The sequence below is a fragment of the Frateuria sp. GZRR35 genome (assembly GCF_051900415.1).
Taxonomy (GTDB): domain Bacteria; phylum Pseudomonadota; class Gammaproteobacteria; order Xanthomonadales; family Rhodanobacteraceae; genus Frateuria_A.
This window is the reverse complement of the sequence record NZ_JBHZGL010000007.1, coordinates 1-113,360: the sequence shown is the minus strand read 5'-3', so window position 1 is coordinate 113,360 and position 113,360 is coordinate 1. Positions and strand designations below refer to the sequence as shown.

General features: G+C 66.5%; 95 protein-coding genes. 48 read left to right on the top strand and 47 right to left on the bottom strand.

The genetic code is table 11. The features are described 5' to 3' along the window. Nucleotides 1-118 precede the first annotated feature (118 nt). From ACFWZ3_RS10285 to ACFWZ3_RS10270, 4 genes are all read right to left on the bottom strand, one after another. The gene (locus ACFWZ3_RS10285) at nucleotides 119-1,510 is read right to left on the bottom strand and encodes an MBL fold metallo-hydrolase (protein ID WP_439707644.1); all 1,392 of its coding nucleotides are present in this window, start codon (nucleotides 1,508-1,510) and stop codon (nucleotides 119-121) included. A gap of 208 nt (nucleotides 1,511-1,718) precedes the next feature. Continuing rightward, the gene (locus ACFWZ3_RS10280; RefSeq protein ID WP_439707643.1) at nucleotides 1,719-4,247 is read right to left on the bottom strand and encodes a cation-translocating P-type ATPase; all 2,529 of its coding nucleotides are present in this window, start codon (nucleotides 4,245-4,247) and stop codon (nucleotides 1,719-1,721) included. A gap of 4 nt (nucleotides 4,248-4,251) precedes the next feature. Then, the gene (locus ACFWZ3_RS10275; RefSeq protein ID WP_439707642.1) at nucleotides 4,252-4,689 is read right to left on the bottom strand and encodes a universal stress protein; all 438 of its coding nucleotides are present in this window, start codon (nucleotides 4,687-4,689) and stop codon (nucleotides 4,252-4,254) included. 18 nt (nucleotides 4,690-4,707) lie between these two features. After that, the gene (locus ACFWZ3_RS10270; protein ID WP_439707641.1) at nucleotides 4,708-5,469 is read right to left on the bottom strand and encodes a glucose 1-dehydrogenase; all 762 of its coding nucleotides are present in this window, start codon (nucleotides 5,467-5,469) and stop codon (nucleotides 4,708-4,710) included. 169 nt (nucleotides 5,470-5,638) lie between these two features. On the opposite strand from ACFWZ3_RS10270, the gene ACFWZ3_RS10265 reads away from it, so the two are divergent. From ACFWZ3_RS10265 to ACFWZ3_RS10245, 5 genes are all read left to right on the top strand, one after another. Further along, on the top strand, nucleotides 5,639-6,892 hold the full coding sequence (locus tag ACFWZ3_RS10265) for an NnrS family protein (RefSeq protein WP_439707640.1): 1,254 nt from the start codon (nucleotides 5,639-5,641) through the stop codon (nucleotides 6,890-6,892). Between the two features lie 132 nt (nucleotides 6,893-7,024). Further along, complete coding sequence (nirK, locus tag ACFWZ3_RS10260) at nucleotides 7,025-8,545, top strand: copper-containing nitrite reductase (protein ID WP_439707639.1); 1,521 nt, start codon at nucleotides 7,025-7,027, stop codon at nucleotides 8,543-8,545. Nucleotides 8,546-8,548: 3 nt separating this feature from the next. Next, nucleotides 8,549-9,313, top strand: a complete 765-nt coding sequence (locus ACFWZ3_RS10255) for a formylglycine-generating enzyme family protein (protein ID WP_439707638.1) — start codon at nucleotides 8,549-8,551, stop codon at nucleotides 9,311-9,313. 4 nt (nucleotides 9,314-9,317) lie between these two features. Beyond that, on the top strand, nucleotides 9,318-9,875 hold the full coding sequence (locus tag ACFWZ3_RS10250; RefSeq protein WP_439707637.1) for an SCO family protein: 558 nt from the start codon (nucleotides 9,318-9,320) through the stop codon (nucleotides 9,873-9,875). A 187-nt stretch (nucleotides 9,876-10,062) separates the two neighbouring features. Next, nucleotides 10,063-10,455 carry an endonuclease domain-containing protein gene (locus ACFWZ3_RS10245; RefSeq protein WP_439707636.1) on the top strand — a complete coding sequence of 131 codons (393 nt, stop codon included), beginning with the start codon at nucleotides 10,063-10,065 and terminating at the stop codon, nucleotides 10,453-10,455. 574 nt (nucleotides 10,456-11,029) lie between these two features. On the opposite strand, the gene ACFWZ3_RS10240 is transcribed toward ACFWZ3_RS10245, so the two are convergent. Then, a complete protein-coding gene (locus ACFWZ3_RS10240) occupies nucleotides 11,030-11,248 on the bottom strand; it encodes a hypothetical protein (protein WP_439707635.1) in 219 nt (72 codons plus the stop codon). A gap of 58 nt (nucleotides 11,249-11,306) precedes the next feature. Here ACFWZ3_RS10240 and tpx point away from each other — a divergent pair, with 58 nt between their 5' ends. Then, complete coding sequence (gene tpx / locus ACFWZ3_RS10235) at nucleotides 11,307-11,807, top strand: thiol peroxidase (protein ID WP_439707634.1); 501 nt, start codon at nucleotides 11,307-11,309, stop codon at nucleotides 11,805-11,807. 322 nt (nucleotides 11,808-12,129) lie between these two features. Here tpx and ACFWZ3_RS10230 read toward each other — a convergent pair whose 3' ends face one another. From ACFWZ3_RS10230 to ccoN, 9 genes are read right to left on the bottom strand one after another with little or no spacing between them, the layout of a single operon-like run. Further along, nucleotides 12,130-12,534 carry a group III truncated hemoglobin gene (locus tag ACFWZ3_RS10230; RefSeq protein WP_439707633.1) on the bottom strand — a complete coding sequence of 135 codons (405 nt, stop codon included), beginning with the start codon at nucleotides 12,532-12,534 and terminating at the stop codon, nucleotides 12,130-12,132. A gap of 52 nt (nucleotides 12,535-12,586) precedes the next feature. Beyond that, nucleotides 12,587-13,039, bottom strand: a complete 453-nt coding sequence (azu, locus tag ACFWZ3_RS10225; protein WP_439707632.1) for an azurin — start codon at nucleotides 13,037-13,039, stop codon at nucleotides 12,587-12,589. After that, complete coding sequence (ccoS, locus tag ACFWZ3_RS10220) at nucleotides 13,036-13,248, bottom strand: cbb3-type cytochrome oxidase assembly protein CcoS (RefSeq protein WP_439707631.1); 213 nt, start codon at nucleotides 13,246-13,248, stop codon at nucleotides 13,036-13,038. The genes azu and ccoS overlap by 4 nt, the downstream gene beginning before the upstream one ends. After that, on the bottom strand, nucleotides 13,245-15,476 hold the full coding sequence (locus tag ACFWZ3_RS10215; protein ID WP_439707630.1) for a heavy metal translocating P-type ATPase: 2,232 nt from the start codon (nucleotides 15,474-15,476) through the stop codon (nucleotides 13,245-13,247). Before ACFWZ3_RS10215 ends, ccoS begins: the two co-directional genes overlap by 4 nt. Beyond that, on the bottom strand, nucleotides 15,473-15,769 hold the full coding sequence (locus tag ACFWZ3_RS10210; protein ID WP_439707629.1) for a hypothetical protein: 297 nt from the start codon (nucleotides 15,767-15,769) through the stop codon (nucleotides 15,473-15,475). The genes ACFWZ3_RS10215 and ACFWZ3_RS10210 overlap by 4 nt, the downstream gene beginning before the upstream one ends. After that, complete coding sequence (ccoP, locus tag ACFWZ3_RS10205) at nucleotides 15,744-16,661, bottom strand: cytochrome-c oxidase, cbb3-type subunit III (protein WP_439707628.1); 918 nt, start codon at nucleotides 16,659-16,661, stop codon at nucleotides 15,744-15,746. The genes ACFWZ3_RS10210 and ccoP overlap by 26 nt, the downstream gene beginning before the upstream one ends. Further along, nucleotides 16,658-16,882 (bottom strand): cbb3-type cytochrome oxidase subunit 3, encoded by a 225-nt coding sequence (locus ACFWZ3_RS10200; protein ID WP_439707627.1) that lies wholly within the window; start codon nucleotides 16,880-16,882, stop codon nucleotides 16,658-16,660. The genes ccoP and ACFWZ3_RS10200 overlap by 4 nt, the downstream gene beginning before the upstream one ends. Next, nucleotides 16,879-17,532, bottom strand: a complete 654-nt coding sequence (gene ccoO / locus ACFWZ3_RS10195) for a cytochrome-c oxidase, cbb3-type subunit II (protein ID WP_439707626.1) — start codon at nucleotides 17,530-17,532, stop codon at nucleotides 16,879-16,881. Before ccoO ends, ACFWZ3_RS10200 begins: the two co-directional genes overlap by 4 nt. A 13-nt stretch (nucleotides 17,533-17,545) precedes the next feature. Continuing rightward, on the bottom strand, nucleotides 17,546-19,012 hold the full coding sequence (gene ccoN / locus ACFWZ3_RS10190) for a cytochrome-c oxidase, cbb3-type subunit I (RefSeq protein ID WP_439707625.1): 1,467 nt from the start codon (nucleotides 19,010-19,012) through the stop codon (nucleotides 17,546-17,548). 306 nt (nucleotides 19,013-19,318) lie between these two features. Here ccoN and fdxA point away from each other — a divergent pair, with 306 nt between their 5' ends. Further along, nucleotides 19,319-19,642, top strand: coding sequence for a ferredoxin FdxA (fdxA, locus tag ACFWZ3_RS10185; protein ID WP_439707624.1), 324 nt, complete (start codon nucleotides 19,319-19,321; stop codon nucleotides 19,640-19,642). 529 nt (nucleotides 19,643-20,171) lie between these two features. Here fdxA and ACFWZ3_RS10180 read toward each other — a convergent pair. Both ACFWZ3_RS10180 and gap read right to left on the bottom strand, forming a co-directional pair. Continuing rightward, entirely contained in the window at nucleotides 20,172-22,100 is a 1,929-nt protein-coding gene (locus tag ACFWZ3_RS10180) for an FTR1 family protein (RefSeq protein ID WP_439707623.1), read from the bottom strand. A 194-nt stretch (nucleotides 22,101-22,294) separates the two neighbouring features. Continuing rightward, nucleotides 22,295-23,293 (bottom strand): type I glyceraldehyde-3-phosphate dehydrogenase, encoded by a 999-nt coding sequence (gap, locus tag ACFWZ3_RS10175; protein WP_439707622.1) that lies wholly within the window; start codon nucleotides 23,291-23,293, stop codon nucleotides 22,295-22,297. A gap of 231 nt (nucleotides 23,294-23,524) precedes the next feature. On the opposite strand from gap, the gene ACFWZ3_RS10170 reads away from it, so the two are divergent. The 5 genes from ACFWZ3_RS10170 (at nucleotide 23,525) to ACFWZ3_RS10150 (ending at nucleotide 28,621) form a co-directional block, all read left to right on the top strand. Then, on the top strand, nucleotides 23,525-24,388 hold the full coding sequence (locus tag ACFWZ3_RS10170; RefSeq protein ID WP_439707621.1) for an MBL fold metallo-hydrolase: 864 nt from the start codon (nucleotides 23,525-23,527) through the stop codon (nucleotides 24,386-24,388). A 47-nt stretch (nucleotides 24,389-24,435) separates the two neighbouring features. Next, a complete protein-coding gene (locus ACFWZ3_RS10165; RefSeq protein ID WP_439707620.1) occupies nucleotides 24,436-25,233 on the top strand; it encodes a S1/P1 nuclease in 798 nt (265 codons plus the stop codon). 121 nt (nucleotides 25,234-25,354) lie between these two features. Further along, nucleotides 25,355-26,827, top strand: coding sequence for a pyruvate kinase (gene pyk / locus ACFWZ3_RS10160; protein ID WP_439707619.1), 1,473 nt, complete (start codon nucleotides 25,355-25,357; stop codon nucleotides 26,825-26,827). A 230-nt stretch (nucleotides 26,828-27,057) separates the two neighbouring features. Further along, nucleotides 27,058-27,489 carry an energy transducer TonB gene (locus tag ACFWZ3_RS10155; RefSeq protein WP_439707618.1) on the top strand — a complete coding sequence of 144 codons (432 nt, stop codon included), beginning with the start codon at nucleotides 27,058-27,060 and terminating at the stop codon, nucleotides 27,487-27,489. Between the two features lie 127 nt (nucleotides 27,490-27,616). Then, complete coding sequence (locus tag ACFWZ3_RS10150; protein ID WP_439707617.1) at nucleotides 27,617-28,621, top strand: class I fructose-bisphosphate aldolase; 1,005 nt, start codon at nucleotides 27,617-27,619, stop codon at nucleotides 28,619-28,621. Nucleotides 28,622-28,958: 337 nt separating this feature from the next. On the opposite strand, the gene ACFWZ3_RS10145 is transcribed toward ACFWZ3_RS10150, so the two are convergent. Then, nucleotides 28,959-29,552, bottom strand: coding sequence for a porin family protein (locus ACFWZ3_RS10145; protein ID WP_439707616.1), 594 nt, complete (start codon nucleotides 29,550-29,552; stop codon nucleotides 28,959-28,961). Nucleotides 29,553-29,973: 421 nt separating this feature from the next. On the opposite strand from ACFWZ3_RS10145, the gene tkt reads away from it, so the two are divergent. After that, entirely contained in the window at nucleotides 29,974-31,983 is a 2,010-nt protein-coding gene (tkt, locus tag ACFWZ3_RS10140; protein ID WP_439707615.1) for a transketolase, read from the top strand. Between the two features lie 173 nt (nucleotides 31,984-32,156). Here the strand turns inward: tkt and ACFWZ3_RS10135 are convergent, their stop codons facing one another. Together ACFWZ3_RS10135 and ACFWZ3_RS10130 are read right to left on the bottom strand one after the other, a co-directional pair. After that, a complete protein-coding gene (locus tag ACFWZ3_RS10135) occupies nucleotides 32,157-32,801 on the bottom strand; it encodes an HAD hydrolase-like protein (protein ID WP_439707614.1) in 645 nt (214 codons plus the stop codon). Continuing rightward, entirely contained in the window at nucleotides 32,801-33,979 is a 1,179-nt protein-coding gene (locus ACFWZ3_RS10130) for a phosphoglycerate kinase (protein ID WP_439707613.1), read from the bottom strand. Before ACFWZ3_RS10130 ends, ACFWZ3_RS10135 begins: the two co-directional genes overlap by 1 nt. Before the next feature lie 181 nt (nucleotides 33,980-34,160). Here ACFWZ3_RS10130 and maiA point away from each other — a divergent pair, with 181 nt between their 5' ends. After that, nucleotides 34,161-34,820: a maleylacetoacetate isomerase gene (gene maiA, locus ACFWZ3_RS10125; RefSeq protein WP_439707612.1), complete on the top strand. Its 660-nt coding sequence runs from the start codon at nucleotides 34,161-34,163 to the stop codon at nucleotides 34,818-34,820. A gap of 648 nt (nucleotides 34,821-35,468) precedes the next feature. On the opposite strand, the gene ACFWZ3_RS10120 is transcribed toward maiA, so the two are convergent. Next, entirely contained in the window at nucleotides 35,469-36,347 is an 879-nt protein-coding gene (locus tag ACFWZ3_RS10120) for a universal stress protein (RefSeq protein ID WP_439707611.1), read from the bottom strand. Between the two features lie 197 nt (nucleotides 36,348-36,544). Here ACFWZ3_RS10120 and ACFWZ3_RS10115 point away from each other — a divergent pair, with 197 nt between their 5' ends. From ACFWZ3_RS10115 to mnhG, 6 genes are read left to right on the top strand one after another with little or no spacing between them, the layout of a single operon-like run. Then, nucleotides 36,545-39,433: a monovalent cation/H+ antiporter subunit A gene (locus tag ACFWZ3_RS10115; RefSeq protein WP_439707610.1), complete on the top strand. Its 2,889-nt coding sequence runs from the start codon at nucleotides 36,545-36,547 to the stop codon at nucleotides 39,431-39,433. Next, nucleotides 39,433-39,771 carry a Na+/H+ antiporter subunit C gene (locus ACFWZ3_RS10110; RefSeq protein ID WP_439707609.1) on the top strand — a complete coding sequence of 113 codons (339 nt, stop codon included), beginning with the start codon at nucleotides 39,433-39,435 and terminating at the stop codon, nucleotides 39,769-39,771. Before ACFWZ3_RS10115 ends, ACFWZ3_RS10110 begins: the two co-directional genes overlap by 1 nt. Next, nucleotides 39,768-41,321, top strand: coding sequence for a monovalent cation/H+ antiporter subunit D (locus ACFWZ3_RS10105; protein WP_439707608.1), 1,554 nt, complete (start codon nucleotides 39,768-39,770; stop codon nucleotides 41,319-41,321). The genes ACFWZ3_RS10110 and ACFWZ3_RS10105 overlap by 4 nt, the downstream gene beginning before the upstream one ends. Beyond that, nucleotides 41,318-41,803: a Na+/H+ antiporter subunit E gene (locus ACFWZ3_RS10100; RefSeq protein WP_439707607.1), complete on the top strand. Its 486-nt coding sequence runs from the start codon at nucleotides 41,318-41,320 to the stop codon at nucleotides 41,801-41,803. Before ACFWZ3_RS10105 ends, ACFWZ3_RS10100 begins: the two co-directional genes overlap by 4 nt. After that, nucleotides 41,800-42,081 (top strand): K+/H+ antiporter subunit F, encoded by a 282-nt coding sequence (locus tag ACFWZ3_RS10095; RefSeq protein WP_209622171.1) that lies wholly within the window; start codon nucleotides 41,800-41,802, stop codon nucleotides 42,079-42,081. The genes ACFWZ3_RS10100 and ACFWZ3_RS10095 overlap by 4 nt, the downstream gene beginning before the upstream one ends. Further along, nucleotides 42,078-42,419 (top strand): monovalent cation/H(+) antiporter subunit G, encoded by a 342-nt coding sequence (gene mnhG, locus ACFWZ3_RS10090; RefSeq protein ID WP_439707606.1) that lies wholly within the window; start codon nucleotides 42,078-42,080, stop codon nucleotides 42,417-42,419. The genes ACFWZ3_RS10095 and mnhG overlap by 4 nt, the downstream gene beginning before the upstream one ends. Before the next feature lie 293 nt (nucleotides 42,420-42,712). Here mnhG and ACFWZ3_RS10085 read toward each other — a convergent pair whose 3' ends face one another. After that, nucleotides 42,713-43,828 carry a PilT/PilU family type 4a pilus ATPase gene (locus tag ACFWZ3_RS10085; RefSeq protein WP_342451989.1) on the bottom strand — a complete coding sequence of 372 codons (1,116 nt, stop codon included), beginning with the start codon at nucleotides 43,826-43,828 and terminating at the stop codon, nucleotides 42,713-42,715. A 161-nt stretch (nucleotides 43,829-43,989) separates the two neighbouring features. Here ACFWZ3_RS10085 and ACFWZ3_RS10080 point away from each other — a divergent pair, with 161 nt between their 5' ends. The 5 genes from ACFWZ3_RS10080 to glmS all read left to right on the top strand — a co-directional run bounded on the left by ACFWZ3_RS10080 (nucleotide 43,990) and on the right by glmS (nucleotide 49,202). Then, nucleotides 43,990-44,502 carry a DUF4398 domain-containing protein gene (locus ACFWZ3_RS10080; RefSeq protein WP_439707605.1) on the top strand — a complete coding sequence of 171 codons (513 nt, stop codon included), beginning with the start codon at nucleotides 43,990-43,992 and terminating at the stop codon, nucleotides 44,500-44,502. Beyond that, nucleotides 44,499-45,158, top strand: a complete 660-nt coding sequence (locus ACFWZ3_RS10075; RefSeq protein ID WP_439707604.1) for a hypothetical protein — start codon at nucleotides 44,499-44,501, stop codon at nucleotides 45,156-45,158. The genes ACFWZ3_RS10080 and ACFWZ3_RS10075 overlap by 4 nt, the downstream gene beginning before the upstream one ends. Before the next feature lie 335 nt (nucleotides 45,159-45,493). Next, nucleotides 45,494-45,721 carry a YdcH family protein gene (locus ACFWZ3_RS10070; protein ID WP_209622183.1) on the top strand — a complete coding sequence of 76 codons (228 nt, stop codon included), beginning with the start codon at nucleotides 45,494-45,496 and terminating at the stop codon, nucleotides 45,719-45,721. A 209-nt stretch (nucleotides 45,722-45,930) separates the two neighbouring features. Beyond that, a complete protein-coding gene (locus ACFWZ3_RS10065; protein ID WP_439707603.1) occupies nucleotides 45,931-47,301 on the top strand; it encodes a pyridoxal-phosphate dependent enzyme in 1,371 nt (456 codons plus the stop codon). A gap of 71 nt (nucleotides 47,302-47,372) precedes the next feature. Further along, the gene (gene glmS, locus ACFWZ3_RS10060) at nucleotides 47,373-49,202 is read left to right on the top strand and encodes a glutamine--fructose-6-phosphate transaminase (isomerizing) (protein WP_439707602.1); all 1,830 of its coding nucleotides are present in this window, start codon (nucleotides 47,373-47,375) and stop codon (nucleotides 49,200-49,202) included. Between the two features lie 154 nt (nucleotides 49,203-49,356). On the opposite strand, the gene ACFWZ3_RS10055 is transcribed toward glmS, so the two are convergent. From ACFWZ3_RS10055 to rfbB, 5 genes are read right to left on the bottom strand one after another with little or no spacing between them, the layout of a single operon-like run. Next, nucleotides 49,357-50,769 (bottom strand): mannose-1-phosphate guanylyltransferase/mannose-6-phosphate isomerase, encoded by a 1,413-nt coding sequence (locus ACFWZ3_RS10055; RefSeq protein WP_439707601.1) that lies wholly within the window; start codon nucleotides 50,767-50,769, stop codon nucleotides 49,357-49,359. Further along, on the bottom strand, nucleotides 50,738-51,730 hold the full coding sequence (gene rfbD, locus ACFWZ3_RS10050; protein WP_439707600.1) for a dTDP-4-dehydrorhamnose reductase: 993 nt from the start codon (nucleotides 51,728-51,730) through the stop codon (nucleotides 50,738-50,740). The genes ACFWZ3_RS10055 and rfbD overlap by 32 nt, the downstream gene beginning before the upstream one ends. Further along, complete coding sequence (gene rfbC, locus ACFWZ3_RS10045; protein ID WP_439707599.1) at nucleotides 51,727-52,284, bottom strand: dTDP-4-dehydrorhamnose 3,5-epimerase; 558 nt, start codon at nucleotides 52,282-52,284, stop codon at nucleotides 51,727-51,729. Before rfbC ends, rfbD begins: the two co-directional genes overlap by 4 nt. Further along, nucleotides 52,281-53,168 carry a glucose-1-phosphate thymidylyltransferase RfbA gene (rfbA, locus tag ACFWZ3_RS10040; protein ID WP_439707598.1) on the bottom strand — a complete coding sequence of 296 codons (888 nt, stop codon included), beginning with the start codon at nucleotides 53,166-53,168 and terminating at the stop codon, nucleotides 52,281-52,283. The genes rfbC and rfbA overlap by 4 nt, the downstream gene beginning before the upstream one ends. Before the next feature lie 10 nt (nucleotides 53,169-53,178). Then, nucleotides 53,179-54,228 (bottom strand): dTDP-glucose 4,6-dehydratase, encoded by a 1,050-nt coding sequence (gene rfbB, locus ACFWZ3_RS10035; RefSeq protein WP_439707597.1) that lies wholly within the window; start codon nucleotides 54,226-54,228, stop codon nucleotides 53,179-53,181. Between the two features lie 151 nt (nucleotides 54,229-54,379). On the opposite strand from rfbB, the gene ACFWZ3_RS10030 reads away from it, so the two are divergent. From ACFWZ3_RS10030 to ACFWZ3_RS09995, 8 genes are all read left to right on the top strand, one after another. Next, complete coding sequence (locus ACFWZ3_RS10030; protein WP_439707596.1) at nucleotides 54,380-55,543, top strand: trans-sulfuration enzyme family protein; 1,164 nt, start codon at nucleotides 54,380-54,382, stop codon at nucleotides 55,541-55,543. Nucleotides 55,544-55,586: 43 nt separating this feature from the next. Further along, nucleotides 55,587-56,363, top strand: a complete 777-nt coding sequence (locus ACFWZ3_RS10025) for an ABC transporter permease (RefSeq protein WP_439707595.1) — start codon at nucleotides 55,587-55,589, stop codon at nucleotides 56,361-56,363. 10 nt (nucleotides 56,364-56,373) lie between these two features. Then, nucleotides 56,374-56,979, top strand: a complete 606-nt coding sequence (locus ACFWZ3_RS10020) for an acyltransferase (RefSeq protein ID WP_439707594.1) — start codon at nucleotides 56,374-56,376, stop codon at nucleotides 56,977-56,979. Further along, on the top strand, nucleotides 56,963-58,207 hold the full coding sequence (locus ACFWZ3_RS10015) for a glycosyltransferase (RefSeq protein ID WP_439707593.1): 1,245 nt from the start codon (nucleotides 56,963-56,965) through the stop codon (nucleotides 58,205-58,207). The genes ACFWZ3_RS10020 and ACFWZ3_RS10015 overlap by 17 nt, the downstream gene beginning before the upstream one ends. Next, nucleotides 58,207-59,544 carry an ABC transporter ATP-binding protein gene (locus ACFWZ3_RS10010; protein WP_439707592.1) on the top strand — a complete coding sequence of 446 codons (1,338 nt, stop codon included), beginning with the start codon at nucleotides 58,207-58,209 and terminating at the stop codon, nucleotides 59,542-59,544. The genes ACFWZ3_RS10015 and ACFWZ3_RS10010 overlap by 1 nt, the downstream gene beginning before the upstream one ends. A 4-nt stretch (nucleotides 59,545-59,548) precedes the next feature. Next, on the top strand, nucleotides 59,549-63,253 hold the full coding sequence (locus ACFWZ3_RS10005) for a polysaccharide pyruvyl transferase family protein (RefSeq protein ID WP_439707591.1): 3,705 nt from the start codon (nucleotides 59,549-59,551) through the stop codon (nucleotides 63,251-63,253). Between the two features lie 392 nt (nucleotides 63,254-63,645). After that, complete coding sequence (locus ACFWZ3_RS10000; protein WP_439707590.1) at nucleotides 63,646-64,608, top strand: glycosyltransferase; 963 nt, start codon at nucleotides 63,646-63,648, stop codon at nucleotides 64,606-64,608. A 178-nt stretch (nucleotides 64,609-64,786) separates the two neighbouring features. Next, complete coding sequence (locus ACFWZ3_RS09995; protein ID WP_439707589.1) at nucleotides 64,787-67,009, top strand: LTA synthase family protein; 2,223 nt, start codon at nucleotides 64,787-64,789, stop codon at nucleotides 67,007-67,009. A 28-nt stretch (nucleotides 67,010-67,037) separates the two neighbouring features. On the opposite strand, the gene ACFWZ3_RS09990 is transcribed toward ACFWZ3_RS09995, so the two are convergent. Both ACFWZ3_RS09990 and ACFWZ3_RS09985 read right to left on the bottom strand, forming a co-directional pair. Further along, complete coding sequence (locus ACFWZ3_RS09990; RefSeq protein WP_439707588.1) at nucleotides 67,038-67,982, bottom strand: electron transfer flavoprotein subunit alpha/FixB family protein; 945 nt, start codon at nucleotides 67,980-67,982, stop codon at nucleotides 67,038-67,040. 26 nt (nucleotides 67,983-68,008) lie between these two features. Next, nucleotides 68,009-68,755, bottom strand: coding sequence for an electron transfer flavoprotein subunit beta/FixA family protein (locus ACFWZ3_RS09985; RefSeq protein ID WP_439707587.1), 747 nt, complete (start codon nucleotides 68,753-68,755; stop codon nucleotides 68,009-68,011). Between the two features lie 267 nt (nucleotides 68,756-69,022). On the opposite strand from ACFWZ3_RS09985, the gene ACFWZ3_RS09980 reads away from it, so the two are divergent. Together ACFWZ3_RS09980 and ACFWZ3_RS09975 are read left to right on the top strand one after the other, a co-directional pair. Next, the gene (locus ACFWZ3_RS09980) at nucleotides 69,023-70,006 is read left to right on the top strand and encodes a glycosyltransferase family 2 protein (RefSeq protein ID WP_439707586.1); all 984 of its coding nucleotides are present in this window, start codon (nucleotides 69,023-69,025) and stop codon (nucleotides 70,004-70,006) included. 25 nt (nucleotides 70,007-70,031) lie between these two features. After that, nucleotides 70,032-70,925, top strand: coding sequence for a glycosyltransferase family 2 protein (locus ACFWZ3_RS09975; RefSeq protein WP_439707585.1), 894 nt, complete (start codon nucleotides 70,032-70,034; stop codon nucleotides 70,923-70,925). Nucleotides 70,926-70,932: 7 nt separating this feature from the next. Here ACFWZ3_RS09975 and ACFWZ3_RS09970 read toward each other — a convergent pair whose 3' ends face one another. Beyond that, nucleotides 70,933-72,549: a 4Fe-4S dicluster domain-containing protein gene (locus ACFWZ3_RS09970; RefSeq protein ID WP_439707584.1), complete on the bottom strand. Its 1,617-nt coding sequence runs from the start codon at nucleotides 72,547-72,549 to the stop codon at nucleotides 70,933-70,935. 149 nt (nucleotides 72,550-72,698) lie between these two features. Between ACFWZ3_RS09970 and ACFWZ3_RS09965 the strand changes: the two genes are divergently transcribed. The 6 genes from ACFWZ3_RS09965 to ACFWZ3_RS09940 all read left to right on the top strand — a co-directional run bounded on the left by ACFWZ3_RS09965 (nucleotide 72,699) and on the right by ACFWZ3_RS09940 (nucleotide 78,673). After that, nucleotides 72,699-74,096, top strand: a complete 1,398-nt coding sequence (locus ACFWZ3_RS09965; RefSeq protein ID WP_439707583.1) for an amidase — start codon at nucleotides 72,699-72,701, stop codon at nucleotides 74,094-74,096. Nucleotides 74,097-74,100: 4 nt separating this feature from the next. Next, a complete protein-coding gene (locus ACFWZ3_RS09960) occupies nucleotides 74,101-74,688 on the top strand; it encodes an alpha-ketoglutarate-dependent dioxygenase AlkB family protein (RefSeq protein ID WP_439707582.1) in 588 nt (195 codons plus the stop codon). 127 nt (nucleotides 74,689-74,815) lie between these two features. Next, nucleotides 74,816-75,916: a glycine cleavage system aminomethyltransferase GcvT gene (gene gcvT, locus ACFWZ3_RS09955; RefSeq protein WP_439707581.1), complete on the top strand. Its 1,101-nt coding sequence runs from the start codon at nucleotides 74,816-74,818 to the stop codon at nucleotides 75,914-75,916. An 81-nt stretch (nucleotides 75,917-75,997) separates the two neighbouring features. Then, entirely contained in the window at nucleotides 75,998-76,393 is a 396-nt protein-coding gene (gene gcvH / locus ACFWZ3_RS09950; RefSeq protein ID WP_439707580.1) for a glycine cleavage system protein GcvH, read from the top strand. Between the two features lie 467 nt (nucleotides 76,394-76,860). Beyond that, nucleotides 76,861-77,400 (top strand): met regulon transcriptional regulator MetJ, encoded by a 540-nt coding sequence (gene metJ, locus ACFWZ3_RS09945; protein WP_439707579.1) that lies wholly within the window; start codon nucleotides 76,861-76,863, stop codon nucleotides 77,398-77,400. A 277-nt stretch (nucleotides 77,401-77,677) separates the two neighbouring features. Continuing rightward, nucleotides 77,678-78,673, top strand: coding sequence for an energy transducer TonB (locus tag ACFWZ3_RS09940; RefSeq protein WP_439707578.1), 996 nt, complete (start codon nucleotides 77,678-77,680; stop codon nucleotides 78,671-78,673). Nucleotides 78,674-78,817: 144 nt separating this feature from the next. On the opposite strand, the gene ACFWZ3_RS09935 is transcribed toward ACFWZ3_RS09940, so the two are convergent. After that, a complete protein-coding gene (locus tag ACFWZ3_RS09935) occupies nucleotides 78,818-80,104 on the bottom strand; it encodes a serine hydrolase domain-containing protein (RefSeq protein WP_439707577.1) in 1,287 nt (428 codons plus the stop codon). Between the two features lie 275 nt (nucleotides 80,105-80,379). Between ACFWZ3_RS09935 and ACFWZ3_RS09930 the strand changes: the two genes are divergently transcribed. Beyond that, nucleotides 80,380-81,603 (top strand): NTP/NDP exchange transporter, encoded by a 1,224-nt coding sequence (locus ACFWZ3_RS09930; protein ID WP_439707732.1) that lies wholly within the window; start codon nucleotides 80,380-80,382, stop codon nucleotides 81,601-81,603. Between the two features lie 85 nt (nucleotides 81,604-81,688). On the opposite strand, the gene ACFWZ3_RS09925 is transcribed toward ACFWZ3_RS09930, so the two are convergent. From ACFWZ3_RS09925 to mtgA, 3 genes are all read right to left on the bottom strand, one after another. Beyond that, on the bottom strand, nucleotides 81,689-82,117 hold the full coding sequence (locus tag ACFWZ3_RS09925; RefSeq protein ID WP_209622287.1) for a CBS domain-containing protein: 429 nt from the start codon (nucleotides 82,115-82,117) through the stop codon (nucleotides 81,689-81,691). An 89-nt stretch (nucleotides 82,118-82,206) separates the two neighbouring features. Further along, a complete protein-coding gene (locus tag ACFWZ3_RS09920; RefSeq protein ID WP_439707576.1) occupies nucleotides 82,207-83,130 on the bottom strand; it encodes a glycosyltransferase family 2 protein in 924 nt (307 codons plus the stop codon). A 3-nt stretch (nucleotides 83,131-83,133) separates the two neighbouring features. Further along, the gene (gene mtgA / locus ACFWZ3_RS09915; RefSeq protein ID WP_439707575.1) at nucleotides 83,134-83,874 is read right to left on the bottom strand and encodes a monofunctional biosynthetic peptidoglycan transglycosylase; all 741 of its coding nucleotides are present in this window, start codon (nucleotides 83,872-83,874) and stop codon (nucleotides 83,134-83,136) included. A 107-nt stretch (nucleotides 83,875-83,981) separates the two neighbouring features. Between mtgA and ACFWZ3_RS09910 the strand changes: the two genes are divergently transcribed. Further along, entirely contained in the window at nucleotides 83,982-84,881 is a 900-nt protein-coding gene (locus ACFWZ3_RS09910; protein ID WP_439707574.1) for an Hsp33 family molecular chaperone HslO, read from the top strand. 34 nt (nucleotides 84,882-84,915) lie between these two features. On the opposite strand, the gene ACFWZ3_RS09905 is transcribed toward ACFWZ3_RS09910, so the two are convergent. Next, entirely contained in the window at nucleotides 84,916-87,810 is a 2,895-nt protein-coding gene (locus tag ACFWZ3_RS09905; protein ID WP_439707573.1) for a bifunctional diguanylate cyclase/phosphodiesterase, read from the bottom strand. A 265-nt stretch (nucleotides 87,811-88,075) separates the two neighbouring features. Between ACFWZ3_RS09905 and ACFWZ3_RS09900 the strand changes: the two genes are divergently transcribed. Beyond that, on the top strand, nucleotides 88,076-88,957 hold the full coding sequence (locus ACFWZ3_RS09900; protein ID WP_439707572.1) for a hypothetical protein: 882 nt from the start codon (nucleotides 88,076-88,078) through the stop codon (nucleotides 88,955-88,957). 163 nt (nucleotides 88,958-89,120) lie between these two features. Here the strand turns inward: ACFWZ3_RS09900 and ACFWZ3_RS09895 are convergent, their stop codons facing one another. From ACFWZ3_RS09895 to ACFWZ3_RS09875, 5 genes are all read right to left on the bottom strand, one after another. Next, nucleotides 89,121-90,029 carry a DUF4097 family beta strand repeat-containing protein gene (locus tag ACFWZ3_RS09895; RefSeq protein WP_439707571.1) on the bottom strand — a complete coding sequence of 303 codons (909 nt, stop codon included), beginning with the start codon at nucleotides 90,027-90,029 and terminating at the stop codon, nucleotides 89,121-89,123. 22 nt (nucleotides 90,030-90,051) lie between these two features. After that, nucleotides 90,052-90,474 (bottom strand): hypothetical protein, encoded by a 423-nt coding sequence (locus ACFWZ3_RS09890; RefSeq protein ID WP_439707570.1) that lies wholly within the window; start codon nucleotides 90,472-90,474, stop codon nucleotides 90,052-90,054. Next, nucleotides 90,471-91,022, bottom strand: a complete 552-nt coding sequence (locus ACFWZ3_RS09885) for an RNA polymerase sigma factor (RefSeq protein ID WP_439707569.1) — start codon at nucleotides 91,020-91,022, stop codon at nucleotides 90,471-90,473. Before ACFWZ3_RS09885 ends, ACFWZ3_RS09890 begins: the two co-directional genes overlap by 4 nt. 177 nt (nucleotides 91,023-91,199) lie before the next feature. Then, the gene (locus ACFWZ3_RS09880; RefSeq protein WP_439707568.1) at nucleotides 91,200-92,978 is read right to left on the bottom strand and encodes a phosphoenolpyruvate carboxykinase (GTP); all 1,779 of its coding nucleotides are present in this window, start codon (nucleotides 92,976-92,978) and stop codon (nucleotides 91,200-91,202) included. 126 nt (nucleotides 92,979-93,104) lie between these two features. Beyond that, nucleotides 93,105-93,683 carry a TetR/AcrR family transcriptional regulator gene (locus tag ACFWZ3_RS09875; protein WP_439707567.1) on the bottom strand — a complete coding sequence of 193 codons (579 nt, stop codon included), beginning with the start codon at nucleotides 93,681-93,683 and terminating at the stop codon, nucleotides 93,105-93,107. A 108-nt stretch (nucleotides 93,684-93,791) separates the two neighbouring features. Here ACFWZ3_RS09875 and ACFWZ3_RS09870 point away from each other — a divergent pair, with 108 nt between their 5' ends. The 4 genes from ACFWZ3_RS09870 to ACFWZ3_RS09855 all read left to right on the top strand — a co-directional run bounded on the left by ACFWZ3_RS09870 (nucleotide 93,792) and on the right by ACFWZ3_RS09855 (nucleotide 102,355). Then, nucleotides 93,792-94,679 (top strand): alpha/beta fold hydrolase, encoded by an 888-nt coding sequence (locus ACFWZ3_RS09870; protein ID WP_439707731.1) that lies wholly within the window; start codon nucleotides 93,792-93,794, stop codon nucleotides 94,677-94,679. A 1-nt stretch (nucleotide 94,680) separates the two neighbouring features. Then, nucleotides 94,681-97,152, top strand: a complete 2,472-nt coding sequence (locus tag ACFWZ3_RS09865) for an acyl-CoA dehydrogenase (protein ID WP_439707566.1) — start codon at nucleotides 94,681-94,683, stop codon at nucleotides 97,150-97,152. A gap of 404 nt (nucleotides 97,153-97,556) precedes the next feature. Then, the gene (locus ACFWZ3_RS09860) at nucleotides 97,557-100,727 is read left to right on the top strand and encodes a TonB-dependent receptor (RefSeq protein WP_439707565.1); all 3,171 of its coding nucleotides are present in this window, start codon (nucleotides 97,557-97,559) and stop codon (nucleotides 100,725-100,727) included. Between the two features lie 110 nt (nucleotides 100,728-100,837). Continuing rightward, complete coding sequence (locus ACFWZ3_RS09855) at nucleotides 100,838-102,355, top strand: tryptophan halogenase family protein (RefSeq protein ID WP_439707564.1); 1,518 nt, start codon at nucleotides 100,838-100,840, stop codon at nucleotides 102,353-102,355. A gap of 318 nt (nucleotides 102,356-102,673) precedes the next feature. Here ACFWZ3_RS09855 and ACFWZ3_RS09850 read toward each other — a convergent pair whose 3' ends face one another. The 8 genes from ACFWZ3_RS09850 to ACFWZ3_RS09815 form a co-directional block, all read right to left on the bottom strand. Continuing rightward, on the bottom strand, nucleotides 102,674-103,672 hold the full coding sequence (locus ACFWZ3_RS09850; RefSeq protein ID WP_439707563.1) for a diguanylate cyclase domain-containing protein: 999 nt from the start codon (nucleotides 103,670-103,672) through the stop codon (nucleotides 102,674-102,676). Next, complete coding sequence (locus tag ACFWZ3_RS09845) at nucleotides 103,669-104,241, bottom strand: chemotaxis protein CheB (protein ID WP_439707562.1); 573 nt, start codon at nucleotides 104,239-104,241, stop codon at nucleotides 103,669-103,671. Before ACFWZ3_RS09845 ends, ACFWZ3_RS09850 begins: the two co-directional genes overlap by 4 nt. After that, nucleotides 104,228-105,082 (bottom strand): CheR family methyltransferase, encoded by an 855-nt coding sequence (locus ACFWZ3_RS09840; RefSeq protein ID WP_439707561.1) that lies wholly within the window; start codon nucleotides 105,080-105,082, stop codon nucleotides 104,228-104,230. Before ACFWZ3_RS09840 ends, ACFWZ3_RS09845 begins: the two co-directional genes overlap by 14 nt. Before the next feature lie 10 nt (nucleotides 105,083-105,092). Further along, the gene (locus ACFWZ3_RS09835; protein WP_439707560.1) at nucleotides 105,093-108,737 is read right to left on the bottom strand and encodes a response regulator; all 3,645 of its coding nucleotides are present in this window, start codon (nucleotides 108,735-108,737) and stop codon (nucleotides 105,093-105,095) included. 76 nt (nucleotides 108,738-108,813) lie between these two features. After that, nucleotides 108,814-109,749, bottom strand: coding sequence for a lysostaphin resistance A-like protein (locus ACFWZ3_RS09830; RefSeq protein ID WP_439707559.1), 936 nt, complete (start codon nucleotides 109,747-109,749; stop codon nucleotides 108,814-108,816). Between the two features lie 82 nt (nucleotides 109,750-109,831). Continuing rightward, a complete protein-coding gene (locus ACFWZ3_RS09825; RefSeq protein WP_439707558.1) occupies nucleotides 109,832-111,433 on the bottom strand; it encodes a peptide chain release factor 3 in 1,602 nt (533 codons plus the stop codon). Nucleotides 111,434-111,729: 296 nt separating this feature from the next. Then, a complete protein-coding gene (locus tag ACFWZ3_RS09820; RefSeq protein WP_439707557.1) occupies nucleotides 111,730-112,416 on the bottom strand; it encodes a M24 family metallopeptidase in 687 nt (228 codons plus the stop codon). Further along, entirely contained in the window at nucleotides 112,413-113,132 is a 720-nt protein-coding gene (locus ACFWZ3_RS09815; RefSeq protein WP_439707556.1) for a 2OG-Fe dioxygenase family protein, read from the bottom strand. The genes ACFWZ3_RS09820 and ACFWZ3_RS09815 overlap by 4 nt, the downstream gene beginning before the upstream one ends. Between the last annotated feature and the right edge of the window lie 228 nt (nucleotides 113,133-113,360).

Genomic DNA, 113,360 nt, shown 5'->3' with positions numbered 1-113,360 from the left:
GGGAAGGCTCGGTAGCTGCTATCCGGGGATGGCGGTAGGCGGCATCTGGATCCTTCCCCCGTTCCACGGGGGAAGGTGCCCGAAGGGCGGATTGGGGACGCCTGCGGGAAACCCCGCCTCATTCCAGCCGTATCGGCTCGCCCATCCCCGGCATCTGCCAATCCACGCCCAGCCCCGTCAGCGCTTCGCCCATGCCCTGCATGCCGCGGTCGTACTCGCCGTGCACCAGGAACACCCGCCGCCGCGGCGAGTCCCCCAGCCAGTCCAGCAGGTCGGGACGGCCGGCATGGGCGGAGAAACCGTTGATCGTCCACACCTGCGCGCGTACCGGGATGTCCTGGTTGAACACGCGCACGCTGGCGGCGCCGTCGATGATCCGCCGGGCCAGCGTGCCCTGCGCGGCATAGCCGACGAACACCGCGCTGCTGCGCTCGCGCCAGAGGTTGTGCTTCAGGTGGTGGCGCACGCGCCCGCCGGTGCACATGCCCGAGCCGGCCAGGATGATGGCGCCGCCGTCGATCGCGTTGATCGCCATCGACTCCTGCGTGCTGCGGGTGAAATGCAGGCCGGGCATGGCGAACGGGTCGCCGTGCTGCAGCACGCCCAGGAATTGCGCATCGAAGCATTCAGGGTGGCGCCGGTAGATCTCGGTGGCAGAAATCGCCATCGGCGAATCGAGGAACACCCGCACGTGCGGCGGCACGTGGCCGTCGCGCAGGCCCAGGTGCAGGTAGTAAAGAATCTCCTGCGTGCGCTCCAGCGCGAAGGTGGGAATCACCACGTTGCCCCGCCGCCCGACCGTCTCGCGGATGGCCTGGTAGAGCTCGGCCACCGAGTCGGGCACCGAGCGGTGCGGACGGTCGCCATAGGTGCATTCCATCGCCACGTAGTCGGCCGGCGGCGCGGGCACCGGATCGCGCAGCAGCGGACGGCCGGGGTTGCCCAGGTCGCCCGAGAAAAGCATCGTGCGCTGCCCGGTGCCGTCGCCGAGCGTCAACAGCACCTGCGCCGAACCGAGGATGTGCCCGGCGTCGAGGAAGCGCGCGCGGATGCCGGGCGCGACTTCGATGTCGTGCCCGTAGCCCAGCCCCGGTTCGAAGAAGTCGATCGCATGCAGCGCATCGTCGAGCGTATACAGCGGTTCGGCTGCCTCCTCGCCGCGGCGGTCGCTGCGTGCCGCGCGACGGGCGTCCTCTTCCTGCAGCCCGGCGGCGTCCAGCAGCACCAGCCGCGCCAGCTCGCGGGTGGCCGAGGTGGCCAGGATGCGTCCGCGGAAACCCTGCCGCACCAGCCGCGGGATGCGCCCGCAATGGTCCAGGTGCGCGTGGGTCAGCAGCAGTGCGTCGATCGTGGCCGGCTCGAAGCCGAACGGCTCGGCGTTGGCCTGTTCGGTGGCGCGGTCGCCCTGGAACATGCCGCAATCGACCAGCACCCGGCGGCCATTGCATTCGACCAGGTGGCACGAACCGGTGACCTGTTTGGCGGCACCGTGGCAGCTGTAGACGAGCATCGCATCGCTCCGTGGCGTTGGGGGAACTCTCGCACGGTGCGCGCGGGCGCGCTTGACCGCCGTCAAGGAGGCGCTCGCCACTTGTCTCCCGGCACGAGAAAGTCGGCAGCTGCCCGCTGCGAACCGCGGATTCGAGCTACTTGCAGGAGCGCACCCCGTGCGCGACCGCCGGTGCGGCCAGCCCCGCGGTCGCGCACAGGGTGTGCTCCTACAGGGGATGTCTCACTTGCGAAGTCGTGCGCGACATTCCGCGCAACGCCTCCAGCCAGGCGAGAATCCCGCCGAGCATCGCCAGCAGCGCGCCGAGGGCGGCCGGGCCGGGCAGGGCGATGTCCATCACGGTGCGCAGGAACGGCACGCCGAAGGCGGCCGCCAGCATCAGCGCAAGCGCGCCGGCCATGCGGACGATCCAGCGATTGCCCCGCGCCGGCCGCGCCAACACCGCGCGGGTCGGATGGCGGTTGGCCAGGATCAGCAGGAACAACCCGCCCAGCAACGCCGCGAACACCACGCCGCGTGCGTGGGCAGCGTCCACGCCGTAGTGCAGCATGAGGCCGAAGCCGGGCAGCAGCACGGCCGCCACGCCCAGTCCCTGCACCACCGCGCGGGCCAGCCGGCCGGCAGCGAACGGTGATTCGCCCGCCGCACGCGGGGGACGCGTCATCACGTCGCCGGCTTCCGGCTCGGCCTCGAACACGATCGAGCAGGCCGGGTCGATCAACAGTTCCAGCAGCACGATGTGCACCGGCATCAGCAGCACCGGCCAGTGCAGCAGGGTCGGTACCAGCGCCAGCGCGATGATCGGCATGTGCACGGCGAACACGAAGCCGGTCGCCTTGGCGATGTTGTCGTAGATGCGCCGGCCCTGGCGGATGGCCGCCACGATGCTGGCGAAGCTGTCGTCCAGCAGCACCAGCGCGGCCGCCTCGCGCGCCACGTCAGTGCCGCGTTCGCCCATCGCGATGCCGACGTCGGCGGCTTTGAGCGCCGGCGCATCGTTGACGCCGTCGCCGGTCATCGCCACCACTGCGCCGTCCGCGCGCAGCAACTGCACCAGGCGCAGCTTCTGCTCGGGCTTGAGCCGGGCGCACAGGTCGACGTGGTGCAGGCGCTCGCGCAATGCGGCGTCGTCCAGCGCCGCCAGGTCGGCGCCGGTGAGCACGTCGGTGCGCTCGCCCAGGCCGACCTGGCGAGCGATCGCGCGCGCGGTGGCCGGGTGGTCGCCGGTCATCATCAGGATGCGCACGCCGGCCGCGCGGCACTCGGCGATCGCGGCCGGCACTTCCGGCCGCGGCGGATCGGCGAAGCCGACCAGACCGAGGAATTCGAAGTCGAAATCGTGCTGGCTGGGCGGCCAGGCCTCGCCGGTCCACTGCCCGCGCGCCACGGCCAGCACGCGCAGGCCGCGCGCGGCCATGGCCTCGACCTCGGCGAGGATCGACGCGGCACGCCCGGCGGGGAGGTGGCACAGGTCGATCACCGCCTCGGGGGCGCCCTTGGTGGCCAGCAGGTGGTGCGTGCAGGTGTCGCAGGGAAACACCCGCGTCATCGCGAGGATCTGCGGCGAGAGCGCGTATTCGGTTTCGGCCGACCAGTCCGCGTGCACGTGCTCGGTGTGCACCAGCCAGTGCAGGCCGAAGCGCTGGATGGCCTCCTCCATCGGGTCGAACGGATCGCTGGGCGTGGCCAGCATGGCGAACTCGAACAGCCGGTGGAACGTCTCGGCCAGCCCGGTCGCGCCGGCGTCCACGAAGTGTTGTCCGTCGACCGCCAGTTCGGCCACCTGCATGCGGTTCTGCGTGAGCGTACCGGTCTTGTCCACCGCCAGCACCGAGATGGCGCCCAGCGCCTCCACCGCCGGCACGCGCCGGGTGAGCACCTTGCGCCGCGAGATGCGCCAGGCGCCCAGCGCGAGGAATACCGTGAGGATGACCGGGATTTCCTCCGGCAGGATTGCCATCGCCAGCGCGATACCGCCGAGCATGCTTTCCAGCGGGCCGCGGTCGTCCCACAGCCAGGACAGCAGCGCGTACAGCGCGGCCAGCGCCAGGCCGCCGATGGCGAGATGGCGGATCAGCCGGCGCGAGGCGCGCTGCAGGCCGCTGGGCGCTTCGTGCGTCTGCGCCAGGGCCTCGCCAATGCGGCCGACTGCCGTCGCGCCGCCGGTCGCGTTGACGCTGGCGAGGCCCAGCCCGCGGGTCACCACCGTGCTGGCATGCACGGCAGCCTCGCCCCCGGGTTCGCGCGCCACCGGGACCGATTCGCCGGTCAACAGCGACTCGTCCACTTCGAGGCGGCCTTCCAGCAGCGTCGCGTCGGCGGCGATGCGATCGCCTTCGCGCAGCACCAGCAGGTCGCCCGGGACCACTTCGGCGCCGGCCACGCGCAGCTCCTTGCCGCCGCGGATCACCAGTGCGCGCGGGGCGGAAAGCTCGCGCAACGACTCGAGCGCGCGCTGGGTCTTGCGCTCCTGCAGCAGGGTGATGCCGATCACCACGAACACGGCCGAGAGCAGGAACGCCGCTTCGGCGCGATCGCCCAGCGCCAGGTACAGGCCGCCGGCGCACAGCAGCATCAGGAACATCGGCTCGGACAGCACGCCCAGCACGATCGCGCCGAAGCTCTTGCGCGTGCTGCCAGGCAGCAGGTTGGGACCGTGCGCGGCCAGGCGGCGTGCCGCTTCGGCAGCGTCCAGGCCTTCGCGGGCGGCGGACGGCGCGCGCTCAGTGGTAACCATGTCGCTAGCGGTGGACCAGCACGGGCACGTCCGATTCGAGAATCACCCGCTGCGCCTGGCTGCCCAGCAACAGCCGGTCCAGCCCGCGCCAGCCGTGGCTGCCCATCACGATCAGGTCGCAACCTTCGCGGCGAGCCACCTCGAGGATGGCTCGGTGCGGGCGCGGGTTGGTCTCCAGGCTGCACTGGCAGGCGACACCGGCAGCATCGGCGTGCTCGCGCACGGCCGCCAGGTAGCGCGCGCCCGCTTCCTCGGCGCTGTCGGCGTACTCGGCGTCGCTGGTGGCGATGATTTCGTTGAGGAACGGGACCGCCGGCAGCGGTACCACCACATGCACCGCGTGCACGCGCGCGCCGAGCTGGCGCGCCAGCGCGATGCCGGCATCGGCGGCGCGCAGCGAAAGGTCCGAGCCGTCGACAGGTAGCAGGATGTGCTTGTACATGAGGCGCTCCAGAGGGGGTCAGCGACAGGTGTAGCCGCCGTCGATCACCAGCTCGCTGCCGGTGACGAAGCGGGATTCGTCCGAGGCCAGGTAGACCACGCCCCAGGCGATGTCGTCCGGCTCGCCCAGGTGGCCCAGCGGGTGCAGCGCGGCGGTGTCGCGCCGGTGCTGCTGCGCGTCGCCACCCATCGAGCCGATGTGCTGCTCGACCATGGGTGTCCAGATGAAGCCCGGGTGGATCGAGTTCACGCGGATGCGGTCGGCGGCGTAGAGCAGCGCGTCGGTCTTGCTCATCAGCCGGACCGCACCCTTGGAGGCGTGGTAGGGCGGCACGTCGGGCGCGCCGACCAGGCCGTAGATCGAGGACAGGTTGATGATGCTGCCGCCGCCAGCCGCGCGCATCGGCGCGATCGCGTGCTTGGTGCCGAAGAACACACCCTTGACGTTGACTGCCTGCACGCGGTCCCACTCGGCCTCGGTCAGCTCGTGCGTGGGCTTGTTCGGACCGGCGATGCCGGCGTTGTTGACCAGCACGTTCAGGCCGCCGAACGCGGCCACCGTGGCGGCGACGGCCGCGGCGACCTCCGTCTCGGCCGACACATCCGCGTGCAGGTAGCGAGCATGGTCGCCCAGTTCGCCGGCCAGCCGTTGTCCCGCCTCGTCGTGCACGTCCACGATCGCCACCCTCGCGCCCGCTTCCACCATGCGCCGCGCGCAGGCCGCGCCGATGCCTACGGCGCCGCCGGTGACCAGTGCGGTCTTGCCATCGAGCCTGCCCATGACCGGATCCTCCTCGTGCCGTGTGGGGCGAGCATGGAGCGGGCGCCGGCGGGTGATGCTGACCTGCGTCAACCCCCGGCCGGGCTGATTGACGCAGGACTGATTCAGATCACGGCCCCTACCGCGGGCCGGTCGGAGAATGGCTCGCATTCCCAGCCGCGAGCCACGCATGCGCGAGTCGCCTTCTTCCAGCCAGACCGTCCCACCCGCCACCGTCCCGCCGATCGCCGCGCTGCTCGCCGCCGCACCGCACCGCCCGCTGTTTCTGGCCGGCGCGCTGGCGGTGTTGACCAGCATGGCCTGGTGGGCGCTGGAGCTGGCCTCGATGCGCTTCGGCTGGCATGGCTGGCCACAGCCGCCGGTGCCGCCGGGCTGGGCGCACGCGATGCTGACCCAGTACGGCATGCTGCCGATGTTCATGTTCGGCTTCCTGCTGACCACGTTTCCCAAATGGCTGGCCCGGCCGTCCATACGGCCACGGCGGTACGTGGTGGTGGCCGGCTCCGTGTTTGCCGGCTACCTGCTTTCGCACGTGGGGCTGCTCGACATGCCCTGGGTGCTGCGCGCCGGCATCGCGCTGATGCTGTTCGGCTACCTGGTTGGCGTGGCCACGCTGGCCGGGGTGCTGCGTGCCTCGGACCACCGCAACCAGCACGCCTGGTCGTGCCTGGCGGGGTTGGGCCTGGGCGTGCTGGGACTGGCGGCGTTCCTTGGCTTCCTGTTCGGCGCGCCGGCGCACTGCGCGCGCTTCGCCATCAAGCTGGGCACGTTCGGGCTGCTGGTGCCGGTGTACTTCACGGTGGCGCACCGCATGGTCGCCTTCTTCAGCGGCAACGTGGTGAAGGGCTACGTCGTGCGCCGGCCCGACTGGAGCCTGCCGCTGATGTGGCCGTTGCTGCTGGCGCACCTGGCGCTGGACCTGGCCCACGCGCAGGCCTGGCTGTGGCTGGTGGATGCACCACTGGCGCTGCTGTTCGGCTGGCATGCGATCGCCTGGCAGCCGTGGAAGGCGATGCGTCCGGGCATCCTGGCGGTGTTGCACCTGGCCTTCGCCTGGTTGCCGATCGCATTCGTGCTGTATGCGGTGCAGAGCCTGTGCCTGTTCGCCGGACACGGTCCGATCCTTGGCCTGGCGCCGCTGCACGTACTGACCATCGGCTACTTCGGCTCGATGCTGGTGGCGATGGTCACGCGCGTGACCCAGGGCCACTCCGGCCGCCCGCTGCAGATGGGCGCGGTGCCATGGGCCTGCTTCGTGCTGCTGCAGGGTGTGGTGCTGCTGCGCGTGTGGGCGGAGCTGGCCCGCGACAGCTACCTGTGGCTGGTGGTCGCCGCCGCGGGCTGGCTGGTGGCGTTCCTGCCCTGGGTAATCCGCTCGGCCTGGATCTACCTGACCCCGCGCGTGGACGGCAGGCCCGGCTAGGGCTGACGCCACGGCGACACCGTTCTGTGGCAGGGTGACGCAGCAGGCCGGTTCCGGCAGTGGGTCTGACGCAGGTCAAGCGCGTCAGCGGCCCGGAACCTAGCCTCGTCCCCGGGAACACAGGAGAGATCCATGTCACGAAGGCTGTCCCTCGTGCTCGCGGCTGCAGGCATGCTGGCCCTGGCTGCCTGCTCGGAGAAACCCTCGGCCGAGACCAGCGGGCCGGCCACGGCCCGGACCACGGCGTCCACGCTGCCGGCGCCGACCGACTTCGGCCCGCCGCAGGGCGAGCCGATCCACGCGGTGCTTACCAGCCCGCCGAACGTGCCACCGCCGATCCACCGCGACTACCCGGCCAAGGTGATCGTCGAGCTGGAAGTGATCGAGAAAGAGATGCCGATCTCCGAGGGTGTCACCTACACCTACTGGACCTTCGGCGGCACCGTGCCGGGCAGCTTCATCCGTGTGCGCCAGGGCGACACGGTCGAGTTCCACCTGAAGAACGCGCCCGACAGCAAGATGCCGCACAACATCGATCTGCACGGCGTCACCGGTCCGGGTGGTGGCGCGGCGTCCAGCTTCACCGCGCCGGGCCATGAGTCGCAGTTCACCTTCAAGGCCTTGAACCAGGGCATCTACGTCTACCACTGCGCCACCGCGCCGGTCGGCATGCACGTGGCCAACGGCATGTACGGGCTGATCCTGGTGGAGCCGCCGCAAGGCCTGCCCAAGGTCGACCACGAGTACTACGTGATGCAGGGCGACTTCTACACCACCGGCAAGTACCGCGAGAAAGGCCACCAGCCGTTCGACATGGACAAGGCCATCGACGAAAACCCCACCTACGTCTTGTTCAACGGCCACGAAGGTGCGCTCACCGGCGACAAGGCGCTCACCGCCAAAGTCGGCGAGTCGGTGCGCCTGTTCATCGGCAACGGTGGCCCGAACCTGGTCTCCAGTTTCCACGTGATCGGCGAGATCTTCGACCGCGTGCAGCAGGAAGGTGGCACCCATCCGCAGGAGAACGTGCAGACCACGTTGATCCCCGCCGGCGGCGCGGCGATCGTCGAGTTCCACACCGACGTGCCCGGCAGCTACGTGATGGTCGATCATTCGATCTTCCGCGCGTTCAACAAGGGCGCGATGGCGATCCTCAAAGTCGACGGCCCGGAAAACAAGGCGATCTACTCGGGCAAGGAGGTCGACTCGGTCTACCTCGGCGATCGCGCCGAACCCAACCTCAAGGCCGTCACCGTCGCGGCCAAGGCGCACGCGGCCGGCACCCTGAGCAAGGACGAGCAGATCGCCGCCGGCAAGCAGCTGTTCACCGGCACCTGCTCGGTCTGCCACCAGGCCAACGGTGAAGGCCTGCCGGGGGTGTTCCCGCCGCTGGCCAAATCCGACTACCTGGCCAAGCAGGACAAAAACCACCTGATCTCGATCCCGCTGCATGGCCTGACCGGCAAGATCACGGTCAACGGCAAGGACTACGACTCGGTGATGCCGCCGATGTCCCAGCTCACCGACGACGAAGTGGCCAACCTGCTGACCTACGTGCTCAACAGCTGGGGTAACCCGGGCGGGCAGGTGACCAAGGAAGAGGTGGCCAAGGTCCGCGCCCAGCCGGCCCCGGCGCCGACGATGGAGCACTGAGCGATGCGCCGGCGCGTTGCCCTGATACTGCTCGGCCTGCTGCTGGCAGGGCCGAGCCTGGCAGTGGACTACAAGCCCCTGCCGGGCGGCCGCTTCGAAAGCGTGCTGCCGGCCGACGGCAAGACGGCGCCGGCCGTCCTCGAACCCTTCCGCCTGCGCACCGAGCCGGTGACCAATGCCGAGTTCCTGGCGTTCGTCAAAGCCCACCCGGAGTGGCGGCGCGACCGCGTGCCGGCGGTGTTCGCCGACGGCCGTTACCTGTCCCAGTGGTCCGCGCCAGACCAGCTCGGCCCCGACGCCTTGCCGCGCCAGCCGGTGACGCAGGTGAGCTGGTTCGCCGCGCAGGCCTACTGCGAGAGCGAGCACGCCCGCCTGCCGACCTGGTACGAGTGGGAATACGCTGCCGCGGCGGACGCCACCCGTGCCGACGCACGCAGCGACCCGGCGTGGCGCGAGCGCGTGCTGTCCTGGTACGCGCGCCCGTCCCGCCAGGCACTGCCGCCGGTCGGCGGCAAGCCGGACATCCACGGCGTGCGCGACCTCAACGGCCTGGTGTGGGAGTGGGTGGAGGACTTCAACGCCATGATGACCAGCGCCGACAGCCGCGAGCAGGATGGCGCCGACAAGCTCAAGTTCTGCGGCGCCGGCGCCATCACCATGGAGCAGAAAGAGAACTACGCCACGCTGATGCGCGTGGCGATGCTCTCTTCGCTTAAGGCCACCGATACCACCGCCAACCTGGGCTTCCGCTGCGCCCGGCCGGAGTGAACCCGTGAAACGACTGCTGCTGATCCTGTTCGCCCTGCTTCTGGCCGCGACCGCCCACGCGGCCTCGCCGCTGCCTTCCGATTCGCTCTATCAGCTGTCGGTGCCGCTCACCGACCAGGACGGCCATGCCGCGCCGTTCGCCGCGGGCCGCGGTACGCCGCAGATCGTGAGCATGTTCTATACCTCCTGCACGATGGTCTGCCCGATGATCATCGACACGATGAAGGCGACCCGCCGCGCCGCCGGCGAGCCGGCCCACCTGCACCTGCTGGCGGTGAGCTTCGACCCCGAGCGCGACGACATCGCCGCGCTGCGCCGCTACGCCGCCACGCATAAGCTCGACCTGCGCTGGTGGACGCTGGCGCGCACCGCGCCGCAGGACACCCGCTCGCTCGCCGCGCTGCTCGGCGTGCAATACCGCAAGCTGCCCGATGGCGAGTTCAACCACTCCAGCGCGTTGTTGCTGCTGGATGCGGAGGGACGCATCGTGGCGCGCACCAACATCATTGGGCGTACCGATCCCGAGTTCGTCGCTGCGGTGCGCAAGGCCACCGGCGGTTGACCCTTCGGCAGGAGCCGCCGTCCGCCGCGTGAGCACCTTGGCCGTGGTCGCGGAGGCAAGTGAGCGGCCGCAGAGATCGGCTTACGGAGGGCGCAGGGTTTCTCCCGGCCAGGCCGGGTGCCCGGCTGACAGTCCGGGCAAGTGGAGTACTTCACACTGCGACGATAGGGTCCGCCATGGATGGCTCATGCGTCAGCATGCAAAGCGTTCGACCGCCGCGGCACTGCGCCGGGAAATGACCGAAGCCGAGCAACGGCTCTGGTTCCACCTGCGCAGGCGGCAATTGGGTGGGTTCCGGTTCCGGCGGCAGCATCCGGTGGGGCCGTTCGTGGTGGATTTCATCTGCATCGAGCGACGACTGGTCGTTGAGGTGGACGGTTCGCAGCATCTGGAGTCGGCCACCGACCGGGCGCGTGACGCCTGGCTACGAGGGCGTGAGCTGCAGGTGCTTCGGTTCTGGAACCATGACGTGCTTGAGCGTATGGGGCAGGTGCTTTCGGCGATGCTGCAAGTGCTCGGCGAGGCTTCCCCCATCCGCCCTCCGGGCACCTTCCCCCGCGCGCGGGGGAAGGATCGGTAGCGTGACGCTCGAGGAGGGTCGGCAATGCGTGGCGGTGTCGATGTGCCTGGAACATGAGGTGCTTGAGCGTACGGAGCAGGTGCTTTCGGCGATGCTTCAAGTGCTCGGCGAGGCTTCCCCCATCCGCCCTTCGGGCACCTTCCCCCGCGCGCGGAGGAAGGATCGGTAGCGTGTCTCGCTAAGCGGTGGTTGGATCCTTCCCGCGCGGTAGCGGGTCCCGCGAGGAGCGTCGGCCTGGCGTGGAGTTGGATCCTTCCCCCGTTCCACGGGGGAAGGTGCCCGAAGGGCGGATGGGGGAGGCCTTGCGACGAACCCGCACTGATACAGGTCATGGCCCCGGCCGCCGGGCCGGCGCAAGCTGCGAGCAGCCGACATTCTGCGAGGGCCGCACATGGCCACCTGGTATCCCTGGATCCTGCTGCTCCACCTGAGTTGCGCGATCGTGTTCGTCGGCGCGGCCGCGTTCGAAGTGCTGGTGCTGGAAGGCCTGCACAAGCGCTTCGACGCCGCGACGATGGCCACCATCGAACAGGCGGTGATGGCGCGCGTGCGCCGCTTCATGCCGGTCGTGGTGCTACTGCTTTTCCTGAGCGGCGGCATGCTGTTCGACATCCGCTGCGACGGCATCGCCTGTGTCGGCACGCGCTTCGGTGGATTCCTGCTGCTCAAGGTGACGCTGGCGTTCGCCGTGCTGGGGGTTCGTCAACGCCGTGTGGGCCGGCGCGCGCGGGCGCATGAGCGTGTGCCGCTTCCGCCATACCCACCGCGTGGTGCTGGCCTTGATGATCGGCATCGTGTTCCTGGCCAAGACCATGTTCTACTTGTAGGTCTCACCACTAGGAGAAAGCGTCATGTCGCAAGTGAAGTTCAAGGGCGAGCCGGTCGAGGTCAACGGGAACTTCCCGGCCAAGGGCGCGCAGGCGCCGGCGTTCACGCTGGTCGGCAAGAGCCTGGCGGACGTGGCGCTGTCCAGCTATGCGGGGCAGCGCAAGGTGCTCAACATCTTCCCCAGCATCGACACCGGCGTGTGCGCCACCTCGGTGCGCCGCTTCAACGAGATGGCCGCGAAGCTTTCCAACACGGTGGTGCTGTGCATCTCGGCCGACCTGCCGTTCGCGCAGTCGCGCTTCTGCGGCGCGGAGGGGCTGGAGCGGGTGGTGACGCTTTCGACCATGCGCGGGCGGGAGTTCCTGGTCGACTACGGCGTGGCGCTCACCACCGGGCCGCTGGCCGGGGTGGCGGCGCGTGCGGTGGTGGTGCTGGATGCGGACAACCGCGTGCTGCACGCGCAGCTGGTCGATGAGCTCACGCACGAGCCGGACTACGACGCGGCGCTCGCGGCACTGGGCTGACGGAACCCGGCAGCTTTTCGCAAGACATCCCCATCCGCCCTCACTCGCGCCATCCATGCGCTCGCCCCTTTTAGGGGCCAGCTTTGCCGATCTGCCGGCGCTCCTGCGCCGGCAGATCGGGCACCTTCCCCCGCAGGCGGGCAAGGATCCGGTGCGCGCGTCTTGCGATGGCTGAACTCACCCGGCAATCCCCCAAGTGAGCCTTCCCCCGTTTACGGGGGAAGGTGCCGACAGGCGGATGGGGGAGGGCGGAGCGCGCGGCTCCGCGTTCCTGAAAAAAACGAAAACCACGACAGCGCACAGGCGCGCGCCTGCTGGCAGATCAGCGGCGGACGGAAATCAACGGCACGCCAATACCGCGGGCGTCGGGGTTCAAGCCCAGGCCGTATTTCAGGCTGCGGCCGATGCGCTCGGCGTAGTCGACCATCTGCTGCGCGCTGGCCTCGTCCAGCTCATCGGCGCAGGTGGCGCGCCACAGCGCAAGCCAGTGGTCGAAGTGTTCGGCGCGGATCGGCAGCGGGCGGTGCATCGCCATCGGGTTGCCGCGGTAGCTCGCCGCGCCCAGCGCCACCGAGCACCAGAAGCGGGTGAGCAGGCGCTTGTGCTCGGGCCAGTCGTGCACGACGACGTTGAACACCGGGCCGATCACCGCGTCGGCGGTGACCTTGTCGTAGAAGCGGTCGACCAGGCGGGCGATCGCGGATTCGTCAAGCGTGGTATCGCGCATGTCTCTGCCGGTGGGCCGTGCCGCGGGCGGCCCGCGGCACGGCGGTTTCATTTTACTTGGCGCGGCTGATCGTGCCCTTCATCAGCGCGGCGTGGCCCGGGAACGAGCAGAAGAACTCGTAGTCCTGGCCAGGCTTGAGCGCGTCGACCTTGAAGGTGGTCGAGTCGCTCTCGCCACCGCCGATGATCCTGGTGTGCGCGATGACGCGGCTGTCGCCGGGCTTCAGGTAGTCGTTGTCGATGCCGGCCTTGGCACCGTCGGCGACGACGCCCGGCTCGTCGGAGGTTTTGGACACCACGAAGTTGTGGCCCATCGCGGCCTTGGGCAGCTTGCCCACGTGCGTGAGCGTCACGGTGAACTGCTTGCAGGTGTTGGGCACCACGATCGACTTCTGGTCGAACTGCATGGCGTCGTTGCCCTGGATGGTGGTCGAGCAGTTGGATGCGGCCCAGGTCGGCGCGGCGGCCAGGCCAAGCAGGGCGAAAGCGAACAGACGACGTTTCACGGGGTGTCTCCTTTGCTACCGGGGGAAGCGGAATCCTGCGGCGCCGCGTCGTCGGCCTGGCCGGGGACGGGTTCGTCCTCCATCAGCGGCAGCACGGCGGGGCTGTCCAGGTCGTCGAACTGCTGGTGGTTGGCGGCCCAGAAGAACAGCGCCACGGCGATCAGCACGACCAGGCCGGTGACCGGGATCAGCACCAGCAGGATGTTCATGCGCGCAGCGCCGGGCGGACGGGTGCGCGGCCCACGCGCAGGCCATTGAGCACGACCAGCAGCGAGCTGACCGACATGCCGATCGCCGCCAGCCACGGTGGCACCAGTCCGGCCGCGGCGAACGGCACTGCGAGAAGGTTGTAGGCCAGCGACCAGCGCCGGCCCTGCGCCACCACGTGGGCGAGCTGGCGGGCGACGTGGCGGGCCTGCAGCAGGCCGTCCAGGCGTCCGCGGGGGAGCAGCAGGTCGGCATGCGCCTGCGCCAGGTCGGTGCCGGAGGCGAGCACGGCAGAGACATCCGCGCCGGCAAGCGCCGGGGCGTCGTTGCTGCCATCGCCGACGGCCAACGTGACCTGGCCCTGCACGCGCGCCACCTGCAGCAGCGCGAGCTTGTCGGCAGGCGACTGGCGTCCGGCCCAGCGCTTGACGCCCAGCGCGTTGGCGACGGGCGCCACGCGGGCGCGGGTATCCCCGCTGGCGAGCACGGTGACGATGCCCTCGCCGCGCAGCGCCTGCAGCGTGGCGGCGGCGTCGCTGCACGGCGCTTCGCTGATGTGGAAGGCGGCCAGCGGGCCATCAAGGTCGGCCAGCATCAGCGTGACGGCGGCGCTGGCCGGCGCGGCGCAACCGCTCGGCGCCAACGCGAAGTCGGGGCGGCCCAGGCGCAATGCGCGGCCCTCCACCTCGGCACCGATCCCGGCGGCGGCGGTGACTTTGAGATCCCGCGCCGGTGGTGTGTCTCCTGTCCACGCGGCGGCCAGCGCCATGGCCAGCGGATGGGTGCTCTCGCGCGCCAGCGCGGCAGCCAGGCGCAACGCCTGTGTCGGCGCCAGGCCGTCGCGCAGCGGCTCGATCGCGTCCGGCTCCAGCCAGGGCGTGGTCAGCGTGCCGGTCTTGTCGAACAAGGCGTAGTCGACGCGGGCGAGGGTGTCGAGCGCGGCCGGTTCGGTCACCAGCACGCCGCGCCCGGCGAGCACCGCGAGCGCGCGGGTGACCGCCGCAGGCCGCGTCAGCGCGAAGGCGCAGGGACAGGCGACCACCAGTACGGCCACCGCTGTATCGAACGCGCGCGTGCGGTCGAGCCATAGCCAGGCCAGCGCGGTGAGCAGGGTCAGCACCAGCACGCGCAGCACGAAGCGCGTGGCCTCGCGGTCGGCGGCGTCGTCACCGGGCCGCGCCTGGCGCGCGCGGCCGGCCAGCTGGCCCAGGCGCGCGGCGGTGGTGTCATCGCCGCTGTGCTCCACGCGCAGTTCGGCCGGGCTGCCCAGCACCACGGAACCTGCGACCAGGCGCTCGCCGCGCTGGCGCCGGCGCGGACGCGATTCGCCCGACAGCAAGGCCTCGTCGACCTCGACGGCGTCGCTTTCCAGCACGCCGTCGGCCGGCACGGTGCCGCCTTCGGCAATGCGCACGCAATCGCCGGGCACCAGTTCCAGCGCGGGCACGGTCTCCAGGCTGCCGTCGGCGCGGCGACGCTCGGCCAGCAGCGGGGTGGCGTCCTGCGCGGCCTCGCCCAGCGCACCGCTGGCATGGCGGGCGCGCAGTTCGACGTGGCGCGCGGCCAGCAGCAGGAACACGAACATGCTGACCGAATCGAAGTAGATCTCGCCGTGCCCGCGTACGGTGCTCCACACGCTGGCGCCGAAGGTCAACACCACGGCCAGCGACACGGTGAGGTTCACGCCGAGCCGGCGCGTGCGCACTTCGCGCCAGGCGCCGAGGAGGAACGGTTGCGCCGAATAGGCGACCACCGGCGCGGTGGTGAGCAGGCTCAGCCAGCGGAACAGCCCGCGCGTGGTGAAATCGACGAAATCGACCACGCCGATGTACATGACGAAGGCATAGGTCATCACCTGCATGGCGCACATGCCGGCGACCAGCAGGCGCTTGAGGGCGTCGTTGGCTTCGCCGCTGCGCGCATCGTCGATGTGTTCGCGGCGCAGCGGCCGCGCGCTGCACTGCTCGGCACCAAAGGCGTCGAGCAGTTGCGGCAGGCCCAGGCGGTCAGGGTTCCACACGACGCGCGCACGCTGCGCGCGGGCATCGATCGCCACGCGGGCTACGCCCGGCAGGGCATGCAGGCGCTCGTCCAGGCGCAGCACCTGGCGTGGGTCGGTGAGCCCTTCCACCCGCAGCGCGATTTCCGCTCGGCCGTCGCGTCGCGGCCGGATCACCTGCGCGGCGAGGCGCGGATGCAGCCACGCCGCGTGCGCGCCGGCGGCATTCATGGCCGCTGCCCAGGCGTACCGGTGGCGTCAGGCGACGGCGAGGCCTTGGCGCCCGCCTCCTGGCCGGTCAGCTGCTTTTCGCGTGCCGGTGCATGCATCGGCATGTCCAGCAACGTGTGCGGACGCTCGGTCATGTCCAGCGGCAGGTCCGCGTGGCGCGAGCCGAGCACGATCGTCCAGATGCAACCGGCCAGCGAGGCGGCAAAGATCACCGCCCCGAGCCATAGCACGGGTTGCCGATACCAAGCGTCGGCCGCGGCGGACGCCTCAGCGGGACGCTTGTGCTGCTGCATCGCCCTGGTGCGACAGGTGGTAGACGTAGGCGGCCAGCACGCGGATCTGGTCGTCGGTAAGACGCTTGCTCCACGCCGGCATGTGACCCTGGCGACCGCCGCCGATGGTGCGCACGATATCCTCGAACTTGCCGCCATGCAGCCAGATCTTGTCGGTCAGGTTGGGCGCGCCCAGCGCGGGATTGCCCTTGCCCTGCGGACCGTGGCAGGCGGCGCAGGTGGTGAACAGCGGCTGGCCCGCGGCCGCGCGACCCTCGTCGTGCGACGAGCCGGACAGGCTCAGCACGTAGTTGGCCAGGTTCTTGACGTTGTCCTCGCCCAGGCTCGCCCACGGCGGCATCAGTCCGCTGCGGCCGTCATGAATGGAGGAGAGGATGTCCTTGCCGCTGCCGCCGTAGAGCCAGTCGTCGTCGATCAGGCTGGGCGCACCCAGTTTGACGTTGCCGTAGCCGCCGCGGCCATGGCAGGCGGCGCAGTTGTCCACGAACAGGCGCTCGCCCATCTGCTGCGCGGCCGGGTCCTCGGCCAGCTGCTCGACCGGGTACTTGCGGAAGCGCTCGATCAGGTCGTCCAGCTTGGCGTTGTTGGCCGCCTCGTCGCGCGCCAGCTCGCCGTGCGCGGTCCAGCCGAGCGTGCCCTTGTGGTTGCCGAAGCCGGGATAGAACACCAGGTAGAGCGCGCCGGCCACGAACATCGAGCCGGACAGCAGCAGCCACCACAGCGGCAGGTTGCGCACGCCTTCGCGGATCGTGCCGTGCGCCCACACGTGACCGCTGGTGTCGTCCGGCAGCGTCGGAATCTTCGCCCGCGGCGCCCACAGGAACAGCAGGAACGTGATGCCAAAATTTAGCACCACCAGGAACATCACCCACAACGACCAACCCGCGCTCACGGCTGCCCACCTTTGTTGTTCTTGTCTGCGCCCGTGCGCGGCTCGCCCGGCGCCGGACCCTCTGGTTTGTCTTCCATGGGAAGCTCGCTCATCCGCTTGAAGGTGGAGCGATGGCGCTTGCGCCAGGCCCAGATCCAGATGCCGATGAACACCAGCATCAACAGCACCGTGACAATGCCGGTTAGGTGACCCCAGAACGGATTCATCATCGGATGGTTCATGGCGCGCCTCCATGGCCGACAGGCACCGGTACGGTCGCCGCCGGCTCGTTCTGGATACCCAGGCCCTGCAGGTAGGCGATCAGCGCGTCCATCTCGGTCTTGCCGGCCAGCGCCTTGGGCGCGCTGGCGATGTCCGCGTCGGTGTACGGATCGCCCAGCTTGCGCAAGACGCGCATGCGCGCCTGGATGTCCTCGGCGTTGATCGTGTTGTGCTCGAGCCAGTCGTACTGCGGCATGTTCGACTGCGGCACGACCTGGCGGGGGTTTTCCAGGTGCAGGCGCTGCCAGTCGTCGGTGTACTTGCCGCCCACGCGCGCCAGGTCCGGCCCGGTGCGCTTGGAGCCCCACTGGAACGGCCGGTCATAGACCGATTCCTGCGCGGTGGAGAAGTGGCCGTAGCGCTGGGTCTCGGCGCGCAGCGCGCGGATCATCTGCGAGTGGCACAGGTAACAGCCCTCGCGCACGTAGACGTCCTTGCCGGCCAGGCGCAGCGGGTCGTAGGGCTTGACCCCCAGCGGCGCCTTCACCGCATGGGCTTCCATGAACAGCGGGGTGATCTCGGCCAGGCCGCCGATCGACACCATGATCGCCGTGAGGATGCCCAGCAGCGCGGCATTCTTCTCGATGATTTCGAAATGCTTGTAAGCCATCTGGTCGTGTTCCTCAGCCCACACTCGGCAGCGGTTCGGGTACCTGGTGCGGGTCGGGCTCGGGGATCGGCACCGGGATCGGCTTGATCAGCCGCGCGCGCGCATCGGCGGCGGTGTGCCACAGGTTCCAGGCCATCAGCACCATGCCGACGAGGATCACCACGCCGGCGAACCAGCGCGTCCAGTACGCCGGCTGGATTGCCAGCAGGCTGTCGATGAACGGGTAGGTGAGCGAGCCGTCGGGCAGCGTGGCGCGCCACATCAGGCCTTCGGTGACGCCGGCGACCCACATCGAGCCGACGTACAGCACCACGCCGAAGCAGTGCAGCCAGAAATGCCATTCCATCGCCTTCTGCGAATACATCTTCGGCTGGCCGAGCGCGCGCGGCGCCATGGCGTAGAGCGAGCCGATGGTGATCATCGCCACCCAGCCCAGCGCGCCGTTGTGCACGTGCGCCACAGTCCAGTCGGTGTAGTGCGAGAGCTGGTTGACGGTCTTGACCGCCATCATCGAGCCCTCGAACGTGCTGCCCGCGTAGAAGACCAGCGACAGCACCATGAACTTGGCGGCCGGGTCGACCTTGAGCTTGGGCCAGGAGCCGTTGAAGGTCATCAGGCCGTTGGCAGCCGAACCCCAGCTGGGCATCAACAGCACCAGCGAGAAGGCCATGCCAACCGACTGCACCCAGTCCGGCAGCGCGGTGTACATCAGGTGGTGCGCGCCGGCCCACATGTACACCGAGATCAGTGCCCAGAAATTGACGATCGAGAAGCGGTAGCTCCACAGCGGCTGTTGCGCCTGGCGCGGCACGAAGTAGTACATCATCCCGAGGAAGCCGGCGGTCAGGAAGAACGCCACCGCGTTGTGGCCGTACCACCACTGCACCATCGCATCGACCACGCCCGAGTAGATCGGGTAGGACTTCGACAGCGACACCGGCAGCACCAGGTTGTTGACGATGTGCAGCAGGCCGACCGCGATGATCCACGCGCCGTAGTACCAGTTGGCCACGTAGATGTGGCGGATGCGCCGGCGCGCCAGCGTGCCGAAAAACACTACGCCCAGGCTCACCCACACCACCGCAATGATGATGTCGACCCACCATTCGGGCTCGGCGTATTCCTTGCTCTGGGTCAGACCCAGCGGCATGGTGATCATTGCCGCGAGGCAGGCGACCTGCCAGCCCCAGAAAGTGAACGAGGCGAGCTTCGGATAGGCCAGCCGCGTGTGGCCGGTGCGCTGGACCACGTAGTAGCAGGTGCCGATCAGCGCCGAGCCACCGAAGGCGAAGATCACGCCGAAGGTGTGGTCGGGCCGGATGTGGCTGAACGTCAGCCAGGACGTATCGAAATTGAACAGTGGCCACGCCAGCTGTGCGGCGGCGAGCACGCCGACCGACATGCCGACGATGCCCCACACGGCCGCCGCCAGCAGGAACTGACGCACGACCTTGTCGTTGTAGTACTCGGTGTTGGGCATGGATGTTTCCCGGGGAAATGCCGCCTATTTTCCGGGCGCGGCCGCTCGCTTCGCTTGACCTGAGTCAAAGCGCCGCGGCAAACGGACGCGTCGGCGATGCGGTCGGTTGTCGCACAGGCCATGCGCGTCGCGAACGAGCCTTGGCCGGCGTCTGTCGGAACCTGTGCGCCGCATGTTCCGGTTGGCGCGTCGCCGCGCGGTGAACCTGCGCGTGACCGGATCGCATCCGACCGCGCCTGATTTGAATCAGGGCGCCCGTTGGCGTGAGCGGCCATGCTTGCGGGCAGTGAAAGTCGGGTACCGCCCATGACGCACGTCGTCACTGAGAACTGCATCAACTGCAAGCACACCGACTGCGTGGATGTGTGTCCGGTCGATGCCTTCCACGAGGGGCCGAATTTCCTGGTCATCAATCCTGACGAATGTATCGATTGCACGCTCTGCGTGGAGGAGTGCCCGGTGGGCGCGATCTTTCCCGAACTGGACATCCCTGCCGGCCAGGAGGGCTTCCTGGCGATCAACGCCGAACTGGCGCTCGAGTGGCCGGTGATCACGACCAAGGTTCCCGCGATGGATGACGCCGAGCGCTGGGACGGCGTACCCGGCAAGCTGCCACTGCTCAAGCGTTGATGACGCCGCTGGCTGTTCCTCTTCCCTCGGGGAGCGGGTTGGGGTGAGGGGCCGGGCTCGCGGGGATGCCCGCAGTAGCGCTGCCTTGCTTGTCGTGCCCGCGACTGGGCTCGCCTGCCGCGGGCTTCCGATCGCCTGCCGGCGCTCGGGTCACTTTCTTTGCTGGCCCAAAGAAAGTGACCAAAGAAATGGCCTGCTAAGCCCGGTGAGGGATAAGAGCTAGGTGCCGTCTCGCTTTGCTCGGTCAGTCGCTTGCTCTTAGAGGAGCTGCCGCCGCTTCACCGCGGGCGCTCGGGAGCTGAGGCAAGAGGGCTTGCGCGTTTGGGTGCGCGAGCTCCGCACTTTGCTCCCTCTCCCCTCCGGGGAGAGGGCTGGGGTGAGGGGCCGGGGCTCGCGGGGATGCCGGCAAGAGCGGCTGCCTCCCTTTTCCCTTCGAAGGCTCGGATGAGGGGCGGGACTGGCCGCGAAAGCAGGAAAAGGCGACGCCGCCGCTTGATCAAGAAAGGGGAAGATGAGGCCCGGGCGAGCCTCAACCCTTCTGCGGCACCCGTCGCAGGTTCAGTGCGTAACCGATCGCCAGCACCAACGCGACGACCGCTTGTGCCGCGACCGACTGCCATGTCGGATAGATGCCCAGCAACTCGATCCGCGGCAGTGGCGCCACGTGCACGCCGATCCAGCCCGCTTCCTGCAGTGCGGCGATGCCCTTGCCGGTCAGCACCACTGCCAGCAGGGCGATCAGCGCGGAGCTGGCGGAGAAGAACTTGCCCAGCGGCAGTCGCCGGCTGGTGCGCAACAGCAGCCAGGCGATCGCGGCGAGGGTCAGCGCGCCGGTGCCGATGCCGCCGAGCAGCCAGCCGCGTGGGCCCTCGTTCCACATGGCGACGTAGAAGAGGATCGTTTCGAACACTTCGCGGTAGACCGAGATGAATGCCAGGCCGAACAGGAACCAGGCCGAGCGGTCCAGCGTGGCTGCCATCTTGGCCTTCAGGTACGCCTGCCAGCGGCCACCCACGCTCTTGCGGTGCATCCACAGGCCCACGCACAACAGCACAGCCGCGGCGAACAGCGACGACAGCCCTTCGGTCAGTTCGCGCCCTGCGCCGCTGATTGCCACCGCGTAGCTCGCCACCGCCCAGGTGGCCAGGCCGGCGAGCAGCGCCAGGCTCCAGCCGGCGTGCACGTAGCGCAGCATCGCCGGACGCTCGGCCTTGCGCAGGAAGGCGAGCAGCGCGACTACCACCAACAGTGCTTCCAGCCCCTCGCGCACCAGGATGGTCCAGGCACCAAGGAACGCCGAGGCGGCGTCGGCCGAGCCGCCGGCGAGGGTCGCCTGGGCGCGTTGCAGCAGGGCGTCGGCGGCCCGTTCGCGGGCCTCCACGTCGGCCTGGCCGCTGCTGACCGCGGTGCGGTAGGCGCCCATCGCGGTTTCCAGTTGGGAGCGCAGCGCGCCGTCGCGTGCATTCAGCTGAGGCTCGACCGGTTCGACCCCGTCCAGGTAGGCCGAGAGCGCCAGCCGCTGGGCCTCGCCACGATCGCCCTGGCGCCATGCGGCGAGGCTGGCGGCCAGTTTCTCGCGCGCCAGCGCCAGGCCGGAGTGCGACTGCGGCAGCGCGTGCGGATAGGCACGCAGGTAACCCAGGATCGCGCGGGCCTGCTGCTCACCCAGTGCGGGGGCGAGATCGGCGACGCGGGCGCGCGAAAGCTCCTCCAGGTTGCCCAGGCGCTGACGGGCGAGCGCATTGTCCTTCCATGCGTGCACGCCTTCGCCGGCGCGGTGCGCGTAGGCAAGCGAGCCGACGTAATAGGCCAGCGACCAGCGGTCGTCGACCGACAGTTGATCGGCATAGGCCGTCATCGCGGTGCCGTTCACGCCGTGGGTGATCGCCTCGTACAGCGACAGCACGCTGCGCTGGTCGGCGCGCGTGCGGTCGGTGAAGTCGATCGGCGGCGGGTCGAGGTTCGCCGCGGCCGGGCCGTTGCCCTGGCCGTTGGCGCCGTGGCAGGCGGCGCAGGTCTGTTGATACAGCGCCGCGCCGCGCGCGAGGTCGGGCAGGCGCGAGGGCGCGGTGGGGACCGGGTAGGCGGCGAGCAGGGCGTCGGCCAGCGCGTGGGCCTGGCGCGCGACATCGGCGGTGGCGGCCTTGGCGTCGATCGAGTGCACCAGCCCAGTGGCCTGCGCCTGCAGCGCCGGCGACGCCGGGCTTGCCGGAAATTGCGCCAGGCGCTGGCGCACGGTGGCGGCGAACTCGCGCATCTCGGCATATTCGGAGGCGCTGACGACGTTGCCGTCATGCACCGCGCCGGCGTAATCGGTGGCCAGATAGTCGAGCATTTGCCAGGTCTGACTGACCGTGGCCGGTGCCGGCAGGGCGGTCGTGGTGGCCGCGGCGGGGCTCGTGGGCAGGGCCCGGGCGAAGGTGGGGCACCCGGCCGCCAGCAGGGTGCAGGCCAGCATCCATGCCGACGCCTTGTTGAGAATGCCTATCATTGCCTAAGTATAGGCTGGAACCGCCCGGGCGGCGTGAGGCGTGTCCGCATGCCGCAGCCGCGGGAATCGACCGCCGTTGCGCCCGGAACAAAAAAGGCCGGGACCCGACGGTCCCGGCCCTTCGCTGCGCGCCGGCTCCGCAGGGAGCCGGCAGGCGCCGGTTACTTGGCCACCACGCGCACCATTTCCAGGCACTTGTTCGAGTAGCCCCACTCGTTGTCGTACCAGCTGACCAGCTTGACGAAGGTGGGATCGAGCGCGATGCCGGCGTCGGCGTCGAAGATCGAGGTACGGGCATCGCCGCGGAAGTCGGTGGCGACGACCTTGTCCTCGGTGTAGCCCAGGACGCCCTTGAGCGCGCCTTCGGACTGTGCCTTCATCTCCGCGCAGATCTCGGCGTAGGTCGCCGGCTTTTCCAGCTCGACGGTGAGGTCGACCACGGATACATCCGAGGTCGGCACGCGGAAGGACATGCCGGTGAGCTTCTTGTTGAGCTCGGGGATCACCACACCCACGGCCTTCGCGGCACCGGTGGAGGAGGGGATGATGTTCTCCAGGATGCCGCGGCCGCCGCGCCAGTCCTTGTTGGACGGGCCGTCCACGGTCTTCTGCGTGGCGGTGGCGGCGTGCACGGTGGTCATCAGGCCGCGCTTGATGCCCCACTTGTCGTTAAGCACCTTGGCCACCGGCGCCAGGCAGTTGGTGGTGCACGAGGCGTTGGAGATGATCGTCTCGCCGGCGTACTTCTGGTGGTTCACGCCGTAGACGAACATCGGCGTGTCGTCCTTGGACGGGGCCGACTGGATGACCTTCTTCGCGCCCGCGTCGAGGTGCTTCTGGCAGGTTTCCTTGGTCAGGAACAGGCCGGTGGACTCGATCACCACATCGGCGCCGACCTCGTCCCACTTCAGGTTGGCCGGATCGCGCTCCTGCGTGAGGCGGATGCGCTTGCCATTGACCACCAGCTGCCCGTCCTCGATCGACACCTCGCCCTTGAAGCGGCCATGCACGGAGTCATAGCGCAGCATGTAGGCCAGGTAGTCGGGCTCGAGCAGATCGTTGATGGCGACGATTTCGATGTCCGCGAAATTCTGCACGGCGGCGCGCAGCACGTTGCGGCCGATGCGGCCGAAGCCGTTGATCGCGACCTTGATGGCCATGGGCAAGCATCCTCTTGGGTTCAGTGAAGCGGTGGAGCGGCGACGTTTCGGGTCACCTGAAACGTCCATTTTAGCGCCGAATGCGGTCACGGGACCGTATACCGCCCGGCCCGCTTCGCGCGGCACCTGCCTGTCTGGGCAGCTATCGACATGGCCGCTGTGTCGCGGCTGCTTGTGCAAGCCATGCACGCCATACTTCCCAACGAGCACCGATTCCAACGGAGCGCCGCCATGCAGGCACAGATCACCCCCTTCTTCCACGCGGCCACCTCCACCTGGAGCTACCTGCTGTGCGACCCGGCCACGGGCCACGCGGCGATCATCGACGCGGCACTGGACTTCGATGCGGCCAGTGGGGAGGTCGGCCATGCCAGCGCAGCGGCCATCCTCGACGCGGCCGCACGCGCCGGCGCGCAGGTGCGCTGGATCCTCGAAACCCACGCCCACGCTGACCACCTTTCCGCCGCCGCGTGGCTGAAAGAGCGCACTGGAGCGCACACGGCGATCGGTGCCGGCATTACGCAGGTGCAGGAAACTTTCCGCCAGCGCCTGGGCCTGGCCGCCGACGAACCGCATCTGGACGGCAGCGCCTTCGACCGGCTGCTGCACGATGGCGACGAACTGCCACTGGGCGAGCTGGCGATCCGCGTGATCGCCACGCCCGGCCATACCGCCGACAGCGTGAGCTATCTGATCGGCGATGCGGTATTCGTCGGCGACACGCTGTTCTCGCCGGCCGCCGGTTCGGCGCGCTGCGATTTCCCCGGTGGCGATGCGCACGCGTTGTTCCGATCGGTGTGGCGGATCTACGGCCTGCCCGCGACGCGCATGTTCCTGGCGCACGACTACCCACCGGCGGGCGAGGCGGTGCGGGCGGAAGTGCCGATGGCCGAGCAGCGCCAGTCCAACAAGCACATCCGCGAGGGCGTGGACGAGGCCAGCTTCGTCGCCATGCGCCAGCAACGCGACGCCGGATTGCCTCCGCCGCGGCTGCTATGGCCAGCGCTGCAGGTGAACATCCGCGGTGGTCGACTGCCATTGCCCGAAGCCAACGGCCAGCGCTACTTCAAGCTGCCGTTGCAATCGCGCGACTAAGACGCTGTGGCACACTCGCCCGCCCGCCAAGTCTGCACTCGCCGTCGATGATCGCCCTGCGCCGTACCGCCGTTTTCCTGCTCGCCTGTGTTCTGCTGGTTCCCAATGCCCACGCCTGGGGGCCGGACGGCCATCGCATCGTGGCCGAACTCGCCCAGCGCCACCTGAGCCCCGCCGCCGAGGCGCAGGTCGAGCGGCTGCTGGCTCCCGAGCACACCCGCCGGCTGGCCGACGTGGCCACCTGGGCCGACGACGTCCAGGACGATTCCGCGCAGCAGGCGCTGTGGAAGGCCACGCGCGGGATGCACTACATCAACTTTGCCAATCGCGATTGCGATTACCAGCCTCCGCGCGACTGCCGGCAGGGGCGCTGCGTCGTCGCAGGCCTCGAGCACTACGTGGCCGTGCTGGGCGACCGCAACCAGAGCGATGCGGCCCGCCGCGAGGCGCTGAAGTTCGTCGTGCACTTCGTCGGCGACGTGCACCAGCCACTGCACGCCGGCTACCGCCCCGACAAGGGCGGCAACACCTACCAGGTGCAGTTCCAGGGCAAGGGCAGCAACCTCCACCGCGTGTGGGACTCGGGGATGCTGCGCACGCGCGGGCTGGACTGGCAGCACTACGCCCAACGGCTCGATGCGCGCCCGATGGTCGCATTGCCGCCCGACCGCGCCACGCCGTTCGTGGCCTGGGCGGAGGAATCCTGTCGTCTGACACGCGACCTCTATCCGGACGGCCATACGGTTGGCGCCTCCTACCTGGAGGCCGAGCTGCCGCTGGCCGAGAAGCGCCTGCGCCAGGCGGGGCGGCGGCTGGCCCAGTTGCTCAATCGCACGCTGGGGTGAGTGCCTCGCCTTTTTCCGGATAGGGCGGGGCGCAAGGCCAGGGCCGGGATGGGTGTCCCGTCACACTGCATACGATTGCACCCGGGCCGCCCTCTCGCCGGCATCTGCTAGCCTCGCCGGCATGAACGCCGAAAACCACCTGCGCCGCACCAAGATCGTCGCCACCTTAGGTCCCGCCACCGACGCGCCGGGCATGCTCGCGCGGCTGATCGCCGAGGGCGTGGACGTGGTCCGCCTCAACCTCTCGCATGGCCAGCCGCAGGACCACCGCGCGCGCGCCATGGCGGTACGCGAGGCGGCGCAGGCGGCCGGACGCGAAGTGGGCATCCTGGCCGACTTGCAGGGTCCCAAGATTCGCATCGAGAAATTCGCGCACGGCCCGATCGAGCTGCACCCGGGCGATCCGTTCGTGCTCGACTGCGCGCCCGACGCCCCGGCTGGCGACAGCACCCGCGTCGGCGTCAGCTACCACCAGCTTCCGCAGGACGTGGCCGCCGGCGACGTGCTGCTGCTGGACGACGGCCTGGTCGCGCTGCGCGTGGTCGCGGTCGAAGGCGCGCAGGTGCGCTGCGAGGTGCTGATCGGCGGCAAGCTGTCCGACCGCAAGGGCCTCAACCGGCAGGGGGGCGGCCTCTCCGTGTCCGCGCTGTCGGACAAGGACCGCGCGGATATCCAGCTGGCCGCCGAAATCGGCGCCGATTTCCTTGCTGTCTCGTTCGTGCGTTCGGCCGCCGACATGGAACAGGCCCGCCGTCTGCTGCGTGAGGCCGACGGCCAGGGCGCGCTGGTCGCCAAGATCGAGCGCGCCGACGCCATTCCCGTGCTGGGCGAGATCATCGATGCCTCCGATGCCGTGATGGTGGCGCGCGGCGATCTGGGCGTGGAAATCGGCGATGCCGAATTGCCCGGCCTGCAGAAGAAGATCATCCGCGAAGCGGTCGCCCGCAACCGCGCGGTGATCACCGCCACGCAGATGCTGCAGTCGATGGTCACCGCGCCGATCCCGACCCGCGCCGAGGTGCTCGACGTCGCCAATGCGGTGATCGACGGTACCGATGCGGTGATGCTTTCGCAGGAGACCGCCGCCGGTGCGCATCCGGACGTGGCGGTGGCCGCCATGCGCCGTATCTGCCTGGGCGCCGAGCGCCAGTTCGAGCCGAAGGAAGACCTCTCCACCGCGGTGCACCGGCTCGATCGCGCCGACCAGGCGATCGCGCTGGCCGCGATGGTGCTGGCGGGCCAGCTCGGCGTGCGCGCATTGATCGCGCTGACCGAGTCCGGCGCTACTGCGCAATGGCTTTCGCGCTATCGCAGTGCGGTGCCGATCTATGCGCTCTCGCCGTCCGCCGACGCGCGCCGGCGCATGCTGCTGCTGCGCGACGTGCAGCCGGTCGCCTTCACCGAGGTCAGCCAGAGCTCGGCGGCCAACGCACGCGAGGCGGTGCGCCAGCTGTTCGCCCAGGGCAAGCTCGCCGAGGGCGACCGCGTGGTGCTGACCCAGGGCGACCGCGTCGGCGCCGGTGGCGGCACCAACACGCTCAAGCTGTTGCTGGTTGGCGCCGAGGGCATCGTCGAGAGCCTGCGGGACCTTTAAGCACGGTTCTTCGCCTCCTGTCCCCTCCGAAAAGAGGATCGAGGTGAGGGGCCGGGCTCGCGGGGCAGCTCATCAGCCTTGCCAACAGCCTTCCAAAAGCCCCGCGCGCCGCCAGTTTCCCGCAACAGCCGCCCCTCGCCCCAGGCCTCTCCCCCGGAAGGGAGAGGGCGCCAACGCCGCGGCCATGCCCTGCGGCGCTACACTGGCCAGCCCCACGCCAGGAGGTTGCCATGAACCCGACCGTCCGCCGTCTCCTCTTCGCGACGCTGCTGGCCGCCGGCCTGCCGGCCGCGGCGCAGTCGCAGCACCGGGTCGATCCGCAGCACCTGTACGACTACTGGATCCTCTTGAACCAGAACGTTGCCGTCGACGTGCCCAACAGCGCACGCAACGTCAACCAGCCCGGCTGCGCCGCGGTGAGCTACATGATCGGTTCCGACGGTGTGCCGCGTAACCTCAAGGTCGAGAAAGTGGTGCCCAAGGGCGACTTCGGCCAGATCGCCATGAGCGCGGTCTCCAACTTCCGCTACGGCCCGTCGCTGTCCAACCAGAACCATGATCCGGTGGATACCTACTACGTGGTGCCGTTCAACGCGCCTTCCGACGCCGCCGGCCAGAAGCAGGTCATGGCTCCGTGCCAGTTGCCCGGCTACACAAACTAGTCTTGCCGCGCCGTCACCACGGCGTTGACACCAAGTCGTTATAATCGGCGGTTCTTTGAACTGCCGTCCCGTCCGGGGCGGCCAAATCCATTGCGGTGACCCCGCCCCGTCTGCACGGAGTCGTTTCATGAGCATCGAAGATCTCGAAAGCATCGCCCAGGCGATGGTCGCGCCCGGGAAGGGCATCATCGCCATCGACGAGTCGACCAACACGATCAAGAAGCGCTTTGAGGCGGTCGGCATCGAGAACACCGAAGAGAACCGCCGCGCCTACCGTGAGCTGCTGCTCACCGCGCCGGGCCTTTCCGAGCACATCTCCGGCGCGATCCTGTTCGACGAGACGATCCGCCAGAAGACCAAGGATGGCGTGCCCTTCACCGAGGTGATGAAGAAGAACGGCATCATCCCGGGCATCAAGGTCGACAAGGGTCCGGTGCCGCTGGCCGGCTTCCCGGGCGACGTGGTCACCGAGGGCCTGGATGGCCTGCGTGACCGCCTGGCCGAGTACGTCAAGCTGGGCGCGCAGTTCGCCAAGTGGCGCGCGGTGATCAACATCTCCGACGACAACCCCAGCTCGACCGCGATCGAAGCGAACGTTCACGCGCTCGCCCGCTATGCGGCGCTGTGCCAGGAAGCCGGCCTGGTGCCGATGGTCGAGCCGGAAGTGATCATGGACGGCGACCACTCGATCGAGGTCAGCTACGAAGTGCACGAGGCGGTGCTGCGCAGCCTGTTCAACGCGCTGTACGAGCAGAACGTGATGCTCGAGGGCACCATCCTGAAGGTCAGCATGGTCATCCCCGGCAAGGGTTGCGAGGAGCAGGCCGAAGTCGAGGAAGTGGCCGAGGCGACCGTGCGCGTGCTCAAGAGCACGGTGCCGGCCTCGCTGCCGGGCATCGTGTTCCTCTCCGGTGGCCAGACCGACGAGCAGTCGACCGCGCACCTGAACGCCATGAACCACATCGGCCCGCATCCGTGGCCGCTGTCGTTCTCCTATGGTCGCGCCATGCAGCAGGCGGCGCTCAAGCTGTGGTCCAAGGACATGAAGGCCAATTACGCCGAGGCGCAGAAGACGGTCGCCGCGCGTGCCAAGGAGAATGGCCTGGCGGCGCTGGGGCAGTGGAACGGCTGAGTTTCCAGGCCGGGTTTGTGAAAGAGGGCGCCGCAAGGCGCCCTTTTTTTGCTCTGCTCCCTCGCCCCTCCGGGGAGAGGGCTGGGGTGAGGGGCCGGGGCTCGTGGGGCTGTCTGCGGGAGCGCTGCCTTGCTTGTCGTTCTTGCGCAGCCTCCCCGCGACTGGGCTCGCCTGCCGCGGGCTTCCGATCACCTGCCGGCGCTCGGGGGCTGAGCAGGAGGCAGCGGCCGGTCTGTGTGCTTGCGAAACTTGCTCCCGCTCCGAAGGGGCTGGCCAAAAAGAAGGGCGCCCGAGGGCGCCCTTCTTTTCAATGACGGCGCGTCCGTGCGCCCGCGGATCAGAACCGGTACTCGGCGCTGACCGATACCATGTTGGTATCGAGATCGACGTTGTTCTTCGATGCATCGTAGTGATCGTAGTTCAGGCCGATGCTGGCGTTGTTGCTGAAGTCATAGCCCACGCCCGCGCCGGCGTACCAGCTGGTGTCGTCCAGGCTCTTGCGGACGGGGTTCACGTCATTGGACAGGCCGTGGCCCTTCCAGCTGTACAGGCCCGTGCGTGCGCTGACGTACCAGTTCGGCGCCAGGTTGAAATGGCCGTTCACGCCGGCGGTCCAGCCGTGCAGCTGCGAGCGGCCCTGCTCGATCACGTCATTGCTGTTGAAGATGTTCTTGACGTGGATGTTGCCCAGGTCGTTGTAGCCCACCTCGGCGCCCAGCGCCACGGACGGGGTGATCGCCCAGCGGTAGCCGCCGCCGATCGCGTAACCGGTGTCGTGGTCGTCGTACGGGCCGTTGTTGATCGTGGTGCGGCCCACGTTGCCGTTGACGAACCAGCCGTCGTTGTGGGTCGGCGCACTCTGCGCGAACGCGGCGGGAACGGCCAGCAGGCCAGCGGAAGCAAAGGCAAGGGCAAGCAGCGTCTTTTTCATGGGAGATTCTCCTGTTGTTGTGGCGATCGCGGGGATCGATCGCTTGCGTGCGCCAGATAAAGGGGATGGCGACACACGGTTCCTTGGATGCGGCCGGTGCGCGAAAGATTCAATGCGCATGAGAAACCCGGTAATTTGCGGTTAAGTTCCACGGTCCAAGTCGTATGGACGCCTGGACGTCCTTCTCCCGCTTCTAGAAGTAGAGGAAGGTGTTCGAAAAGCAGTCCCGGCCTCCAGGCGTGGCGCACGAACTTTGCGCAGGACCATTGGAACGGGCGCTACCTGAAGATCCGCGTTATCGCGTGCGTTCCGGTTAAGGCGAAATTAATCGCCGCGGCAAGGGCCTGTGCGCGGCAACGCGACAGCCATACCCCCGATCGGCGACAATTGGCGCTTTGCCGCTTGCCCGGAGATCCGACCGATGACCACCCGCCGCGAACTCGCCAACGCCGTGCGCGCCCTCGCCATGGACGCCGTCGAGGCGGCCAAGTCCGGCCACCCGGGCATGCCCATGGGGATGGCCGACATCGCCGAAGTGCTGTGGAACGATTTCCTCAAGCACAATCCGGCCGATCCGAAGTGGCCCAACCGCGACCGCTTCGTGCTCTCCAACGGCCACGGCTCCATGCTGCAGTACGCGCTCCTGCATCTGGCTGGCTACGACCTGCCGATGGCCGAGCTCAAGCGCTTCCGCCAGCTGCATTCGAAGACCGCCGGCCATCCCGAATACGGCCACACGCCCGGCGTGGAAACCACCACGGGCCCGCTCGGCCAAGGCCTGGCCAACGCCGTGGGCTTCGCGCTCGCGGAGAAGGTGCTGGCCGCGCACTTCAACCGTCCCGACCACACCGTGGTCGACCATCACACCTACGTGTTCCTGGGCGACGGCTGCCTGATGGAAGGCATCTCGCACGAGGCCTGCTCGCTGGCCGGCACCTGGGGCCTTGGCAAGCTGGTCGCGATCTACGATGACAACGGCATCTCCATCGATGGCGAGGTGCATGGCTGGTTCACCGACGACACCGCCAAGCGCTTCGAGGCCTACGGCTGGAACGTGATCCGCGGCGTCGACGGCCATGATGCCGAGGCGATCAAGCGCGCAATCACGCAGGCGACCGCGCAGAGCGGCAAGCCCACGCTGATCTGCGCCAGGACCATCATCGGCTTCGGCGCGCCGCACAAGCAGGGCAAGGAAGAAAGCCACGGCGCTCCGCTGGGCAAGGACGAGATCGCCGCCGCGCGGGAGCAGCTCGGCTGGAGCTACCCGCCATTCGAAATTCCCTCCGAGATCTACGCCGGCTGGGACGCCAAGGCGGCCGGTGCCAAGCGTGAGCAGGAGTGGAACGCCACGCTCGACGCCTACGCCAAGGCGCATCCGGAGCTGGCTGCCGAGTTCAAGCGCCGCCTCGCGGGCGAGCTGCCGGCCGACTGGGCCGACAAGGCGCAGGCCTACATCGCGAAGATGCAGGCCGAGGGCCCGGAAGTGGCCTCGCGCAAGGCCTCGCAGATGGCGCTGGACGCCTTCGGTCCGTTGCTGCCGGAACTGATCGGCGGCTCCGCGGACCTGGCCGGCTCCAACCTCACCAAGTGGAAGGGAAGCAAGGACGCCGGCAACGGCAACAGCAGCGAAGGCCAGGGCAACTACGTCTACTACGGCGTGCGCGAGTTCGGCATGACTGCGATCGCCAACGGCCTGGCGCTGCACGGCGGCTTCATTCCCTACGACGCCACCTTCCTGGTGTTCTCCGACTACGCGCGCAACGCCGTGCGCATGAGCGCGCTGATCCCGGCGCACGCCATCCACGTCTACACCCACGACTCGATCGGCCTGGGCGAGGACGGTCCGACCCACCAGCCGGTCGAACACCTGGCCAGCCTGCGCTACATCCCGAACAATCAGGTGTGGCGCCCGTGCGATGCCGTCGAGTCGGCCGTGTCCTGGAAGGCCGCGATCGAGCGCAAGGGCAACCCGGCCTGCCTGGTGTTCTCGCGCCAGAACCTCAAGCACCAGCAGCGCAGCGAGCAACAGGTCGCCGACATCGCGCGCGGCGCGTACGTGCTTTCCGATCCGGCCGACACCAAGTTCAAGGCGATCATCATCGCCACCGGCTCGGAGGTGGAGCTGGCCATGGAAGCGGCGCGCACGCTGGGCCAGCAGGGCGTGCCGGTGCGCGTGGTGTCGATGCCCTGCACCGAGGTGTTCGACGAGCAGCCGGCGGAATATCGCGAGGGCATCCTGCCGTCGTGGTGCCGCGCACGCGTGGCGGTGGAAGCGGGCACGGCCGACTACTGGCGCAAGTACGTGGGCCTGGACGGCGAAGTCATCGGCATGACCGGCTTCGGCGCCTCGGCGCCCGCGCCACAGCTGTTCGAGCACTTCGGGTTCACCGTCACCAACGTGGTGGACGCAGTCAAGCGCACCATCGGCTGATTGCCACCGCGTGGCGGCTCATGTAGGAGCGCACCTGTGCGCGACCACGATGCATGGCGGTCGCGCACAGGTGTGCTCCTACAAGGGACCTCGAAAACTCGGCAAGCTTCAGGCTCCTGCGACTATCCCGCGAAAGGGGATTGTTCGAGGCTCCCCCACCAGGGCGGTGGCCGTCAGGCGCTGAGGCCGAGCAGCGTACCCAGTTCGCCCGGCGTGGCGGCAACGGCCGCGGCACCGGCCTGTTCCAGCTCCGCGCGGCTGCCGAAGCCCCACAGCACGCCGATGCCGCGCACGCGGTTGGCCACCGCGCCTTCGATGTCGAAATGGCGGTCGCCGATCATCACCGTCTCTGCCGCGTTCGCGCCGAAGTCGGCCATGGCGGCGGCGATCATGTCGGCCTTCTCGCTTTGCGCGCTGGACGGATCGGGTCCATACAGACGCAGGAAGGCGTGGCCGAACGGCAGTTGCGCCAGGATCGGCTCGGCATGCCGGTGCGGCTTGCCGGTGACGATGGCCAGCTGGTGACCTGCATCAAGCAGCCGGCCGATCAACAGTTCGATGCCCGGATAGACGCTGTGCTCGCGCCAGCCGTGCGTGTCGAAGCGCTCGTGGTAATGCTCGACCGCCGCCTCGACGCGCGCCGCGTCATGGCCCAGCAGCGGCGCGAAGCTGTGTCGCAGCGGTGGGCCGATCCAGCGGCGCAGTTCCTCCGTGCCCGGGATCGCCACGCGCAGGCGTTCCAGCGCGTGCTTCACGCACGCGGTGATGCCGTGCTCGGAATCGATCAGCGTGCCGTCGAGGTCGAAAAGGCAGAGCATCAGCCGTCCGCGCGTGCCTTGAGCGCGGACACCGCCGGCAGTTCCTTGCCTTCCAGGAACTCCAGGAAGGCGCCGCCGCCGGTGGAGATGTAGGACACCTTGTCGGCGATGCCGTACTTGTCCACCGCGGCCAGCGTGTCGCCACCACCGGCAATGGAGAACGCGCTGGAGTCGGCGATCGCATGCGCCAGCGTTTCGGTGCCCTTGCCGAAGGCGTCGAACTCGAACACGCCCACCGGGCCGTTCCACACCACCGTGCCGGCCTTGGCGATCAGCTCGGCATAGCGGCGCGCGGTCTCCGGGCCGATGTCCAGGATCATTTCACCGTCCTTGACCGCATCGACCGGCTTGACCGTAGCCGGCGCGTTGGCGGAGAACTCCGGCGCCACCACCACGTCGACCGGCAGCGGCACCTCGGCCCCGCGGCGCTTGGCATCGGCGATCACCTTCTTCGCCGCATCGATCAGGTCCGGCTCGTACAGCGAATTGCCCACGCCATAGCCGGCCGCTGCGATGAACGTGTTGGCGATGCCGCCGCCCACGATCAGCTGGTCGACCTTGCCGATGAGGTTGTCGAGCAGGGTAAGCTTGGTCGACACCTTGGAGCCGGCCACGATAGCCAGCAGCGGGTGCGCCGGCTGTTCCAGCGCCTTGCCGAGCGCGTTCAGCTCGGCCCAGAGCAGCGGGCCGGCGGCGACCTGCGGCGCGAAGCGGATCACGCCGTGGGTGGAAGCCTGCGCGCGATGCGCGGTGCCAAAGGCGTCCATGACGAACACGTCGCACAAGGCCGCGTACTTCTTCGAAAGCGCCTCATCATCCTTGCCTTCGCCGGCGTTCATGCGGCAGTTCTCCAGCACCACTACCTCGCCTTCGGCGACATCCACGCCGTCGAGGTAATCGGCGACCAGGCGCACCGGCGCGCCGAGCTTGTCGCCCAGCCAGCTGGCCACCGGGGCGAGCGAGGATTCGGCGTCGAACTGCCCTTCCTTCGGGCGACCCAGGTGCGAGAGCACCATCACCTTCGCGCCGGCGTCGCGCGCCGCCTTGATGGTCGGCAGGGCGGCATCCAGGCGCTGCGTCGAGGTGATGCGGCCCTCGTCGATCGGCACGTTCAGGTCTTCGCGGATCAACACGCGCTTGCCGCGCAACTCCAGATCGCTCATGCGGGTGATGGACACGGCGCCACTCCTCGGAAAGGGGATTGCAATTCAATCGGATGCGCCCGGGGAGGGCGCGAACCGCCTATTGTCCGGCGCGGGTTCCGATGATGCAACGCCGCAAGGCGGTGCGCCGCCTCAGACGCGCGTGCTGGCGTCCGCCCGGTTTATCCTGCCGGTCACTATCGGCAGGGAGAATCCCATGGCAGCGGAACTGTTGGCGTTGTACGGCTACTGGCGCTCCAGCGCGGTGTACCGCGTACGTATCGCGCTCAACCTCAAGGGGCTGCGCTACGAGACGCGCCCGGTGCACCTGCTGCGCGATGGCGGCGAGCAGCATGGCGACGCCTACCGCGCGCTCAACCCACAGCAGTTGATTCCCTGCCTGCGCGATGGCGAGCGGGTGATCACACAGTCGATGGCGATCATGGAGTACCTGGAAGAGACCGTCCCCGAACCGCCGCTGCTGCCGGCCGACGCGCGCAGCCGCGCTCGCGTGCGCGCGCTGGCGTTGGCGGTGGCCTGCGACATCCATCCGTTGGGCAACCTGCGTGTGCTGCAATACCTGGAGGGCGCGTTGGGCGCCGACGAGACGCAAAAACTGGCCTGGTCACGGCACTGGATCGAGGCCGGCTTCGAGGCGCTGGAGGCCATGCTGGCCAACAGCAGCGCCACTGGCCGCTACTGCCACGGCGACACGCCCGGCCTGGCGGATGCCTGCCTGGTACCCCAGGTGTACAACGCCATGCGCTGGCAGTTGCCGATGGATCGTTGGCCGACCATCGCGCGCATCCACGCCGCGTGCAACGAACTGGAAGCGTTCCAGCAGGCCATGCCCGAGCGCCAACCGGACGCGCCGTAGGGCTCAACTCACCAGCGATACCCGCGGTGCTCCCTCTCCCCTGCGGGGAGAGGGTCGGGGTGAGGGGCCGGGGCTCGCCGGGATGCCTTCGAGAGCGGTGTCTTGCCTGTCGTCTTGCGCGGCCTCTCCGCGACTGGGCTCGCCTGCGGCGGGCTTCCGATCGCCTGCTGGCGCTCGGGTCACTTTCTTTGCTGGCCCAAGAAAGTAACCAAAGAAATGGCCTGGCTAAGCCCGGTGAGGGATAAGAGCTAGGTGCCGCCTCGCCTTGGTGGGTTGGTCGCTTGCTCTTAGAGGAGCTGCCGCCGCTTTACCGCGGGCGCTCGGAAGCTGAGGCAAGAGGACTTGCGGGCTTGTGTGCGCGATCGCCGCACTTGGCTCCCTCTCCCCTCCGGGGAGAGGGTTGGGGTGAGGGGTCGGGGCTCGCGGGGAACCTCCTTGCCAGGCCTTGCTTGCTCCCAGCGCTTGCGCCAGCTGCGTCGTCGCGAGGTGGACCCCTCACCCGGCCCTCTCGGGGGAACCGGTCGTCTGTCCACGGGGGCAATCAAGCCACCAGCGTCCCTCGCAAGTTCGTCTTCCTGCCACGAAGCAGCTCGGCGGTCGCCACGTGCAATGCCGTTTGTCCGCGCCATGGATGGGAAAAGCCCCTCCTCACGCCGGCGCGCGCACCAGCAGGACATCGGTGGGAATGGCCGGAACGATCCGCCGCGAGGTCCCACCCACCAGCAAGTGGAACGCCAGCCCACGGCGGAAGGCGCTGATCACCACCAGGTCGGCCTCCTTTTCCACCACGTATTCGCGCAGCATCACTTCCGGATGGCCATGCTCGACCAGTGGCAGCACCTGCGCCCGGACCTCGGCCGCCAGCGGCGTGTCGGCGAGGAAGGACTGCATCGTCGCCATCTCCATCCGCGCCAGCTCCTCGCCGTGTCCCGCGTCGAGCCACAGCGACTTGTAGGGGATATCCAGCACGTGCATCAGCGCCAGCCGGGCGGTGGGAAACCAGTGGGCGGATGCAATCAGCCCGTGGCGCGACTCAGCGGTGAAGTCGGTGCCTACCAGCACGTGCGCATAAGCGCCGTGCGGGCGCTCGCGCACCACCAATAGCGAGGCGGGCGACTTGCGCAGAAGGTATTCGGTGACATGGCCGAGCGTGCCCTGAGCCGGCATTTCACCGGCGCCGAGCACGATCAAGTCGCAACGCTCGCGTGTGGCGGCATCCAGAAGGGTGGCAGCCGGATCGCCCTCGGTCACGTGCAGCAGCAAGCCGGGCACGTCGCCCCCGAGGTCGCGACGCAGCTGTCGCTCGGCCATCGCCGCGGTAGTCGGCGCATGTCGCCAGGAGGGTGCGGCCGTCGTGGGCCAGCTGCCCTCGTTGCCTGGAGCCAGCACGTGCACGACGTGCAGCGTGGCCTGCCACTGCCGCGCCAGTTGCACGGCGCGATCCAGCGCGCGATCGCAACGGCTGCTCAGATCGGTCGCCAGCAGGATCCGCTGTGGCGGCAACGCTGACGGGACGGGGTCGTTCATGCGCGCTCTCCCGGGCCGCGGCGTGGGCATGGCGGCCTGTCCCGACTATAGGAGCTTTCCGGTGCCGCGGGACGGCCTGTAGACTCACTCTGACGGCCTTCCACCAGCACCCGCGCGCCCCGTTTCCCCAACGGATGCGCCGCGGCTGTTCGCGCACTGCCGCGCCGGTGGACGCCTCCTCCACGAACGGTGGCCTGATGCCCTACGACACAGCCTCGCTCGCCATCCTCTGCCTGCCGTTCGCGGCGAGCCTGGTGGCGCCGTGGCTGCGCGGGCGGCAGGCGGCGACCGGGTTGATGCTGGTGACCGCGGCGGTCGGACTGGTGCTGTCGGCCGCGCTGCATCCGGCGCTGGCCGACGGCACGGCGCTGCGCCACGTCGTGCGCTGGGTGCCCTCGCTGGGGCTCGAACTGGTGCTGCGGGTGGACGGCTTTTCCTGGCTGTTCCTGATGCTGGTCTGCGGCATCGGCCTGCTGGTGGGCATGTACGCGCGCTACTACATGCCGCCGGAGGATCCGCTCACGCGCTTCTACGCGCAGCTTTTGGCCTTCATGGGCTCGATGCTGGGCGTGGTGATGTCCGGCAACGTGATCCAGCTGGTGTTTTTCTGGGAGCTCACCAGCCTGTTCTCGTTCCTGCTGATCGGCTACTGGAACCAGGGCGCCTCGGCGCGCGAGGGCGCGCGCATGGCGTTGATCGTCACCGCTGGCGGCGGCCTGTGCCTGTTCGCCGGGATGATGCTGCTGGGGCGCATCGCGGGAAGCTATGACCTGGACGCAATCCTCGCTGCCGGCGAGCGCGTGCGCGCCTCGGCGCTGTACACGCCGATGCTGGTGCTCGTGCTCCTGGGCGCGCTGACCAAGAGCGCGCAGTTCCCGTTCCACTTCTGGTTGCCGCAGGCGATGTCCGCGCCCACGCCGGTGTCTTCGTTCCTGCACTCGGCGACGATGGTCAAGGCCGGGGTGTTCCTGCTGCTGCGCTTCTGGCCGGTGCTCTCGGGCACCGACGCGTGGTTCTGGATCGTCGGCGGCGCCGGCCTGCTCAGCCTGTTGCTCGGCGCGGCGGCGGCGGTGTTCCAGCGCGACCTGAAAGCCGTGCTGGCCTACTCGACGATCAGCCATCTGGGGCTGATCACCATGCTGCTCGGCCTGGGCAGCGCGCTGGGCGCGGTCGCGGCGATCTTCCACATCGTCAACCACGCTACGTTCAAGGCCTCGCTGTTCATGGCCGCCGGCGCGGTCGACCACGAGGCCGGTACGCGCGACCTGCGTCGGCTCGGCGGCCTGCGCCACGCCATGCCGATCACCGCCACGCTGGCGGTGATCGCCGCGGCGGCGATGGCCGGCGTGCCGCTGCTCAACGGGTTCCTTTCCAAGGAGATGTTCTTCGCGGTAGCGGTGTCCACGCACCGCGGCCCGGTGGTGGACGTGCTGTCGGCCTCGATCGCGGTGCTGGCCAGCGCCTTTTCGGTGATCTATTCGCTGCGTTTCGTGGTCGGCGTGTTCTTCGGTCGGCCGCGCTCGGTGCTGCCGCGCCAGCCGCACGAGCCGCCGCGCTGGATGCGCCTGCCGATCGGCCTGCTGGCGCTGGCCTGCGTGCTGGTGGGCGTGCTGCCGGCACGGGTGATCGGGCCGTTCCTGCATGCGGCGGCGCGCGCGGTGCTGGGGGCGGACACGCCGGCGTTCGATCTCAAGGTGTGGCATGGGCTGAACGCGCCGCTGCTCATGAGCGCAGTGGCATTCGCCGCCGGTTGCGTGACCTACGCGGTGTTGCGACGCTGGTTCGCCGCGCGCGACACCGTGCCGCTGCTGGGGCGGCTGAGCGGGCGGCTGCTGTTTGAGCGCGCGCTGGCGTTGCTTACCTCGACTTTGCCGGGCGCGCTGGAGCGCACCTTCCCCGGGCGCCGGCTGCAGCCGCAACTGCTGTTGATCGTGCTGGCGGCGATGGTCGCCGCAGGGCTCGCGATGTGGGGCACGCCGCTGCGTTTCGGCCTGCGCGCCTCGGGCGTGGACCCGGCCTTCGCGCTGCTGTGGCTGCTCGGCGGCGCCTGCGCCGTGGGTGCGGCGTGGCAGGCCAAGTTCCACCGGCTGGCCGCGCTGCTGCTCACCGGCGGTGCCGGGCTGGTGTCGTGCGTGAGCTTTGTGTGGCTGTCGGCGCCGGACCTGGCCGCGACCCAGCTGCTGGTGGAGGTCGTCACCACCATCGTGATCCTGCTCGGGCTGCGCTGGCTGCCCAAGCGCATCGTGGGACTGTCGCCGGACACGCCGCGCGCGCGGCTGCGCCGGTACCGCGATGCGCTGGTCGCGGCCGCCGCAGGGCTGGGCCTGGCGGCGCTGGCCTACGCGGCGATGCGCCATCCGGTGGCCGACTCGATCTCGCATTTCTTCCTGGAGCGTGCCTACAGCGAAGGCGGCGGGCGCAACGTGGTCAACGTGATCCTGGTCGACTTCCGCGGTTTCGACACGCTGGGCGAGATCACCGTGCTCGCGATCGTGGCGCTCTCGGTCTTCGCGCTGCTGCGGCGCTTCCGCCCGGCCGCCGAGAGCGTGGACGCGCCCGCGCAGCAGCGCCTGCAGGCGGCCTGGGATGCGGCCGCCGGCGCGGATGCGCGGCCGGCGCTGGCCGATTACCTGCGTATCCCGGGGCTGATCATCCAGTTGATGGCGCCGGTGATCGTGCTGTTCGGCGTGCACCTGTTCCTGCGCGGGCACGATCTTCCCGGCGGTGGTTTTGCCGCGGGCATCACCGTGTCGGTGGCGTTGATCCTGCTGTACATGGCGCGTGGCGCTCGCTGGGTGGAGACGCGCCTGCGCGTGGCGCCGGTGCGCTGGATCGGCGCCGGCCTGCTGCTGGCGGTGGCCACAGGCTTGGGTTCGATGCTGCTGGGCTATCCCTTCCTCACCTCGCACTCGCGTCACCTGGTGTTGCCGCTGCTGGGCGAGCTGCCGCTGGCCTCGGCGATGCTGTTCGACCTGGGCGTGTTCGGCGTGGTGGTGGGCGCGACCTCGCTGATGCTGGTGGCGCTGGCGCACCAGTCGCTGCGTCGGCCGCGCGCACCCGCCGACGACGCCCGGGAGGACCGCTGATGGAACTGGTGCTGGCCCTGGCGATCGGCCTGCTGGCGGGCTGCGGCGTGTGGCTGCTGCTGCGCCCGCGCACCTTCCAGGTGATCATCGGGCTGACCCTGCTGTCCTACGCGGTCAACCTGTTCATTTTCTGCATCGGCGGGCTGCGTACCGGCGCCGATCCGGTGCTGCGCGACGGTGCCGATCTCTCGCGGTACACCGACCCGTTGCCACAGGCGCTGGTGCTCACCGCGATCGTGATCGGCTTCGCTACCACTGCGCTGTTCCTGGTGGTGCTGCTGGCCTCGCGCGGGCTGACCGGCAACGACCACGTCGACGGCAAGGACGGCACCCCGTGAGCGCGCACCTGCTGGTGTGGCCGATCGTGTTGCCGCTCGCGGTCGGCGCGCTGCAGTTGTTGCTGGGCGAGCGCCGGCGCGGTGCGGTGGCGACGCTGGGCACGGCCTCCTGCGTGGCGCTGGTGGGGCTGGCCGTGGCGCTGCTGTTGCAGGTGAGCGCAGGTGATGAGCCGGCCGCGGTCTACCGCATCGGCGACTGGCCGGCGCGTTTCGGCATCGTGCTGGTGGCGGACCGGCTGTCGGCGTTGATGCTGCTGCTCACCGCGGTGCTGGCGCTGGCGCTGCTGCCCTGCGCCCTGGGACGGCGGCGGCAGCCGGGCGGGCCGGTGCAGCCGCTGGTGCAGTTCCTGCTGATGGGGCTCAATGGCGCCTTCCTCACCGGCGACCTGTTCAACCTGTTCGTGTTCTTCGAGGTGCTGCTGGCCGCCTCCTACGGGTTGGCGCTGTATCGGCCGGGCGCGCGGCGGGTCAGCGCGGGCATGCACTACATCGTGGTCAACCTGCTCGCCTCGATGCTGTTCCTGGTCGGGGTGAGCCTGATCTTTGGTGTCACCGGCACGCTCAACATGGCGGCGCTGGCGCAGCTGGTGCCGCAGGTGCCGGACAACACGCGCGCGCTGCTGCACGCCGGCGCGGCGATCCTGGGCATCGCCTTTTTGGTCAAGGCGGCGATGTGGCCGCTGGGCTTCTGGCTGCCCCGCACCTATGCCGCCGCGCCGCCGGCGGTGGCGGCGATGTTCGCGGTGATGACGAAGGTGGGCGTGTACGTGCTGCTGCGGCTCAGCCTGCTGCTGTTCGGCGATGGCGCCGGCGCCGCCTCGGCGCACTTCGGCGCCGATTGGCTGCTGTGGGGCGGGGCGGCGACGGTGGCGGTTGGCGTGGTCGGCATGCTGGGCGCGCGCGAACTGGGCAAGCTCGCCGGCTACAACGTGCTGGTCTCCTCCGGCAGCCTGCTTGGCGCAGTCGGCCTGCAGCAGCCGGCGGTGACGGCCGGCGCGCTGGCCTACCTGGTCGTCTCGACGCTGGCGATCGCCGCGTTCTTCCTGCTCGCCGGGCTGATTGCGCCGCGCGAGGACGCCGAGGGCGCCTCGCTGCTGGAAGCCTACGACCCGACGGGCATGGCGCTCTACGCCGACGAGGACGAAAGCCAGGCCGGCCTGCCCGCGCCGGTGGCCTTGCTGGGTGCGTGCTTCCTGGTCTGCGCGCTGGTGCTGGCAGGGCTGCCGCCGCTGTCCGGCTTTCTGGCCAAGTTCGCGTTGCTGGCGCCGATGCTGGGAGGCGGGGTCGGCGCGGTGACCCTGTTCGCGCTGATCGTGGCCGCCGGCCTGTGTACGGTGATCGCGATGTGCCGCACCGGTATCCAGATCTTCTGGGCCGACGAGGGCTGGGTGTTCCCCGCCATCCGCGCGGGCGAGGCGGCCTCGGTGGTGATCCTGCTGGCGCTGTGCCTGGGCCTGACCGTGCTGGCCGAGCTCCCGCTGCGCTACCTGATGGACACGGCGGCCCAGTTGCATGCGCCGGCGCACTACATCCGCGCGGTGCTGCCTTGAACCGCTTCGTACCGCATCCGCTGATGGCCAGCTTCCTGCTGCTGGCCTGGCTGCTGCTTCAGCAGAGCCTGGCGCCGGGCACCGTGCTGGCGGGCCTGGTGATCGCGCTGGGCCTGGCGTGGGCGTTCGGCAAGCTGCGTGCGCCGTCCGCGCGGGTACGCAACGCGCACCTGATGGTGCGGTTGCTGCTGCGGGTGATCCGCGACATCGTGCGCTCCAACCTTGCGGTGGTGGGCATCGTGATGCGCCGGCGCGGCCGTGTCGTTTCCGGCTTCGTCGAGATTCCGCTGGAGCTTACCGATCCCTACGGCTTGGCGGCGCTGGCCTGCATCATCACCTCGACGCCGGGGACGATCTGGGTGGACCACGATTCGCGCCGCAACGTGCTGCTGATCCATGTGCTGGACCTGGTCGACGAGTCGGTCTGGATCGACACGATCAAGCGGCGCTACGAGCAACCGCTCAAGGAGATTTTCCAATGAGCCACGGCTTCCTCGCGATCGCCGTGGTCGTCGCCCAGCTCCTGCTGCTGCTGGCGATGGCCTGCGCGATCATCCGCATGGTGCGCGGGCCGCGCGCGCAGGATCGCGTGCTGGCGCTGGATGCGCTCTACGTCAACGCGATGCTGCTGTTGCTGTCGATCGGTATCCGCACCGGCAGCGTGCTCTACGTGGAGGCCGGGCTGATCATCGCGCTGCTGGGTTTCGCCGGTACGGTGGCGTTTTCGAAATTCCTGCTGCGCGGGGAGGTGATCGAATGAATCATCTCGATGGCCTGCCGCCGTGGGCGGCCGTACTGGTCGGCGTGCTGGTGTTGCTGGGCGCCAGCTTCACCTTCATAGGCTCGCTGGGGCTGCTGCGGCTGCGTGACTTCTACAAGCGCGTGCACGCGCCGACGCTCGGCAGCACGCTGGGCACCTTCTTCATGGTGGCCGCGTCGGTGGTCTGCTTCTCGATACTGCAGGGCCGGCCGGTGCTGCACGTGATCCTGATCGGCGTGTTCCTTACTCTGACCACACCGATCACACTGATGCTGCTGGTGCGTGCGGCGCTGTATCGGCACCGCGTCGAGGAGGGAAAGCAGATGCCGCCGCGGTAAAAGCCTTGCCTGGCTGCTCTGCTCGGGAAGAGGGCGGGAGCGGGCTCGCGAAGGTGCTTGTTCGTGCGAAGGCGCCCTGATCCCTCTCCCCTCCGGGGAGAGGGCTGGGGTGAGGGGCCGGGGCTCGCGACGCTGCTTGCCCGTGCGAAGGGTGGCTGAGATCGTCGCCTGCTTCGGGCGGGTATTTCACCGCCAGCGTGGCCCCCTCACCCCAACCCGCTCCCTGGAGGGGAGAGTGAGCAAAGAAAAAGGGCGCATTGCTGCGCCCTTTCTTGTCCACTTGGCCTGAAACCTCAGAACCCCAGGCCGTATGGATCATTGCCGACCAGTTCGGTGGACTCGGCGCCGCCACCTTCGGACAGGCGGATCTTCAGCGCCAGCCCGTCGCGCGAGTCGGCCTTGGCCAGCGCCTCTTCCAGCTCGATACGACCACTCTTGTAGAGCTTGTACAGCGACTGGTCGAACGTCTGCATGCCTTCCTGCAGGCTGCGGTCCATCGCCTCCTTGATCTCGTGGATCTGGCCGCGGCGGATCATGTCGCGGATCAGCGGCGTGTTGAGCAGCACTTCCACCGCCGGCACGCGACGGCCGTCCTTGCCGATCACCAGGCGCTGGCTGATCACCGCGCGCAGGTTGAGCGCCAGGTTCATCAGCACGTTCTTGTGCGCCGATTCGGGGAAGAAGTTGAGGATGCGCTCGAGCGTCTGGTCGGCGTTGTTCGAGTGCAGCGTGGCCAGGCACAGGTGGCCGGTCTCGGAGAAGGCGACCGCCGCCTCCATCGTGTCGGTGTCGCGGATCTCGCCGATCATGATCACGTCCGGCGCCTCACGCATCGCGTTCTTCAGCGCCTCGTGGTAGCTGTGCGTGTCCAGCCCGACCTCGCGCTGGTTGATGATCGACTTCTTGTGCCGGTGCAGGTACTCGATCGGGTCCTCGATGGTGAGGATGTGGCCCGGCGAGTTGGAATTGCGGTGGTCGAGCATCGCCGCCAGCGTGGTCGACTTGCCCGAGCCGGTCGCGCCCACCACCAGGATCAGCCCGCGCTGCTCCATGATCAGGTCGCGGAAGATGGTCGGCAACTGGAGCTGGTCGATCGAGGGGATCTCGCTCTTGATCGCGCGGATCACCATGCCCACTTCGCCGCGCTGCTTGAACACGTTGATGCGGAAGCGGCCCGCTTCCTTCACCGCCAGCGCCATGTTCAGTTCCAGGTCGCGCTCGAACTGCGGCACCTGGCCCTCGTCCATCAGCGAGTAGGCGATCTTCTTGACCATGCCGCCGGGCAGGCCGGTGTTGCCAAGCGGGTAGAGCTTGCCCTCGACCTTGATGTTCACCGGGGCGCCGGTGGTCAGGAACATGTCCGACGCGCCCTTGTCTACCATCAGCTTGAGGAAGTAACCGATATCCACGAAGGACCCCTAAAAGTAATCGCGCCGCCGTTTGGCGCGTTGCAAAGCGAGATTATGCCTGCCCACAATACGCGGCGACACTGCGCGAGGACTGAGTGATGGTGCACATCTTTTCCCGGCCGCCCGGGCGCTTGAAGCGTATCGGCAGGGCGACGGGGGGCTTGACTCTGGGGCTGGCCATGCTGGCACTGGCCGGCTGCGCTACCGTGCCCCCGCCGGACGCGTCGATGAACCAGGCCCAGGCGCTGCTGCAGTCCGCGCGCGACGCCGGTGCGGCCGATTACGACCCGGTCGACCTCGGGTTCGCCCAGGCCAAGTTCCAGCAGGCGCAGACCGCCATGGCGGCCCGCAAGTACGCCGACGCCGCCAATCTGGCCGAGGAGGCCCGCGCCGACGCCGAACTGGCCCGCACCCGCGCCCAGCTGGGCAGCGCGAGGGCGCAGATCCAGGCCAAGGTCGAGGAGAACACCCGCCTGCGCGAGCAGACCGAGGCCCATGCTCAGCGGGCCCCGGCGCCCGCCCCGGCTTCCGCCAGCAGCTCGCCCGAGACCCTGCAGGACATGCCGGCCCCGTCGGCCTCGGTGCTGTCCGCGCCGCTGCCGCAGGACGGCGGCTTCCAGCCGATGCCCGCGCCTTCGACGAGCACCCAGACGAACGACGGAGGCCAGCGATGAAGCGCCTTGCCACCACCGCGTTGATCGGCCTGATGACGCTGGCCGGCCCGGCCCTGGCGCGTCAGGACGACATGGACGTGAACCGGCTCACTTCCAGCCTCAACCAGCTGGCCAGCGACCCTACCCTGGGCACCTACGCCCAGGCCGAGCAGGCGCTGGCGCATGCGGCGATCGACCGCCTGGAACAGGCCAGCCGCAGTGAACGCCCGCACGCGCTGTACCTGGCCGAACGCCGGGTCGATCTGGCCAAGGCGGCCGCGCAGCTGCAGGACGCCCGCGAAAAGCTCGACCAGCTCGACCGCGAGCATGCCCAGATCCTGCTGGAGGCCAGCCGCCGCGAGGCGGAAGCCGCCCGCATGGAGCTGGAGCGCCAGCGCATGCAGTACCAGATGGCTCAGGAAGAGGCCGCCCGCCTGCAGCAGCAGGGCATGGAGGCCTCGCAGGCCGCCGAGCAGGCGCGTGCGGAGGCCGAGCGGGCCAAGAAGCTGGCCGCCGCGCAGAGCCGCGTCGCCCGTGCCGCCCGCCGCGAGGCCGAAGCGGCCGCCCAGGCCGCGCGTGCCATGCGCTCGCAGATGCAGGGGGATGAATCCTCCGCGCCTGCGCCCGAAAAGCCCTCGCCGAAGAAGAGCTCCAGCAAGGGCACGAAGGGCCACTGAGCTTGGCCCTGTAGGAGCGCCCTTGGGCGCGACCGCCATCCCGGTCGCGCCCAAGGGCGCTCCTACAGGTGATGCCGCAACAGCCGAGCTCAACCGCACAAACCGCATCCCCCCGCGGGTTCCCGCGGTGGCTTGCGCGCCCCGGGGGGCGAGAGTAGGGTCAGGGCTGCCACGGCACACCCGTTCCATGGCTCACTGACCTGAAACATGCGCCCATTCCCCCCGCACTGTTGGTCCCTGTGTCGCTCCATGCGTACGGGGCGTGGGTGCGCGCGCTTCATCCGCCCGCGGGCGTGCCGATCACGCGCCCGCTCATCTCGCGAGGAGGTCGGATCATGTTCGAAAACCAGCAGCGTGACGATGTCGAAGCCTTGATGAAAGCCGACGCCGAATTCCGTCGGCTTTTCCAGCACCACCGCGAACTCAAAAGCAAGGTGCACGATGCCGAGATCGGCGTGCTTCCCATCGACGATGTCACCTTGGCCGGCATGAAGAAAGAAAAACTCCACGCCAAGGAACGCCTGCAACGCATGTGGGATGCGCGAGTCCCGCAGATCCACTGAAATCCTCCGTTTTCCTGGCGGCCCCGGCCCTTCTTCGCGAAGCGCCGGGGCCGCGTGTTTCTGGTCTTCGAAAACCGCAGGAGCGCCTGCGGCGCGCGACCGCCATGCCGGCGGCGCCCAGGGTGTCGCCTACAGCTTGCCCGGGCCGCTCGGTTATCATTCCGGGCTTGTCCAGCGCCTGCGGGCGCCGCCTTTTCGACGGAGTCGCCATGACGGTCAACCAAAGCGTGCTCGAGCTGATCGGGAACACCCCGATGGTGAAAGCCCAGCGGCTCGATACGGGGCTGTGCGAGTTGTTCCTGAAGCTCGAGAGCGCCAACCCAGGTGGATCGATCAAGGATCGCATCGGCCTGTCGATGATCGAAGGTGCGGAAAAGGCCGGCAGGATCAAGCCGGGCGCCACGCTGGTCGAGGGTACTGCCGGCAACACCGGCCTTGGCCTGGCGCTGGTCGCGCAGGCCAAGGGCTACCGATTGATCCTGGTGGTGCCGGACAAGATGAGCCGCGAGAAGATCTTCAACCTCAAGGCCATGGGCGCCGAGGTGGTGCTGACCCGCTCGGACGTCGCCAAGGGTCACCCGGAGTACTACCAGGACATGGCCGAGCGGATCGCCCGCGAAACACCTGGCGCCTACTTCATCAACCAGTTCGGCAACCCGGACAACCCGCGCGCGCACATCGAGGCGACCGGCCCGGAAATCCTCGCGCAGATGGATGGCCGGGTCGATGCGGTGGTGGTCGGATGCGGCTCCTCCGGCACCATGACCGGCCTGTCGCAGTACTTCGCCGAGCATTCGCCGGACACCGAAATCGTGCTGGCCGACCCGGTCGGCTCGATCCTTGCCCAGTACATCAACGAGGGCACGCTCTCGGACAAGTCCGCCAGCTGGATGGTCGAGGGCATCGGCGAGGATTTCCTGCCGACCATCAGCGACTTCTCGCGGGTGAAGAAGGCGTACGCCATTTCCGACCGCGAAAGCTTCCTCACCGCCCGCGAACTGCTGGCGAAGGAAGGCATCCTGGGCGGCTCGTCCACCGGCACGCTGGTCGCTGCCGCGCTCAAATACTGCCGTGAGCAGGGTACGCCCAGGCGCGTGGTGACGCTGGTCTGCGACACCGGCAACAAGTACCTGTCTAAGATGTACAACGACTACTGGATGCTGGATAACGGCTTCATCGAGCGGCAACAGCACGGCGACCTGCGCGACCTGCTGCTGCGTCCGTTCGCGCAGCGCGACACGGTGGTGGTCGGGCCGAACGAGCTGCTGATGACTGCCTACACCCGCATGAAGCTCTACGACGTTTCGCAGCTGCCGGTGATGGACGGCGAGAAGCTGGTCGGCATCCTGGACGAATCCGACGTGCTGATGCACGTGCACGCCAACGAAGTGCGCTTCCGCGATGCGGTCTCTACCGCGATGATCAGCTCGCTCACCAAGCTCGACGTGCATTCTCCGATCGAAGCGCTGCTGCCGGTGTTCGAGCGCGGGCACGTGGCGATCGTGGTCGACGGCGAGCAGTTCCTGGGCCTGATCACCCGCATCGACCTGTTGAACTACCTGCGGCGCAAGGTGCACTAAGCGCTGTCACGACGTCATCTTCGCGAAACCGTAACTACGCTGCGCCCTCGCCCCGAAGGAAGCCAGATCCCATGTGTGGAATCGTTGCCGCCACTGCCCAGCGCGATGTCGCACCGCTGCTGATCGCCGGCCTCAAGGCGCTCGAATACCGCGGGTACGACTCCGCCGGCCTGGCCGTGCTCGATGGCGGCGACATCCGCCGCGTGCGAGCCAAGGGCAAGGTGCGCGAGATGGAGGCACTGTACCTGGCGGCCCCGCTGCGTGGTGGCACCGGAATTGCGCACACGCGCTGGGCCACTCACGGCGTGCCCAACGAGGCCAACGCCCATCCGCACGTGGTCGGCCGCGTGGCGCTGGTGCACAACGGCATCATCGAGAACTACGCCGAGCTGCGCGCCGAGCTGCAAGCGCGTGGCCATGTGTTCACCTCCGAAACCGACACCGAGGTGATGGCCGCGCTGATCGAGGAGCGCATCGCCGGCGGCATGGCGCTGCGCGATGCGGTGCTTGCCACCGTGCGTTCGCTGGAGGGCGCCTACGCCATCGCGGTGATCAGCGCCGACCAGCCCGGGCACGTGGTCGGCGCCCGCCGGGGCGCGCCGCTGCTGGTCGGCATCGGCATCGGTGAAAACTTCCTGGGCTCAGACGCGCAGGCGCTGATCCAGGTGACCAACCGCATGGTCTACCTGGACGAGAACGACGTGGTCGAGATCACCCGCGACCGCGTGCAGGTGTATGGCCTGGACGGCACGCCGGTCGAGCGCGCGGTGCATCAGAGCGAACTGTCCACCGACGCCGTCGAGCGTGGCGACTACCGCCACTACATGCAGAAGGAAATCCACGAGCAGCCGCGCGCCGTCAACGACACGCTGGAGGCGCGCATCGGCCCACACGGCGTGTTGCCGAACATCTTCGGCGTCGGCGGCGACGAGTTGCTGGCGAAGGTCAAGGGCATCCACATCATCGCCTGCGGCACCAGCTACCACGCTGGCCTGGTCGCCAAGTACTGGATCGAGGAGCACGCTCGCCTGCCGGTCAACGTCGAGGTGGCCAGCGAATACCGCTACCGCGACACGGTGGTGCCGGCCGATACCCTGTTCGTAGCCATCTCGCAGTCCGGCGAAACCGCCGACACGCTGGCCGCGATGCGCGAATCGCGCCATCGCGGCTACCTGGCCACGCTGGCGATCTGCAACGTGCCCGAGTCCTCGGTGGTGCGCGAGGCCGACCTCAAGCTGATGACCCGGGCCGGTCCGGAGATCGGCGTGGCCTCGACCAAGGCCTTCACCACCCAACTCGCCGCGCTGGCGCTGCTGTGCCTGAAGCTCGCCGAGCAACGCGGGCTGGACAAGGCGCGCTACGCCGACCTGTGTGTGCAGCTCGCGCACCTGCCGCGTGCGATCGAGGAGGCGCTGAAGCTCGAGCCGCAGATCGTCGACCTGGCCGCGCTGTTCGTGCCGCTGGAGCACGCGCTGTTCCTCGGCCGCGGTGCGCAGTTCCCGGTCGCGTTGGAAGGCTCGCTCAAGCTCAAGGAAATCTCCTACATCCACGCCGAAGCCTATCCCGCTGGCGAGCTCAAGCACGGTCCGCTGGCGCTGGTCGACGAGGCGATGCCGGTGGTTGCCGTGGCGCCCAACGGTCCGCTGCTGGACAAGCTCAAGTCCAACCTGCAGGAAGTGCGCGCCCGTGGCGGCCGGCTGATCGTATTCGCCGATGGCGACGCGCCGATGGATGCGGGCAATGCCAACGGCACCACCCTGCGCATCGACGGCGGCGGCGACTTCATCGCACCGGCGGTGTTCACCGTACCGCTGCAGCTGCTCGCCTACCACGTCGCCGTACTGCGCGGTACCGATGTCGACCAGCCGCGCAACCTGGCCAAATCGGTGACCGTCGAATAGCAGGGCGCTACAACTCCTGAGCGACATCTATTTGGAGTTGCGTGGTTGAGGTACTTACTGGGATCTCTGCACTAGCGCGTGTCTCGTGCAGAGTCTTTTCCTAAGGAAAGGCCTGGTCGATCAGTTCTGGCGATCGCTTAAAGCCGCTTTGGGCTCAGACGCGACCGTAGACGTCGTCCAGGCGCACGATGTCGTCTTCGCCCAAATAACTGCCTGATTGCACTTCGATGAGTTCCAAGGGCACCTTCCCGGGATTGGAGAGCCGATGCACGCTACCGAGAGGAATGAATGTACTTTGGTTTTCCCCAAGCAAGAATGTCTTGTTGTCGCAGGTAACCTCGGCGGTGCCGGAAACCACGATCCAGTGTTCCGCTCGGTGGTGGTGTTTTTGCAGACTCAAGGCGGCTCCAGGTTTGACGATGATGCGCTTGACCTGAAACCGGTCGGCTGCTTCCAACGAATCGTAGCTGCCCCAGGGGCGATGCACTACCCGGTGAAGCGAGTGTTCACTTCTGTCTGAACGCTTGAGTTCGTCGACGAGCAATTTCACGCTCTGAGCTGCATCCCGGTGGGCCACCAAAGTGGCGTCCGGCGTGGTTACCACGACCAAGTCGTCTACCCCGACGGTGGCGACGAGATGGCGACTATGGGAACGCAGTAGACAGCGGTGCGTATCGACCGCAAGGGTGTCTCCCTCACGAAGATTGTCTTCGGTATCGCGTTCACCCGCGAGCCATAATGCCGACCAGGATCCGATGTCACTCCAGCCGCAGTCGAGTGGAACCAACGCGGCGCGATCAGTTTTCTCCATGACAGCGTAGTCTATGGAGCCGTCAGGCACACGGGCGAATGCCTCGGCGCCGACCCGCACAAAGTCCAGGTCGCGATGAGCCTCGGCGTGTGCGGCACACACGGTAGCGAGCATCTCAGGGGCGAGGATTGCCAATTCTTCCAGGTAGCGTTTGGCGCGGAAGAGGAATATGCCCGAATTCCATTCATGGTCGTTACCCGCAATGTAGCGTTTAGCAGTCTCAAGATCGGGCTTCTCGACGAACCGATCCACGCGGAACCCGCCCGCGTCGAGCGCCTCCGCACGGCGAATGTAGCCATACCCGGTTTCGGGCCGATCAGGACGGACACCAAAGGTGACCAGCCAGCCCGCATGAGCTAGAGGTAAGGCGGTGCGTACCGCTTGCTCAAATGGCGCCGCTTCTGCGATCAGATGATCGGCCGGTAGAACCAGCAGGATGGCCTCAGGGTCGCGTTCCATGGCCGACAGAGCGCCGAGTGCGATGGCCGGGGCGGTGTTGCGCGCGAGTGGCTCGAGCAGGATGGTGGCCTCGTCGATACCCGCCTCGCGAAGTTGCTCGGCGGCCAGGAAGCGATGGTCGTCTGCGGCCACCACGATGGGAGGCGCTAGGTTCGGTAGACCAGACGTACGCGACAAGGTTTTCTGGAATAGCGTTTCGTCCCCTGTAAGGGGGAGAAATTGCTTGGGTAAATTTCTGCGCGAGACTGGCCATAGCCGGGTTCCACTACCACCGCTCAGAATAAGGGGGATCAACATCTTTCTCTGGTCCTTGGTGCCTTCTCTCAGGCAGGTTGCGTTGATTGACGATACAATTCATGACTTCGCACAGGCCTTCTCTCCAATGGGGGAGGGCCATGTCTACCTGCCGCTCGAAGTCACTGTTGTCGAGCACCGACCAAAGCGGTCGCCGCGCCACAAAGGGGTATTCGGCGGTGGCGATCGGAACTACTCGGGGCGGGCGGCCAAGCAATCCACGCCGGTAGGCTTCATCGAGGATAGCGTTGGCGAAACCGTGCCAGCTGGTGTGGCCGCTGGCGACGACGTGATGAGTGCCGTGCAATCGGACGCGGGCGTCGGGCTGAGCAAACCAGCGGTCGAGCAGGGCCAGGCTGGCACGCACGATCAGCGCGGTAGAGGTGGGCGCACCTTCCTGGTCGGCCACCACGCGCAACTCCTCGCGCTCGGTGCTCAACCGCAATATGGTGCGCAGGAAATTCTGGCCGTGCGCTGCATAGACCCACGCGGTGCGCAGGATCATATGTTCCGCGCCGCTGCTGCGCAGCGCTTCCTCGCCCGCGAGCTTGCTTCGCCCGTAAGCGCTCAACGGAACGGGGTGCGCATCGACGGGATACGGTGCCGTTGCATCGCCATCGAACACGTAGTCGGTCGAGTAGTGCAGCACCAGCGCGCCATGCGCGACAGCCCAGGCCCCCAGCTCGCCGACCGCCCGGCCGTTGACGCGGGTGGCCAGAGCTTCTTCCTGTTCAGCGCGATCGACATGGGTGTAGGCCGAAGCGTTGACGATCACGCCAGGCCGCACGCGATCGAGCACTGTGGTGAACCCTGGTGCAGCCAGGTCCGCTACTTCCGCACTCTCACCGTTCCAGAGGGTGCCATCGCGTGTGGCCACAACCAGTTCCCCGCGCGCCGCCAAGCCTGCGTCCTGCACGAAGCTCCGACCCAGCTGGCCGTTAGCTCCCAGTAGCAGGATCTTCATGGTGCGTAGCCTGGCAGGTGGTTGCCCAGGACCTCCTTCAGGAAAGGTGCGCGACTGTCCTTGTCTGATAGCACCGGGGCGCTGATCGGCCAATCGATACCGATGTCCGCATCATTCCATCGAATGGCGGCGTCGTGTTCGCGCTGGTACTGCGCGGTGCACTGATAGGTGAACGTGGCGAACTCGGACAGCACACAGAAGCCGTGGGCAAATCCCTCGGGGATCCAGAAATGGCGGTGGTTGTCGGCCGTGAGCATGACGCCCGCCCAATGACCGAAGGTGGGCGAGCCTCGGCGGATGTCCACGGCTACGTCGTAGACCTCGCCCTCAAGGACGCTCACCAGCTTGCCCTGCGGATTCGGCCATTGGTAATGCAGGCCACGCAGCACTCCGCGTGACGAGTGCGAGACATTCGACTGTACGAAAGTGCTGTCAATGCCAGCCTCGCGGTACTTGGCCTGGCTGTAGCTTTCATAGAAAAAGCCGCGGGCGTCCCCGAACACAAGCGGCTCGATGATTAGGGCGCCGGGCAGACGGGTCTGCACTACCTTCATCGCACTAACCTCTGCTCGGGCAAACGTTCCAGGTATTGCCCATAGCCGGTCTTGGCAAGCGGCTCGGCTAGGCGCAGCAACTGCGCGGCATCGATCCAGCCCTTGAGGTAGGCAATCTCCTCGGGGCAGCACACCTTCAGGCCTTGGCGGTGCTCGATGGTCTGGATGAAGTTGCCCGCCTCCATGAGCGACTGGTGCGTGCCGGTGTCCAGCCAGGCATAACCACGACCTAGCTGTTCCAAATGCAGCTCACCCTCGTCGAGGTAGCAACGGTTCAGGTCGGTGATCTCCAGCTCTCCGCGCGCCGAGGGCTTAAGCTCGGAGGCGAAGTCGCAGGCGCGTTTGTCGTAGAAGTACAGGCCCGTGACGGCGTAGTTCGATTTCGGCGTGTCTGGCTTCTCTTCCAGCCCGATCACGTGGCCGCTGGCGTCGAACTCCGCCACGCCATACCGCTCGGGATCGCGTACCCAGTAGCCGAATACAGTGGCTCCATGCTCACGCGAAGCCGCGCGCTGCAGTCGCTCGGTGAGGCCCACGCCATAGAAGATATTGTCGCCCAGGACCAGGCAGCTTGGCGCGCCAGCAAGGAACTCGCGGCCGATCAGAAACGCTTGTGCCAGACCGTCCGGCGAAGGTTGTACGGCGTAGCGGATATCCATACCCCACTGCGACCCATCACCTAGGAGCCGTTCGAACAGCGCCTGCTCATGCGGCGTGTTGATCACCAACACCTCGCGTATGCCCGCCAGCATCAGGATCGCCAGCGGGTAGTAGATCATTGGTTTGTCATACACCGGCAGCAGTTGCTTGCTGATCCCCTGGGTGAGCGGATACAGGCGCGTGCCGGAACCGCCGGCCAGGATGATGCCCTTGCGTCCGCTCATGCTCGAGTCCTCACGATCCCAGCCGTTCCATGCGGTAGCTGCCATCCAGCACCCGCTGCACCCAAAGCTGGTTGGCAAGGTACCAGTCCACGGTATGTGCCATTCCGCTCTCGAAAGTTTGCCTAGGCACCCAGCCGAGCTCGCGTTTAAGCTTGCCCGCGTCGATCGCATAGCGGCGGTCGTGGCCGGGTCGATCCCTGACGAAACTGATCAGCGATTCGCGTGGGCGGCCGTTCGCGAGCTGCCGGCGAGCATCCAGCAGGGCGCAGATGGTCTTGACCACCATGAGGTTCTCGCGCTCGGCGTTGCCGCCTACGTTGTATGTCTCACCCACGCGACCCGCCTCAAGCACGCGGCGAATCGCGCTGCAGTGATCGCTCACGTGCACCCAATCACGGACGTTCAGGCCGTCGCCGTAAACTGGCACTTGCTCACCGGCCAATGCCTTCTGGATCACCAGCGGGATAAGCTTCTCCGGAAATTGATAGGGCCCGTAGTTGTTCGAGCAGTTGGTGGTGAGTGTGGGCAGGCCGTAAGTATGGTGGAAGGCGCGCACCAAGTGATCAGACGCCGCCTTAGACGCCGAATAGGGCGAGTTGGGCGCGTAAGGCGTGGTCTCGGTAAACTGGCCCTCGGTGCCGAGCGAGCCATACACCTCGTCGGTGGACACGTGCAGGAACCGGAACGCCTCGCGCGCCTGACTGTCCAGGTCGTACCAGTAGTCGCGGGCGCACTCGAGCAACCCGAGGGTCCCGACGACGTTGGTCTCGATGAAAGCGGCCGGGCCATCGATTGAGCGATCCACGTGCGATTCGGCGGCGAAGTTGACGATCGCCTGAGGGCGGTGCTCGGCAAGCAGCCCCGCCACCAGCGCGCGGTTGCCGATGTCGCCATGCGCAAACAGGTGTCGGTCGCTTGCCTGGAGCGAAGCCAAAGTATCGAGATTGCCGGCGTAGGTGAGCTTGTCCAGGTTGACCACGCGCAGGCCGTCGGCCACCGCCTGCAACACGAAATTCGCGCCTATGAAGCCAGCACCACCGGTGACGAGGAGTGTTTCCATCTACAGGCCTTTTTTTCGAGCACCGTATTGTGCCATCGGTATGAGGTGTTCCGCCGATCGCTGCGATGGCCAGCCTGAATTAAGGCAAAAGCCGGCCAGACGGTTAAGATGGCGCCTTCAGCACGACCGACGGCTGCCGCACGACGAACCTATGACAAAGAACACGCATCTGCCCCTCGCTCTTGGGACCCGGGCGATCCACGCCGGCCAATTCCCGGATCCAAGCACCGGCGCGATCATGACGCCGATTTATGCCACCTCGACCTACGTGCAGGAGAGCCCAGGCAAGCACAAGGGTTACGAGTACTCGCGCACGCAGAACCCCACCCGGATGGCCTATGAGCGCTGCGTAGCCGACCTTGAAGGTGGCGTTGCCGCCTTTGCTTTTGCTTCCGGTCTGGCTGCAGCGGCAACGGTGCTGGATCTGCTCGACTCCGGCAGCCACGTGATCGCCATGGACGACCTGTATGGCGGCAGCTACCGGTTGTTCGAACGGGTTCGTCGGCGGTCGGCGGGGCTGAATTTCGATTTCGTCGATCTCAACGACGCTCGGGCGTTGAAGACTGCCCTCAAGCCCAACACCCGTATGATTTGGGCTGAGACGCCTACCAACCCAATGCTCAAGCTGGTCGATCTGGCCAAGGTTGCAGCTTTCGCGAAGAAGCACGATTTGATCTTGGTGGTGGACAACACGTTTTGCTCGCCGATGGTGCAGCGACCACTGGAATTTGGCGCCGACTTGGTCCTGCACTCCGCGACCAAGTACCTCAATGGTCACTCAGACATGGTCGGTGGCATCGTGGTCGCCGGCAACGAAGGGTTGGCCGAAAAGATGGCCTTCTTGCAGAACTCGGTCGGAGCGATCGCCGGACCGTTCGACGCCTTCCTCGCCATGCGCGGCCTGAAAACGCTGCACCTGCGCATGGATGCCCATTGCCAGAACGCCATGGAGCTGGCGAAGGTGCTCGACCGTCATCCGGGTATCGAGCGCGTCGTCTACCCCGGGTTGAAAAGCCACCCGCAGCATGCGCTGGCCCGTCGCCAGATGCATGGCTTTGGTGGAATCGTGACGATCCAGGTCAAGGGAGGGCTCAAGAAGGCCAGACGCGTGCTTGAGCGATGCAAGATCTTTGCGTTAGCCGAATCCCTTGGAGGAGTCGAGAGCCTTATCGAGCATCCGGCGATCATGACCCATGCGTCGATACCTTTGGGCAGGCGAGAACAGCTGGGCATCGTCGGTGGGCTGGTGCGCTTGAGCGTGGGAGTGGAATCGCTCGATGATCTCGTCGCGGACATTCTGCACGCACTGGATTGAGCGTGTTGATGCAGTGCACCTGGATAGCGGAAGGACAGACGTCGTGGCGAACCATTTTGGCCTTATTTACCAACTGACGAAACGGGAGGTCGTTGGTCGCTACAAGGGGTCGATGTTAGGCATCCTGTGGTCGTTCATCAATCCGTTACTGATGCTTCTTGTCTACACCATGTTTTTTTCAGTGATCCTGAAAATAAGATGGGGAATAGAAAACGAGAGCAAGGCTGACTTCGCCATACTCCTGTTCGTTGGGCTAGTGATGTATGGCTTTATCGCCGAGTGCATCAATCGAGCGCCGGGGTTGATCACGGGCAACGTGAACTATGTCAAGAAAGTAGTATTCCCCATCGAGATCCTGCCGGTCGTTTCTTGCGGGTCAGCGTTGTTCCATTGGGCAATCAGCATGATCGTGCTTATGGCCGCGCTGGTCGTTCTTGGCAACGGAGTGCCTCTGACGGCGATCTGGATCGTCCCAATCATGACTCCCTTGGTGCTTTATGGCTTGGGCCTGGGATGGATACTGGCCTCGATCGGAGTATTTGTGCGCGATGTAAATCAGGTCGTGGGCGTTTTTTCCCAGGTGCTTCTTTTTCTGTCACCTGTTTTCTTTTCGGTATCGAAGATACCTGACGCCTATCGGCATGTGTTCCAGATCAACCCCCTGACGGGCATCATCGAGCAGGCGCGTACTGTGCTCGTCTTTGGACGAGCGCCCGACTGGGCCGGCCTCGTGCTCCAAATGCTATTGGCCTTGCTCGTCTGCGTAGTGGGCTATGCCTGGTTCAGGCTTAGCCGACATGGTTTTGCCGACGTACTCTGAGGACCCGTCCATGAGTGAAATCAAGCGCTGGCTTAAGGGGCGGCGATTTTTTTACGTGTTGATGGGCTTGAAGTACTATTTGGGGAACAACTTCTTTGCCCGTTTTCCGAGCGAGTGGGTACGTCGCGCTTACATGAAACGGATACTTGGTGTTTCGTTAGGTAGCGATACACACGTAAGTATGCGGGTTTTCGTTACCGGATACCCGGCTCGGGCGAACCTGCGGATCGGCAACAACTGTGTTGTGAACAGGGAAACGTACCTCGATGGGCGGGTGGGCGTCATTATTGGCAACAATGTCAATATCTCGTTTCAAACGTGCATTCTGAGCTTGCATCACGACCACAACGAACCGACGTTTCCTGCCATAGGTGGGGCAGTGACGATCCACGACCACGTGTGGATCGGGGCGCGCGCAATCATTCTTCCTGGCGTGACCATTGGTGAAGGGGCCGTGGTGGCGGCGGGGGCCGTCGTCAATCGCGACGTGGCTCCGTACGAGGTTGTAGGAGGCGTGCCTGCTAAAAAAATAGGCAACCGTAACCCCAACATCCAGTACACGACTAAATTCTCCCCTTATTTTGATACCGACATCTTTGATGAAACCGCAAAATAGGAAGCAGGTGCTGGTGTTCATGTTGGCGCCGCCCTTGCCCGCCGTGGCAGGGGGGGACATCTATGCGGTCAACGCGCTGGCGCCGTTTACTGAGGAGATTGACTATCACCTTTTCTGCTTCGTCGGCGGGAACGAAGACGTCAGGAAGGTGGAAAGCCATCGGCATCTGTACAGGCAAGTATTCAAATCGGTGCACCTGGAAAAGCGCCCACTGATGCCGTTCCAAATGCCACGTGTGCGACGCGCGGTTCGCCTGTTTCGGCACGCGCTTCGTGGGCTGCCCTTCATTGATGCAAGCTATTGTAGTCGCTCAGCAGTGAGGGCGGCCCGGCGCATAGTTCGCAGGCATCGAGTGGATGCGCTTGAGATTAACTCTTCACATCTAGCGTTTTTTCGTAAGTTTCTGCATCGGCCCGCGTTACTGGTAAGTCATAATATAGAGTCCGATATCTTTCCTTTTTGGTTGCCAAATGGTTTGCATGGCTGGCGACTTCGATTCATGGAGTGGGTCGCGCGTCGCAGCCGTCATGCTGCCCATCGCGTAGAGATAGAGAACGGGTTTGGTTTTGCTGCCATGACGTTCATTTCCGCCAATGACATGCAGCGGGTCATGGCGGATGTGCCGAAATACCTCATGCCTCTCTATTTCAAGAAGGAGGGCGTGCCTTACGAGCAAAAGACAAAGGAGCGTTTCAATGTACTGTGGATGGGCGGTTTTGGGTGGTATCCCAATGCGGAAGGCGTTGGTTGGTTTGTACGAGAGATTTTTCCTGGCTTGAGAGAAGCGCTCGTTGCTAACAACATCGCCCTACATTTTTGCGGAAGCAATCCTCCGGATGAGCTCAGCATGTTGCACGATGGGACCCACGTATTCGTCCACGGTTTCGTGGAGGACATCGATTATATGTTGAGAGAAGCTCACCTATTGATCGTGCCTTTGCTATCAGGTGGAGGCATACGCGTAAAGATCGTCGAGGCGATGTCTTCGGGCGTGCCAGTTTTGAGCACCAGCAAGGGATGTGAGGGAATAGGGGCAGTTGATGGGCGGGACATCATCATTCGGGATGACCCATCTGCGTTCGGCAAGGAGATCATCCTGGCTGCGCAGGAGCCGGCCCGTATGCATGCTCTTTCTGTTGCCGGATTGCGCCTCATGAATGAGTGCTACTCCGAGTCTGCCAGTCTTGGTGCCAAGCGGATGGCCTACGAACGGGTCGGCGTACTCTGATGAGTTCCAAATCGATCAAAGTAACCGCAGAGGCGACGCAGCCCGCTGCCGTGTCCGTGCACTCAGTCGATAAGGTATTCAGGATATACGGCCAACCGGCTGAGCGGTTGATGCTACCCATCAAAAACCGCATCCGTCGATTTGTCGGTTTGGAGCCGCGATCGCCAAAGCTGTTTCACGCCTTGCGTGATGTCAGCTTCCAGATAGCGCGCGGCGAGACCGTGGGTATCATCGGCCGTAATGGTAGTGGTAAGTCGACATTGTTACAGATCATCGTCGGGACCCTGCAGGCCAACAGGGGCTCTGTACAGGTTAATGGCAGGATTTCGGCCCTGCTCGAGCTAGGTGCAGGCTTCAATCCTGAGTTTACCGGCCGTGAAAATGTATATCTCGCCGGTAGCATCATCGGTATCGGGTCGAGAGAAATGGCGGAACTGATGCCCGTTATAGAGAAGTTTGCGGACATTGGTGAATTTATCGATCAGCCCGTCAAGACTTATTCTTCAGGCATGTATGTGCGTCTCGCGTTTTCCACAGCGATACATGTGTCACCGGACATCCTGGTTGTAGACGAGGCGCTGGCAGTCGGAGATACCGCGTTCCAGACAAAATGTTTGACTCGTATCCGGAAGATGCAATCCGAAGGCGTGAGCATCATTTTGGTGACGCACTCGACCAACACGCTCCTCGAGTACTGCGATCGTGGCATTTATTTGCGCCAGGGCATGGTCGTGTTGGATGGGCCTTGCAGAGATGTCGTCAAACGTTATGCCGATGACTTGGTGGACGAAGAGGGCGGCGCAGTCATCTATGCAGACGAACATAGGGCGATGAGTGACCAGGCCGGCGCGGTACCTGCTACACGACCATCGCCGGCGACCTCGATCGAAACCACAACAGAAGCCGGCGTTGCGAGCGAAATTCTTTCCATAGAGTTGCAGGATGCGTCTGGAAGGCAACGTACGACATTCAGCTATGGGGAACGACTTGTAATTGTCGTGCGCATTCGTGTTCATCGATATATCGATTCCCCGTGTTATGGCGTGCAGTTGAAAAGCGTCGACGATATCGCGCTGTGGTCGGGAACTACCCAAAATATGCAGTTGGAAGTAGCGCCCACGGGCCCGGGGGAGTATGCGTTCCGGTGGGAGCTTGTGCTTGCCTTCACGGGAAATCGCTACATTGTTGCAGTAGGAGTTGGCGACATCGACAGTGGTGAGTATCACCGCCACGCACGTGTTCCCTACGCGGGACACGTCGATGTCTTGCCGCAACCGCATTCTGGCCACGGATGGCTGGCACCCATTCCGCTGTTCATACCCCTCGAAGGTCCATGACTATATGAATTTTGCCGGGACCGAATTCAATGCTTTGGCGGTAGGTTGGTATGGCGCGCCTAACGTCGGCGACGAGGCACTTTTGGCGGTACTGAAACGGCAGATTGCGGAGCTTGGCGGCTCACTGATGATCGCCAGCGCTGATCCCGCGATGAGTCGCAAGATGCACGGTATAGATGCTGTCGACTTCAATAATCTTGGCGAAATCGCCGGGGCGTTGCAGTGGGCAGACATTCTTATCATGGGGGGAGGCGGAATTTTTCAGGACCATCACCCGTTCCGGCAGCAGGGCTTGTACGACCCCGTTTTGAATGATATTGCGGCATACGCCAGGCCGATCCTCATGGCGCGGCAGTTTGGTGTTCCTGTGATTATCTGGGGGCATGGTGTAGGTCCGCTCGACAAGCCTGATTCGCGCGACGTGGTCCGCGAAGTTTTTGATATGGCCGCCGCCGTTTCGGTCCGGGATCCCGAGTCGCTCAGATTGCTACGCCAGATCGGGGTAACCAGAGAGGTATTGGTTGGCCCCGATCCCGGTTGGCTGTATGCGCGATCCTGTGCCAAGGGCGGTCCGGAGCAGCAGCCTTCAGTAAAAAGCCATCAAGGAAGGACCCTCGCCCTGGTTGTTCGCGAGTGGAGCCTAGAAGAGGATTGGAAAGACAAGCTCGTTGGCGCCATCAACAGCGTTGTACCGGATGGTTGGTCTGTGGAATGGGTTGCCTTTCAGGCGAATATTGGCGCCAGTGGCGCGACCTCGGACCTGGCGCTACTCGAAGAGTTGCGCTCGCGGGTGCCTGACTGGGCAAAGGGCACGCTGCTTACGCCTGCTACGCCCTATGAAGCCTGGACTATTTTGTCTAGTGCAGATGCGATCGTATCCATGCGGTTGCACGCCAGCATTTTAGGTTTGCTCGCGAGAAAGCCCGTCGCCGGCCTGGAATACGACGAGAAGATGTCGCAAGCGCACATCATGGCTGGGTTGCCGCCCGCGCTTAGGGTCGCTTTGCGCGACCCTGCAGAACACTATGCAAGGGCGCTAGCTACGCTGATGGGAGGACAGGAAACATGGAAACCTTCGGATGACCAAGTCTCCTCCTTGGAGGAACAAGCGATGGTCCATCTGAAGCTTCTCAGCTCGTGCCGGGCTATGCGAGCTGAAAAGAAGCAATGGAAGGCAGGCAACTATGATTGGCTCGGCACGTGGCTACAACAATCCCTTGGGGATCTGAGGGCGACAAAGGCGAAGAGTCAACTGGCGCACGAGCTACTCGACTATAGAGACATCATGTTGGCGGAGCGGGACGCACAGCTCGAGGCTGCCAGCGCAAGCATTCTCGAGCTGCGCGAACTGGCAAGGGGCTTCGAGGAGAATCAGCGCAAGCTGCAGCAAGCGGAGCACACGCACGAGACCTATCGAGCCATGATTGAAAGTGAGCTCAAAGAGGAACGCGAGCGTGGATCTATGGTGCGCAACCAGTTGGCCGAATCTCAGGAAAGACTTGAACTGCTCCTCGGCGACTTGACAAACAAGAATATCGTGTGCGATCGACAGCGGGAAGATTTGAAAATGTTGCAAGGGGAACTCAGTGGTCAAACGGACCAGATCATTGCACTCGGCGACCGTGCGCGGGCACTGCAATTGGAGCTGGAAGAAAGTGCAGACGAGCTCCTTCATCGTGATGCCTACATTCAAGATAAGGAAATCTACATTGCACAGTTGGTTTCGCGGGTAAACCATCTGGAGGGCGAACTGAGCGAGGTCAGACTCAAGGTCGCGCAAACGCAGCAGAAGTGGCGGCGTCTGACTGGCTTACTCTCGGTCTTACGTCGCGATGCCATCCGGATCGCGGCGGCACCCTTCAAAATCGCGGCCGTCTGGCGCCGCCATGGGCTGCGCGTGGCCACACAGCAGTTCCTCCGACGGATATCGACCTTTGGTCGGTCGCTTGAGAAAACGCAGGAGCTTGCGGTTGGCGCTGGAATAGAGACCGCCGATGTGCGCCCGGTCCGAGTCGAGCGCCTTCTGGTCATCGCCGGCTCCATGCAGGAGAACGGTTGGCCAACCCGCGCTGCGGCGCTCGCGGCAGCAGGCGACCGAGCGGGTTTTTTTGTGCGCGTCTGGCACGTAGGTGCCACGTCTGACCAAGAGGTGCCGCGTTCTTGCCAAGCCCGTTTGTTGACAAGCGATGCGGGCTTGCTGAGGGAAGTAACTGACACCACGACGCGAATCCTTCTGGCGGATCTTTCCGCACCGGCATTGGAAGTGGCCAGGATGGCCCGGGAGCGGGGGGCACAGATCATTCTCGATTTGTCCTCGGTCGACATGTCGGATGTCGTCGCTGAACAAATCGATTTCCTCAGGACCCTGGTCGATCGTGCGGTATCCCGCGATGGAGCGGGAACACCTTTCATAGCGGAGCTTGAAGTAGAGCGGCTGGCGGACGCTGGCGACAACGAGGAGTTTGATTCATACATGCGCTATCCCTACCCGCAAGAGTTCCGCAAGCGCCGACGAAACATTCTTCTGATTGCGGACGGCGTCGACGCAGGCTCCGTCGTCGATGAGCTGGCCCTTCATTTGCCGCACGACCATATCGTTGTCGATGGCGGACTCGTTGCTGATGGCCAACGCGCAATAGCGGTGACGTTGGACGAAGACCGACGCGCCAGCTTCTTGGCTGCGGCAGATGTGGTTCTGGTTGCCAATGGCGGAAGACTCGCTTCGCAAAAGACGTCCGCGCTGATCAATGCTGCTTTACTGCTCGAACGTCCTGTCATCACGGATGCATCGGTGGACGCAGGTCCATCGGCGAATCTTCATATTCTGGGTCAAATGCGGTGGTCGACGGCGATCAATTCTGTTGAGCCGCGCGAAGACTATCATTTTGTTTCGCGCAATTGCTGGCTCGGACGTGTCGAACAACTGATGCGTGGGGAGTTTCCATCCTCGGTCAGCGTGGTTGTGCTTATCCACAACAACCGTAGGATCATCGAGCGCTGCGTCTCTACCATGCTTGAGCATTGTGCCCCTTGGCTGCATGAGCTCGTCATTGTAGATAACCAATCTTCGGACGGCGGCGCCGATCTGGTGGAGCAACTTTTTGGTTCGCACCCCAAGGTCACGCTCTTGCGCAACACTGAAAACGGCTGCTCGTCCGGTCGCAACCTCGGCGTGAAGGCATCCACCGGACGGTTTGTAGCCTTTTTCGATTCGGATCAATGGTTGACCTCGCCGTCTTGCTTTGCCGAAGCCGTCCATATTCTAGAAACGGAGCCTACGGTTGGTGCCATCGGGTGGAATGCGGGCTGGTTCGACGCGTCTCGATCTGATCTGGGAGGCACCATTTCCGACTATGTGCCAAGAAGGGGCATGAATGCGTCGGCATTGGCAAAGGGATATCGCGACGACATAGGCTTTCTTGGCACCAGCGGCATGTTCATGAGGAAGGAGCTGTTTGAACGAATCGAGGGCTTCGATACTTTTTACGATCCGACATGCTTCGAAGACACCGATATCTGTTTCCAGATCAAGAAGGCAGGGTTCCGAGTGGCATTGCGCGATCTTGCCGGCATACGGCATCAGCCGCACCAAACAACCGGGGCGAGTGAGGGCAGCGAACGGTACAGAAAGCTTTTTATTCGCAATGCTGACTATTTTCGTCGGAAATGGTCCGGGTTCCCTGACTTCTTTGTCGATTACTCCGCTTGAACTGTCCGTCCGGGCTGTTGGAAGCTCCAACAAGTGCGACTGCCGCGGTAATGGATTGATGTAATCGGCGCAGGACAGTTGAAGTGAAGCCACATGCCGTTAAATCCCTAGCCTTGCAGGCGTTGCTCGCCTTCGCTCCCGGCCTTTATTTACGCTTTCTGCGGACCGGCCGGTTGCGAGGAAATACACGGAAGCTGCTTGCACTTCGTACGGATGCGACGCGACGTGATGGTCCGCCAAGGGTCCTGGTAATAGACAACGATTTCCCAGACCCAACGCAGGATGCGGGCTCGCGAGCGATATTTCATTTTGTCGAGCTTCTAGTAGAGCAAGGGACGCAAGTCACCTTCTGGGCGGGGTCGCGCTCCCCGTCAGCAAAAGGTCGAGCGCGCTTGTCTGAACTCGATGTCACCCTGGTAAGCCGGCGACGCGAGTGCGATCTATCCAAATGGCTCGGTTCGATGTCTGGCCCTATGCCGTTTGACGTTGCAGTGCTCAGTCGCCCGCTGGTCGCGGCCACCTATGGAACAGAGGTGAGATTGTTGGGGAGCGTCCGTTGCCTCTATTACGGGCACGATATTCATCACCGGCGGCTACTTGCGATGCGGCAGTTCGTCAATAATGCGGTATCCGCGTGGGAGCTGATGTGTCTGGCGCGAATCGAGCGAAAGATCTGGCGGGAGCAAGATATTGTTCTCTATCCATCCGCGGAAGAGGTGGAGTACGTAAACAGCTACAGAGCTCATATTGGGCTGCAGCCAAACGCTGCTCTACTGCCGCTGTGGAGCGTGCCATGCCTCCCACCAGGCGGCGCACCATCGCCTACCCTCCGCCGAGGGATGCTATTCGTAGGTAGTTACGGCCACGCACCAAACCTGGATGGTCTGGATTGGTTCTTCGGCGAAGTTCTCCCGCGCGCGCGCGCGATGGGATGCCGCGACATGGTGTACATCGTCGGCTCGGGCATGGAACGCTACTTGCCACCCACCAGTGACACTGACCTGAAGGTTCTCGGTTGGCTTAGCGAGGAGGCACTGAGATCCCTGTATGCGCGTGTCCGAATAGCGTTGGTGCCTCTCCGCTACGGCGGCGGAGTAAAAGGAAAACTTCTCGAGGCCATAGCCCATGGCGTGCCTTGCATTACCACCGCAGCAGGTGCACAAGGTCTCTCTGCGGCGAAGCCGGCGATTGAACCGGTGCGCGACGCTAAACAATTTGCAGACGAGATTATGCTCCTGACTGAGGACGACGACCTTTGGGCAAGAAAATCAGCGGCCGGTTTGAACTACTTGCAAGCGACATGCAGCAGAGCCGCGGTCAAGCGAAGTATCATGGAACTGATTCTGGGCAAGTAAGCCGGCGCAATCGGGATGCAGGACTAAAGTACGTTGGCGTCCGGACTGACGCGTTACGGGTAGTCCATCGGGGTCTTTGCGCTGCGGCGCGGAGTGTTGGGCAGACTGCAGATATAATGCAGCTGGTTCGAGCGGGTGGCGGTGATCATTCCTGCCTGAATAGCAATAAGGGTGGGACATGTTGACCAAATTTCGCGACTCCGTTGGTCCTTCGTTCACGCATCGCAGTGAGCTGACGCGTACGCTCTGGTTCTTTGCGCTGGCGTTGTTTTTCGTTTTGGTAGCGACGTTCATTGACGGCGCTTCAGATGTCCGTCTAGCTGCAGCGTTCCAGCGACCTTGGCCAGTTATCGCAAACGCGATCCCTGGTTTGTTACTCGCATGGCTTTTGCTCGTCCTGTCCAGGCGCGCGCTATTTTCTTTCTGGGTAGCCACCGTTGCCTATCTTGCGTTGGCAAAAGTGAACCAGATAAAGGTTGCCAACTTACAGACTCCGTTACTGCCACAAGACATAAGTTTTCTGCGGACAATAGATGCCAGCTCGATGCATCTATTCGGCGCTTATGCTGGATCTTTGCTGGTGGTTGCATTGGGTCTGGTCGCCCTCGTTGCGATAACAGTGCTGCTGTTCATCCTTGAGGCGCCGCTAATGGCGAGAGGATGGAAGGGCCGTGCAACGCCAACATTTCTCCTGATATGCGCATTACTGGCCTTCGGGCCTGTTGGCCATGTTTGGCGCCATCTGTATGGAGGGAGCTATTTCACGGTAGTCCCGTGGTCGCCATTGAAAACAAGTAGAAAGTCGGGTTTGCTCAATGAGTTGGGCGCATCCTATCTTGCGTACCGGGATGCTGGCAGGATCCCACCCCCGTCCGAAAAGGAGGCCGGCGAACTCCTGAAGCGCTATGCTGGACCAATCCGGGCAGGAATGGATACGGTCTCGGAGGAGGCTGCCCATCCGGACATAATCATCATTCAGAGCGAGGCTTTTTTTGACCCATCGGTCCTCAATCGGATCGAACGCCAAGAGGTGCTGACTCGCTTCCATGTGTGGCAGGCGCGTGGCGCTTCCGGGCGGCTACACGTACCTACGTTTGGTGGCGGAACCATCCGAACCGAATTCGAGGTATTAACCGGTATCTCGCTCAGAAGTCTGCCTTCAGTTGACTATCCCTATTTGCAGTTGTCTTACACAAGCCTTCGCGGCTTGGTAAGCAACCTCAACCAGCACGGTTACGATACCTATTCTATTCACGCCAACGGCGGGGGGTTTTGGAATCGCGAATCGAACTTTCAGGCCCTGGGCTTCAAACACCGGGTCTGGCGGGACGCGTTTTCGAAAAAGGCGAAATACGAAGGTCTTTATGTTTCCGATAAATCGATGACCGACCAGATCATCGATGTGTTGGATCATGGTAAATCAGATGCGCCACGTTTTATTTTTGCCATCAGTATCGAGAATCACGGTCCCTATGCAGCACAGCCTGGCATTAACTGGGCCGACTGGAAAGCTCTACGTTTGCCTGCGGGCCTCGACGATAAGACGGCCTATGATCTACGTAGCTACCTTTACCATTTGGATCACGTGGATATCGAGCTGGACCGGCTCCTGAACCATGTGATGGCCTCGCCCCGGCCCACCATGGTGGTTTTTTATGGCGACCACTTACCCTCTCTTGTGCCAGCCTTCGAGAAGCTGGGCTTTCGCGACGGTACCAACATGCTGCAGCAGACGGTGCCGTGGCTGATGATCGGCAACTTTGGCGATCTAGGCGTGCCGAACGGAGATATAGCTTCCTGGATGCTGCCGGGGATCGTGTTGCACGCAGCGGGCGTCAATGACGACGTTTTCCTTACGCTTAAACGAATGTTGCCTCGCGATCTGGCCAACCTTACTCATTCGCCATGGATAAAAGACGAAAGCCTGGCTCCGAAGCAGGAGAAGCTCCTTTCCCAATTGACGCAGATTGACAGGCTTCGCCTCGAGGGAGACTTCGTAAACTTGGCAGGGCTGGTGACGGACGGAGATGGCGCTTCCGTGCGGGTTACGGGCAGCGTGCTTGGGAGCTATATAACGCCTGATTTCCAAGTAGGCGGCGTCGGCAATACCTTTGCCGTGAATTCGCCCTTGTTTGCGAAGATCGATGTTGTGGGTAGCGCGACAGAATTGACCATCCAGGCGAGGTTGCAGGGTCCGAATCAAGTCGTTCTTCGGGAGGCCGGGACGCAGTTGAATTTAGACGGTATTGCAAGCGTCAACCTCGACCTCAGGGACGGCCGGCCACTTACACCCGGGTGGTATCAGTTGTGCGTACTGCTCAACGGAACGCAGGTAAAAAGTTACCGTGTTCAGATCACGGGAGCAGCATCCCCGCGTGTCACTACCGCGGCGCGGGAGTGACACGGTAGAACTGGAATTCTCATCCTAACTAGGCGATGGCTGCCTCGATATCGGGAAGGACATCAAACAGGTTGCCGACCAGGCCGATGTCGGCTATTTCGAAGATGGGCGCCTCGGCATCCTTGTTGATCGCCACGATGGTTCCGGCGTCCTTGATGCCAGTCAGGTGCTGGATGGCGCCTGAGATGCCGATGGCCATGTACAGCTCTGGCGCGATGATCTTGCCGGTCTGGCCGACCTGCATCTCGTTCGGCACGTAACCGGCGTCAACGGCCGCGCGCGAGGCGCCGACCGCCGCGCCGATCTTGTCGGCGAACTTGTAGATGATCTCGAAGTTCTCCTTGGAGCCCACGCCGCGGCCGCCGGAGACGACCTTGCTCGCGCTCTGCAGGTCCGGGCGGTCGCTTTTGCCCTGCTTGAGCTCGACGAAGCGCGTGTGCGAGGGCAACGCGACGTCCAGGTTCAGTGCCTCGACCGACGCATTGTTCGCGCCGCTGGCAGCGGCCGGCCAGGATGCGGTACGAATGGTCGCGACCACGGTCCGCGCCTGGTCCGCCTCGACCGTGACGATCGCATTGCCGGCATAAATCGGGCGCTTGAAAGTGTGGCTGCCCTCGACCGCCATCACGTCGCTGACTTGCGCCACGCCGAGCAGGGCGGCCACGCGTGGGGCGAGGTCCTTGCCGAAGGTGGTGGAAGGCGCGAATACGTGGCTGTAGCCGGCGGCAGCCTTGACCACCTGCGGCGCCAGCACGGCGGCCAGCGCGTGCGCGTTCTCGGCGCGGGTGGCGGTGAGCACGCGGGTCACGCCTTCGATCTTTGCCGCCTCGGCGGCGATGGTGTCGGCGTTGTCGGCCAGCACCAGCACGTCGACGGCTTCGGGCTTGACCGCCGTGGCGGCGCTGACGGCGCGCGCGGTGGAAGGATTCAGCTTGCCGTCCAGGTGTTCGGCGATGACGAGGATCTTGCTCATGTCTTCTCTCCTGTCCCGGCGTCTGCTTACAGCAGGCCCTTCTGCTTGAGGGTGGCGACCAGCTCGGCCGCGTCCTTCACCATCACGCCCTTGCTGCGCTTGGGCGGCGCGACGTAGTGGGTGGTCTTCAGGTGGTCGCCGCCTTCGACGCCGAGCGAGCCGAACTCGATCACGTCGATCGGCTTGGACTTGGCCTTCATGATGTCCGGCAACTTGATGAAGCGTGGCTCGTTCAGGCGAAGGTCCGTAGTGATGACGGCCGGCAGTTCGGCTTCGATCGTCTCTAGGCCGGCATCGACCTCGCGGGTCACCGTGGCCTTGCCGTCGGCGATCTCGACCTTGCTGGCGAAGGTGGCCTGCGGGCGGTCCCACAGCGCGGCAAGCATCTGGCCGGTCTGGTTGGCATCATCGTCGATCGCCTGCTTGCCCATGATCACCAGGCCCGGCTGCTCCTTCTCGACCAGCTTGAGGAACGCACGTGCAGCGGTGAGCGGCTGGATCGCGTCGGCGGTGGTGACGTGGATGGCGCGGTTCGCGCCCATCGCCAGGCCGTTGCGCAGGTGCGCGGTGAGATCGGTCGGGCCGATGCCCACGATCACTACTTCCTCGGCCACGCCCTTTTCGCGCAGGCGCAACGCTTCTTCCAGCGCGATGTCGTCGAACGGGTTGGCCGAGAGCTTGACGCCCTCGGTCACGACGCCGGTGCCGTCAGGCTTGACCTGGATGCGGACGTTGTAGTCCACCACGCGCTTGTAGCCGACCAGAATCTTCATTGGGGTTCCTCTTTGGTGCCGCAGCGTGAGCGACAGGGAAGGGACGTCAGTCCGCGATTCTAACCTGAGCGGCCAGACGCAGGCATATGCGGCAACGCGTGTGACCGATACCTGTCCCGAAAAGCTTTCGGCAAAGCTTTACGTGAGACACATCGCACGCTCGGACGACCTGCTGATGCAGGCCTAGAGGCGGCTCCGACACGTTTCCGTATTGGGATTGCCATGCTGGCTGCGGCATCATAGGCATTCCCGAGAGGTCGTCAGCTCATGGTCCATCCCGTGCTTTCCGTCGTGTTGTGCACGTACAACGGCGCCGCCTATCTGCAGGAACAACTGGAAAGCCTGCTTCGGCAGACCCGGAGGCCGGATGAGATCGTTATCGGGGACGACGGCTCGCAAGATGGGACATGGCTTTTACTCCAGGCGTTCAAAGAAAAGGCCGCGGCGCTGGGCATCCGGACCCAGGTACTGCGGCACGAGCGCAACATCGGTTTTGTAAGCAACTTTTCCCGAATGCTTCAACAGGCCATGGGGGACATCCTGTTCCTGTGCGACCAGGACGATGTCTGGCGCTGCGACAAGCTCGCCACGATCACGCGCTGCTTCGAGAATGATCCCTCGTTGCTTTTGCTCTTCAGCGATGCCCGGCTGGTGGACGCGGGCGGCGCCCCATTGCGGCACACCTTGTTCGAGGCGCTCGAGCTGACTCGCGAAGAGCGCGCCGCGATCCACGAGGGGCGCGCATTCGAAGTCTTGCTACGTCGGAATACAGTGACCGGTGCGACATCCGCGTTCCGACGGCGCTTGGTTGACCTTGCCTTGCCGGTGGGGACTGGTTGGATTCACGACGAATGGTTGGCGATAGTTGCGGCCGCCGCCGGCCGGGTCGGTATGATCGAGGAGAGCCTGATCGACTACCGCCAGCACGCCGGCAATCAGATTGGTATGCACAAACGCACGTTTATCGAAAAGTGGCGTGACCTCGTACGCCGACGTCAGGCGCAACTTCTCGCCGAGATCGGGCGGTTGGAGGTATTGCGCGCTCATCTGGCCGCCGCGCCGGTCGACTTCGACAGGATGCGCGGGCCCATCGAGAGAAAACGTGCCCATTTCCAGCGGCGGGTGTTGCTCGGCGCTGTCCCGCGATGGGCGAGGTGGCCCGGGGTCGCCCGGGAGGCCATGCGTGGCGACTATCGCCGATACGTTACGGGCGGGCGCTCCGTGCTCAGGGATCTGTTGCGCCGTGGTTGAGCGTTCCACCTCACAGGTTTGTGCCGTGGTGGTCACCTATCATCCCGACCCCGATCAGTTACGTGCGTTGCTGGCTTCGTTACAGGACCAAGTCGGCGCCACGGTGGTTGTCGACAATAGTGGCCCGGATCAAAGATCCTCGATTGACGCGGACGGATGGGCGGTAGCCGCTATTCTGCAGCAGCCCAGCAACATCGGTTTGGCAAAGGCTCAGAACCTCGGCATTGACTGGGCGCGCCAGCATGGCTTCGACTACGTGGTCTTGTTCGACCAGGACAGTTTGCCCGGCCAGGGCATGGTGCATGCGCTGCTCCGTGCTATCGACCTCCTAAGCACGGCAGGCCCTGTAGCAGCGGTCGGACCACGTTTCCATGACCTGCGCGAAGACCGGCACGCTCCGTTCGTGCGCTTAGGCTTCCCACTCAATCGCAAGCTCAGGTGCGCGCCGGGACGATCCACTATCGAGTGTCATTTTCTGATCAGTTCCGGCGCGCTGCTGCCGTTGACGGCGCTCGAGGACATTGGCGACATGGATGCCAGTCTCTTCATTGACAACGTCGACCTGGAATGGAGCTTCCGCGCCATTGCAAAGGGCTACACGCTCCACGGGGTGTGCGCCGCCACCATGCATCACCGCCTCGGCGATGCGCGCAAGACGTTGCCGCTGGGCCTGGGACAAGTGACAGTGCACAGACCCGTCAGGCTGTACTACATGATGCGCAACCGCGTGCGCCTTTATCGGATGCCGCACACGCCCGGGATCTGGGTGGCGCAGGACCTGCCGCGTGTCATGGTCAAACTGTTCCTGTTCACCGTGTTCGTCGCGCCGCGCGGACGCAATCTGCGATTCATGGTGCGTGGTTTATGGGACGGCTGGCGCGGACGGGCGGGTGCATGCCCACTGGAGACACAGGCGTAGATCCTGGTTACATGTTCTGGTAGTTGGGCCCCGAACCACCCTCGGGTGTGACCCAGGTGATGATCTCGTACGGGTCCTTGATGTCGCAGGTCTTGCAGTGCACGCAGTTGGCGGCGTTGATCTGCAGGCGCTTGGCCTGGCTCCCGTCGGGCATGGCGTCTTCGACGATCTCGTAGACGTTCGCCGGGCAGAAGCGGGTGCAGGGGTTGTCGTATTCGACGCTGCAGCGCTCGATGCAGATATTGGTGTCGGCCACGTGCAGGTGGATCGGCTGGTCCTCGTCATGCTCGGTGGCGGCGAAGTAGACGCCGGCCAGGCGGTCGCGCGGGGCCAGCTCGCGCGGCACGTAGTCGCGCTTGGGTTCCTCATATTGGCCGATCTTTTCCAGCGAGCACCAGTCCGGCTTGTTCTTCAGCGTCCACGGCGAGGCGCCGCGGGTGAGCGTTTCCCACGCGGCGTTGGCCATGCCGAACCACAGGCCCTTCTTGAAACCGGGCTTGATATTGCGCACCTGCTTCAGTTCCGCCATCGCCGGCGAGGCGCGCAGGGCGGCGTCGAAGCCGGCGGCGTTCAGGCCGTTGGCGGCCAGGTGCTCGGCGGCGAGCATGCCGCTGCGGATCGCCTGGTGGGTGCCCTTGATCTTGGGCACGTTGAGCAGGCCGGCGGTGTCGCCGATCAGGATTGCGCCCGGCATCTCGACCTTCGGCAGCGACTGGTAGCCGCCGGTGACGATGGCGCGCGCGCCGGCCGAGAGGATGTTGCCGCCCTCGAGCAGGGGTTTCACGTGCGGGTGGTTCTTCCATTGCTGGAAGGCTTCCCACGGCTTGTACTCCGGATCGCGGTAATCCAGGCCGCTGACGTAGCCGAGCGCGATGCGGTCGCCATCCAGGTGATAGAGGAAGCTGCCGCCGTAGGTGCTGGTGTCGGCCGGCCAACCGAAGCTGTGCACGATCTTGCCGGGGGTGACGCGCCCCGCGGGCACCTGCCACAGTTCCTTGATGCCGATCGAGTAACCCTGCGGATCGGAGTCCTTGTCCAATGCGAAGCGCTTGATCAACTGCTTGGTCAGGCTCCCGCGCGCGCCCTCGGCCAGCACGGTGACCTTCGCCTTGATGTCGATGCCCTGGGTGTAACCGCTCTTGTGCGTTCCGTCCTTCGCCACGCCCATGTCGCCGATGCGCACGCCGGCCACCGAGCCATCCTCGTTGTAGACGTTGTCGGCGGCGGCGAAGCCGGGGAAAACGTCCACGCCCAGCGCTTCGGCCTGCGGCGCCAGCCAGGCGCACGTCGCGCCGAGCGAAACGATGAAATTGCCGTGATTGTTCATTCCCGGCGGCACCGGCAGCTTGCGCCCGCCGGTCTTGCTGAGCAGCCAGAACTCGTCCTCGCCGGCGGGCACGCAGATCGGCGGCGGATTCTCGCGCCAGCCCGGCAGCAGCGCGTCCAGCGGGCCCGGTTCGATCACCGCGCCGGAAAGGATCTGGGCGCCGATGGTGGATGCTTTTTCGATCACGCAGACGGTGGTGTCCGGCTGCAGCTGCTTCAGGCGGATCGCGAACGACAGCCCGGCCGGCCCGGCGCCGACCACGACCACGTCGTATTCCATCGTTTCGCGTTCGCTCATGGCGGACTCCGTGCGGCGCACTTATAAGGTAAGAGCGGCATTGTCCGGTTTCACAGACCCGGGGGCAAACCGGGCTCTTCACTAACGACCGCTTGCAATCGCTTTGCGGGCCGTGGCGATAATCGGAAATACTCCCTGAAGGACGAGGCATGAATTCGACTCCGCCGATCGCCGACATCGACCTGCGCCGCGCCAGCGTGTGCCAGCTCCTGCACTGGCTGGCGGTAGGTCGCGTGCAACCCCAGGCGCTGGCCGACGTCTACCAGACGGCGATCGACCGGATCAATCCCGAGCTCAACGCCTACGTCGACCTGCGCCCCGGCCTGCTGCAGGAACAGGCGCGCACGGCGACGCATCGGCGCCGCGACGGCGTGCTCGGCCGCCTCGATGGCATCCCGATCGCCCTGAAGGACAACTTCGACATGGCCGGCTGGCCCACCCGCGCCGGTTTGCCGGGACGCGAGCAGCCGGTGCAGGATGACTCCCACGTGGTTGCGCGCCTGCGCGCCTCAGGCGCGGTGCTGGTGGGCAAGACCAACATGGATGAGGCGGCGCTGGGCGCGGCCACCGACAATCCGCACTACGGTCCGACGCAGAATCCGTACAAACCCGGTTACAGCGCGGGCGGCTCCTCCGGTGGCGCTGCGGCGGCGGTGGCGGCCGGGCTGGCCGCGGCGGCGGTGGGCTCGGACAGCCTGGGCTCGATACGGATTCCTGCGAGCTACTGCGGCGTGTATGCGCTCAAGCCCACGCACGGGGAGATCTCCGCCCGCGGCATGCTGCCGGCGGCACGCCGCCTCGATGCCGTGGGCCTGCTGGCGCGCAGCGCCAACGACCTGACCGTGTTGCTGCAGGTGCTGGCCGGCTACGACGCCGACGACGCGCGCTCGCGCCGGCGCCGCGTAGCGTTCTCGCCGCCGGACTGGGAGCCGGGCAACCTGCGTGCCGGCCTGCTGCCGGACCTGGCGGCGGTGGGCGTGGAGCCGGAGGTGATCGAGGTGTTCGACGCGGCGCTGGCGCGCCTGCCGCGCGAGCTCGGCGAGCGGCGCACGGTGGACTTCTCCGACTGGAATTTCGCGCGCACCCGCCGCGCCGGCCTGCTGCTGATGGAGGCCGAAATGCTCGGCACCTTCGCCGAGGACCTGGCCGATACCGCCCGTCCGGTCTCGCCGCGCCTGCGCGAGATGCTCGGCTACGCCGCGCGCAAGAGCGCGGCCGACTACGCCATCGCCGACCGCGTGCTCGACGCGGCCACGCTCAAGATGCGCCGCTTGTTCGCGCAGATCGACGTGCTGGTGCTGCCGACCACGCCACAGGGCGCGTTCCCGCTGGACGGACCCGCGCCCGATTCCGCAGCCGACCTCACCAGCTTCGCCAGCCTGGCCGGTTGCCCGGCGGTGAGCATCCCGATGGGCGTCTTGCCGGATGGGCGTCCGATCGGCATGCAGTTCGTCGGCGCGCGTGGTTCGGACCTTCGCCTGCTGGAACTGGCCGCGGTGTGCGCCTCGACGCTGGACGTGGAGCCGACCTACCCGGCGATCGCCTGAGCGCGTGAGCTGGCAGCCGCTCGCGCTGGAGGGCGCGGACCTCGCGCTCTGGACAGACTGGTTGCCGCCAGCCGAGGCGGATGGGCTGCTCGGAGCGCTGCTCGAAACCGTTCCCTGGGAAACCCACGTCATCCGGATGTTCGGCCGCGAGGTGGCCTCGCCGCGGCTGAGCTGCTGGATCGGCAACCCGGGCGCCAGCTACGTCTATTCGCGCACGCGCTTCGAGCCGCATCCATGGCCAGCCGCGCTGGCCGCGCTGCGCCCGCTCCTGGAGCACGCCTGCGGCAGCGCCTTCAACAGCGTGCTGGCCAACCTCTACCGCGACGGCAATGACGCGATGGGCTGGCACAGCGACGACGAGCCCGAACTGGGCGCGGCGCCGGTGATCGCCTCGTTGAGCCTCGGCTCGTCACGCCGCTTCCTGTTCCGGCCAAAGGTGACATGCGGCCCCGCCGTACTGGAACTGGAACTGCCGCACGGCAGCCTGCTGCGCATGGCCGGCGCAACCCAGCGGCTCTACCAGCACGCGCTGCCGCGCATGGCGCGCGTGCAGTCGCCACGCATCAACCTCACCTTCCGAAGGATCCTGTAGGAGCGCACCTGTGCGCGACTGGAGGCATCCCGGTCGCGCACAGGTGCGCTCCTGCATGGAACCTTTGCACCTTGGCTTGCTCCCGGGTGCCGGCGATAATCGCCACTTTCCCCAAGGTGCCCGAGCGATGACCGAGAAGACCGTACTCAACGAGACTCACCGCGCGTCGGGTGCCCGCATGGTCGATTTCGGCGGCTGGGACATGCCGATCAACTACGGCTCGCAGATCGAGGAGCATCACGCGGTGCGCCGTGACGCCGGCATGTTCGACGTCTCGCACATGACCGTGGTCGACCTTCACGGACCGCGCACGCGCGAGTTCCTGCGCCATCTGCTCGCCAACAGCGTCGACAAGCTCAAGGCGCAGGGCAAGGCGCTGTACTCGTGCATGCTCAACGAGCAGGGCGGGGTGATCGACGACCTGATCGTGTACTTCTTCGACGAGGCGCACTTCCGCCTGGTGGTGAACGCCGCCACGCGCGCCAAGGACCTGGCCTGGATCGAACAGCAGGCCAAGGCTTTCGGCGTGGAAGTGAAGGAGCGTCCCGACTTCGCGATGATCGCGGTGCAGGGCCCCAACGCCCGCGCGAAGGTGATCGGCCTGTTGCACGAGGTCGACCGGCCGCGCATCGAGAAGCTCGGTCGTTTCGCCGCTGCCGCCGCGCAGGGCCCGCACGGCATGCCGCTGTTCATCGCGCGCACTGGCTATACCGGTGAAGACGGCTTCGAGATCATCGTGCCCAGCGAGCAGGCAGTCGCCCTGTGGCAGGCGCTGGCCGACGCAGGCGTAAAGCCGGCGGGCCTGGGCGCGCGCGATACGCTGCGTCTGGAAGCGGGCATGAACCTCTATGGCCAGGACATGGATGAGACGGTGTCCCCGTGGGAAGCCAACCTGGCCTGGACCATCGCGCTGGACGAAGGTCGCGACTTCATCGGCCGCAAGGCGCTGGAGACGCAGAAGGCCGCCGGCGTGCCGCGCGTGATGGTCGGCCTGGTGCTCGACGAGAAGGGCGTGCTGCGCCACGGCCAGAAGGTGCTCACCGCCAACGGCGACGGAGAGGTCCTCTCCGGCAGCTTCGCCCCCACGCTGGACAAGGCGGTGGCCTTCGCGCGCATCCCCGCCGGCGATCCGGGTGAGGTGCGGGTGGACATCCGCGGCCGCGAGGTGCCGGTGCGCGTGGTGAAGTATCCGTTCGTGCGTGATGGCAAGCCCTGCGAAGGCATCTGATTCACGCGCGTCATTCCTTTAGAGTTCCCGCCGAGCGGCTAGAATCGCCGCTCCATTCCACGACAACGACTGGACCCGACCATGAGCGAGATTCCCGGCGACCTGAAGTTCCTCAAATCCCACGAATGGGCCCGCGTCGAAGATAACGGCGTGGTGCGCGTGGGCATCTCCGACCACGCGCAGGGCCAACTCGGCGACCTGGTGTATGTGGAGCTGCCGGAAATCGGCGCCAGTGTGCAGGCCGGCACCGGCACGGCGGTGGTTGAGTCGGTGAAGGCTGCTTCGGACATCTATTCGCCGGTGTCCGGCGAGATCGTCGAGGTCAACGAACTGCTTAACGACAAGCCTGAGACGATCAATGAAGACGCCTTCGGCGAAGGCTGGATCTTCGCCGTGCGCATCTCCGATCGCGCCGAACTGGATGAGCTGCTCGACGCCGACGCTTACGCCGAGCAGATCGAGAACGAGGACCACTGACGGTCCGATGATCGTGCGCCGCATCGGCGGGCGCACGATCGATCCAGCCGCTCTTCTTTCCTCCGGACAAGGAAGGGCCAGGAAGCGCCCGGGACGATTTGCGATCGCCATCGATCGTGCCGCTGGTCGACTTCCATTCATCCCAATGAAGGCTCCCATCCCGCCTCGCAGGACGTGTCCCGCGAGGCGGGATGGCGCGCGGAGCATGTGTCAGTCGGTAGTTGCCGATGTATCGCAAACCCTTGTGGAGCAAGGGTTTGCGCGGCGCGGACGATTTTCGACCGGTTATTATTTAGGCGTCTATACGTCTAAATGATAATGTCCGCGGTAATCCGCCAACCCTTGTCGTGCGGCCCTTTGCGGGCTCCCGGAGGGGCTTTCGACCGGCCGAATTTTCTGGTCGAAATCAATTGACAGTTGAAATCTTCAGGAATAGCTTTCGCTTCAGATCAGGGGAACGGGTCCACATGGCAGCATCGAAATTCATAACGCCTTATGTCGATCACGGCGAAAAGGCCGGCGCGGTGCGCAAGATCACCGTGTCGATTCCGCTGCATGTCCTGCGTCTGCTTTCCGACGAGCGCACCCGCCGTCAAGTGAACAATCTTCGGCACGCCACCAACAGCGACTTGCTGGTGGAGGCGTTCCTGCACGCTTTTACTGGGCAACCACTGCCAACTGATGAGGAGCTGAGACGAATGGCCACTGCCAAGAAAACCGCTGCAAAGAAACCGGCCGCCAAGAAGGCGCCCGCCAAGAAGACCGCTGTGAAGAAGGCCGCCGCCAAGAAGCCGGTTGCCAAGAAGCCGGCCGCCAAGAAGGCTGTCGCCAAGAAGGCCGCCCCGAAGAAGGCTGCCGCCAAGAAGCCGGCCGCCGCCAAGAAGGCTGCCGTCAAGAAAGTTGCCGTGAAGAAGGTTGCCGCCAAGAAGCCGGCCGCCAAGAAGGCTGCACCGGCCAAGGTGGTGAAGGCCACCAAGACCGCCAAGGCCACCAAGGCCAAGAAGTAAGCTTTCCAAAAAGACCAACAAGCGGTATCGACTTTCTCTCCCTGCGGTGCCCAGCGCGGGGAGGGTACTTCGAAGAGCGATTCGTCCCGGCCACGGCCGGGACGCTTCGTTTCAGGGACCCTCAAAACAGGCAGGCCTCCCGATCACCCAAGTATTTGCCGCAACGGCACATTGGCGGTAACTTGTGCGCACTCGCGCCGCGCACGTCCAGGGGGACGGCCGCTCCTACAGGGGGAAAAAGCGCGGGTATCTCATGCCAGCCAATGGTGAACGTCCCATGGATACCCGTACCAGTTCTACGCGCGCGCATGCGCGCGGGGCCGCCCGGCCCACGTTGATCGCCGTGATCGCCATTTTCATCCTGCTGGCCGCGGCCAGCTGGTTCCTCATCCTGCAGCCGCACCAGGAACTGGTCATGCAGGATGCCGGCGGACATCCGTCCACGCCGGTCTCGACCGACAAGATCGCCGTGGCGCCGCCCGCCAACGTCGAGGCGATGGACTTGAACCAGTTGCTTGCCGAGGCGCGCAAAGCGATGAACGACCATCGCGTGCTTGCGCCGGCGGGCAACAACGCGTTCGAGTTCTACCTCAAGGCGCTGGAGAAGCAGCCGGGCAACCCGGTGGCCACCGATGCCCTGCGCGAGACCTTCCCGTTCGCCGCAAGCGGCGCCGAGCAGGCGATCAACGGGCGCGATTTCAGTGAAGCCCAGCGCGAGATCGACCTGCTCGCCAAGGCGGATCCGGCCAACTACACGCTGACCATCCTTCGCTCCAAGCTCGACGCGCAGCGCAAGCTGCTGGACAAGGAGCAGCAGCAGGCGCTCGAGCAGCAGCGCCAGCAGCAACTGGCCGCCGACAAGGCGGCGGCGGACAAGGCTGCGGCGGAGAAGCTGGCGGCCCAGCAGAAGGCGCAGCCGGCCGAGCAGAAGCCGCAGACCGAGGTCGCGGCCGCCAATGCGCCGGCCGCCGCCGAGGCGGCCAACCCCGCGCCGCAGCGGGTGGTGACCACCGACCCGGTGATGACCAAGTACGTGCAGCCGCGCTTCCCGACCCAGGCACAACGTGCACGCACGCAAGGCTGGGTACTGGTGGGCTACACGGTCGATACCGAAGGCAACGTAAGTGGCGTGCAGGTCGTCGACGCCCAGCCGCGCCACCTGTTCGACCGCGAGGCGGTCAACGCGGTCGAGCGCTGGAAGTACAAGCCCGCCACGCGCAACGGCACGCCGGTGGAAGCAAAGATGCAGAAGAAGATCGAATTCAAGCTCTGAACCGGAAGCCAGGACATGTGAAAAAGGCGGCGCCTGGCGTCGCCTTTTTTTGTGCGGTGGAAAGCGCATCGGGCGCAACCGCGTCAGCCACAGAGCGGGCGGCAGCACGAGTGAAGAAGCCCGCGGATCAGGGCGAGAGCGGCTCTAGTGGCGACGATGGCGTCGCGCGCGGGTCCTGGTGCGCGGGCGATCGGTAACGCTTTTCTCCAGCCCGGCCCAGTCCACGTGCGGCAGGCCGAGCAGGCTGTCGAACACCATCGGCATCAGGCCCGAAGGCGTGGGGACGCCGGCGTTCCACATCGTCACCACGCCGGTGTGGTACTTGGGGAAGAAGCCGATCATGGTGCGGTAGCCCTCCACCGCGCCTGCGTGGTAGACCAGCGTTTCGCCGCCATAGGTGAATACGCGCCAGCCCAGCGCATAGGCCGCCGAGGTGAGGCGGCCGTTGCGCCAGGGCGAGGAATGGAGCTCGCCCGGCGTGCGCACGCCCGGTGTATGCAGCGCTTCCAGCGTTGCAGGGGAAAGCACATCCGGACGCCCGCCCATCTGCGCGATCAGCCATTTCTCCATGTCGCGCAGGCTGGCGTTGACGCCCGCCGCCGGCGCGACCCGGTAGTAGTTTTCCTTCGGTTCGAACGGCACCCAGCCGCGTCGCGTGCGCCGATGCGGGCGCGCCCAGCTCTTGCTCGATTCCAGGCCCGCGCGTCCGTAGCTGGCGGTGGTCATGCCCAGCGGCAGGAAGATGCGCCGATCCACCAGTTTGTAGAAGAAGTTGCCGGTCATCGCGTACACTACGTCGCCGATCAGGCTGAACGCAACGTTCTGGTAGCCGTAGCACTTGCCCACGCCGCAGGTCATGTCGACCTGGTCGAGCTTGCGCACCAGCTCTTCGTACGGGACGTCGTCCTCGAGCATGTTGTCGTAGGTGTTGCGCGGCAGGCCCAGTCGCTGGCCGAGGATGTCGGCGACAGTCGCGCGCTGCGTATCGGGTACGTTCTTGAGTTTGAAGAACGGCAGCACGTTGACCAACCGCGTGTCCCAGGCCAGCTTGCCGTCCTGCACCAAGATGGCGGCAAGGCCAGTGGCGAACGCCTTGGACAGCGAGGCGAGACGGAACACGGTATCGGGTTTGACCGGTTCCTTGTCGGCGGCGTCGGCGTAGCCGATGGTGCCCTCGAAGACGACCTTGTCGTTCACCACGACCGCGGTGGCCAACCCGGCCACGGCATCACGCTGGTCGAGCTTGCCGAGCCATTGCTTGTAGGCCTCCAGCGTGGCTTGCACCCGCGCGGGTGGAAGCGACTGGGTGCCGGAGTCGGCGGGCGAGGCGGTGGCGGAGGGTGATGCCGGCGTGGCGGCGCGGGCCAGTGCGGGGATCGTTGCTGCGCCGAGCAGGCCGGCGATCAGCAAGGGAAGCGTACGAAGCTGCATGCCTGGAAGAGTCCGGCGCAAAGTCTTGGAAAAGGTGAAGAAAAGGCCCGGGGGGGCGCAATGCCCCCGATTGTGGGGCACCCGGGCCAGCTCTACAACGAGAAGAGGCTGGCGCCAGGCTGCTGGTGTTCAGACCATCGGCCCGCTTGCGCAGCGCCCCGTCCAGCGTGCGACAGCCGACCGGGTCGCGCATGCTAGGCTTTGGCGCTCCCCACAAGGCTGGACTCTCCGTGAGCCTGCGCCACAACGCCCGCGCCGACGAGCGCAGCGGGCTGATTCTCTCCACGCTGGCCTTTTTCCTGGTGATGGCCGGCTACTACATGATCCGACCTGTGCGCGATCAGCTGGGCGGCGCAGTAGGGTCCCAGTCGTTGCCGCTGTTCTACGGGGTGACCTTCGCCGTCATGCTCTTGCTGACCCCCGTGTTCGGCTGGCTGGTGGCGCACGTGTCGCGCCGGCGGCTGCTGGCGTGGAGCTACAGTTTCTTCATCGTTTGCCTGGTCGCCTTCGTGCCTGCGTTCCTGGCGCAGGAACGTATCGGTGCCAAGCTGCTGGGCGTGGTGTTCTACGTCTGGGTCAGCGTCTTCAATCTGTTCGTGGTGTCGCTGTTCTGGAGCTTCATGGCCGACATCTTCGCCAGCCAGCAGGCGCGGCGAGTATTTCCGCTGATTGCGCTCGGCGGTATGGGCGGGGCGATCTTCGGGCCGTTGCTGACCCGATGGCTGTTGCACGTGCTCGGCGTGGCGCAACTGCTGGTGGTGTCGTCGGGGGCGCTCGGTCTCGCGCTGCTGCTGCTGTTGCAGCTTTCCGCACGCGATGAGCGGGCCGCTGGCGGGCAGACCATGCAAGGCACCGGTGGCTCGCTGTGGGCTGGCGTCCGCGAGCTGTGGTCGCGGCCGTTCCTGCGCTACATGGCCATGCTCATGCTGCTCGGCGACGGCATCGGTACGCTGGCCTACGCGTTGATGGCCGACTTTGCGAAGGCGCATTTCGCCGACCGTGTCGCGCGCACGTCGTTCTACAACGACCTGGACCTGGCGACCAACGCGCTGGGTGCGCTGCTGCAGTTGACGCTGACACGCTGGCTGCTGGTCCGTTTCGGTGCCGGCTGGGGCCTGGTGGTTCCCGCACTGGTCAACATCGGCCTGCTGCTCATGGTCGCCGTGTTCGGACCGGGCGACATGCTCCTGCTGGGCATGGCCGTGCCGTTGCTGGCCGTGATGCTGGTGACCACTCGCGGGTTTGCCTACGGCATGACCAAGCCGGCGGTCGATGCGCTGTACACCCGCGTGCCGCGCGAGACGCGCTACAAGGGCAAGAACTTCGTGGAGACGGCCGTGTGGCGCTTCGGCGACGTGCTGGTGACCAGCGGCGTAAGCCTGCTGGCGTGGCTCGGTGTGGGCGTGGGCGGCATGGGCTTGATCGGCGCCGGCGTGGCGACGATGTCGGCGTGGGTCGCGCGGCGTGCCGGGCGATCACCGGACCTGGCCAGGGACTGAGCCGGGTCCGTGATCTCAGGGTGGGCTTTAGCCCACATCGCATCCTGGCAAGGTGGGCTGAAGCCCACCCTACGAAGGCCATGCGTCAGCTGGTGATGTAGCGCTGCAGTTGTTCGATCTGTTCGGCCTGCGCGTCGATCACCGCCTTGACCAGGTCGCCGATCGAGATCACGCCGACCACGCGCCCGTCCTCGACCACCGGCAGGTGCCGCACGCGTCGCTCGGTGCACAGGCGCATGCAGTCGAACACGTCCGTCTCGGGCGAGATGGTGAGCGGTTCGCTGCTCATGATGTCGGCCACCGCGGTCTGCGCGGAGGAACGTCCCTGCAGGATGACCTTGCGAGCGTAGTCGCGCTCGGAAACGATGCCCGACAGCGCGGCGTCCTTCATCACCACCAGTGCGCCGACGCGGCGCTCGGCCATCTGCCGGATGGCGTCCAGTACGGGCGCCTCGGGTGCGATCGCATAGACGTCGCTGCCCTTGCTTTGCAGAAGATGCCTTACCTGACGCATGCCCGGTGCTCCTCTTCGGCCTGCGTCGGAGTCTAGCGCTGCGGCGTCGGCAGGGTGTGTAGGTACTGATCGGTGGCGTCGGGCGGGCCTTACAGGTGTTCTTCTTCCACGAAGTACAGCGGGCGCTGCTTGCTCTCGGCGTAGCTGCGGCCGAGGTATTCGCCGATCACGCCCAGTGCCAGCAACTGCACGCCGCCGAGGAACAGGATCACCAGCATCAGCGTCGGGTAGCCGCGCACCGCGTCACCCCAGATCAGTGCCTTGGTCAGCACCCACAGTCCGTAGACGAAGGCCAGCAGCGAGGAGCCCAGCCCGACCCAGGTGGCCAGCCGCAACGGGGCGCTGGAGAACGAGGTGATGCCCTCGATGGCCAGTTGGCTCAGGCGCCAGTAGTTCCACTTGGTGCGACCGCTGTGGCGTGGCTCGCGCTGGTAGCGCACGGCGGTCTGGCGGTAGCCGATCCAGGCGAACAGGCCCTTCATGAAGCGTTGGCGCTCGCGCAGCTTCGCCAACGCATCCAGCGCGCGGCGCGAAAGCAGGCGGAAGTCGCCGGTATCGCGCGGCAGCGGGGTGTCGGAGAGCCGCTCCATGGCGCGGTAGAAGCCGGCGGCGGTGAGACGCTTCAATCGTGTCTCGCCGGCCCGAGCGCTGCGCGTGGCGTAGACCACGTCGAAGCCGGCGCGCCATTGCGCGACAAGTTCGGGGATCAGCTCGGGCGGGTCCTGCAGGTCGGCGTCGATCACCACGGCCGCGCCTTGGGTGACGTGGTCCAGCCCCGCCGTGAGCGCGGCCTCCTTGCCGAAATTGCGCGAGAGCTTGAGCGCGCGCACGCGCCGGTCCCTTGCTCGCAGTGCTTCGATCGCCGGCCAGGTGCCATCGGTGCTGCCGTCGTCGACGTAGAGCACGGTGCTGTCCAGTGCCAAGGTGTCGAGCACGGCGGCAAGGCGCTGGTGGAACGCGCCGAGCACGGCCGCCTCGTTGAAGGCGGGGACGACGACGGTCAATTCGCTCATGGGTCAGTGTCCTCGCCGCACGCGCGGGGGATGGTTGGCGTCCAGGTAGCCTGTGCCACCCAGGTGCTGCATCTGTCGCTGGATCCATTGCGTGCGGCGCTGGACGTACGCGCTGGGGCGGTCGGCATGCAGGCGGCGCGGGCTGGGCAGCACCGCCGCCAGGCGCGCAGCCTGCGCCGGTCCGAGCCGCGCCGGCGGCACGTGGAAATAGGCCTCGCTCGCCGCACCCACGCCGTAGATGCCGTCACCCAGCTCGGCGATGTTCATGTACACCTCGAGGATGCGCCGCTTGGGCCAGGTCAGCTCGATCAGCACGGTGTAGTAAGCCTCCAGCCCCTTGCGCACGAAGCTGTGGCCATTCCACAGGAACAGGTTCTTGGCGACCTGCTGGCTGATGGTGCTGGCGCCGCGCAGGCGCTTGCCATCGTCGGCATCGTCCAGCGCGTCCTGGATCTGTTCGAGGTCGAAGCCGTGGTGGAAGGGAAATTTCTGGTCCTCGCTGGCCACCATGGCCAGCGGAACGTACGCGGACACGCGCTCCCACGGGACCCAATGCTGGCGCAACCTGAAATCACGCTCGTCGTGCAACAAGGCGCCGATACGACGCTCCATCATGACCGCCGAGGTCCACGGCGGTACGAAGCGCAGCACCAGCACCACCAGCCAGGACAGCGCCAGCCAAGACACCGCCAGAATGGCGAGCGGCCGCAGCAGGCGGCGGAGGGCGGTGCGCGGTGGAGGCATCGTCTTGGCGTCGACCTTCGGTTGCGATCCCCGGGAGTATAAGCGGCCCATTGTTCCGTGCCGCGCTGTCCCCATCTCAACCGACTCACCGTGTCGAGGTCATTTCTGTGGAAACCGTGCTTGTCGAGGACGTGCTGCATCGCTTCGTGCTGGAACGCGCCGGTGTGCGCGGCGTGCTGGTGCGGCTGGGTGCCGCCTGGCGCGAGGTCGCCGGGCGCTCGGACTACCCGGCGCCGCTGCAGGAGCTCCTGGGCCAGAGCCTGGCCGCCAGCGCGCTGCTGACCGGCAACATCAAGCTGGAGGGCGCGCTGTCGATCGAGCTCAAGAGCAGCGGTGCGCTGCGCCTGCTGTTCACCGAATGCAGCGACCAAGGACGGTTGCGCGGCCTGGCACGCTGGAACGATCCGCTGCCCGAGCCACTGGACCTGTCCGCGTTGCCGGGGGCGGTCATGGCCATCACGATCGGTCACGCCGAGCGCGGCCAGCGCTACCAGGGCCTGGTCGAACTCAGCCAGCCGGAACTGGCCGGTGCGCTGGAAAACTACTTCCGCCTGTCCGAGCAGCTGCCGGCGCGCCTGTTGCTGGCGGCCGACGGCGAGCATGCGGTCGGGCTGATGCTGCAGAAACTGCCCGACGAGGGCGGCCATGACGCCGTCGAGGACGAGGATGCCTGGAGTCGCGTCCTGCATCTGACGGGCACGCTGGGCCGCGACGAAATGCTGGCGACCGCGCCGGAGCAGCTTCTATACCGCCTCTACCACGAGGAAACCGTGCGGATGTTCGAGCCACGCCCGCTGGCGTTCGGCTGCAGTTGCTCGCGCGAGCGGGTGGAGTCGATGTTGCGCTCGCTGGGGCGGGACGAGGTCGAGGCCGCACTGGCTGCGCGTGATGACGAGATCGAGGTGATCTGCGAGTTCTGCGCGCAGCGCTACACCTTCGACCGCATCGATGCCGAGCATGTGCTGAGCGGCGGGGTGAGCGCGGATACGTCCACGACGTCGCAGTAAACCGTAGGGTGGGCTTCAGCCACCCTCATGTCCGTCACGCCACGGCGGGCGTCGGATCGGCCGGCAACCACACGCTGATCGGCTGCGGGCGCGCGAACAGGAAGCCCTGGCCGTAGCGGCAGCCGACGCGCATCAGCGCCTGGCGCTGGTGTTCTTCTTCGATGCCTTCGGCGATCACCAGCATGTTCAGCGAGTCGGCCAGCACCTGGATCGCGCGCACCACGGCCAGGCCCTGGCCATCGCCCTCGCGCGGCAGCTCGGTGATGAAGGAGCGGTCGATCTTCAGCGTCTCGAACGGGTACTGGTGCAGGTAGCTCAGCGAGGAATAGCCGGTACCGAAATCGTCCAGCGCCACCCGCACGCCGCGGCTGCGCATGTTCTCCAGGATGCGTTTGACCTGCGCCGGGTTGTCCAGCAGCGCGCGCTCGGTGACCTCGATGCGGACCTGTCGCGGCGGCAGGCCGTGCTCCGCGAGCAGGGCGAGCAGGCGGGCATCCAGATCCGGCAGGCGGAAGTGGCGGCCGGACACGTTGATGCTGACGAAGCCGTCCTTGCCCAGCAGCGCCGGCGCCTGCGCGCAGACCTGCTCGAAAATCTGCCAGTCGATGCTCTCGGCGCAGCCGGCTTCCTCGGCGATGATCAGGAACTCGCCCGGGGCGAGCAGGCCGCGATCCGGGTGATGCCAACGCAGCAGTGCCTCGTAGCCCACCACATGGCCGTCTTCCAGCGCCACGATGGGCTGGTAGAACGGTACGAATTCGTTGCGCGCGAGGCCGCGGCGCAGATCGCTCTCCAGTTCCAGCAGCGACAGGGCTTCGCGGCGCAGGCGGTCGTCGAATACCGCCGCGCGGTGGCGGCCTTCGTCCTTGGCGCGATACATCGCCGCGTCGGCGTCGCGCAACAGCTCTTCCGGTTTCTGGTAGTGCGGGGCGGGCAGGGCCACGCCGATCGAGGCCGAGGTGAAGATTTCCTTGGCGCCAAGGCGGAACGGTACCTGCAGTTCACCGATGACACGCTCGGCGACCGCCACTGCGGTCGCCGGGTCAACAATGCCCTCCAGCAGCACGGCGAACTCGTCGCCGCCCAGGCGCGCGACCACGTCGCGGGTCTTCAGGCACGCGCGGATGCGCCCGCCGACCTGGAACAGCAGGTCGTCGCCGACCAGATGGCCCACCGAATCGTTGATGACCTTGAAGCGGTCAAGATCGATGAACAGCACGGCGAAGCCGCCTTCTTCCGGTTCGCCGCGATAGCGTTCCAGCGCTTGCTCCATCCGCTGCAGCAGCAGCGTGCGGTTGGGCAGGCCGGTGAGCGAGTCGTGCAGGGTTTCGTACTTGAGCCGGCGCTCGACGCGTTCGCGCTCGGCGATCTGCTCGCGCAGGTCGCGGTTGGCCAGCGCCAGCGCGCGGGTGCGCTCGGTGACGCGGCGCTCCAGTCCCGCGTAGGCCTGCTTCAGCGATTCGGCCGTGTGCTTGCGCTGCAAGGCGTTGGCGATGTGGTAGCTGACGAAGGTGAGCAGTTCCTGGTCACGCTCGTTGTAGGTGTGCTCGGGCGTATAGCTCTGCACCGCCAGCACGCCCATCACCTTCTCGCCCCACACCAGCGGCACGCCGAGCCAGCACAGCGAATGGGTGCCCTGGCGCTGGATCTCGCCCAGGGTGGTCAATCGTTCCAGTTCGGCCGAGTCGGCCAGCAGCGGCTTGCCATGGCGCAACACGTACTCGGTGGCGCCGCGGCCATGCAGGCGCGGCGCTGGCACGTTGTCGACCTCGTCGACCGAATAGGGGAAGGTCAGCTGCCCGCTGTCCTCGTCGACCAGCGCGATGTAGAAGTTGCGCGCGTACAGCAGCCCGCCGATGACCCGGTGCACCGCCGAATAGAACGTATCCAGGCCTTCGGAGGTACTCGCCAGTTCGGCGATGCGGAACAGCGCCGCCTGCAGCCGCTCGCCGCGCTGGCGCTGAAGCACCTGCTGGCGCAGCACGCGATTGGCCTCGCGCAGGGCGGCCGTGCGGTCGGCCACGCGCCGCTCGAGTTCTGCCTGCGCCTGGCGCTTTTCGAGTGCGGCCTGCACGTGCTGGGCCACGTAGCAGAGCAGCTCGCGGTCCTGCGTGGTGTACTGGGTGTCGGCCCGGTAGCTCTGGATCACGATGCCGCCGACCACCTTGGCCTCGCGCAGCAGCGGCACGCCCAGCCAGTGTTCGCAGTCCGGCCCGATCAGCACCAGGCGGTCGGGCACGGTGCGGTTGAGTTCCTCGATCGAGCCCATCATGGCGCGCCCGCCCTTGAGCAGGTTCCAGGTCAGGCTGTGTTCCAGGTCGGACAGCGGCACGCTGCGTTCGGGCGAGGGCGGGTCGCGGTCGGCCGCGTCGGCGTAATACGGGAAACGCACGCTGTCGGTGGCTTCGTCATACAGCACGATGTAGAAGTTTTCCGCGTACATCAGGCTGCCGACGATGGCGTGCAGCGAGCGCATCATCTCGCCCATGTTGCGCTCGGTGCCGGCCTGTTCGGCGATGGCGAACAACGCGCGCTGCAGGCGTTCGGCCAGTGCCAGACGGGAAATCGCCTCGTACAGCCGCGCGGTCTCGGCCTGCTGGCGCATCCGGGTACCGGCCAGTCGACCGAACCAGGCGAGGCGCTCGCGCAAGGGTTCGGACAGGGGCGATTCCGGTTCCAGCACCAGCACGCGCAGCCCCTGCGGATCCTCGGCCAACTCCATCCGACCCGCGGTGAAAGGAGCTTCCTCAACGCCCAACGGGCGCCAACCCAGACGCGCACGCACGTGCCAGTCCGACAGCAGGGTTTCACATACGGCCGCCACGCTGCCGGCGTCTGGTGCCCCGAACAGCCGCTCGACCGCGCGATGCAAGACTTCCCGGTCGGCCGGGAAGGCTGCGGGCTCGCGGGTGGGGGGAGCCGGGTTCATGGAGGGTTCTCAGGTTCCGTGCTTGGGCCGTGGCGTGACTATATCGTGCGCGGCGGGCTTTGTCGGAGGTTCGTTTTGCCTGAATTTCATTCCCGGGGAACCCTCTTTTCACATGGTGGTCCATGCAAAAGCGATATGTGCCTGGGTTCACCGTTTGAGCGGCATCCCCTCCTGGCGGGGTGTTAGTTAAACGTAAAGGAGCTATACTCGCCCCCAACGAATGGCATACGTCTGCCTGCCACCTTCCGACTGCTTACAACGACTTATGCGCCGCCTGTTGCCCCTGCTGACCTTGCTGATGCCGCTCGCCGCGGCAGGCCAGTCGCTGGACGCGAATCGGCCTGCCATCGCGCCGTTGCTGCGCCCGGCAACGGGCCAGGCAGCCGACTCCGGGGTCGTGGTGCGCGACCGCGACGGGCACATGCTCATGCTCAAGGCGGGCGCGCAGGCGGTCGGTGCGAGCCGGCGTGCCGATGCGCCGCTGTCGTTCCCTGTGACCGATGCCGGCAGCGTGACGTCGACCGACCTGCAGTACGGGCTGGACCCGCACCTGCAGATCCACGCCGGGGTCAGTGAGCACAACGGGACCTCCCGCAGCCCGCGGGTGGTCGGCAGCGAGATCGGCGCCACCTACAACCTCGGCCGCTACAGCCTGGGCGTGAGCGTGGGCGCCGACAGCACGCCCGACCAGCGCCTGCCGCGTGTCCTGCCAGGCGCCACGCCCGGCGTGAACGGCCTGCCCGACTTCGATAGCAGCGCCCAGCTCAATGCGCGCGGCCGCGTGGCGGTCGGCGGGCAGAGCGGTATCGACCTGGGAGCCAGCGTGGGCCGCATCCGCCTGCTGCCAGGCAACGAACTGGGCGTCAATTCGCTGGACCAGAAGGCGTTGACCTTTGGCGTCGACCACGGCCCGCTGAGCGGCACGCTGGTCGGCCGCACCATGCAGCCGACGCTGCCGGGCGGCTACTACGGCGACAAGCGCTGGAGCAGCATCGACCTGGGCGTCACCCTGCGGTTGCCGTGGCAGGGCGAACTGAGCATCGGCGCGCAGAACCTGTGGTCCTCGGGAACCTCGGTTCCTACGCCTGCGGGCCCCGAACCCGATCAGTCGCGCACGCCGTACGTGCAGTATCACCAGGACCTTTAAGCTACCCCCGAATACAGAAAAGGCCGTCGCATGCGACGGCCTTTTCGTTTGGCTGCTTGTTCCGGGGTCCGGGGGCGTTTAGCTAGCTGGCGCTCCATTCGGCCCGGCGGGACCGGCTTGCACCATGCGCCGCCCGGTTCTCGCCCTTGCTGGAGCGTGCCCGTCAATCCTTCTTGCGGATGCGCAGGTCGCCACTGAAGGTCTCCACGTGGATGCGGCCCCTGCTGCCACCCACTTCGGCGTTGAGCTCGCTGCCGGGGCCATGATCGTGTTCGATGGCCTGGCCGAAGTCGCTACGAAGGTCGCCGCTGAAGCTGCTGGCATGGATCGATGCGGAAAGATTCGAGGGCACGATGATCTGCACGTCGCCACTCATGCTGTCGACGTCGATGTTGCCGTGCTCGGCAAGGCCACCGTTGAGCTGCACGTCGCCGGAAACCGTGCTCAGGCTAATTTTTTTCCACGGCCCGCCGCTGGCCTGGATGCGACCGGAGACGCTCTGCAGGTCGGCCTGGTTGCCCAGCGCGGGAGCGAGGATGTCGCCGCTGACCGTCTGCAGGTCGGCGCGCTCGGCATGGCCCGATTGCTGCACGGTGCCGCTCACGCTTTCGACCGACAGGTCGGGGGTGCGGGCGTTGATCCGCACGCGGCCGCTGACCGAATTGACCGAGATCTCGCCGCCATCCATGCCGTCGATGCCCAGCGGCGCGCTGACCACTTCCACGTCCAGCGTGGCGCCCTTGGGCACGTGCAGGTCGAGCGTGGTATCGCCCATCGAGTTGTCGCCGTTCCAGTTGAACCAGCCCTTCGAGCCATCGCCCCTGGGCTTGACCTTGATTTCCAGGTCGCCGTTGTCGCCGTCGATGGCCAGCGGCGCGGCGCCTTCGCCGAGCGAACCGGTGACCTGCACCTCGTTGCGGTCCCAGGCGGTGATGGTGACCTGGCCCTTGACGTTGCTCACGCTGATGCGTGCGTTGGCATTGGCCGGGTGGTGCAGGTTGATCGGGGTGTCGGCCAGCGCCTGGCCGATGCACAGGGCGAGCAGCAGGGGAAGGTAGCGTACGGTTTTCATGCGTTGACTCCTCAAGGGTTTCTCAGCCTGCCTGCTGGTCGAGCTGGCGCAGCCGCGATTGCTGTTGGCGGGTGCGCGACAGGAGTCGCTGCAGTGCCGGTGAATGGGGGGCCAGTTCCAGTGCCTGCCTCAGTTCCAGGCGCGCGGCATCCAGTTCGATCGCCGCCCCGGCCAGGCGCGGGTCATCTGGCTTCCACGGCGCCTGGGCCGAGGCCGTGACGGTGGTCTGCGGGTGCTCGAGCAAGTGGCGCTGGCGCAGGCTCAGGGACACGGCGAGCAGGCTCAGGCCCGCGAAGCTGGCGGCGAGCAGCCAGCCCGGACGCGAGCTGGAGCGCACCGGTTCGGCCGGTTCCAGCGCGGCGTCGATGCGCATCCACAGGTCGTGGCGCGGTGCGACCGGCGCGCGCAACTCGCGCAGCTGTCGACGCCATTCGAATTCGTTCATGACGACTCTCCGGGTTCGAGCATCCGGCGCAGCAGCCCGCGTGCACGGTGCAGTTGCGCCTTGGACGTACCGACGGCCATGCCCAGTTCGCTGGCGATCTCCTCGTGGCGCCAGCCTTCCACGTCATGCAGTACCAGTACCGCGCGGGCACGCGGCGGCAATTTGGCGATGGCGCGCTCCAGCTCCTCGCGCTCGGCGGCGCAGAAGGGCACTTCGCCCGGGTCGGGCAGGTCCTCCTCGCCGACGAAGCCGACTGGCTGTGCCCCGCGCGAACGGATGTCCATCAGCGCCACGTTCACCGCCAACCGGTACAGCCAGGTACCGAAGGCGCTTTCGTGGCGGAAGTCGCCAAGCTTCTGCCAGGCGCGCACGAAGGCGTCCTGGGTCAGGTCCTCGGCACGCGCGTGGTCGTAGCCGGCCAACCGGTAGACCGCGCCGTAGATACGGTCGACATGCTGGCGGTACAGCCGCTGGAACGCGTGGCGATCGCCCCGGGCCGCGGCGCGCGCGTCATCGGCGTCGGACCACGCGACAGGCGGTGGCGGCATCGGGCTTCCAGTGGCGAGGCAGGCAGCTTCCATCTTGCCAGCTTGGATGCACGGAAGTGGCGGAGCGTTTAATGCACTCCTCTCCCCGCAGGAGAGAGGGAGCTGGCGTGAGGCCGGCTCGGAAGCTGAGGCGTGTTTCACCCACCCCTCTCCCGGCGGGAGAGGGGCTGCAAGCGATCAGGCCGTGGCGGCGCGGGGCGCGGTTTCGGCGGCGGACAGCCCGCTGGCCACGCGCTGCTGCTCCTGGTGCAGGCGTTCAGGCATGCGCGGGCCGAAACTGGCCAGGTACTCGCCGATGGCGTCCAGCTCGGCCTGCCAGCCGGCGGTGTCGATGTCCAGCAGCTCGCTGGCGGCCTCGCGTGGGAGGTTCAGGCCCTCGAGTTTCAGCTCGCCCTCGGCCGGCACGATGCCGATCGGTGTTTCCACGCCACGAGCCTTGCCGTCGACGCGGTTGATCATCCACTCCAGCACGCGCAGGTTCTCGCCGAAGCCCGGCCACAGGAACTTGCCGTCCTTGCCCTTGCGGAACCAGTTGACGTGGAAGATCTTCGGCAGCTTCATGCCCGGCTTGTCGAACGACAGCCAGTGCGCGAAGTAGTCGCCGTAGTGGTAGCCGCAGAATGGCTTCATCGCCATCGAGTCACGACGCAGCACGCCGACCGCGCCGGTTGCCGCGGCGGTGGTTTCCGAACCCATCGCCGCGCCCATCAGCACGCCGTGCGCCCAGTCGCGCGCTTCCATCACCAGCGGCAGCAGCGAAGGACGGCGGCCGCCGAAGACGATCGCGTCGATCGGCACGCCTTGCGCGTCCTCGGCCTTCTCCGACCAGGTCGGGCACTGTTTCGCGCTCACGGTGAAGCGCGAGTTCGGGTGCGCGGCCGGGCCGTTGGCCGGATCGTACGGACGCCCCTGCCAGTCGGTGACCGGCGTGCCGGGCAGGCCTTCCCACCAGGGCTGGTTGTCGGCGGTGACCGCGACGTTGGTGAAGATCGTATTGCGCGAGATCGACTGCAGCGCGTTGGAGTTGGTCGCGGTGCTGGTGCCCGGCGCCACGCCGAAGAAGCCGGCTTCGGGATTGATCGCGTACAGGCGGCCGTCGGCGCCGGGGCGCATCCAGCAGATGTCGTCGCCGACGGTCCATACCTTCCAGCCGTCCTTGCGGTAGCCCTCCGGCGGAATCAGCATCGCCAGGTTGGTCTTGCCGCAGGCCGAGGGGAAGGCGGCGGCGACGTAGTGCGTCTCGCCCTTGGGATTCTCGATGCCCACGATCAGCATGTGCTCGGCCAGCCAGCCCTCGTCGCGGGCCTGGTTGGAGGCGATGCGCAGCGCGTGGCACTTCTTGCCCAGCAGCGCGTTGCCGCCGTAGCCGGAGCCGTAGGACTTGATCGTGCGCTCCTCGGGGAAGTGCATGATGAAGCGGCGCTCGGGGTCGAGCTCGCCGGTCGAGTGCAGGCCCTTCACGAACGTGCCTTCGCGCTCGATGCGCTCCTGCGCGGCCTTGCCCATGCGGGTCATGATGCGCATGTTGGCCACCACGTACGGGCTATCGGTGATTTCCACGCCGCAACGCGACAGCGGCGAGTCGATCGGGCCCATGCAGTACGGGATGACGTACATGGTGCGGCCTTCCATGCAGCCGTCGAACAGCGCATCGATCTTCGCATGCGCCTCGGCCGGGTCCATCCAGTGATTGTTCGGGCCGGCGTCGTCCTGGTTCTTGTGGCAGACGAAGGTCAGATGCTCCACGCGCGCTACGTCGGACGGGTTGGAGCGGTGCAGGTAGCAGCCCGGATGGGTTTCCTGGTTGAGCTCGATCAGGGTGCCGTCGGCCAGCATCTCCTTGACCAGCTGCTGGTATTCGGCCTCCGAGCCGTCGCACCAATGGATCTTCGCCGGACGCGTGCGCGCCGCCACCTCGTTCACCCAGCGCTCGAGCGCTTCCAGCTTGCTGGCCATGATGTCCTCTTCAAGGTCTTAGGAAAAAAGGGTTCCGGAACGCTAGTTTGCGTGCACTGGTATTGCAAGGTTGAGTGCAGCAAAAGGCGCGCGCAGACGCGCGTAACCCCGCCCCTGAAGGCGTTATCAAGCCGGAATCAATGTCGCGATCATGTGTTCCACGTAGGTGTCGAAGTCCTCGTGGCTGATGCGGGGCAGGCCGAGCGTGAAATTGAGTTGCAGGAAGCCGACGTAGGCGGCGTAGGTCAGCCGCGCGCGATTGAGCGCCTGGGCAGGCGGCAGGCCGGCCTCGCGAAAGGCGGTGGCAAGGAATTCCGTGCGCCGCTGCGACACGCGGGCCATCACCGGCACCACCAGCGGGTGATCCAGTGCCTTGAGCAATGCCGCATAGACGCGGTGGGGACGAAGTTCGTGGGCGACGCGGCGGAACAGTTCGGGCAGCCGCTCGCGCGGGTCGGCGATTGCCTCGATCTGCGCGATTACCTCGCGCTCGCCATACTGCTCCCAACGCTCCAGCGCCGCCTGCAGCAGCGCCTCGCGAGTGCGGAAATGCCAGTAGAAGCTGCCCTTGGTTACGCCCAGGCGACGGGCCAGGGCCTCCACCGCCAACGCCCCGACGCCTTGTTCGGCGATCAGGTCCAGGGCGGCGTCCTCCCAGTTCTCGGCGGACAGGCGAGTGCGTTCGGGCTTGCTGCTGGCGTTCATCCGCGCATGGTAGCGCTTGTGGCTGGGGTGGCGACAGGCGGGGCCTGGGGTGTGGCATCGGCCCGCCGCGGTTGACGGCGCTTCGACCGGCAACCCATACTCGTGCGTATGGTACCAATCCACACGAGCACTTTCCCGAGCCACGACGGAGTCCCGCTGACGGTCGACGTGCGGGGTGCCGGCGCGCCGACGTTGCTGTTCGCCCATGGCTTTGGCCAGACCCGCGGCGCCTGGAACGGCGCCGCCGATGCGTTGGCGGCCCAAGGCTGCCGCTGCGTCAGCTTCGACAGCCGCGGCCACGGCGAGAGTGGCCGCGTGGCCCGCGGCGATTACCACATGGATCAGTTCGCCGGTGATCTTCACGCGCTGGCGCTGGCGCAGCCCGAGCCGCCGGTGCTGGTCGGCGCCTCGATGGGTGGCCTGCTGGGCCTGGTGCTGGCGGGTGAGGCGCGCCCTGCGCCGTTCCGAGCGCTGGTCCTGGTCGACATCACGCCGCGCTGGGAAACGGCGGGCGTCGAACGCATCCTGGCTTTCATGCAGGCCCATCCCGACGGCTTTGCCGATTACGCCGAGGCCGCCGAGCAGGTCGCCGCGTATCTGCCGCAACGACGCGAGCGCAAGCGCGAAGAGCAGCTCAAGCCGCTGCTGCGCGAGGGCGCCGACGGCCGCCTGCGCTGGCACTGGGATCCAGCCCTGCTCGCCGGCGTGGTGAGCGAAAGCGAGCGCTACCAGCCGCGCCTGCTGGCGGCCGCCGCGCGCGTGGACGTGCCCGTCCTATTGGTTTCCGGTGAACGCAGCGACGTGGTCTCGCGCGATACCGTGGCCGAGTTCCTCAAGCTCGTGCCGCACGCGCGCCACGTGGAGGTCGCCGGCGCCACGCACATGCTCGCCGGCGACGCCAATGACGCGTTTACGCGAGAAATCGCCACTTTCATCCAAGATGTTTTCCCGGACGGCCCGAGTCGCCGCCCGGCCATTCCGCAAGAGGTGCATTGACATGTCCGTGTTCCTGACCCTGCTGGCCGCCATCGTGGCGACCGGCGCCTGTGCCTACCACCGCACGAGCCTGCGCACCTGGGCCATCGCCACGGTGGCCGCCACGCTGGTGGTGGGCGTGCTGACCGGCGCCTGGGTGACGATGACCGTGCTGCTGGTCATCGAGCTGCTCATCGCCGTGCCGCTTTTGATGCCCGCCTTCCGCCGCCGCCAGATCAGCGCGCCGCTGCTCAAGCTGTTCGCGCGCGCCACGCCCACGCTCTCGACCACCGAGCAGACGGCGCTGGAGGCCGGCACGGTCGGTTTCGAGGGCGAACTGTTCTCCGGCAAGCCGGACTGGCAGCAACTGCTCAAGCAGCCCAGGCCCGAGCTCAGCACCGAGGAGCAGGCCTTCCTCGACGGCCCGGTGGAAGAACTGTGCGCGATGATCGACGACTGGCAGATCACCCACGAGCTGGCCGACCTGCCGCCGGAGGTCTGGGCGTTCATCAAGAAGAACAAGTTCTTCGGCATGATCATTCCCAAGCAGTACGGCGGCCTGCAGTTCTCCGCGCTGGCGCATTCGGCGGTACTGCAGAAGCTGTCGACGGCGTCGGCGACGGTGTCCTCCACGGTGGCCGTGCCGAACTCGCTGGGGCCGGCCGAACTGCTGCTGCACTACGGCACCGAGGAGCAGAAGAACCATTACCTGCCGCGCCTGGCCGTCGGCGAAGAGATCCCCTGTTTCGCATTGACCGGCCCCTACGCCGGCTCCGACGCCACCTCGATTCCCGATTACGGCATCGTCTGCAGGCAGATGGTCGACGGCGTCGAGACGCTGGGCGTGAAGCTCAACTTCGACAAGCGCTACATCACGCTGGCGCCGATCGCGACAGTGATCGGCCTGGCCTTCCGCATGTACGACCCGGAGCACCTGCTCGGCGAGACCGAAGACCTGGGCATCACGCTGGCGCTGCTGCCGCACACGACCCCGGGCCTGGAGGTCGGCCGTCGCCACTTCCCGCTCAACATCCCGTTCCAGAACGGCCCGGTCCGCGGCAAGGACGTGTTCGCGCCACTGTCGACCATCATCGGCGGGCCGCAGATGGCCGGCCACGGCTGGCGCATGCTGGTCGAGGTGCTGTCGGTGGGACGCGCCATCTCGCTGCCCTCCAACGCGACCGGCGCGATGCGCGCCTCGGCCGCGGCGACCGGCGCCTACGCGCGCATGCGCAAGCAGTTCGGCCTGGCGATCGCGCGCTTCGAGGGCGTGGAAGAGGCGCTGGCGCGCATCGGCGGCCTGACCTATGCCACCGCGGCGCTTTCGCGCTCCACCGCGGCGGCGGTCGATCGCGGCGAGAAGCCCGCGGTGACCTCGGCCATCGCCAAGTACCACGCTACTGAATGGGCGCGCCAGGTCGCCAGCGACACGATGGACGTGCACGGCGGCAAGGCGGTGCAGCTGGGCCCGAAGAACTACGCCGCGCGCGGCTGGGAGAGCGTGCCGATCGCGATCACGGTGGAAGGCGCGAACATCATGACGCGCAGCCTGATGATCTTCGGCCAGGGCGCGATCCGCTGCCATCCGTACGTGCTCAAGGAAATGCAGGCGCTCTCCATCGCCGACTACGGCGAGAAGCTGCGGACCTTCGATCGGCTGCTGTTCGGCCACGTCGGTTTCGGCATCTCCAATGCCGTGCGCAGTTTCGTGCTGGGCATCACTGGCGCGACCATCGGCCAGAGCGCGGGCGATGCCTACACGCGCCGCTTCTACCGCAAGCTCGACCGTTACTCGGCCGCGCTCGCGCTGTGCGCCGATGTGTTCATGGGCGTGCTGGGCGGCAAGCTGAAGTTCAAGGAGAAGCTCTCCGCGCGGCTGGGCGACGTGCTGTCGTATCTGTACATCGCCAGCGCCATGCTCAAGCGCTATGAGGACACCGGCCGCCCGGAAGCGGATCGTCCGCTGCTGGCCTGGGCCTTCCACGAATGCATGTGGCGCACGCAGATGGCGCTGGACGGGGCGATCCGCAACTTCCCGGTCAAGCCGGTGGGCTTCCTGCTGCGTGTGCTGGTGTTTCCGTTCGGTCGCCGCGAGGTGCCGCCTTCCGATCGCCTGGGCCGCCGCGTGGCCGCTATCCTCACCGCGCCGGGCGAGGCACGCGACCGCCTGATCGACTGGGTCTACCTCACGCCCACGCCGAACAACACCATCGGCCGCATGAACGCATTGCTGCCCGACGTGATCGCCGCCGAGCCGGTCGAACGCAAGTTCGGCAAGGCGCTCAAGGCCGGCCAGCTTGAGGCGCACGACTACGAAGGCCAGTTGGCCGAAGCGGTGCGCGAAGGCGTGATCACCGAGGCCGAGGCCGCGCTGCTCAAGCGCGTGCGCGATGGCGTGTTCGAGTTCATCTCGGTGGATGACTTCGATCCGTCCGAGCTGGGCGCCGCGGTGACCCGGGCGGACAAGAAGCCGCGCTCGGTGGCAGTGGCCTGACCGCCTGACGGTCCCGGGCAGGGTGGGGCCCAGGTCGGCTCCATCTCGCCCGGCGCCTCTTTGAGTGATGGCCGGGCAGGGTGCGGTCTCGAGGCCTCTTTTCGAGGATCGGAGAAGGCGCCGGTTCGGGGAGAGTCGGCGCGGCCCGGTGCCTCGCATGACGGTGCGCGGGCGTCACCGGTCGCTGCCTCACAGGCGCTGCACGGCGGTTCGGGGCACAGCGAACGCCTTGCTGTTCCGCAGCATTACATCGTCGAGCAATTGGGCTATGTTTCTGGCCGTTTGGTTTAGATCGATCTAAACCGCCGAGTCGGTAGGGGCTGACGAAGGCGATCCAGGTCGAGTGCAGGGGAAGCGGTTTGCTCTGAATTTGTAACGATCTAAATTCTCTCGGGAGGGGAACCATGAAAAGCCCATTCGTGCCGGTCACGCTGTTGACCGCGGCGGTCCTGGCAGCGCTTTACTGCGGCAATGCCCAGGCGCAGACACAGGATCCGCAGAACCAGTCCCAGCAGGGCCAGGCCGACACCGGCGCCCCGGCGCAGCCGGATCAGGCCGTCTCGCTGTCGAAGGTCCAGGTCACCGGCTACCGCTACTCGATCGAAAAGAGCCTGGACCAGAAGCGCGAGGCCAATGCGATCGTCGAGGTCATCACCGCCGAAGACGTCAGCAAGTTCCCCGACAAGAACGTGGCCGACGCGCTGCAGCGCGTGCCCGGCGTGATCATTTCGCGCGACGGCGGCGAAGGCAAGAATGTCAGCGTCCGCGGCCTGTCGTCCGAACTCACGTTGACCGAGTTGAACGGCAACTACATCGCCACCGCCGAATCCAACGGCGATCCGACCCGTTCCTTCAACTACACCTTGCTGCCGTCGAACATGCTCTCGAGCGCCGAGCTGTTCAAGACGCCGGAGGCGCGCATCGACGAAGGCGGCATCGGCGGCACGGTGATCCTGCACACGCGCCGCCCGCTGGAGATGGAAGCGAACACCGGCTTCGTCTCCGCCGAAGGCACCTGGGCCGACACGACCAAGAAGACGGACGGCCAGTTCTCCGGCCTGTACTCGTGGCACGACAAGGCTGAGCGCTTTGGTTTCCTCATCGGCTACACCAACCAGAAGCGCACCACGCGCACCATGGGCGCCAGTACCGAAAACTGGCAGTGGTACGGCGATGACTACGACGCCCACCCTGCCACCGACGTCAACGGCCAACCTTCGGGCATGACCTCCTACTGGTGGGGTCAGTCCGGCTTCAACGACCAGAACCATCCCTACACCGGCACCTTCCAGGATGGCTGGCCCACGGAGTGCGGCTATTACTGCAACTTCATGATGCCGACCTCGGTGAACTTCAACGTCACCAACGAGGACCGCGAGCGCAAGGGCGGGCAGGTGACGCTGCAGTTCCGGCCGATCGACAACCTCACGCTGACGGCCAACTACTTCCGCTTCGACCTGTCGCAGGATTCCCAGACCAACACGCTGAAGATCCCGGAGTGGAACCTGGCCCGCTACGCCGGCGACGGCAACTGGCCCGGCGGGCGCATGCTCGACGGGCTGACCTTCGATCCCAGCGGCACCATCGTCACCGGCGCCAATTACTCGGTGCATCCGGGCAAGACCTACTACTGCAGCGGCGATGAGGCGGCCGCGGGCGGACTGACCAATACCGGCGGCTTCGGCCCGGACGATTGCAGCATCCCGACCCCGCAGATCACCGGCAGCTACAACCACGAAAAGGCGCTGTCGCAGACCGCGGACATCGGTGCCGAGTGGGTGGGCGAGTCGTTCGACGCCAGCGTCAAGGCCGGTCGCACGTGGGCCAGCGGCGGTCCGGAACTGCAGATAACGGTGCCGATCAAGCCACGCCGGCAGAACGCGTCCGGTGACTACGACCTGGGCAACTATATGAGCGCCTGGAGCCTGGCCGGTACACCGACGATGACGTTCTCGCCGGAGCTGATGGCCAACCTCCGCAACGGCATCGGCGAAGTCGACCTCGGCTCGACGAGCTCCTCGTGGACCCGCAACGAGACCAAACAGAAGTACGCCCAGGCCGATTTCACCTGGCACGCCTATGGCGACTGGATGGACTCGCTGCAGTTCGGCGTGAAGTATCGCAATGGCGGCACCCATCGCAGCACCGGCAACAACTACTGGGTCTGCCAGGGCACCGATCCGGCTGACTACGACAATCGCTTCCAGAACGGCTGCGATCCCACCGCCTCGGTGTTCCAGCCGCAGTTCCTGTACGGGCAGCCGCTGGGCAACCTCGCCGGCGGCATCAACGCCAGTTCGTTCCCGGCGATCAACTACCCCGCCTACGTCGCCTACCTCAACCAGGCCTACGGGGCGATGCAGACCCGCAACGAGGACAACTTCATCTACAACGTGGGCGAGAAGATCTACTCCGGCTACGTGCAGCTCAACTTCAAGACCGAGCGCCTGCGCGGCAACGTCGGCGTGCGCCTGGCGCGCACGCGACAGCATGCCGATTCGACCGATCAGGTCGATTACTACAACGACTATTTCTTCGATGGCGCCGACGGCAATCCGGCACCCTGCCAGACCGGCAACCTGCCGGCGGCCGGCGCGCCGGCCGGCTCCGGTTGCGTCAGCGGCTTCACTACGCTGCCTGACAGCCAGACCAACCCGGCTACCGGGCATGTCTCCTCGTTCGTGGTCAGTTCGCTCGACCGCACCTATACCGACGTGCTGCCCAGCTTCAACGTCGCCTACGACCTGACCGACGACCTGGTACTGCGCGGCGCGGCGTCCAAGGTGATCTCGCGCCCGAGCTATAACGACATCGCCGCGCCCGGCGGCCTGCAGTACTACAGTCCCGAATACGTCAACGACCGCCGCCTGATCGGTGGCGGCGACGAAGTGGGCTGGTACGGCGCCGGCAGCAACAAGAGCCTGGAGCCGTACAAGGCCACCCAGTACGACCTGGGCCTGGAGTGGTACTTCCATCCCGGCTCGGTGCTCGGTGTCGACGTGTTCCGCAAGGACGTCAGCAACTTCTCGGTGCCGGTGGTGCAGGATGTATCGATGGACGTCGGCGGCGAGAGCGTGACGGTGCAGAACTACTCGACCACCGCCGGCGGCCGCGATGGCGTCTCCAAGGGCGTCGAGCTGTACGCGCAGCACACGCTGGATTTCGGCCTCGGCTTCCAGGTGAACTACACCTACAACAAGACCAACGAGGCGGCGATCACCCTGGAGGACGGCACTGAGATCGGCACCTCGCCGCTGGTCGGCAGTGCGAAGAACCAGGCCAACTTCACCGTGTTCTACGAGACCGAGCGCTTCCTGGCGCGCGCGTCCTACAACCGTCGCGGCGAAGTGGTGGACGGCTTGGTGAACGGCCTGAACGTCTACGAGGAGCCCTACCAGCAGATCGACCTGAACGCGGCGTACAACATCACCAAGGCGTTCACGGTGACTGCGTCGGTGCTCAACCTCACCAAGGAAGAGTCGCGCTCGCATCTGGGCAACGACACCAGGGCGCGCTTCTACTCCAACGGCTACGCCGGGCGCATCGTCTACATGGGCCTGACGTACAAGTTCTAGGGAGGCTTTCACCCCGTGCCGCGAGGCACGGGGAACCTTCCAACGGCAGTCGCCTGTACTCCCCGGGCGCTGCCGTTTTCTTGTGTGCATCCCACGCGAAGGCAGCAGCGATGGACGACAACCGCATCCGCAACATCGTCGTCGTGGGCGGCGGCAGTGCCGGCTGGACCGCGGCGGCGGCGCTGGCCACCTACCTGGGCAAGGGCGCCCGCATCCGCCTGGTCGAGTCGGAGGAGATCGGCATCGTCGGCGTGGGCGAGTCCACCGTGCCGTTCATGAAGACCTTCAACGCCCAGGTGCTGGGCATCCGGGAGGCCGACTTCGTCGCGCAGACGCAGGGCACGTTCAAGCTCGGCATCCAGTTCAACGACTGGGGGCGCATCGGCGACAGCTACGTGCACGGCTTCGGCACCATCGGTCGCTCGCTGGGACCGCTGCCGTTCCACCAGTACTGGCTCAAGTTGTTCCTCGCCGGACGTGCGCCCGACATCGGCGCCTTCTCGCTGCCGACCGTCGCGGCCCCGCTCAACCGGTTCACCACCGGCGCGGCCGATGCGCCGCCCGGTTCGCCGCTGGCGGACATCGCCTACGGCTACCAGTTCGACGCCGGACGGTATGCGCGCTACCTGCGCGAGCTGGCCGAACGCCGGGGCGTGCAGCGCATCGAGGGCCGCATCGTCGACGTCGTCCAGCGCGGCGATGACGGCTTCATCGGGGCCGTGGTGCTGCAGGGCGGCGAGCGCATTGAGGGCGAGTTGTTCATCGACTGCTCGGGTTTCCGTGGCCTGCTGATCGAACAGACCTTGAAAACCGGTTACGACGACTGGAGCCAATGGCTGCCCTGCGACCGCGCGATGGTCGTGGCGTGCGAAAGCGCCGGGCCGCTGACGCCCTACACGCGCGTGACCGCGCGCGCGGCGGGCTGGCAGTGGCGTATTCCGCTGCAGCACCGCACGGGCAACGGCTACGTGTATTCCAGCCGGCACATCAGCGACGACGAAGCTGCCGCGAGCCTGCTCGAAACCCTCGACGGCACGGCGCTGGGCGAGCCGCGACCGCTGCGTTTCACGCCCGGCAGGCGCAAAAAGTTCTGGCAAAAGAACGTCGTCGCCGTCGGCTTGGCGGGCGGCTTCATGGAACCGCTCGAATCGACCGCCATCTACCTCGCGCAGTCGGGCATCCAGCGCCTGCTCGGGCTGTTCCCGACGCGCCAGTTCGACCCGATGCTGGCCGATCGCTTCAACCGCGAGTCCGCCTTCGAGCACGAACGCGTGCGGGATTTCCTCGTGCTGCACTACCACGCGACCGAGCGCAACGACACGCCGTTCTGGGACCACTGCCGCACGATGGCCATCCCGGACCCGCTGCGCGGGGCGATCGAGCTATTCCGGAGCGACGGCCGCTATTTCCGCAACGGCGAGGACTTCTTCGCGCTGCCGAGCTGGGTGCAGGTGATGCTCGGCCAGCGCATCGTGCCGCAGGGCTACCATCCCATCGTCGACGAGGTACCCGAGGCGGATCTGGTCGCTTTCGTCGAGCGCGCGCGCCGGAGGATTGCCGCGTGCGTGGAAGCCATGCCATCGCACCGGGACTACATCGACGAGCACTGCAAGGCGCTCATGGCCTGAGGCGATACCAGACGCAAAAGCAACGTCGAGAACCCGCTGGCTCTCCCGCGTGTTTGGTTCCGCGCTCCCTGTCAAGAGTTGGGGCGTCATTCCCGCGAAAGCGGGAGCCCATCTTCGCCCTGGCGGAACAGCAACGTGAATGGCCGCTTTCGCGGGAATGACGTCCGGTAGGGGTATCCGATGTTCCCTGTAGGAGCGCACTTGGGCGCGACCGCCATGCCCGAGGCCAACCCGCGGCTGCGGTCGCGCCCAAGTGCGCTCCTACAAAGGTTGGTGCAGGCCGGAGCTCACAGGTTCCTTGCAACCAAGGCCCGCGCGTCAGTCCGCCAGCACGCAGCGGTTCTTGCCGCCGTCCTTGGCCCGGTACAACGCCCGGTCGGCGGCCTGGATCAGCGCCTCGTCGCTGGGCACCTGCGCACTCCACGGCGCGACGCCGATGCTGGCGCTGACATGGGCCACGACGGCGCCCTGCGGCGACACCAGCGGGTAGGGCTCGGCCAGGCTGGCGCCCAGTTCCTCGCAGCGACGCAGCAGCACCGGCAGCTCCTGCATCTCGCCCACGATCAGCGCGAACTCGTCGCCGCCCAGCCGCGCGACCGTGTCGCCGACGCGCAGGTTGAGCTTCAGCCTCGCGGCGATCGCCTGCAGCAGCGCATCGCCGGCGGGATGGCCGTGGCGGTCGTTGATGCCCTTGAAGCCGTCGATGTCCAGCAGTACCAACGCGAAGCCCGGGCCACCCTCGAGCGCATGGCGCAGTGCGGCGCCCAGCCGGTCGTGGAACAGCACGCGGTTCGGCAGGCCGGTCAGCATGTCGTGGGTCGCCTGGTGGCGCACCTGCGCCTCGACGCGCTCGCGCTCGGCGATCTCCTGCTGCAGCTGGTGGTTGCGCTCGGACAGCTCCTCCAGGGTCAGTTCCAGCTTCGCGCGCGCGGCGTAGAGCTCCAGGAACACGCGCACCTTCGATTGCAGGATCACATCGTTGATCGGCTTGGCGATGTAGTCCACTGCGCCGGAGCGGTAGCCCTTGAGCCGATTCAGGTCGTCCGCGTAGGCGGCGGTGACGAAGATGATCGGTGTCTCGTGCAGCTGATCGGCCTCGGTCAGCAGCGAAGCCACCTCGAAGCCGTCCATGTCCGGCATGTTGACGTCCAGCAGGATCAGTGCGAATTCGTGGTCCAGGCACAGCGCGAGCGCCTCGTTGCCGCTGCCGGCCTCGTACAGGTCCGCGCCGGCGTGGGCCAGCAGGCGGCGCATCGCCACCAGGTTGGCGGGGGTGTCGTCGACCACCAGGATCTTCGGTCGCGTCGTGTCGGTCATGCGCGGTGGGCCAGTTCGTTGAGCAGCGGCGCGATGCGCGCCAGGGGCAGGCAGTGGTCGGCGCCGGCCTGGTCGAGCGCGGCTTGCGGCATCGCCGGTGCGAGCGCCTCGGCCGGGTCCTGCACGATGGCCAGGCCGCCGGCCTGGCGGATCCGGGCCAGGCCCTGCGCGCCATCGGCGCTGGCGCCGGTCAGCATCACGCCGGCCAGGCCCGCGCCGTAGGCATCCGCGGCGCTCTCGAACAGTACGTCGATCGACGGGCGCGAATAGTGCACCGGTTCATCTACGGAGTAGGCGAAACAACGGTCGCGCTCGATCAGCAGATGATAACCGGCCGGGGCCAGATGGATGATGCCGGCCTCCACCGGCCAGCGCTCGCGCGCCTCGCGCACCGGCAGCCGCGCGTGCCGTGCCAGCAGCGGCCCGAGCAGGCCGGTGCCCGGCTCAGCGCTGTGGCTGCACACGATCACCGGCAGCGGAAGCGGCGGCGCGAGCGCGTGCAGCAGGGGCTTGAGCGCGCCCAGCCCGCCGGCCGAACAGCCGATCACGATCGCCTCAAGCCGTGCCATCGGGTATGCGAAACACGTTGCGGCGGTAGATCCGAAGATCGGCATCGAGCGCGGTGAAGTCCGCCGCACTGGGCGCGAACTCCAGGCTCTCGCGCAGCCCCAGGCACAGGAAGCCGCCGCGCACCAGGCTGTCGCGGAACATCCCCAGCACACGGTCCTGCAGCGGGTTGGCGAAGTAGATCAGCACGTTGCGGCAGAGCACCAGTTGCGCCTCGCAGAACACCTTGTCGGTGACCAGGTTGTGGTTGGCGAAGCTGACGTTGCGGCGCAGGCGCTGGTCCAGCTTGATGAACTCGTAGCGCGCGCTGTAGTAGTCGGCCAGCGAGTGGCGCCCGCCGGCCTCCAGGTAGTTGCGCGACCACGCCTGCGCGGCGCGGGCGGGGTAGATGCCCTCCTGCGCGCGCCTGAGCGCGGCCGGGTTGAAGTCGGTGGCATAGATCTGGCAACGGTCGTAGAGGCCTTCCTCTTCGAGCAGGATGGCGAGCGAGTACACCTCCTGCCCGCTGGCGCAGCCGGCCTGCCAGATGTTGATGCGCGGCCAGGAAGCAAGCAGCGGCAGCACCTGCTCGCGCAGCGCGCGGAACACCGGCGGGTCGCGGAACATGTCCGACACCGGCACCGACAGCCCTTCGATCACCTCGAACACGAACTCCGGCTCGTGCAGCAGGCGGCCGGTCAGCGCGCTGATGGTGCCGGTGCCGTGCGTCTGCACCAGCTGGCGCACGCGCCGGCGCAGCGAGGCGGGCGCGTAATGGCCGAAGTCGTAGCCGTGGCGCTGGCGCAGGGCGCGCACGAACAGCTCCACCTCGATGTCTTCCAGCGCGGGGTCGATCAGGTCCATCGCGCGGCGCTCAGTGCGGCAGCCACACGCGCAACAGCGAGGCGAGCTTGTCGATGTCCACGGGCTTGGAGAGGTAGTCGCTGGCGCCGGCCTCCAGGCACTTCTCGCGGTCGCCGCGCATCGCCTTGGCGGTCAGCGCGATGATCGGCAGGTCGGCGAAGGCCAGCTGCGCGCGGATCGCGCGCATCGTCTCGTAGCCGTCCATGCCCGGCATCATGATGTCCATCAGCACCAGCTCGGTGGATGGGTTGTCCTCCAGCGCCTTGAGCGCCTTGTGGCCGTCCTGCGCCATGGCCACCGCCAGGCCCCAGCCGCGCATCACCTTCGACAGCGCGAACAGGTTGCGCATGTCGTCGTCGACCAGCAGCACGCGGCGGCCTTTCAGTTCCTCGCCCGGCGGCGGCTGCTCGGCGGCACGGCGTGGCGCGTGCTGGATCGAGTGCAGGAACAGGCTGACCTCGTCCAGCAGCCGCTCGGGCGAGCGGGCGCCCTTGACCACGATGGCGTCGGTGTACTGGCGCAGCCTGAGGTTATCTTCGCGGCTCAGGTCGCGGCCGGAATAGATCACCACCGGGGGCACGCCGGCGGGCGTGGCGGCCAGGTGTTCGAGCAGTTCCATGCCGGACATGCCAGGTAGACCAAGGTCCAGCACGATGCAGTCGTACTTCGCCTCGCCGGTCATGCGCAGCGCGACCTCCGCCGAATCGGCCTCGTCGATCTCCACGCCGTCGCGGCGCAGCATCGTGCGCACGGCCGTGCGCGAGGCGGCATCGTCGTCCACCACCAGCAGGCGACGCGTATTGCCTTCGGCGAAGTGCAGCAGGCGCTCGAACGCCCCGTTGATCGCCTCGCGGCTGACCGGCTTGGTGAGGAAGCCCACGGCACCCAGCTCGCGTCCGCGGCCGGCCTCGTCGGTCGCGGAGATGAAATGCACCGGGATGTGGCGCGTGGCCTCGTCGGCCTTGAGGCGCTCCATCACGGTCCAGCCATCCATGCCGGGCAGCATCACGTCCAGCAGGATGCCGGTGGGGCGATATTCGCGTGCCAGCGCCAGGCCGCTCTCGCCGTCGGCAGCGGCCAGCACGTGGTGGCCATTGCGCCGGATCATGTCGGCCAGGATGCGGGCGAACGCCGGGTCGTCCTCGACCAGCAGGATCACCGTGTCGCCCGCCGCCAACTGGCCGCGGTCGTCCTCGATCGCTTCGGGCAGCAACGCGCTGGTATGCGCGCGCGGCGCCGGCGCGGGGGCGTGCGGGGGCGTCGTCGTGGCGGGCGGGGTAGCGACCGCTGGCGCGCTCTCCGGCAGCAGCACGGTGAACGTGCTGCCTTCGCCCGGGGTGCTGCGCAGCACGATGTCGCCGCCCAGCAACGCGGCGATGCGCTTGCAGATCGCCAGGCCCAGGCCGGTGCCGCCGTACTGCCGGCTGGTGCCGGCATCGACCTGTTCGAAGGCCTGGAAGATGCGCTCGAACTTCTCGGGCGCAATGCCGATGCCGCTGTCGCTGACCTCGATGGCCAGCAATGGCTGGCCGAGCAGGGCGGGCGGGATGCGCGTATCGGGACCGGGGCGCCCGATGCGCACCTGCACGCCACCACGGGCGGTGAACTTGAACGCGTTGCCCAGCAGGTTGTTGGCGACCTGTTCCAGTCGCGCGCTGTCGGTGTGCAGTGCCGGCGGTACGCCCTGGTCCACCTGCACCTCGAACGCCAGGCCTTTTTCCTGCGCCACGTGGGCGAAGGTGCGCCTGAGCGCGCGCGCGAACACCGCCAGCGGCAGTTCGTCGATGACCAGTTCCATCTTGCCGGCCTCGATCTTGGACAGATCCAGGATGTCGTTGATCAGCCGCAGCAGGTTGGAACCGGCGTCGTGGATGATCCGCGACGACTCGACCTGCTCCTCGTCCAGGTTGCCGCCGTCGTTGTCGGCCAGGCTGCGCGAGAGGATCAGCAGGCTGTTGAGCGGCGTGCGCAGCTCGTGCGACATGTTGGCCAGGAAGTCGGACTTGTATTGGCTGGCGCGCTCCAGCTCCAGCGCCTTCTGTGCCGTTTCGTGCTGCAGCGCCTCCAGTGCCTGCTTCTGCTGTTTGAGGATGTCGCCCTTCTCGCGCAGTTCCTCGTTGGACGCCTGCAGCTCCTCGGTCTGCACGCGCAGCTCTTCCTCCGAGACCGTCAGGCGCTGGGACTGCTCCTCCAGTTCGCGCGTCTTGGTGTGCAGGGCGGCGTTGGCGTCGCGCAGGCCCTGTTGCTGCTGGCGCAAGGCTTCCTCGGAGCGGCGCAGATGGTCGGCCTGCTCGCGGGTCTGTTCGAGCAGCTCCTGGGTGGCGATGGCGCGGTTGAGGTTTTCCTGGGTCAGGCCGACGATCGGCAGCAGTTCGTCCAGGAACTGGTGGCACAAGGGTGCGATGGGCCCGAAGCTGGCCAGCTCCAGCACGCCGACCAGGCGTCCGCGGAACAGTACCGGCAGTATCAGCACGTGGGCGGGCGACGCTTCGCCGGCGCCGGAGTGGATGCGCAGGTAACGTCCGGGCACCTCGTCCAGTGCGATCGGCTTGCGCTCGATCACGCACTGGCCGACCAGCCCCTCGCCCGGCACGTAGGCCTCGACCGGGTCCCACGACTGGCGCAGGCCGTAGCTACCCAGCAGATCGAGCCGTTCGCTGGCCGTGTCGTAGCCGTAGTAGAGCGCCACGCCGGCCTTGACCAGTGGCGCGACCTCGCTGGTCAGTGCCGCGCCAAATTCGTGATGAGTGGTCACTTCCTGCAGGCGCTGGACCACCCGCGAGACCTCGGTCTTGAGCCAAGTCTGCTCGCTGGAGGCAATCGCCATGCGCTTGAACACTTCCAGCGCACGCGCGATCTGTCCGATCTCGTCGTGGCGCCCCTGGCGGGTGACGACAATGGAGTGATCGTGCGCCGCAAGGCGGGACATCAGCGTGGTCATCTGCAGCAGCGGCCGGGTGACGATGCGCCGCGTCAGTTGCACCACGTAGGCGCCGTAGAGCAGGGAAATCACCGCGGCCAGGGCGTTGAAGATGCGCATCAGCTGCAGCGTGTGCTCCAGCCGCGCGTTGCGCTCGGCCAGCAGCGCCTCTTCGGTGTTGCCCATCTGGCCCAGTACGGCCATGACGTCCGGCACCGTCACCGTGCGGTTGGCCGTCAACGCCTGTTGCAGGCGCTCGCGCGCAGCCGCATCGGTATTGCCGCGGCTGATCGGGGTGACGACGTAGCTGACGATCTCGCGACGCCAGCGCGTGGCCAGCGTTTCGGCGCGATCCAGCCGCGCCTGCTGCACCGGGTTGTCGGCGGTGAGCGTACGCAGGGCTCTCAGCCCGGCTGCCAGCGAACGGCCACCTTGTTCGAAGCTGGCCAACTCCTCGTTGCTCTGTCGCAGCATGTAGCCGCGTGCGCCCAGTTGCGCGGTCAGGATCGCCTGTTTGGCCGCGCCGATCTGCAGTAACACACGGCTGGTGTGTTCGGTCCAGTGGCGGTTGCGGGTCTGCTCCTGCAGCGAGTAGAGCGTGGCCAGGTTGGCGAGCAGGAACACCACCAGCAGCGGCCCGATCACCAGCAGCATCTTGCGCTGTGTGGGCAGGTGGGACAGCCAGGAGTAGCGGGAGGGATCGCGTCGGGATTCGTCGGGTGTCGCTGCCGGCATGCGTGTGTCGCCGTGGTTGCGTTAGCCGTGGGTATCGCCGCCACGGCTCGCAATGCCCGTCGGCGACGGGTCCAGATTAGCTGCCCGGGGTGGGCAAGGGTAGGGAAGCGGCCAGCGGTTCGACGGCCTGGCGGCGCCAGCGCGGCGGCACGATCAGCCCGCGCCGCAGGGCCACCGCCAGCAGCATGGCCGACACCAGCAAGCACAGCACCAGGGCGATCACCGACGCCTCGGCACCGAACACGCCGCCGCTCAGCCAGTCCGGACCGCTACGGGTGGAGACCAGCCAGCCGTCGGCCTTGGTGCCGGAAACGGGGATGCCGTAGACCGTGCCCTGCACGAAATTCCAGGCCGCGTGCAGACCCATGCAGATCCACAGCGAGCGGGTCACCAGATAGAGCAGGCCGAACAGGATGCCCGCCTCAATGGCGATTGCCAGCCCGGCCCACAGGGTGGCGCCCGGGTTGTTGAGGTGCACCGCGCCGAAGAACAGCGCCGAGACCAGCAAGGCAGCCCAGGTGCCCAGGCCCTCCTCGACGAGGCGGTAGAGCACGCCGCGGAACATGATCTCCTCGCCGATGCCGGCACCCAGCCCCACCGTCAATGCGGCGAGCAGCCAGTGGGCTTCGGGGTTGGTGCCGACGATGTCATAGCTGCCGAGCAGCCAAAGGGCGCCGACGATGGCGCTGAACAGCAGCGCGCCCGCCGCCAGGCCGAGTCCTCCCTCGGGTGCGAGGCGGCGCAGCGCCAGCTCCCGCACCGGCCGGCGCTCGACCAGTTTGACCATTGCCAGGTAGGCGAGCAGCGGACCCAAGGCGCGGAAGCCGAACTCACGCAGGCCCTTGGCGATCGGGCTATCGGCCGGGCCATGCGGCAGCAACCCGAACAACATGCTGGCGGCTACCATCAGCGCGATGAACAACACCAGCCGGGCTACCGGCGAGAACACCAGCCAGCGCTGCCAGCGCGGGGCCTGGGCGGGTGTAACGAAGGCGAGGCGGTAGCCGTGCATGTAATTCCCCTGTGTGGAGGGCGCACGCTAGCAGCGACCGCGGCGCTGTCCCAGTGGAGGAGGTCATGCCGGCAAGGCAGGGCTAGACTTCGACCGAGGTCGCGTGCTCGCGCGTGGCCGAGAAGCGCACCTTCGGCCAGCGCTCCTGCGCCAGCTGCAGGTTGACCCGCGAGGGTGCCAGGTACACCAGCTCGCCCGCGGCATCGATGCCAAGGTTCATCGCGTTCTTCTCGCGAAATTCCTCGAGCATCTTCGGATCGTCGCAATGCACCCAGCGCGCGGTCGCCACGCCGACCGGATCGAACGAGGCGTCGACGCCGTATTCGTCCTTCAGGCGATACGCGACCACGTCGAACTGCAGCACGCCGACCGCACCCAGCACCAGGTCGTTGCTCATCAGCGGACGGAAGAACTGGGTGGCGCCTTCCTCGGACAACTGCGCCAGGCCTTTCTGCAGCGCCTTCATCTTGAGCGGATCGCGCAGCCGCGCGCGGCGGAACAATTCGGGCGCGAAGTTGGGAATGCCGGTGAACGACACCGGCTCACCCTCGGTGAAGGTGTCACCGATGGAAATCGTGCCGTGGTTGTGCAGCCCGATCACGTCGCCGGGATAGGCGCTTTCGACGATCTCGCGGTCGCTCGCCATGAAGGTCAGCGCATTGGCGATGCGCACGTCCTTGCCAGTGCGCGTCTGCACCATCTTCATGCCGGCCGAATAGGTGCCCGAGCACACGCGCATGAACGCCACGCGGTCACGGTGCGCCGGGTCCATGTTGGCCTGGATCTTGAACACGAAGCCGGTCAGCTTCTCCTCCTCCGGCGTCACCTGCCGGCCCAGCGTGCTGCGCGGGCGCGGGCTGGGTGCGTGCTCGACGAAGAAGTCCAGCAGCAGCTGCACGCCGAAGTTGTTCACCGCCGAACCGAAGAACACCGGCGTGAGCTTGCCGGCAAGGTAATCCTCCAGCACGAACGGGTTGGAGGCACCCTGCACCAGCTCCAGCTCGTCGCGCAGCTCGGCCAGCATCTGGGCGCCGACCGCCGCTTCCAGGCCGGGCGCGTCCAGGCCCTTGAAGATGGTCGAGTCCTGCCGGGTGAAGTTCTTGCCCGGTTCGTAGACGTGCACCTCGTCCAGCAGCAGGTGGTAGACGCCCTTCAGGCGCTTGCCCATGCCGATCGGCCAGGTCACGGGGGTGCAGGCGATGCCGAGCACCGACTCGACCTCGTCCAGCAGCTCGATCGGCGAACGGCCCTCGCGGTCGAGCTTGTTGATGAAGGTCATGATCGGCGTGTCGCGCAGGCGGCACACCTCCATCAGCTTGATCGTGCGTTCCTCCACGCCCTTGGCGCAATCGATCACCATCAGCGCCGAGTCCACCGCGGTGAGCACGCGATAGGTGTCCTCGGAGAAGTCCGCGTGGCCCGGGGTGTCGAGCAGGTTGACGATCTTGCCCTCGTAGGGGAACTGCATCACCGACGAGGTCACCGAGATGCCACGCTCCTTCTCCAGCGCCATCCAGTCGGAGGTCGCGTGGCGCGCGGCCTTGCGGCCCTTGACCGAACCGGCCATCTGGATCGCGCCGCCGAACAGCAGCAGCTTTTCGGTCAGCGTGGTCTTGCCCGCGTCAGGATGGCTGACGATGGCGAAGGTGCGGCGGCGGCGGGTTTCGGACAGGTGCGTGGACATGCTGGGAGCTTCGAATGCGCGAACCGCCGATTGTACCGCGGCACAGGCGTGATCCCTCCCCCGTGTTCGCGGGGGAATGCGCCGGTAGGGGTCTGGAACCCTTCCACCGTTTACGGGGGAAGGTGCCCGCAGGGCGGATGGGGGAGGTCCCGCGAAAGGCTTACCCGGGCATCGCGTCCAAGAGCGCCCCCATCCGCCTGTCGGCACCTTCCCCCGCGTTCGCGGGGGAAGGCTCAATAGGAGGCGTGCCGCGGATCGTTTCCCCGCGTTCGCGTAGCAAGGCTTGGGACGCGGCTTTAGGCGCTCGATCTCTTCAGGGAGGCAGCCCGAGGCGCGATGAGCAGGTCCTCGAAGAACGCCCCGTACGGCTCGGTCGGGTGCGCGATCTGGATCTCCAGCACCCACAGCCCGGCCGAAGGCGTGCCCTCCAGCGTGCCGAGGTCGCCGCCCTTGTGCACCGAGTGTGGGTAGTCGCCCAGGCGATGGCCCTTGATCGCGTGGTTGAAGCGCCAGCCCATCGCCTGCGCGCGTTCGCTGGCGAAGTCGTACAGCGCGCGGCCGCTCAGGCCGTCGTCGCGCCACGTGCGCGCCACTTCGCCGAACAGGGTGCGGGCGGCCTCCGCGCAGGCCTGGTGCTGTGGCGCGTTGCCGATGGCGAAGGTGTCGCCCACGTCGCCCTCGTGCCCATCGAACACCAGCCCCAGGTCGATGAAGTAGATGTCGTTGTCCGCCAACCGGACATCCGGGTTGGAGCGCTGGCGGTAGGTCTTGGTCGTGTTGGCGCCGATGCGGATGATCGGCGGGTGCCAGAGGCGCTCGACGCCATGCTGTGCGAACACCTCGGCCGCGACGGCTTTTGCGTCCTCCTCGCCGATGCCTGGCTGCATCCGCTGGCGGATGTCGTGCAACACGGCCCAGCTTCGCTCGCGGGCCGCCTGCATCAGCGCCGCATCGTAGCGACGACCGACCGCCTCGCGGTTCACGCGGCACCCCGCGCGGCGTCGCGGAAGGTCACGACCAGCACGTCACGGTGTGCCGGTTGCGTGGGATCGACCGGAGTAACCGCAGTGACCCCGTGGAACACGCGCGCGTCGTCCACCAGCGCCGCGTCGAACGGACGGGTGAGGGTGAAGCTGCCGAGCAGGTGACCGTCGGCGGCGTGGATGGTAGTGGTGCCGCTCTCGATGTTGCGGCGGTCGACCAGCAGCACGAGCACATAGTCCACGCCATCGCGGTGTACGCCTTCGGGCGTGGGCTCGCCCGCCTCGTCGGCGCGTGCCTCGATGCGGAACTGGTGGACCTCCACGTGCCAACCGGCCACGCCCGGGGCGAGGGCCCCGAAGCAGCCATGGCAGAACTCGATGATGCGGCGGAGGCTTGGCCCGTCAGCAGTGATGGGCTCGAACCAGCGCTCGATGTCGCCCTGCAGGGTGTTGTAGGTCTTGCTCTGGTAGTGCGGCTGGTGCGCCTGGCGATGGACGCCATCTGCGTCGGCCGAGAAGACCGCGTGGCGGCGACGGCGGTGGCGGCCGGTGGAGGCCAGGTAGGCGTCCGGGGCCAGGTCGTTCCAGCTGGCGGTGAACGCGACCCAGTCGGGCAGGGCGTGCGCGTCGAGCAGCGCCTGCATCGGGCCGGCGGCAACGAAGGCGAAGCCGTCCTGGCGGAGCTGGTCGTGCAGCGCGGGGAGTGCGGCGGTCATGGCTGGGATGGCGGGGAGGGGGCATCAGGATACGCCCGATCTGAACGCCCGCTCCCCTCGGCCATCAGCATGCTGCGATCTGAAGCCCTCTCCCCTCCGGGGAGAGGGTTGGGTGAGGGGGCTGGGCTCGCGGGAAGGCTTGTTCGTGCGTTGAGGGTGTTCTCGTTTGTCGCTCTGTAGCTGGGCTACTGCAGGAGTGGGGGGGGGGGGGGGGCGGGCCCCCCCCCA

Excerpts from the sequence above, each read along its gene's own strand:
- ACFWZ3_RS09830 (WP_439707559.1), bottom strand. The coding sequence starts at position 109,749 with ATGCACGGCTACCGCCTCGCCTTCGTTACACCCGCCCAGGCCCCGCGC.
- metJ (WP_439707579.1), top strand. The coding sequence starts at position 76,861 with ATGGCAGCATCGAAATTCATAACGCCTTATGTCGATCACGGCGAAAAG.
- ACFWZ3_RS09985 (WP_439707587.1), bottom strand. The coding sequence starts at position 68,755 with ATGAAGATTCTGGTCGGCTACAAGCGCGTGGTGGACTACAACGTCCGC.
- ACFWZ3_RS10150 (WP_439707617.1), top strand. The coding sequence starts at position 27,617 with ATGAGCATCGAAGATCTCGAAAGCATCGCCCAGGCGATGGTCGCGCCC.
- ACFWZ3_RS10265 (WP_439707640.1), top strand. The coding sequence starts at position 5,639 with ATGCGCGAGTCGCCTTCTTCCAGCCAGACCGTCCCACCCGCCACCGTC.
- ACFWZ3_RS10075 (WP_439707604.1), top strand. The coding sequence starts at position 44,499 with ATGAAGCGCCTTGCCACCACCGCGTTGATCGGCCTGATGACGCTGGCC.
- rfbD (WP_439707600.1), bottom strand. The coding sequence starts at position 51,730 with ATGAAGATCCTGCTACTGGGAGCTAACGGCCAGCTGGGTCGGAGCTTC.
- mnhG (WP_439707606.1), top strand. The coding sequence starts at position 42,078 with ATGAATCATCTCGATGGCCTGCCGCCGTGGGCGGCCGTACTGGTCGGC.
- ACFWZ3_RS10200 (WP_439707627.1), bottom strand. The coding sequence starts at position 16,882 with ATGAACCATCCGATGATGAATCCGTTCTGGGGTCACCTAACCGGCATT.
- ACFWZ3_RS09970 (WP_439707584.1), bottom strand. The coding sequence starts at position 72,549 with ATGAGCGAACGCGAAACGATGGAATACGACGTGGTCGTGGTCGGCGCC.
- ACFWZ3_RS10005 (WP_439707591.1), top strand. The coding sequence starts at position 59,549 with ATGAATTTTGCCGGGACCGAATTCAATGCTTTGGCGGTAGGTTGGTAT.
- ACFWZ3_RS10240 (WP_439707635.1), bottom strand. The coding sequence starts at position 11,248 with ATGCCGATCATCAAGGCCAGCACCACGCGGTGGGTATGGCGGAAGCGG.
- ACFWZ3_RS09840 (WP_439707561.1), bottom strand. The coding sequence starts at position 105,082 with ATGGACCTGATCGACCCCGCGCTGGAAGACATCGAGGTGGAGCTGTTC.
- ccoN (WP_439707625.1), bottom strand. The coding sequence starts at position 19,012 with ATGCCCAACACCGAGTACTACAACGACAAGGTCGTGCGTCAGTTCCTG.
- ACFWZ3_RS10030 (WP_439707596.1), top strand. The coding sequence starts at position 54,380 with ATGACAAAGAACACGCATCTGCCCCTCGCTCTTGGGACCCGGGCGATC.
- ACFWZ3_RS09835 (WP_439707560.1), bottom strand. The coding sequence starts at position 108,737 with ATGCCGGCAGCGACACCCGACGAATCCCGACGCGATCCCTCCCGCTAC.
- ACFWZ3_RS10245 (WP_439707636.1), top strand. The coding sequence starts at position 10,063 with ATGCGTCAGCATGCAAAGCGTTCGACCGCCGCGGCACTGCGCCGGGAA.
- maiA (WP_439707612.1), top strand. The coding sequence starts at position 34,161 with ATGGCAGCGGAACTGTTGGCGTTGTACGGCTACTGGCGCTCCAGCGCG.
- mtgA (WP_439707575.1), bottom strand. The coding sequence starts at position 83,874 with ATGCCTCCACCGCGCACCGCCCTCCGCCGCCTGCTGCGGCCGCTCGCC.
- ACFWZ3_RS09925 (WP_209622287.1), bottom strand. The coding sequence starts at position 82,117 with ATGCGTCAGGTAAGGCATCTTCTGCAAAGCAAGGGCAGCGACGTCTAT.
- ACFWZ3_RS09845 (WP_439707562.1), bottom strand. The coding sequence starts at position 104,241 with ATGGCACGGCTTGAGGCGATCGTGATCGGCTGTTCGGCCGGCGGGCTG.
- ACFWZ3_RS09815 (WP_439707556.1), bottom strand. The coding sequence starts at position 113,132 with ATGACCGCCGCACTCCCCGCGCTGCACGACCAGCTCCGCCAGGACGGC.
- rfbB (WP_439707597.1), bottom strand. The coding sequence starts at position 54,228 with ATGGAAACACTCCTCGTCACCGGTGGTGCTGGCTTCATAGGCGCGAAT.
- ACFWZ3_RS10155 (WP_439707618.1), top strand. The coding sequence starts at position 27,058 with ATGAACCCGACCGTCCGCCGTCTCCTCTTCGCGACGCTGCTGGCCGCC.
- ACFWZ3_RS10110 (WP_439707609.1), top strand. The coding sequence starts at position 39,433 with ATGGAACTGGTGCTGGCCCTGGCGATCGGCCTGCTGGCGGGCTGCGGC.
- ACFWZ3_RS10215 (WP_439707630.1), bottom strand. The coding sequence starts at position 15,476 with ATGAATGCCGCCGGCGCGCACGCGGCGTGGCTGCATCCGCGCCTCGCC.
- ACFWZ3_RS10275 (WP_439707642.1), bottom strand. The coding sequence starts at position 4,689 with ATGTACAAGCACATCCTGCTACCTGTCGACGGCTCGGACCTTTCGCTG.
- ACFWZ3_RS09920 (WP_439707576.1), bottom strand. The coding sequence starts at position 83,130 with ATGAGCGAATTGACCGTCGTCGTCCCCGCCTTCAACGAGGCGGCCGTG.
- ACFWZ3_RS09940 (WP_439707578.1), top strand. The coding sequence starts at position 77,678 with ATGGATACCCGTACCAGTTCTACGCGCGCGCATGCGCGCGGGGCCGCC.
- ACFWZ3_RS09885 (WP_439707569.1), bottom strand. The coding sequence starts at position 91,022 with ATGCCGCCACCGCCTGTCGCGTGGTCCGACGCCGATGACGCGCGCGCC.
- ACFWZ3_RS09905 (WP_439707573.1), bottom strand. The coding sequence starts at position 87,810 with ATGAACCCGGCTCCCCCCACCCGCGAGCCCGCAGCCTTCCCGGCCGAC.
- pyk (WP_439707619.1), top strand. The coding sequence starts at position 25,355 with ATGAACGCCGAAAACCACCTGCGCCGCACCAAGATCGTCGCCACCTTA.
- ACFWZ3_RS10230 (WP_439707633.1), bottom strand. The coding sequence starts at position 12,534 with ATGCGCGATACCACGCTTGACGAATCCGCGATCGCCCGCCTGGTCGAC.
- ACFWZ3_RS10135 (WP_439707614.1), bottom strand. The coding sequence starts at position 32,801 with ATGCTCTGCCTTTTCGACCTCGACGGCACGCTGATCGATTCCGAGCAC.
- ACFWZ3_RS10015 (WP_439707593.1), top strand. The coding sequence starts at position 56,963 with ATGAAACCGCAAAATAGGAAGCAGGTGCTGGTGTTCATGTTGGCGCCG.
- ACFWZ3_RS10065 (WP_439707603.1), top strand. The coding sequence starts at position 45,931 with ATGACGGTCAACCAAAGCGTGCTCGAGCTGATCGGGAACACCCCGATG.
- ACFWZ3_RS10055 (WP_439707601.1), bottom strand. The coding sequence starts at position 50,769 with ATGTTGATCCCCCTTATTCTGAGCGGTGGTAGTGGAACCCGGCTATGG.
- tkt (WP_439707615.1), top strand. The coding sequence starts at position 29,974 with ATGACCACCCGCCGCGAACTCGCCAACGCCGTGCGCGCCCTCGCCATG.
- ACFWZ3_RS10145 (WP_439707616.1), bottom strand. The coding sequence starts at position 29,552 with ATGAAAAAGACGCTGCTTGCCCTTGCCTTTGCTTCCGCTGGCCTGCTG.
- ccoS (WP_439707631.1), bottom strand. The coding sequence starts at position 13,248 with ATGAACATCCTGCTGGTGCTGATCCCGGTCACCGGCCTGGTCGTGCTG.
- ACFWZ3_RS10210 (WP_439707629.1), bottom strand. The coding sequence starts at position 15,769 with ATGCAGCAGCACAAGCGTCCCGCTGAGGCGTCCGCCGCGGCCGACGCT.
- ACFWZ3_RS10120 (WP_439707611.1), bottom strand. The coding sequence starts at position 36,347 with ATGAACGACCCCGTCCCGTCAGCGTTGCCGCCACAGCGGATCCTGCTG.
- ACFWZ3_RS10180 (WP_439707623.1), bottom strand. The coding sequence starts at position 22,100 with ATGCTGGCCTGCACCCTGCTGGCGGCCGGGTGCCCCACCTTCGCCCGG.
- ACFWZ3_RS09880 (WP_439707568.1), bottom strand. The coding sequence starts at position 92,978 with ATGGCCAGCAAGCTGGAAGCGCTCGAGCGCTGGGTGAACGAGGTGGCG.
- ACFWZ3_RS09965 (WP_439707583.1), top strand. The coding sequence starts at position 72,699 with ATGAATTCGACTCCGCCGATCGCCGACATCGACCTGCGCCGCGCCAGC.
- ACFWZ3_RS10170 (WP_439707621.1), top strand. The coding sequence starts at position 23,525 with ATGCAGGCACAGATCACCCCCTTCTTCCACGCGGCCACCTCCACCTGG.
- ccoO (WP_439707626.1), bottom strand. The coding sequence starts at position 17,532 with ATGGCTTACAAGCATTTCGAAATCATCGAGAAGAATGCCGCGCTGCTG.
- ACFWZ3_RS10115 (WP_439707610.1), top strand. The coding sequence starts at position 36,545 with ATGCCCTACGACACAGCCTCGCTCGCCATCCTCTGCCTGCCGTTCGCG.
- gcvT (WP_439707581.1), top strand. The coding sequence starts at position 74,816 with ATGACCGAGAAGACCGTACTCAACGAGACTCACCGCGCGTCGGGTGCC.
- ACFWZ3_RS09875 (WP_439707567.1), bottom strand. The coding sequence starts at position 93,683 with ATGAACGCCAGCAGCAAGCCCGAACGCACTCGCCTGTCCGCCGAGAAC.
- ACFWZ3_RS09865 (WP_439707566.1), top strand. The coding sequence starts at position 94,681 with ATGTCCGTGTTCCTGACCCTGCTGGCCGCCATCGTGGCGACCGGCGCC.
- gcvH (WP_439707580.1), top strand. The coding sequence starts at position 75,998 with ATGAGCGAGATTCCCGGCGACCTGAAGTTCCTCAAATCCCACGAATGG.
- rfbA (WP_439707598.1), bottom strand. The coding sequence starts at position 53,168 with ATGAGCGGACGCAAGGGCATCATCCTGGCCGGCGGTTCCGGCACGCGC.
- ACFWZ3_RS09895 (WP_439707571.1), bottom strand. The coding sequence starts at position 90,029 with ATGAAAACCGTACGCTACCTTCCCCTGCTGCTCGCCCTGTGCATCGGC.
- ACFWZ3_RS09995 (WP_439707589.1), top strand. The coding sequence starts at position 64,787 with ATGTTGACCAAATTTCGCGACTCCGTTGGTCCTTCGTTCACGCATCGC.
- nirK (WP_439707639.1), top strand. The coding sequence starts at position 7,025 with ATGTCACGAAGGCTGTCCCTCGTGCTCGCGGCTGCAGGCATGCTGGCC.
- ACFWZ3_RS09850 (WP_439707563.1), bottom strand. The coding sequence starts at position 103,672 with ATGACCGACACGACGCGACCGAAGATCCTGGTGGTCGACGACACCCCC.
- ACFWZ3_RS09855 (WP_439707564.1), top strand. The coding sequence starts at position 100,838 with ATGGACGACAACCGCATCCGCAACATCGTCGTCGTGGGCGGCGGCAGT.
- gap (WP_439707622.1), bottom strand. The coding sequence starts at position 23,293 with ATGGCCATCAAGGTCGCGATCAACGGCTTCGGCCGCATCGGCCGCAAC.
- ACFWZ3_RS09980 (WP_439707586.1), top strand. The coding sequence starts at position 69,023 with ATGGTCCATCCCGTGCTTTCCGTCGTGTTGTGCACGTACAACGGCGCC.
- ACFWZ3_RS09900 (WP_439707572.1), top strand. The coding sequence starts at position 88,076 with ATGCGCCGCCTGTTGCCCCTGCTGACCTTGCTGATGCCGCTCGCCGCG.
- ACFWZ3_RS09860 (WP_439707565.1), top strand. The coding sequence starts at position 97,557 with ATGAAAAGCCCATTCGTGCCGGTCACGCTGTTGACCGCGGCGGTCCTG.
- rfbC (WP_439707599.1), bottom strand. The coding sequence starts at position 52,284 with ATGAAGGTAGTGCAGACCCGTCTGCCCGGCGCCCTAATCATCGAGCCG.
- ACFWZ3_RS10165 (WP_439707620.1), top strand. The coding sequence starts at position 24,436 with ATGATCGCCCTGCGCCGTACCGCCGTTTTCCTGCTCGCCTGTGTTCTG.
- fdxA (WP_439707624.1), top strand. The coding sequence starts at position 19,319 with ATGACGCACGTCGTCACTGAGAACTGCATCAACTGCAAGCACACCGAC.
- ACFWZ3_RS10255 (WP_439707638.1), top strand. The coding sequence starts at position 8,549 with ATGCGCCGGCGCGTTGCCCTGATACTGCTCGGCCTGCTGCTGGCAGGG.
- ACFWZ3_RS09990 (WP_439707588.1), bottom strand. The coding sequence starts at position 67,982 with ATGAGCAAGATCCTCGTCATCGCCGAACACCTGGACGGCAAGCTGAAT.
- ACFWZ3_RS10010 (WP_439707592.1), top strand. The coding sequence starts at position 58,207 with ATGAGTTCCAAATCGATCAAAGTAACCGCAGAGGCGACGCAGCCCGCT.
- ACFWZ3_RS09825 (WP_439707558.1), bottom strand. The coding sequence starts at position 111,433 with ATGTCCACGCACCTGTCCGAAACCCGCCGCCGCCGCACCTTCGCCATC.
- glmS (WP_439707602.1), top strand. The coding sequence starts at position 47,373 with ATGTGTGGAATCGTTGCCGCCACTGCCCAGCGCGATGTCGCACCGCTG.
- ACFWZ3_RS10280 (WP_439707643.1), bottom strand. The coding sequence starts at position 4,247 with ATGGTTACCACTGAGCGCGCGCCGTCCGCCGCCCGCGAAGGCCTGGAC.
- ACFWZ3_RS09890 (WP_439707570.1), bottom strand. The coding sequence starts at position 90,474 with ATGAACGAATTCGAATGGCGTCGACAGCTGCGCGAGTTGCGCGCGCCG.
- ACFWZ3_RS10270 (WP_439707641.1), bottom strand. The coding sequence starts at position 5,469 with ATGGGCAGGCTCGATGGCAAGACCGCACTGGTCACCGGCGGCGCCGTA.
- ACFWZ3_RS10285 (WP_439707644.1), bottom strand. The coding sequence starts at position 1,510 with ATGCTCGTCTACAGCTGCCACGGTGCCGCCAAACAGGTCACCGGTTCG.
- ACFWZ3_RS10070 (WP_209622183.1), top strand. The coding sequence starts at position 45,494 with ATGTTCGAAAACCAGCAGCGTGACGATGTCGAAGCCTTGATGAAAGCC.
- ACFWZ3_RS09870 (WP_439707731.1), top strand. The coding sequence starts at position 93,792 with ATGGTACCAATCCACACGAGCACTTTCCCGAGCCACGACGGAGTCCCG.
- ACFWZ3_RS09935 (WP_439707577.1), bottom strand. The coding sequence starts at position 80,104 with ATGCAGCTTCGTACGCTTCCCTTGCTGATCGCCGGCCTGCTCGGCGCA.
- ACFWZ3_RS10020 (WP_439707594.1), top strand. The coding sequence starts at position 56,374 with ATGAGTGAAATCAAGCGCTGGCTTAAGGGGCGGCGATTTTTTTACGTG.
- tpx (WP_439707634.1), top strand. The coding sequence starts at position 11,307 with ATGTCGCAAGTGAAGTTCAAGGGCGAGCCGGTCGAGGTCAACGGGAAC.
- ACFWZ3_RS10095 (WP_209622171.1), top strand. The coding sequence starts at position 41,800 with ATGAGCCACGGCTTCCTCGCGATCGCCGTGGTCGTCGCCCAGCTCCTG.